We start from the raw sequence: 107,939 nt of genomic DNA, 5'->3' as shown, positions 1-107,939 counted from the left end.
CAGAAGTGAAACCTCTTAGCGCTGATGGTAGTGTGGGATTACCCATGTGAGAGTAAGTCATCGCCAGCTCATTATTCGAAACACCCCCGGTCTAAAGGCCGGGGGTGTTTTTTTATGTGCGGGAATTTATTGAAAGATAAGTAGAAACTCTTATTAAATGTGATTAATAAAAATATAAATAACGTGAAAAGTATAATTAAATTAAGCTAGCTTTATGTTACTAGCACTTTATTTAAAACCATTCCTGCTAAAACTTTAGTCCAAATTTTTTAAAATTACTTAACTTGGTATGTTTTGCAGTAGACAAAGTAAAAATAATCATCCATTTTGTATACAAAAGTGAATGACCATTCATTTTTTCATAGAATAAAAAAGCTCACAATTGGAGGTGAGGAAAAATGACAGCAACAACGGTAAATGTGAATGCTGTAGTGGATGAGGCAAGGTTTAAACCTTTTCATTTAAAGATCGTACTCTGGTGCGTATTTGTCGTGATTTTTGACGGTTATGATTTGGCAATTAACGGTGTTGCTTTACCGCTACTGATGCAAGAATGGAATATGACGGCAGTTCAAGCCGGAATGCTGGCCAGTACTGCTCTGGCAGGCATGATGTTTGGTGCCATGTTTTTCGGTATGCTGGCAGATAAAATTGGACGAAAAAATGTCATTCTGATTTGTGTAACCTTGTTCAGCGGATTTACGTTCTGGGGTGGTTTTGCCTCTAATCCGACTGAATTCGGTATCCTGCGTTTCATTGCAGGTTTAGGTATTGGCGGTGTATTACCCAATCTGGTTGCACTCACTTCTGAATATGCGCCACAAAAAATGCGTAGTACTCTAGTCACCACCATGTTTAGCGGTTATGCGGTGGGTGGTATTATGGCGGCCTTGCTCGGTGCCTGGTTAACCCCAAGTTTTGGCTGGGAAATCATGTTCTACATTGCCGGAATTCCATTATTAATTATTCCGGTTTTATGGTTCTATTTACCAGAATCTTTAACTTTTCTTGTTAAAAAACAGCAAAATGACAAGGCCAGTAAAATTGTTCAGCAGATCAGTCCTGAGCAAAATGCTACCGCTCGTACCCAGTTTGTACTAAATGAAGTACACGCACCTGATGCTTCAATTGCTGCCCTGTTCAGACAGGGGAGGAGCATGAGTACTTTATTATTCTGGTGCTGCTTCTTTATGTGTCTGCTGATGGTTTATGCATTGGGTAGTTGGTTACCAAAACTGATGATGGCAGCGGGTTATTCTCTAGGTAATAGTCTGATGTTCCTGATGGCCATGAATATTGGTGCAGTGATTGGAACTATTGGTGGCGGTATTCTGGCTGACCGTTTCCATCTGAAACCGGTCATCATTGGCATGTTCCTGCTAGGTGCAGTTTCACTGGTCGGATTAGGCTTTAACTCTCCACAAGCCGTGATCTATCTGCTGGTTGCCGCTGCTGGTGCTTCAGCGATTGGTAGTAGTATTCTGCTCTACAGCTTTGTAGCCCAGTATTATCCACTGTCAATCCGTTCTACAGGTATTGGCTGTGCTTCAGCAGTCGGTCGGGTAGGCGCCATTGTCGGTCCGATTATTATTGGATTCCTGTTGGGTATGGAGTTGCCACACAAGATGAACTTCCTGGCAGTTGCTATTCCAGCCATTATTGGGGCAATTTCAGTCGCTCTGATTGTACGCAAAGATCTGAACGCGGAAAGAAATGCGGAAACCTTACTCTCCAAACAGAAACTGAATTCGGTTAAAACCTAGTCACTTTTTGCCAATCACAATGACTTAAACTTCTATTGGATGACAAAAGCCCCTTCGATAAAAGGGGCTTTTGCATACAGTTCATAAAGAATTGAATAAATCAAAAAATAAATAATTCAAACACCTGTTATAAGTTCAGTTTAATTAAAATTACAATGATTCGAATATTCAGTAGTTTATCTTAATGAAAACGTGATATATCACGCAAAAAAATGATATTGAAATATGCATAGCAGAATATCAATTAGTCTTATTGTGCCTCAAATTCCACTTGCGTATATTGCTAAAACTTGAATATTCACTCGTATATTCAAAAGGATTTTACGGACAAGTACTCATGGGAGATGAGAACGATGACAACGGAAACAGTAGATATAAATTCTGTAGTCGATAATGCGAAATTCACGCCTTTCCACTTCAATGTAGTTGCTTGGTGTTTACTCATTATCCTATTTGATGGCTACGATTTAGCAATTAATGGTGTGGTTTTACCGTTATTGATGCAAGACTGGGGCTTAAGTGCAGTGCAGGCCGGAATGCTTGCAAGTACCGCACTGGCCGGCATGATGTTTGGTGCGATGATCTTTGGTTCCCTAGCGGACAAGATTGGTCGCAAGAAAGTGATCATGATCTGTATTGTATTATTTAGTGGTTTAACTTTTGCCGGTGGCTTTGCTTCAAACCCAACCGAATTCGGTATTTTACGTTTTCTTGCCGGCTTAGGTATTGGGGGTGTCATGCCAAACCTGGTGGCATTGACGTCTGAATATGCCCCACAAAAAATGCGCAGTACGCTGGTGACCACCATGTTTAGTGGTTATGCAGTCGGTGGCGTAATGGCCGCATTATTAGGCTCATGGTTTACCCCAACTTTTGGTTGGGAAATCATGTTCTTTATTGCGGGTATTCCCCTGTTTTTATTGCCAGTGATCTGGAAATTCCTGCCTGAATCACTTGCCTTCATTGTGAAACAGAACAAGCAGACGGAAGCGCGTCGCATCGTACGTCGCCTGGAACCAAATCTGAAAGTCACCGAGAACACGACTTTCACCTTGCCGCAGGAAAATGTGCCTGAAGCCGCTAATGTGGTGAGCTTGTTCCGTCGTGGTCGTGCGGTGAATACCTTACTGTTCTGGGTCGCGTTCTTCACTTGTCTGTTAACCATGTATGCACTGAGCAGCTGGTTACCGAAGCTGATGATGGCGGCAGGCTACTCGATGGACAACAGTCTGATGTTCATGATGGTGATGAACGTTGGGGCGGTTGTAGGTATTGTGGGTGGCGGTATTCTTGCGGATCGTTTCCACCTGAAACCGGTACTGATGTTCCTAGGTATGATGGGTGCAATTGTGATGAGCTCAATGGGCTTTGCATCTAACCAATTCTTACTTTACATCCTGGTGTTCCTGGCCGGTGCAGCGTCGATTGGTTCACAAATGTTGCTATATAGCTATGTTGCGCAGTTCTACCCACTTGCGGTACGTTCGACAGGTATTGGCTGGTCTTCTGCGATTGGTCGTATGGGTGCGATTGTAGGGCCGATCCTGATTGGTGGCTTACTGGGAATGAACCTGCCAGCCTACTTCAACTTTATGGCAGTCGGTTTACCAGTTCTGATTACTGCAATTGCTGTTGCGTTAATCATGCATGACAATGAGTCTGAGAAGATTAGTTCAATTGAACCCGCAGTGTCTAAAGCTTAAATATTAAGTTTTAAAAAAAGCCTCCGAAAGGGGGCTTTTTTATTTTTGAGATATTATATATTTTGTTTTTAATATTTATTTTTGAAAATTAAAAATATGGAAGAATTGAAACATATTTATATACAGAATATTGAACAAGCATTATCGCGTTTAAAAGTTACAAAAGAATTTTTAGAAATTTATTTAAATTCCTCAAAGCAAGCTTATTTAGAGTCGGCAATCCTTCAGTTGAGGAAAACTTTAGAATTGTTAGCTTTTGCTGCTATAGCTCCCAATAAAACAGAGTATGCAAAATTTAGATTAAAAGCTGAAAGTAGCAATGATTATCGAAAAGATTATAATGCTAAAGCAATCGTCGAAATATTAAAAAAAATCAATAAAGATTTTTATCCTATTCCTTTATTAGAACCTAAAATTGTAGAGCAAGGAAATTACCATTTTGAAAGAAAAAGTGAGAATTTTTTAAAGATCAAGGATTTTATAAAGTTATATAACAAATTAGGCAAATATCTTCATGCAGATAATCCATGGGGATATGATAAAAACTTAAAAAATTTTGTTGATACATTACCTAAAGAAATTAAAGCAATAGAATCATTATTGTCATTGTATTTTACAACTATAAGAACCGATAATTTTATCGGTGTATGGGTTATCAAAACTACCAGTGATCCTATCTCGGTTGAGGTTACAGTAGGTTATGCTAATGAAGATTTTTCAATTAAATAATTTGAAATGGATAATTTTATGAAACTCAACTCATTCTCTCCAATCCCTGAAGATGATGATGAACTGCATCTTCCTGAACTGGTGTACTGGGCATCTTTAGGTGACGTTGAACAAGTCGAGCAGGCGCTACAGGAAGGTCTGGACATCAACTCCGCCGACGAAGAAGGCTATAGCGCCTTACAGGCCGCTGCTGAAAATGATCATCTGGAAGTGGTTAAACTCTTGGTTAGCAAAGGTGCAGATATTGCCCATCGCAGTCCAAATACTGCTTTAGAGCTGGCTGAAATGGCAGGCAACAAAGAGGTTGTGGCTTATCTGAAAAGTCTGGCTGGTGGTGTCTGAATATAAAAAAGAACCTCAATGCTGAGGTTCTTTTTTATTGGTAGGAGCTTAAGCAGCTTCATCTTCAAGTTCTTTTAAAATGGCTTCATTAAAGGCCGGAATATCATCCGGATTACGTGAAGTAATCAGTACCCAGTCGCCGGTATTGCAACGATGAACTTCTTCATCGACCCATTTCGCGCCAGCATTTTCCAGATCCAGCTTGATACTCTTATATGAAGTCAGATTCTTATCTTTAATTCGATCTGCATCAATTAAGGCCCATGGCCCATGACAGATCGCGGCAATCGGTTTGTGATTGTCGGCAAAATGCTGAATGATTTTCTGCGCATCCTGATTGATTCTTAGAGTATCCGCGTTGACTGTACCGCCTGGAATCACCAACAAATCATAATCATTCAGATCGACATGGTCGAAACTGGTATCCGGCGTATATTGGGTAGCAGCTTTGGTATCACCTTTGACAGTGGCGACATCTTCATTTTTTTCTGCGGCATGAATCACTTCAAAACCTTTGGACTTTAAAAAATTTAAAGGCTCAGTCAGTTCATCATGTTCAACGCCTTGATTGGATGTAATAAAGAGGACCTTTTTTACCATGATTGCTGTTCCCAAAAAATGTGAGGATTTTTAGCTTAACAACAAGCAGATTTTTACAATGTTGGAGTTTTAACTCGGAACTGTTAAGCAATGATAAATAAAGCAATGTATATGAAAAGGAATATGCAGAAAAAAAGCCCCGACATCCTGTCGGGGCTTTTCCGTATCTCGTGATTTAGGTATAACTCCTGTCGTACCTCACGTCCTGGTGTTGCGATGTTATTCTTGTTTTTAGGTCTTCTTGGAGCATCCTGCTCTCTATGTTTATAAGATAATATACATCCCGACAGGCTACTAGCAGCAGATTACGCTTATCAATGTACGCTTTGGCTTACAACAGCGCAGAGAAATTGAGCTGTGTAGACTGAAGCAGTGGCATGTCATTAAAAGTGTACATCCAGACCGATATAAGGACCTTTAAATTCCAGCCGTAAATCTGGTCGTTGATCCTGTTCAAAATCCACCTGCATCATGCGATAACCGACTTTGGCACCGACATCGACCAACAGATTATCAATAAAGTCATATTGCAGTTCGGCCTGTACATCGGTTTTTTTGCTATCACTGCCATGCGTGTAAATGGCCTCGGCTTTGGCACTCATACCGGTAAATGGCAGTTTTACGCCAACTGTTGCATAGAGTAGCGGACTGTATTCATCCAGATCATATTGGTTCAGAGCACCTGCATTCAGGTTTCTCACCGTACCATCCAGATTGCTAAGACCAGCACCAATATCGGCATGTACTACGGTATCAAGTAGTTCGTAATACAGAATATAGTCAATGTTATTCAGCTTGATATCTGCGGCATTGGCAGGCGAGCTTTGTTCGCTGTTACTGTCCAGATTGACATATCTGATTTTCGCATTTGGTAGCAAGGGTACAGGATGCTCCACAGCAACAGATAGCTGTGCGGTACCTTGCCGATCCAGTTCATGCTTGAAATTGTTGTCTTGACTATAGCCATCAAAATTCCAGTAACTAAGATCAGCTTTTACGCCAATCACATCTGCATGACTGAATGAGCTGAGTCCAAAACCTAATAATAGTGAGGTGAGTATGTTTGCGCGCATGGCTCTATTTCCTTATAGCTTGCTTCAAATCGGGCCGGTCTGTTACTTAAAAACATCTTCTTTATATGTCTGAGCAAGTGCATGATATAGAGAATTTCAAAAATGTATATCCTTGGATGTTGAAGGACGAGAAGATGGTATCTGTAGAAGCAAAACAGCATAAAGATTATGCATTATATGTCGCCGGTCAGGCGGTTCAGACAGGGGAATGGCTGGAGGTTAAACATAAATATAGCCAGAAGCTGTATGCACGTGTCGCCCTGGCAGATGCCAGCACGCTGGAACAGGCAATTCAGTCTGCAACAGATGCTGAAGCCGAGATGGCCGCATTAGAGCCGTTCCAGAAACAGAAAATTCTGCTGCACTGTGTGCGACGTTTCCGCGAAATTCATGAAGAACTGACGGAAATCCTGATTGCAGAGGGCGGTAAACCACGTAAAGCTGCAGAAGCTGAAGTCGAACGCCTGATCAATACCTTTCAGATCGCAGCAGATGCCGTGACCCAGATGGATCAGGGACGCATCCTGCCTTTGGCCGTCACTGCGGCAGCTTCGGGTTATCAGGGAATGGTCAAACAGGTGCCAATTGGTGCGGTATCTCTGATTAGTCCCTTTAATTTTCCCTTGAACCTGACTGCGCATAAAATTGCACCTGCGATTGCAGCCGGTTGTCCTTTTGTACTGAAACCGGCAAGTTTGACTCCAATTTCTGCGCTTAAAATTGCCGAGATTCTGGCGGAAACCGATTTGCCGAAAGGCGCATTTTCAGTTTTACCCTGTCCGCGAGAGCTGGCCGATGTGCTGGTCACCGATGACCGTTTTAAATTACTCAGTTTTACTGGTTCCGATGTGGTGGGCTGGGACATGAAAGCCCGTGCCGGCCGTAAAAAAGTGGTTCTGGAGCTGGGCGGTAATGCCGCAGTGATGATCGAGCCAGATACAGAGATTAATGATGCACTGATTAGCCGCCTGATCGGTGGTGCTTATGGTCATGCCGGACAGGTATGTATCAGTGTGCAGCGGATTCTGGTACATCAGGATATCTATGATGACGTGAAACAGAAAATGGTAGCCAAGCTGAAAACGCTTAAAGCAGATGATCCGAATCTGAGCACGACTTTGGTGGGGCCGATGATCAAGAAAGCCGAAGCCAAACGGTTAGAAGCATGGCTAGATAAAGCCGTGAAAAAAGATGCAAAAATTCTGGCTGGTGGCAAACTGGACGAGGTACTGTTCGCACCGACCTTGCTGGAGAATGTGGATCAGAATCTGGAAATCTATCGGGATGAAGTCTTTGGTCCAGTGGCCATGATTGAACCTTATACCGATTTTGAATCCGGTATTGCCTGTATCAACCGCAGCCGTTTTGGCCTGCAGGCCGGAGTCTATACCCAGAATCTGAACAAGATGCTATATGCCTGGGATCATCTGCATGTCGGTGGTGTCATCATCAACGATATACCGTCTTTCCGGGTGGATAACATGCCCTATGGCGGGGTAAAAGATTCGGGTCTGGGCCGTGAAGGGATTCAGTCAGCCATTCGCGACATGCAGGAAGAGCGCATGCTGGTCATTAAAGCTTAAGTTCAGCATGTTCTTTGCCCAGATCGCAAGCCGGGTGGTTTTTCAATCGGGTGATGGAGGTCTGGGGCTATTGCATAATCTTAAATTTCAGGCCGGAGCAGGGAAAGACTCTGCTCCATATATACTTCCACCAGAAAAAGGGGATTCATCCGTAGAGATTTGTAGCGCTTAAACACAGAGTATTAAACAGCGATTTATCTTGATGACAGGAAAAGCTTTAAGAACCATAAGTCTGTAGTAAAACTTAATAAAAAATATATTCCAAAAAGTTTGTCAATATATAACATTAAAAATAAAGTCTTTTCCGTAGAATTATTGAGCAATTAATTCAAACAGATTATAAATAACGAATATTTTGAGCAGAATTTACAGAAAAAATTTACAAAAGTCAGTATTGTTAAATCATCTACAAGGTCAGTTTTTCGATCAGACTTTAAGCAAGCTGTAAGACCTGCTGACCTGTTTGTATATTAGAATTCGACACCCACAAGGTGCCCTCTAATTCAAACACCCAAAATTATTGAAATGCTTCTTTTTTTGCTTGCGCTATAACCATAACAAGCAGCATCTGAAGGAGTTAAAAGTTTAGGTGTTCTATGACAGAAACTCGTGAGAATTGGTCCGCACGCTCGGGATTTATTATTGCAGCGATTGGTTCCGCCGTTGGTTTGGGGAATATCTGGCGTTTCCCTTATGTGGCCTATGAAAATGGTGGCGGGGCATTCCTGATCCCTTATCTGATTGCGATTTTCGCAGCAGGTTTACCTTTACTATTTTTAGATTACGCAGTCGGACACAAGTTCCGCAAAGCGCCGCCTATGGCCTACAAGAAACTCATGAATGCCGAATCCCTGGGGTGGTGGCAGGTCATGGTGACGCTAGTGATCGGGATTTACTATGCCAGCGTATTGTCCTGGGCCGGCAGTTATATGTTCTATTCCTTTGGACAGCAATGGGGTACAGATACCCAAGCCTTTTTCTTCAACTCCTACCTGCAAAATGGTGAAGGTCTGACCTTAGGTTTTGTGCCTACACTGTTCTTTGGTCTGGTGGTGGTCTGGGCTGCAGTTATGTTGATTCTTTACGGTGGGGTACGCCGTGGAGTAGAGCTGGCCAATAAAATCTTTATGCCATTGCTGGTGGTTTTATTTTCCATTCTGGTGATTCAGGCAGTGCGCTTACCGGGTGCAGTTGATGGCTTAAATGCTTTCTTTACCCCGAACTGGGAAGCCATGACCAACTATAAAGTCTGGCTGGCCGCTTTTGGTCATATCTTCTTCTCACTGTCGGTGGGCTTTGGGATTATGTTGACCTATGCCTCTTATTTGAAACGCAAAACTAACCTGACCGGTTCGGGAATCGTGGTGGCACTGGCCAACTCGTCTTTTGAAATTCTGGCGGGTATTGGGGTATTTGCAGCGCTTGGTTTTATGGCGTTCAGTTCAGGTGCTAAAGTTGAAGATGTAGTGTCTGGCGGTATTGGTCTGGCCTTTATTGCATTCCCGAAAATCATTTCAAGTTTAGGGGCAGGTGGTGACCTGTTTGGCTTCTTGTTCTTCGCGTCATTGACGGTTGCCGGTATTACTTCGATGGTGAGCATCCTGCAAGTTCCGATTGCAGCGTTTCAGGACAAACTGGGCTGGTCGAAGAACAAGTCAGTCACAATCATTGCGGGTGGTTCGGCGGTCATTTCTACCCTGATGTTCTCGACGCATAGTGCCGTTACCTTTGTCGATATCATTGATTATTTTGCCAATAATATTGGTATTGTCGGTGGTGGACTGGTATCGATTATTCTGTTGTCGTGGTTCCGCCGTCCATTGATGAAACAACTGGAAGACCATGTTAACCAGTTTGCCAGCGTGAAGCTGGGACGCAGCTGGAATTTCATGCTGACCTTCGTCACCCCTTTGTCTTTATTACTGGCACTGGGCCTGACTCTGAAATCGATTATGACTGAAGGTTATGGTGATTATCCTGCCAGTACCTTATGGCTGGTTGGCGGAGGCGTCATGGCATTCTTTATCCTGGGCGCCATTCTGTTAAGTCTAGTCAAAGACCGTCGTAGTTAGGAGAATGAATATGAATACATCTGCACTGATCATGATGATTTTCTCCATCGTTCTATTATGGGGGGGGCTGGTACTGGCGGTTATTCATCTGGCAAAAAATCCGGAAGAACCAGAAGACTAAAAATCTTGACATAAACCTACTGTTACAAGCAATGGAAGTCATTATCATCTTTGATGATAATGACTTTTTTAATGGCGGATGCTTTGACATGATTTCCGTTTCAGATGGACAAGTCTATACAGCTTTTGCCGTGACTTTTTTGGCCGGTCTGGCTACTGTAGTCGGGGGGGACTGGTACTGTTCTTAAAAAAACCCAATTTCCGCCTGCTTGCTTTTGGTCTAGCTTTTGCTGCCGGTGCCATGGTCTATGTTTCTTTAACCGAAATTCTGAACAAGTCGATTGCGTCTTTCACTCTGGATTTTGGTGAAAAAACCGGTTTTGCCTTTGGCACTTTTGCTTTTTTACTGGGCGTGGTTCTGGTGTTATTGCTGGACCGCTTTGTCCCGAATCCGCATGATACTATTGAAACCCAGTCTGCCAAGGGAGTCAGTTCACAACAGTTACTGCGTACTGGCATGCTGACCCTGTTTGCGATTAGTGCCCATAACTTGCCGGAAGGACTGGCAACATTTTTTGCCACTCTGGAAAGTCCTGCTCTGGGTGCACCTCTGGCGGTCGCGATTGCGATTCATAACGTGCCAGAAGGTGTGGCGATTGCCTTGCCGGTCTATATGGCCACCGGCCGTAAAGATTATGCTCTCTGGGCCAGCCTGGTTTCGGGACTGGCCGAGCCTCTGGGTGCAGCCTTGGGATATTTTATTCTGGCGCCTTATATGAATGAAACGGTCTATGGCCTGATTTTTGGCGTGATTGGCGGTGTGATGGTTTATCTGGCGCTGGATGAATTATTGCCGACGGCAAAACGCTATTCTGAAGGGCATGAAACAGTCTATGGATTGGTGAGCGGCATGGCTGCCTTGGCTACTAGTCTGGTAATTTTTAAATTTATTCAATAAGCCTCATATTCCTGAATCACGCGCCATAAAAAAGGCAGCTTAGGCTGCCTTTCATTTTAAACACATGACTTATGCAGTTTTTTCTATACGGCAATAGAAGAAGCCGTCGCCTTGATCTGCTTTCGGCAACAACTGACGACCATGAATCTGTTCGATACCCCAATCGGCTTCGATCTTGATTTCTTTGGCATCGGCATGGGTATTAAAAAACTCGACCATCTGCTGTTCGTTTTCGGCTTTCAGAATTGAACAGGTGATGTACAGCAAAGTACCACCGACTTTCAGTTGCTGCCACATATTTTCCAGAATCTGCTTTTGCAGCTCAACCGTTTTCGGAATATCGGTAGACTGACGCAGTAAACGGATATCCGGATGACGACGGATCACACCAATTGCAGAACACGGTGCATCGAGAACGATACAGTCGACAGGCTCCGGAGCTGTCCAGGTGATCGCATCAGCCGCAATAATTTCAACGTCGGCATATTCAGTTAACAATAGACGTTCCAGATTTTCTGCCACACGGACTAAACGTTTGGCGTCCTGATCAATGGCATACAGTTTTTTCGGGCTATATTTTTCCAATATATGCGCGGTTTTACCACCCGGAGCGGCACAGGCATCGACCACGACTTTGCCTTCAAGGTCAGGAAGCAAGGTTGCGCAAAGCTGGGCATGTTCATCCTGAACCGAGAAACCGCCGGCTTCATAGCCTGGCAGGTTCGGAATATGCACATTCTGTTCCAGAACGATGCCAACTTCAGAAAGAGTGCAGGCACGTGCCTCATAGCCTTCTTCTTCCAGAATTTCCAGATATTCATCACGGCTGACCTGATTGACATTGACACGCAAAGTGAGCGGTGCAATCTGTTTCAAGTCATGTGACAGCTCGGCAAGCTGTTCCGGCCAGTCTTTCTTTAAACGCTTGTAGAGCCAGCTTGGCAGGCCATGCGCCTGATTTAAAGCCAGGTCAAATTCTTCTGTTTCACGTGAAACACGACGCAGTACCGCATTGACCAGACCGCTTAAAGGTTCAAAGCCCAGTTGTTTGGCAGCAGTTACGGTTTCTGAAATCGCAGCATGTGCCGGAATACGGGTACATAGAATCTGGTACAAACCCAAATATAAGCAGCTCTCTAGAGCCTGGTTATCGAGAGGTTTGGTTAACAGCGGCAGGGTGATGGCTTTAAGGCCATGCCACTGACGTAAACAGCCTAGAGTTAACTCGTGATAAAGACCACGGTCACGCTCAGACACGATGTTGATATGTTGATTAAGTACAGAAGCAAGTGATTGACCATTTTGTACAGCCAATAGCGTTTTTACAACTTGCGCGCGCAAATTCAAGTTTTTAGCTGATGATTGAATTTGGCTCATGCGAATTTATATCCTACCGATAGTTTTTGAGTTTGATTAATTTGAACAGCATTCAGGGCTTTGCCGCCTGGCCATTGCAGATTGGTGATGCAAATGGCATGTTGATCGCCACACATCACATGTACGCCGTCTTTATCCAGGGCAATCACTTCACCAGGCAGGGCATTGCTTGCATTTTGCGTGGAAAGTGATGAATTCCAGATGCGTAAATTGTTGCCGTCATCCAGTGGGGTGAATGCCACCGGCCAGGGATTAAAAGCACGAATATTACGGTCAATGGCTGCTGCAGGCTGGGTCCAGTCAATTTGTGCTTCGGCTTTTGACAGTTTATGCGCGTAAACCGTCAGGCTTTCATCCTGGACTTCGCGAGTCTCAAGATAGTGCTGTAAGGTCTGTTCCGATTCAAGCACGGCCACAATCGCCTCAGCACCTTGCAGCGCCAGTTTGTCATGTAGGCTGGCAGAAGTATCCTCGGCAGTAATCGGACATCGTGTTTTATACATCATATCCCCGGTATCCAGACCGGCCGCCATTTTCATAATGGTCACACCCGTTTCGGTATCGCCGCTAGCAATCGCGCGCTGAATCGGGGCTGCACCGCGCCAGCGTGGCAACAGTGAACCGTGTATATTCAGGCAACCATATTTTGGCGTATCCAGAACCACTTGTGGCAGGATCAGGCCATAAGCCGCCACCACCATCACATCTGCATTTAAAGCTTTGAGTTCCGCCTGTACCGCCAGACCTTCTTCAGTCGATGACTTGAAATGTAAAGGCTGATAGACCGGAATATGGTGTTCAAGCGCCAACTGCTTCACTGCAGAGGCCGTAAGTTTTTGTCCACGTCCAGCCTTGCGGTCAGGTTGGGTATAAACCGCCACAATTTCATGATTGGTTTTGAGCAGCGCAGCCAATGCAGTCGCTGCAAATTCTGGTGTGCCTGCAAATATGATCTTCACACATGAAATTCCAAATAAACTTAAAGCGTATTATAAGCCAAAAGCCAAATTTCAGCCTAATCCTTACCAAAACTTATCGAATAGGGTCTGTGAGTGCTTGAATTTCAGTGGAATTTTTATATAAAAAAAACTCATGCAAATTGTAAAAATTATTCATGAAAGTTTTGTATTGTCACAAGGGTGATGGCGGTATAGTAGATTTCATCCAGAAATTTTTATCGTCAGATCGCCAAACCCTCTCTATAGACATTTTTGCCTGCATCTACATCCAAAAGGCCATCTGGTAAAACAAGGGCTTGTAGTATGATAGGTTTAAAATTCAACTGATTTAAGCTCCTTGTCAGTATGATTTAGCCAGAGTGGATCTGCCCGATTCATTGCAAGCTCAAACTTTGTTGGAAGTATAAAATGCCTGACTATCGTTCAAAAACATCGACACACGGAAGAAATATGGCTGGCGCACGCGGTTTATGGCGTGCCACCGGTATGAAGGATGAAGATTTCGGTAAACCGATTATTGCGGTAGTGAACTCCTTTACCCAGTTTGTACCGGGTCATGTACATCTCAAAGACCTGGGTCAGCTGGTGGCACGTCAAATTGAAGCATCAGGCGGTGTAGCAAAAGAATTCAATACCATTGCGGTGGATGACGGAATCGCGATGGGACATGACGGCATGCTGTATTCATTACCTTCACGGGATCTGATTGCAGACTCGGTTGAGTACATGGTCAATGCACATTGTGCCGATGCCATGGTGTGTATTTCGAACTGTGACAAGATCACCCCGGGAATGTTGATGGCCGCGATGCGCCTGAACATTCCAGTGGTATTTGTCTCTGGCGGTCCGATGGAAGCGGGTAAAGTCAAAATCCGTGGTAATGATAAAGCGATTGACCTGATTGATGCGATGATTGTAGCCGCAGACGACAGCTATACCGATGAAGAAGTCGCAGAGTATGAACGTTCTGCATGCCCAACTTGCGGTTCATGTTCAGGCATGTTTACTGCCAATTCCATGAACTGCCTGACTGAAGCCTTGGGTCTATCACTTCCAGGTAATGGTTCAACTCTGGCGACGCATGCCAACCGTAAAAAACTGTTCGAACGTGCGGGTCAACTGATTGTTGAAATTACCAAACGTCATTATGAACAGGACGATTACAGCGTACTGCCACGTTCAATTGCCACCAAAGCCTCCTATGAAAATGCCATGACCCTGGATATTGCCATGGGTGGTTCAACCAATACCGTATTGCACCTGCTGGCTGCAGCGAATGAAGCTGGTGTGGACTTCACTATGGATGATATCGATCGTCTATCCCGTAAAGTACCTGTACTGTGTAAAGTGGCACCGGCGAAGCAGGACGTGCATATGGAAGACGTACACCGTGCTGGCGGGATCATGTCAATTCTGGGTGAGTTGGACCGTGCAGGTCTGCTGGATACGTCTGTACCCACCGTTCATGAAGCAACGTTGAAAGATGCCTTGGATAAATGGGACATCATTCGTACTGATGATGAAGGAGTGTATCAATTCTTCAAATCAGCTCCAGGTGGTGTACCAACACAAACTGCATTCTCACAAGACCGTTATTATTCACGTCTAGATGGTGACCGTGAAAATGGGGTGATCCGTAATGCAGAACATGCCTTCTCTCAGGACGGTGGTCTGGCTGTACTTTACGGTAACATCGCGCTCGATGGCTGTATTGTAAAAACTGCGGGTGTAGATGATTCGATCCTGAAATTCAACGGTACTGCACGTGTTTTTGAAAGTCAGGATGCTGCGGTAGACGCGATTCTGGGTGGCAAGATTACTGCAGGTGATGTGGTGGTGATTCGCTATGAAGGTCCACGCGGTGGGCCGGGCATGCAGGAAATGCTGTATCCAACCAGCTACCTGAAATCGAAAGGTTTAGGTAAGGAATGCGCACTGTTAACTGATGGCCGTTTCTCTGGCGGCTCATCAGGTCTGTCGATTGGACATGTATCGCCAGAAGCAGCTGAAGGCGGTGCGATTGGTCTGGTTGAAGATGGTGACCGTATTGAAATCGATATTCCAAACCGTACCATTCACCTGGCTATTGATGACGCTGTCATGGCAGAGCGCCGTGCAGCACAGGACGCTAAGGGCTGGCACCCGGTAGAAGAGCGCCCACGCAAAATTTCGAAAGCCCTGAAAGCATATGCGATGCATACCACCAGTGCGGCAAAAGGCGCAGTACGTGAAATCTAAGCTGTAAATTTTTATAGCGTCAAAAAAGCACTCCAGACGGGGTGCTTTTTTTATACAAGAAACTATGTTTAGACTTGCCAAATTTTGCCCAGTGGAGTGCGACAGGAAGTCACACGTTTGCCCGTATGGCAGCGAAACAGCCACATCCATGCCGCCTGGTCATGTGATTCAAATTTTTAAGGATTCATCAAAATGTTTTTCTGTAGGCGAATTTCTTTTACATACTGAATGCTTTCTATACAATGACCTTAAAATAAATTGTCCAAGACCGACGCTTAAAATTGGTCATCGCCCAGGAAGAAAATAATGAGTAAAGATAATATCCGCGAGCATTCAGCCCCCGTTTATGAAGGCATTGAAAATGCACCGGCGCGATCCATGATGCGTGCTACCGGTTTTAAAGATGCTGATTTTGATCGGCCATTCATTGGGATTGCCTCAACCTGGGCCAATGTCACACCATGTAATATGCATATTGATGGTTTGGCCAGAACTGTCGAGCAGGGCGTGAGTGCTGCGGGCGGCAAGGGTATTATCTTCAATACCATTACCATTTCTGACGGGATTTCCAACGGTACGGAAGGGATGAAATATTCATTGGTATCGCGTGAAATTATTGCCGATTCGATTGAAACTGTGGTTGGCTGTCAGGCCTATGATGGGGTTATTGCGATTGGCGGCTGTGATAAAAACATGCCGGGCTGCATTATGGGACTGGCTCGTCTAAACCGCCCCGGTCTGTTTATTTATGGCGGTACCATCAAACCCGGTGAAGGTCATACTGACATGATTTCGGTATTTGAAGCGGTAGGTCAGTATGCCAAAGGTGAAATTAACGCGATTCAGGTCAAGCATATTGAAGAAGTATCCTTGCCGGGTCCGGGCTCCTGTGGCGGCATGTATACGGCCAACTCGATGGCCTCTGCAATTGAAGCACTTGGCATGAGCCTGCCGGGTTCCTCCGCGCAGGAAGCAGTTTCGGAAGACAAGCAAATCGACTGTGCCCGTGCCGGTGAAGCAGTCATGAATCTGTTGCGCCTGGATATCAAGCCACGTGACATCATGACCAAGGCTGCTTTCGAAAATTCAATCAAGGTCTTGATTGCACTGGGTGGTTCAACCAACGGGGTACTACATCTTTTGGCCATGGCGCATACCGCAGGGGTGGAACTAAGCCTGGATGATTTCGTGCGGATTGGCAAAGATATTCCGGTGGTGGCCGATGTGCGCCCATCAGGTAAATATTTAATGTCAGAACTGATCGCGATAGGCGGGATTCAACCACTGATGAAGCGCATGCTGGATGCCGGCATGCTGGATGGGTCCTGTTTAACGGTCACCGGTAAGACGCTGGCAGAAAACCTAGCCGATGTAAAAGATTATCCGGAAGGTCAGCAGATCATTTTACCTTTTGACAAGCCGGTAAAAAAAGACTCACATCTGGTGATTCTCAAAGGTAACCTGTCACCAAAAGGCGCCGTGGCGAAAATTACCGGTAAGGAAGGCTTGCACTTCAAAGGGCCGGCACGTGTCTTTGAAGGTGAGCAGGGTGCGATGCGTGGCATTCTGGATGGCGAAGTCCAGCCGGGTGAAGTAGTGGTGATTCGTGGCGTCGGCCCTAAAGGTGGGCCAGGTATGCCAGAAATGCTGAAACCGACTTCTGCGATTATTGGTAAAGGCCTGGGTGATTCAGTGGCATTAATTACCGACGGACGTTTCTCTGGCGGCAGTCACGGTTTTGTGATTGGTCATGTGACGCCAGAAGCCTATGAAGGTGGCCCGATTGGGCTGGTGCAAAATGGCGATGAAATTTCGATTAATGCCGAAACCCGGGAAATGACCTGGCATGTGGATGAACAGGAGATTGCAGCACGTCAAGCGACCTGGACCAAACCTCAGCCAAACTATACGCATGGTGCGCTGGCCAAATTCGCCAAACTGACCTCAGGTGCAGAAACCGGAGCAGTCACTGACCTGAATCTTGATCTCTAATCTATTGTTAAACATTGAACATTTGCTTATGACTTGATATAAGTTTTTACACCATGCAGAGCTTTGGTTCTGCAATTTTAAAAATAGATTATTCTGTGCAGCTGCTACTGTATGGCGCTGTGCACAGTCATTCTTGTCGAGGCCGATCTCATGTCCCTGTTACGCCGTTGGTTTGATCCAATCCGATCGAGTTGGTTTTACCAAAAACCGACCCGTCAAACGGTGTTGTCTATTGAAGATGGGCTGAGTATCCATTTAAGACTGGACGATGTGTACAGTTATCTGGCGGTACAGCAGTTGCCCCAGCTCGAAGAAATTTTAAGTCCGGCATTAAAACCGCTAAAAGTGATCATTTCCAGTGAGCATGCCGAACCGCCGAACCAGATGTCTTTTGATGAATGGCAGCACTACACGATTAATGATGCCAAGATCTTGTCGAAACAGCATCGCTTCAGTTTTCACGACACACCGGAATTACCGAGTGCTGAGGCCTTAAAACAGGCCGAACTGATTTTGCGCTATACACCGCTGCGGGGACAAGATTTTCTGTACTTGCTGGAAGATGTATTCCATATGCTCTGGCAGAAGCAGACCGGAAAGTTGCGCACCCTGTATGTCATGGCCAGTCGCCATCATCAGCCACAGGATTTTCCCGAACGTATTTTTGACCAGACGCCCATACTGGCCAGCTATTTTAATTTAGGCGGACGCCAGTATCAGGCAGTCGATGACCTGTTGCGTCTCACCCGGCGTCTGGAGCAGCAAAAACTGCTGACCGGTAATCCGATTTTTATGATCGATCACATTGAATGGCGTGAGCATCTGATCAGTGATGCCGAAGAGCTGAACGAGATCCAGTCGATGGATCCGGAACTGGACTTGTATATCGCGCTGGAAGATCCGATTTCCTGGCTATTGCTTGCCTACATCAAGGAAGAGCTGGCGGATTTTTATAATATCCAGCTGAATGTCTATCCCTTGTCCTATCGTGGCCGGGACAAGTTTGACTGGAGTCTGGCTACTCGTTTATCCAAACGGACTGATGTTAAATTCACCCCGTTCTGCCGGCCGACCGAGCAGGCAATCGTACCTATGGCCCAGTTATTTTATAGCTGTCCTGAAGAACAGCGGATCGAGGCTATGTATGAGATTTTGCAAGCCGTGTGGACCCAAGGGGCAGACCTGTCTTATGCGCCACATTTCAGGCGTTTGCAACAGCAGTTAAATATTGTGGAGCTGACCCAGGATGATATTCTGGCCAAGTTGCAGGATAACGACATGCTGTGTGAAATGAAGTCGCAACCAAACTTTCCAGTGCTGGAATTACGCATAGATGATCAAAGTTATACATTTAATAGCTTATATCGGGTCTGGATGATTGAAAGTATTTTCAGTAATGTGTTAGAAGAAAAGTATAAGAGTAATAATCAAACTGAAAGTGAACTGAAAAAACATGGAAAAGATCAAAGCTGAATCATTACAACATGCACGTCACCAGATCGATGCCATTGATACAGCTTTAGTTGAGCTGATCGCTGCGCGTCAATTTTATGTTGATCAAACGACCCGTTTCAAGAAAACCGAGACCGATTTGCAGTCACCCGAACGTATGGAGCAGATTGTAGAAAATGTGAGAGCTCTGGCGCAAAAGCAGGGCGTTGATCAGGAATTTATAGAACATCTGTACCGTGAAATGTTCCATTACTTTATTCAACGTGAACTGAAAGAGTTTCGTCCTTAAGTGATGTTCAGATTCAATTTCTGCTGATGAATATGATGGTTTCTGGCATATCAAACTCGAGCCTCAAGATTTGCTTGAGGCTGTCTTCTTAAAAACCTGATTTTTCTCTATCAGCAATATCTATACCATGGTTCTAAATAAATTTAGGGCTATCGGATGATTGCTTTCGTTATTGCTGTTTTTGCTCTGGCTGGCCTGATTAAAGGCACGATTGGTTTAGGCCTGCCTGCAGTATCTATGGGTTTGCTGACCATATTTATGAGTCCTTTTCAGGCCGCGACCTTACTGATCGTACCTTCACTGCTAACCAATTTCTGGCAGTTATTTGCCGAAGGTCATGTCCTGCAATTAATCCGCCGTTTCTGGCTACTGCTGACCGGTATCATCATAGGTTCAGTATGGAGTATTTTTCCGACTTTAGGTCATGCTGAATTTCATAGTGAAGCCCTCTTGGGAGGAATGCTGGCCCTGTATGGTCTCTACGGTCTATACGCCAGAACAATGCCAGATTTGAGCCGGCATGAAACATGGCTCTCTCCGATGATGGGTTATCTGGGCGGAGCCTTGACCGTGGCGACCGGTGTCATCGTAATTCCGGTCGTGCCTTATTTACAGACTTTACATTTAAAACGTGACGATCTGGTTCAGGCTTTAGGCTTGGTATTTACCACCTCGACTGTATGTCTGGCCATCTTTCTGCATCAAAATCCTGTTGAAGATATCCCGACTGATTATACGATGTCAGCGATTGCACTCATTCCTGCGCTGATCGGGATGTGGTTCGGCAAGAAAATCCGCTATCGTATTCCTGAACAGAAATTCCGGACGGTATTTTTTATTGGCCTGATGGTCCTGGGCAGTTATATGATGCTGCATCAATTCGGCTGGATTTAATCCAGAATCTTTTGTAGATCTGCAGAAACTAAAAACTGGCTGAAGTGCCGATAAGTCGTATTGAGTTCATCAAAATTTTTTGCGGCCAATAACAGTTTGCGGTTAGCCCAGTCCCCATCCAGCTTGATCTGCCTAAATGCATATAGTTTTGCCAGACGTTGCGCGGCGCGTTTTGGCATGATGGCAATGCCTACACCATTGGCCACGACTTGGGCAACCGCTGCAAAATTCGGTAAACGCAGGCGGTATTGAATCTCACAGTTCAGCAAACGGGCCTGGGTTTCAATCGACTGCTGTAATGAGTGATATTGCATCAAACCGACAAAGGGATAATTTAAACAGTCTGCTAATTTTAATGCCTGAATATGACTTAAATCATGCTGTTCCGGACAGATCAGGACCAAAGGATCATCTGCAAATTCCAGTGTCTGTAATTCAAATGCAGGGAAAAAGCTCGAGATTAGTCCGAGTTTGGCAGTACCGTTGTTTAAAGCTGTAATGATGTCATTGCTTTCTGCTTCTTTTAAATCAATCTGGATATGGGAATTTTTAACCAGATATTGTGGCAGCAGTAAGGGCAGGTATTCGCTCTGTGCTGAGGAATTACACCATAAACTGATGTTGGCGTTCAGTTCCTCGCCAAAGCTGGCCATGGCCTGAGACAGTTGGTGTCCCTGTTGCAAGAGCACTTGAGCATGGTCAGCAAAGACCTGTCCTGCACAAGTCAGTTTCACCCCGCCTGAATGACGGGTAAACAGACTGACCTGATAGTGTTGTTCCAGCTTTTTAATCCGCTCACTGACCGCTTGCAGGGAAATGGCAGAGCGTTCAGCACCTTTGGTCAGACTACCTGTTTCGACAATATTGAGAAAAAGATCTAAATCAAAAAAATCCAGACGCATCGGCAGGATGCTCACACAAAAGATCAGCCTTATCTTAAACAATTCTTGTGCTATAAAAAAAGCAGCCATGTGGCTGCTTGAAAAATTAAGTCTGAGAATTATTTTTTATCGGCCAGACCAAAGAACCAGTTCAATAGAAGGGCAGCAAAAGTTGCGGTACCAATCCCACCCAGATTGAAGCTGCCAAAGGTCAGGGCAAAATCACCTGTACCCAGAATAATGGTCACCGCGGCTACCATCAGGTTCTTGTTCTGCGAGAAATCAACCTTGTTTTCAATCCAGATTTTGGCACCGGCAATGGTAATCAGACCAAACACCACAATCGAAGCACCCGTCAGAATCGCTGTTGGAATCGTGTGAATAATTGCACCAAACTTTGGCGATAACCCCAGAAACACGGCAAAGACACCCGCGACGGCAAAGATGATGGTCGAGTAGACCCGGGTGACGGCCATTACACCGATGTTTTCACCATAGGTGGTCATACCCGGCGCACCCACACTACCGGCCAGCGTCGTGGCAACGCCATCTGCAACAAAGGCTTTACCAATATACGGATCCAGATTTTCACCGGTCATTGCACTTACAGCTTTAATATGTCCCAGATTTTCAGCCACCAGAATCAGTGCAATCGGTGCAATAATCAGCATGGCGTTTAATTCAAAGGTCGGTGCGTGGAAAGTCGGTAAACCGAACCATGCAGCTTGTTGAACGGGAAGGAAGTTGATCGGAGTGCCATAGCCCATGACATTGCTGAGTACAAAGTAGATCAGATAGGCCAGGAGCAGGCCAATCAGCAGGAGCAGACGCTGTAACAAGCCACGGGTAAATACGGCAATTGAACCCATGCACAGGACGGTGACCAGGGACATCCACATATTAAAGGTATTGCCCATCACGCTCTTCACCGTGACGGGAGCAAGATTCAGGCCAATGATCATCACCACGGCACCGGTCACCACCGGGGGCATCAGCTTTTCAATCCAGCGGGTGCCCGTCGCCATGACCAGAAAGCCCATCAGCGCATAGAAGATACCACAGGCAATGATACCGCCGGCTGCAGCACCAATATTCGGATTGAGTCCGCCACCACCTGCATAACCGGTTGCTGCGATCACTACCCCAATAAAAGCAAAGCTTGAACCTAGATAACTTGGAACCCGGCCACCTGTTATCAGAAAGAACAGAATGGTACAGATCCCTGACATTAAAATTGCCAGATTTGGGTCAAAGCCCATCAAAAATGGTGCCAGTACCGTTGCACCAAACATGGCAAAAGCATGTTGTACCCCTAGGATCAGGGTCTGGGCAGGCGGTAAATACTCTGCGGTACCTACTGGTCGTGCATCGATACTACCCTCGTAAGGGCGCCATTTGGGAAACCAATTGGACATAAAATGAGCACTCGAAAGATAAATTGTGCACATCATACTCTTGTTTTTTTCAAGATTTAATTACCAGAACAAAAATTTTGTTCAAATTAATTCTATGACTTTATTTAATATTTTACCGTGCGGTAAAAGTTTTTAAAATTAAAACTAAAGTTAAATCAGTAGATTAATTCCCGAACAATTCATATTCAACTTCTATAACTAATTTTAATTTGATATATAAATAAAGCTTTTTGTAGCTATTGACTGGTCAATAAAAAAGCACATCGTATAGATGTGCTTTAAATTGAAGTCAGAAAATCAACCGGTATTGCGTAAACCAGCCGCAATTCCGGCAATACTGACCATCAGCGCATGATCCACCGGGGTGTTTTCGGCCTGTTGCTGTTCAAGATATAAACGGCGACGTTTCATCAGTTCGGCTTGCAGCAAGTGCAAGGGTAACAGATACGGTTTACGCACTTTCATGGACTGATCCAGTACGCCGTTGCTGCTCAGAAGTTTCGATTCACCTTTCAAGCTTAACAGGGTTTGTACGGCATCCTGCAAACGCTGGCGTAACGCTGTTCCCAGAATTTTCAGATCTTCATCCTGGGTCAGATGCGATTCATAATACAGCGCTACATGGGCATCGGCTTTAGACAGTACCATTTCCAGCATATCAATCAGGGTCTGGAAATATGGCCACTCGGCCAGCATTTCATCGAGTACAGTACGCTGTCCCTGATCCAGGACCTCATTCAGTGCGGCACCGGTCCCGAGCCAGGCAGGTAACATCAGGCGAATCTGGGTCCAGGCAAATACCCAAGGGATGGCACGCAAGGATTCAATTCCGCCGCTGACTTTACGTTTGGCGGGGCGTGAACCCAGGGGCAGCATCTGTAGTTCAAGCTCAGGGGTAACGGTACGCAGATATTTTACAAAATGCGGATTTTCCCGTACCGTCTGGCGATAGACCTGAACAGACAGTTCGGTCATTTGATGCATCAGGTCGCGCCATTCCTGTTTTGGCTCAGGTGGCGGGAGCAGGGTCGCTTCCAGGGTTGCAGCGGTATAAATTTCCAGATTTTGCAGCGCGATTTCTTCCAGCCCGAATTTAAAGCGGATCATTTCACCCTGTTCAGTCACCCGGATCGCACCGGAAATAGAACCTGGTGGCTGAGAGAACAAGGCTTGCTGGGTGGGCGCACCACCACGGCTGATTGAACCGCCACGACCATGAAACAGGGTCAATTGCACGTCATGTTGCTGGGCAACTGCGGTCAGTTCTTCCTGGGCACGATACTGCGCCCAGTTGGCTGACATAAAACCGGCATCCTTGGCAGAATCCGAATAGCCAATCATGACTTCATGTTTGCCCTGAATATGCTGTTTGTACCAGTGCATATTGAACAGGGTCGACATGGTTGCGGCTGCACCATCCAGATCTTTCAAGGTTTCAAACAGAGGAACCACCCGTAAGGCCTGCTCGATGCCGGCTTCTTTTTGTAACAGCAGTACCGCCAAGACATCACTTGGATATTCTGCCATGGAAATAATATAGGCACCCAGAGACTCGCTCGGCTGTTCTGCCAGTGTGCGCATGGTGGCAAAGACTTCCTGTACATCCGGATGTTCAATCAGGCTGCCGGCCGGTTCATTCAGATGTTTAGGCAGTAATGGACGCTTGCTTTGCAATTCCTGCAGTAAAAAGTTTTGACGGGCCTGTTCGGTCCAGGTTTCAAAATTCCCCAGTCCCAAATATTCAGTAATGGCTGAAATCGCCTGACGGTGACGCCCAGATTCCTGACGGATATCCAGTTTCAGTAGTTCGATCCCAAAACTGTTGACCCGGTAAATAAAGTCCAGCAGGCTGCCATTGGCAATTTCAGCCAGATTGCAGTCCATCAGCGAGCGGTAACAGGTCAGGAGCGGTTGTAAAAGTTCGTCTTTACTTTTAATCACCAGACTGTCATCGGCATCATTGCCTTTTAATTTTTCTGCCAGCCAGTGCCGCGTCGCTTTCAGGCGGGTACGGGTGTCACGTAAATATTCACGATAGGGTTCTGGATGGGGCTGGCCCAAGGCTTCGGAAATTTCCGGACTGCATTGCTGAATGGACAGTTCCCAGCGCAGGTTTTCAATATCGCGTACATAAAGATCGGCTGCTTTCCAGCGCGACAGCCACAGTACTTCCTGAGTGACGGTGTGGGTGACATTCGGATTGCCATCGCGGTCACCACCCATCCAGGAGGCAAAACGTACTGGTGCGACATCTAAGGGCAGGTTCTGGCCACATTGCGCCTGAACCATGCCATTTAGTTCGCGGATAAATTTCGGGACCGCATTCCACAGGGTCTGCTCAATAGTGGTAAAGCCCCATTTGGCTTCGTCAATCGGAGTCGGGCGATGCTGACGGATTTCATCGGTTTGCCAGGCGGAGCTGATCAGCTGTTTCAGGTCGGCCAGAACTGCCTGACGTTCACGTGGAGTCAGTTTCTGCTGGTCGAATTTGGACAGGGCATTATTGATGCCATCATATTTTTGAATCAGGGTACGGCGGCTGACTTCTGTGGGATGCGCGGTCAGGACCAGTTCAATTTTCAGTTCGCAGATTTGCTGATACAGCGTATCGGCAGAAATCTCCTGCTGTTTAAATTTTTCAAATAAAGGCACCAGAGGATTGGGCGATTCTGCAGTGTCATCAAACTCGCTCTGACGGCGACGACGTACCACATGATATTGTTCGGCAATATTGGCAAAGTTTAAAAAGTGGGTAAAGGCGCGGGTCAGCGGCAGGATTTCTGCATCTTCCAGACTCAAAAACAGCTGTTCCAGTTGTTTTTCTGCTTCGACCTGTCCATCGCGAGCGCCTTTGGACAGGGCACGGATCTGCTCGATCTGATTAAACAAATCCTGCCCGGCATGTAATTTTAAGGTTTCCCCAAGCAAATTACCCAGTAAGCGTACGTCTTCGCGTAGTGGTGCATCAATCTGTTGAATCATTTTTTATTCCCTCACATGCATGCTTTGACTATACCGCGACTGCATGACAATCCAAGTCCCTTAGAGACAAAAGTTGCAGAGCATTGGCTGCTTTTTTAGCAACTTTTAGGCCACATACGGTTATCGGTGATCAGTCCGAAGGAAAGGAGTTAATCCGGCAGGGCATATTTCAGCATAAACAGTTCAATCGCCTCGCTAATAATCTGTTGCTGTTCTGTGCTTGAAGGGGGAGGGCTGAGACCCAGCAGGATTTTCTGATGACGGGTTCCGGTCAGCAGGGACACGATCAGCTCGGTCTGTTTTTCTGGAAGATCGACCTGAATAAAGCGGTATTGCTGGGCCAGGTTAAAAAAATCATTCCAGACTGCATCCAGTTTGCTATGCGAGGCCTGATAAAACTGTTCTGCCAGAGGACTTTGCTGCGAGGCCAGTTCCATCAGCAACAGGTCCAGCTTGATCGCTTCAGGCAAATGAATAATATTTAAAGCGCGCTGACAGGCCTGATAAAACTCCTGTGTAAAGTCACTGCCTGGCTGCAAGAGCTGAGGATGTTCGTGCAGAATGGCTTCACAGGTATCCTCAATCGCACAGCTAAACAGGGTCGCCTTGTCCTGAAAATGATTATACACCGTCAGCTTGGTCACACCTGCCTCACGTGCAATCTGGTTCATGCTAGAGGCATGATAACCATGCGCTAAAAACAGCGCTTTGGCCACACTCAGGATGCGCTGACGCTTTTCCAGATCCTTGGGTCGTCCTACAGGTATTTGCACAATTTCTTCCAAAAAAAGTCAATACGGTCATTGCTTTGAAGCTTGAGTTATAATTAGTGTACCGGGTGGTATATTAATTAAAAAACAAGCAATTCAATATATCAGCATAGTTTGCCCTAAAAAAGACGATCAGATAAGAGCGAATAAGATGAGCAGGATTTACAGCGTATTGGCTGGCATGGTGGTGCTTTGCAGCGTGACCTTAACCGGGTGCAGCAAAGATACTGCTGCAGCAGAACAGGAAGTTCCCTTTGTCATGGTGGCCACACCCACCACTTCACAGCATGAATTAAAAAGTTATGCCGGTGATGTGCAGGCGCGCCAGCAAACGGCGCTGGCATTTCGGGTGGCTGGACAGGTGACCCAGCGCTTCGCCGATGTGGGTGACCAGGTCAAAGTCGGGCAAGTCCTGGCAACTCTGGATGTCAAAGATGCCCAGCTGCAGCTGAATGCAGCACGTGCCCAACTGGAAAGCGCGCAGTCTGCCACTAAGATTGCTCAGGATGAATTACAACGTTTCAAGCAGTTATTGCCATCCAATGCCGTGAGTCGCTCACAATATGACGCGATCGAAAACCAGTACAAGACCGCCCTGTCAAATCTGAAGCAGGCACAATCCAATTATGATACCGCTAAAAACCAGACTGCTTATAACCAGCTGATTGCCACCAGAAACGGCGTGATCACTGCACGCAATATTGAAACAGGACAGGTGGTCGCTGCCGGGCAGGCGGCGTATGAACTGGCGATTGCCGGTGAGCGTGAAGTGGTGATTGGGGTGCCGGAACAGGCTATTTCGGAGATCAAGGTTGGACAGGCAGCTACAGTGACATTATGGTCCAAACCTGAAGAAAAATTTGCCGCTTTTGTCCGCGAGATTTCACCGGCAGCGGACCAGTCGCGTACCTTCAGGGTTAAAGTTTCCTTACGTGAAGGCAATGGCCAGATCCAGCTGGGACAAAGTGCCCGGGTATTTTTTCAGCACAGCCGCGATAATATGCTCAGTGTGCCGCTATCCAGTGTCTCGGCAACGGATCAGCAGGCTTATGTCATGGTGGTCCAGCCGGATCATACCTTACGTAAAGTCCCGGTCCAGCTCGGTGCCTATGGCCGGGACAGTGTTCCTGTACTCAGTGGCCTCAAGCCGGAAGACTATGTGGTGATTGGCGGCGTACATCTGCTGCGTAACCAGCAAAAAATCAATCCGATTGATCGTGAAAACCGTCGTGTGACCATTCAGGCAGGGAGTTAAGCATGAACTTTAACCTGTCGGAATGGGCCTTAAAAAATAAAGGTCTGGTGCTGTATTTTATGATCCTGCTGGGTCTGATCGGCATCGTCTCTTATTCCAAACTGTCACAAAGTGAAGATCCACCGTTTACCTTTAAAGTTATGGTGATCCAGACCTACTGGCCGGGTGCCACTGCCAAAGAAGTATCCCTGCAGGTCACTGACCGGATTGAAAAGGAACTGATGACCACGGGTCAGTATGACCGTATCATGGCCTATTCGCGTCCGGGTGAATCCATGGTGACTTTTGTTGCCAAGGATTCCCTGGCTTCGAAAGATGTCGCGGATGTCTGGTATAACGTGCGCAAGAAGGTGGGCGATATCCGGCATGAATTGCCACAAGGGGTACAAGGTCCATTCTTTAATGATGAATTCGGCGATACCTTTGGCAATATTTATGTGCTCAAGGGTAAAGATTTTGACTATGCGACCCTCAAGGAATACGCCGACCGCTTACAGCTGCAACTGCAACGGGTCAAAGATGTTGCCAAAGTTGAGCTGATTGGCCTGCAAGACCAGAAAATCTGGATTGAAATTTCCAATACCAAGGCCATCCAGCTGGGCGTTCCAGTCATGGCGATTCAGCAAGCCCTGCAGCAGCAAAATGCCACCACCCAGTCTGGTTTTTTTGAAACCGGTTCAGACCGGATACAGGTGCGGGTCAGTGGTGCATTAAACAGTGTTGAAGAATTAAGACAGATGCCGCTGCTGGTCAATGGCAAAACCATTCAGCTGGGGGATGTCGCGGAAGTCTATCGAGGCTTTAGTGATCCGGCACAACCGCGGATGCGCTTTATGGGCGAAAACGGCATTGGTATTGCTGTATCGATGCGTAAGGGCGGGGATATTCTGGCACTGGGTAAACATCTGGAACAGGAGTTTGCACGTCTGCAAAAAACCTTGCCACTCGGCATGGAGCTACAAAAAGTCTCTGATCAGCCGGTGGCGGTCAAACGCAGTATTAACGAATTTATGAAAGTGCTGGCAGAAGCGGTGATTATCGTATTGCTGGTCAGTTTTTTCTCGCTCGGTTTCCGGACCGGTCTGGTGGTGGCTTTCTCGATTCCGCTGGTGCTGGCCATGACCTTTGCCGGTATGCAGCTGTTTGATGTCGGACTGCATAAAATTTCCTTAGGGGCGCTGATTCTGGCCCTCGGTCTGCTAGTCGATGATGCCATTATCGCGATTGAAATGATGGCGATTAAAATGGAGCAGGGTTATAGCCGTTTACAGGCGGCCGGGCATGCCTGGCGCACCACCGCTTTTCCGATGCTGACCGGGACCCTGATTACCGCTGCCGGTTTTCTGCCGATCGCCACTGCAGCCTCGAGTACCGGGGAATATACCCGTTCGATTTTCCAGGTAGTGACCATCGCATTGCTGGTATCCTGGCTGGCCGCGGTACTGTTTGTGCCATATTTAGGCGATAAACTTCTACCGGATTTCAACAAAGATTTAATTCAAAAAGCACCGTGGTATCAGCGGCTCTGGGCACGTCTGCGCAAACAGCCGGAACCGGCGCCGATTGTGCATCATGCCGGTGAACATTATGACCCTTATGAAACCCGGTTTTATCAGGGTTTTCGCCGTTGGGTCGATGCCTGTGTGACCTATCGTAAAACTGTCATTGCTGCCACCGTCGGAATTTTTATCCTGTCTATTTTAATGTTTAAGCTGGTGCAGCAGCAGTTTTTCCCGCCTTCGAACCGGGCGGAAATTCTGATAGATCTGAAACTTGAAGAAGGTGCATCACTGAAGGCCACTGAAGCTGCAGTAAAAAAAGTCGAAGCCTTTTTATCGAAACAAGAGGGCATTGATAACTATGTGGCTTATGTCGGGATTGGGTCTCCACGTTTCTATTTACCGCTCGATCAGCAGTTGCCGCAAAGCAGCTTTGCCCAGTTTGTGGTATTGGCTTCATCGCTGGAAGACCGTAATGAAATCCGCAAATCCTTAAGTGACCAGATTCGCAGGTTATTGCCGGAAGTGCGTACCCGGGTGTCCTTGCTGGAAAATGGTCCACCTGTGGGCTATCCACTGCAGTTCCGGGTATCGGGGGAAGACTTGGGGCTGGTGCGTGAATGGGCGCAGAAAGTCGCTGCCACCGTGAGTGAGAATCCGAATACCACCAATGTGCATCTGGACTGGGGAGAGCCGAGCAAAGTCATCAAATTGCAGATTGATCAGGATCGTGCCCGTCAGCTTGGGGTGAACAGCAGTGAACTGGCCAATGTACTCAACAGCTCGATTTTGGGGGCCGGCATTGACCAGTACCGTGAAAAACGTGAACTGATTGAAATCCGTTTGCGTGGTGCTCAGGCTGAACGGGTGGAGGTAGCATCTTTAGCCAGTCTGGCTGTTCCGACCGCAACCGGTAGATCGGTACCTTTGGCGCAGCTTGCCAAAATTGAATACGGCTTTGAAGAAGGCCTGATCTGGCATCGTAACCGCTTGCCGACCATTACCGTGCGTGCCGATATTCGTAGCAAGTTGCAGCCCGCTACTGTGGTCAATGAACTCAAAGAGCCACTGGAAAAAATCCGGTCAGAGCTGCCGAATGGCTATCTGCTGCAAGTGGGCGGTACAGTTGAAGAATCGGCTCGTGGACAGAACTCGGTGAATGCTGGTATGCCCTTGTTCCTCGCAGTCGTCATGACTTTATTGATGATTCAGCTCAAGAGCTTCTCACGGGCTTTTATTGTGTTCCTGACTGCACCTTTGGGCATTATCGGAGTGGTGTTATTCCTGTTAATTTTCAATAAACCTTTTGGTTTTGTGGCGATGCTCGGGACGATTGCTTTATCCGGAATGATCATGCGCAACTCACTCATTCTGATTGACCAGATTGAGCAGGATATTCAGGCCGGAGAGTCGCAGTGGGATGCCATCATCAATGCCACGGTACGCCGTTGTCGTCCGATCGTATTGACCGCACTGGCTGCGGTGCTGGCCATGATTCCCTTGTCCCGCAGTATTTTCTTCGGGCCGATGGCAGTGGCGATTATGGGCGGTTTGATTGTAGCCACACTATTAACCCTGTTTTTCCTGCCTGCCTTATATGCACAGTGGTTTAAAGTGAAAAAAAGTTTAAATTCTGTTTAAATTTGTCATAATTTCAGGTGCGAAATTTTGAAATTTTCAATATAGTAGCACCTGAGATTTTTATAATTTAAAAAAATAAGTATTTGCTGCATTGGCCGAACTGCCAATATGGTAACGAGGTTGATCCAAACATGACTCAAGTTCCATTAACCAAAATGCGACGCTCCGTAGCGATGGCTTATGTCTTCATGTTTTTGGCCTTATTTACGCTGGTTAGTGGATTATTCGCCTACTGGTTTGCCCGTAAAGTCACCCAGGTCGATTATGCAGAAGTCTGGTTACAGGCACAGGCACTATGGATCATGCGTAATATCGTGATTTATACCATTTTGGCGATCTTTGCTGCACTGTGGTTTATTCCACTGTTTTTCTTTGCCTGGGATAGTCAGCTCTGGGTCAAAGCCTGTGTAGTGACCGGGGTGATTTTCAGCTTCATTGCTTTTATTTTTCTAATCAATGCCTGGTTTAAAGGTATCTACAAGTTTTCGCAAAACAAAGCAGTCTTCTAAAAACATATAATTTTTTTAAAATTTCCCCTTGTAAAACTAGGTTTAACCCCCAATTTTAAACCTCAATTGAATATTAAACAAAATTCCGTGAGGAGCATCGCCAGACATGGCTAAACGTGATTATTATGAGGTTTTGGGTGTCGCTAAAACCGCTAGTGATGATGAAATCAAAAAAGCCTACCGTAAGTTGGCGATGAAATATCACCCAGACCGTAACCCGGAAAATCCTGAAGCAGAAGAGAAATTCAAAGAAGCTTCAGAAGCTTATGAAGTCCTGTCTGATAGTGAAAAACGTAGCATGTACGACCGTATGGGCCATCAGGCCTTTGAAGGTGGTATGGGCGGTGGTGGCTTCGGCGGCGGTTTTAGCGCAGAAGACATTTTCAGTCAGTTTGGTGATATTTTCGGTGGTGCTTTTGGGGGTGGTGGTCGTAGCCAGCAACGTGCCCGCCGTGGTTCAGACTTACGCTATGTGATGGAATTGACCCTGGAAGAAGCAGTTAAGGGTGTCAAGAAAACCATTACCTTTACTGCACCGGCACCGTGTGATGCCTGTGATGGTAAGGGATCAAAAAATCCAAACGATGTAGAAACCTGTCCGACCTGTCATGGTGCAGGTCAGGTGCGTATGCAGCAAGGTTTCTTCTCGGTACAGCAGACCTGTAGCACCTGTCGTGGTCAAGGTAAAATCATCAAGAACCCATGTAATAAATGTCATGGTTCTGGTGTAGTCGACCGACAGCAAACTCTGGAAGTGACTATTCCTGCCGGGGTAGATAATGGCGACCGTGTACGCTTGACTGGTAAAGGTGAAGCGATCCGTGACGGCCAGCCTGGTGACTTGTACGTAGAAGTGGTGGTGCGTGAGCACGAAATCTTCCAGCGTGATGGGGCCGATCTGTATATGGATGTTCCGGTATCGATCGTGGATGCTGCCTTAGGCAAGGAAATTCAGATTCCGACCCTCGACGGTCGTGTCAGCCTGAAAATTCCTGAAGGAACGCAAACTGGTAAACTGTTCCGTTTACGCGGTAAGGGTGTTAAGCCGGTACGCAGCAGCATGCAAGGCGATTTGTTGTGCAGGATTGTGGTTGAAACACCAGTCAATTTAAGTTCACGTCAGCGCGAACTGTTAAAAGAACTGCAGGAAACTATGGATGGTGACGACAGCAAGTCATCACCAAAGAAAAAATCATTCTTTGACCGTTTATTCGATTAATTGAATGAAACTAGAAAAAGGGCGCTTTGGCGTCCTTTTTTATGGCTTATAGCAAATTTTATTCTGCTGTAGGTTTCTCAATTAGAAGGACCAGCATATTCTCAAGTCTTATAAATCCCGGCAAACCCCATTTTTAGATATAGTTTCCTAAATATGAATAGGTTTTAAATCTTTTCTCTGCCCTGATTTTCTCAAAAAGATCCCGGTCGCCTTTAGTAAATTTAATGATTTTAGGCAAGAAAATGATTTCATTTTCTCTATTAAACAACAGGTTGATATATCGATCTGGATTAGACCAGCCATGTCTATCTTTAAAATAGAAAGCTGAATAATCAGCACAGAATGCCTGAATACTCATATATTGTTTATAATCTATAAAGACTTTCTGCTGACATAAATAAGCTAGAAAATAGAGGAATGATCCTTCTGAATAGGTGTTTTTAATTTTTTCAAAGTTAATATCTTGTTTTAATTTTTCTAAAAGTGCCTCGGGTGAAGAATATAAGGCTTCTAGCAAAACTTCTAACCACTTTCCAATGATAAAACTACCTTTTGGAGAACCTAAGAACCAGGATTCGACACACGGCAGATCATGAATAAAATGACATTTTCTATAAAAGCCAATAAGTTCATAATGAGTTTGATTATATTGATTTAAGCCAGTAATGTTATTGATCGATGTATTGGTCAGAGTGGAGGCATCAATCCAAAAACCGCCATAATTGTATAGTAGAATAAGCCTTAATAAATCACTCCGAAAAGTAGGATTCATATCATCCTTAAATAAATCATATTCTGTATAGTCTCTTATATTGTCTTTATTAATTAAGGTAATCTTATAACCCGGGTTTAAATTTTCAAGTTTTTTAACTATTTTGTTAATGAGCGGGGGAGGATTTGAATCCCAATATAACCATATATTTTTTTCAATAGATTTGGGTTGAGTGAGTTTATTGTATTCAAACAAATCTGAATAATGAAATTTTTCTGTTGTATCAACATAATCATTAAATTTTAAATAGAATTCTTCCCATCCTAAAGGTTTATCTGAGCCATTCACAATATTGAGATCTGATCTGCAGGATAAATATTTATTTTCTATTTTTATATTAAGGTGATATCCATGATGATGAACGATTAGATTTACTTCTTGTAAATTATCAGTTAAAGAAAATTTATTTTCTAGAAAGAATATATATTTCTTGGAATCATTTAGCTGAATAAAAATGTTTTTTCCATCAAACAGTACCTCATATATACCAATCGGGATACCATCCCTATAGCATTTTAATGAACTGGTCTCTAGGTCATAGCCCAATATACCACCATGGAAACCTACTAAATTTATATTATTCAAAATTAAACCCTGGATATCATTTATTTATATAAAATTATATTCAGCTTGCAAATATAATTAATGAGTCTTGTTGGATAGATAAATAAGTAATTTTATTGGAAATAGAAAAACTATATTATAAATTATTCCTCTTATAAAACCCCAAACGCAGATAAAAAATATGAGGAAAAAGCTTCATTATTACGTTCTAAGTAATCAATTTTTCTAAAATCAACTTACTATTTTATATACAATATATTAATTTTTATAAATATAATCAATATGATGGAGAACCATAATTTTTTATATTTTCCTCCTATTCGCTTGTTTTCAGTCCTTTGTCAGGGAGCTTCATGGTCAGCCACAATTGAAACAGGAACTGTAGCAAGTGTCTATAAGAACGGCTTTGTGACATGCCCACTGTCAGGGAGTTTCGTAAAAAAGTATTTTTATTGAATTTATGCAATGCATCTTAGTGTTATTCCAGAGTTTTGTTATAGTAAGAACAATTTTGGATCAACATCAGGACTATGTTATGTCAGCTACACCACGCATTGGGATTTTGGGTGCAGGCGGTCGTATGGGGCGTATCCTTATTCAGGCTGTGCATGAAGCAGGTTATCAATTGGCGGCTGCAGTAGAACGCCCTGAAAGTACCTTATTGGGTGCTGATGCGGGCGAACTTGCCGGAATTGGCGCAACAGGTGTGAAGGTCGTGGGTAGCCTTACAGATGTAGTCAAAGACTGTGATGTCGTGATCGATTTCACTGCACCCGCAGCCACCGTCAATCATCTTAAAATCTGCCGTGAAGCGGGTGTCGCCATCGTGATTGGTACGACGGGTATGAATGACGAGCAAAAAGCCTATCTGGAACAATCTGCGACGGAAACCCCTGTAGTCTATGCAGCGAATTATTCAGTGGGCGTAAACGTCTCGATCAAACTGCTTGAACTGGCCTCTAAGGTGTTTGGCGATACGGTTGATATCGAAGTGATTGAAGCACATCACCGTCATAAAGTAGATGCGCCATCGGGTACAGCTTTGATGTGGGGTGAGGCGATTGCGGAAACTTTGGGTCGTGACTTAAAAGAAGATGCAGTGTATTGCCGTGAAGGTCATACCGGTCCGCGTGAGCGTAAGAGCATTGGCTTCCAGACCATTCGTGGTGGCGATATTGTCGGTGAACATACCGCAATGTTTATTGCCGACGGGGAGCGTGTGGAAATTACCCATAAAGCCACCAATCGCATGAACTTTGCTTCTGGTGCGGTACGTGCTGCTGCCTGGGTAGTGGGCCGTGAAGCGCGTAAATATGATATGAAGGACGTGCTTGGTTTTAACGATATTCAGGTTTAAAACCGAGTTAAAATCATTTATAAAAAAATCTAAAACTAAAATAAGACGAATAAAAAATGCAAAAAATGATTTTCCTGCTCTGTGCAGTGGCGCTTGGTGTCATTGCGCAGGCCAAGCCTGTCGGGACGCCTAAACTCAGTATTCATAAAAATAATATCAAGGTCTGGACCTACCAGAATGAACAAAACCCGGTCTTTCTCTATAAAGCTGAAACTACCTATACCGCACCCATTGAAAATGCCGTCTCCCTCATTTTGAATGTCGAACATGCCGTACAGTGGGTTCCCTATATGGGTAGCATCAAGATCCTGTCCCGTGATGATAAAAAAGGCGACTTTACCCTGTATATGGTGCTGGATTTTCCATTTCCCTTAAAAGACCGTGACCTGATTGTACAGGGCAAGATGATCAAGGAAGCCAATGGCCAGATCACCATCAAGAATAAAGCCATCCAAAGTGGTTATCCTTTAAACCCGGATTATGTGCGTTTAACCGATTATCAGGGGGACTGGACTTTTCAGAAACTGGCCAATAACCAGGTCAAGGTTTCAACCTATGGTTATGCCAATCCGGAAGGTTCCATTCCTTTGACTTTTGTGAATATGTTTGTGCAACAGCAGCCTTATCAAATGCTGCAAAAGATGAAGACTGAACTGGCCAAACCTGCCAGTATTGCGGTCTTGCCTGAAGCCCTGCAATAAAAAAGACCCAATTTCTGGGTCTTTTTAACAGCTGAAAATAAGCAGGATTTAAGCTGTAAAATCTGCTTTAAGCACAATCCGGTAACGGGCTTTGCCTGAATGCAGATGTTCAATCGCCTGGTTCAGCTGTGACATCGGGAATACTTCAATTTGCGGAGCAATATTTTTACGTGCAGCAAATTTCAGCAGCTGGCGCAGTGCAGCTGGCGAACCTGTCGGTGAGCCGCTTACTGACTTGGCCCCACCAATCAGCATGCCAGCCGGAATCTGCATCGGTTCCAGAGGTACACCGAGCATATGTACAGTACCATTGGGTGCCAGAGTTGCCAGATAAGCCTGCCAATCCAGAGCCACATTGACCGTACTCAGCAATAAATCAAACTTGCCACGCTGGGCTTTTAAGGCAGCCGAATCACGGCTATTGACCACATGGTCAGCGCCCATGCCTTTCAGCTCATCACTTTTATCCAGATTTGAGGTGAAAGCGGTAATCTCACAGCCCCAGGCTTTTAGCAGCTTGATGGCCATATGCCCTAAACCGCCAATACCAATTACGCCAACATGGTGAATGGCCTGAATCTGATGTTTCAGGATCGGATCAAATACGGTAATCCCGCCACAGAGCAGGGGGCCAGCACTTTCAGGGTCAAGATCTTCGGGTAGGGGAATGACCCATTGCCACCCGGCACGCACTTTGTCGGCAAAACCACCGGCATGTCCGACAATGGTAGCCACCTGACCGCTAGTACACAGCACCTGCTGGCCTGAAATACAAGGATCGCAATATTGGCAACTTTCTGCCGTCCAGCCGATACCCACCCGTTGACCCACTTTCAGGCCTTTGGCTTCTGTACCCAGATGGGTAATGGTACCGATAATCTCATGTCCTGCCACGACCGGATAAACGGATGAACCCCAGTCATTATTGATCACTGAAATATCGGAATGACAGAGACCGCAGTATTCCACTTTGACTTCGACCTGATGCGGTTGCAGTTCTCCGGCATCAAACTGATAAGGTTCAAGTTCCGCACCTGCAGACATGGCTGCATAAGCTTGAATAATATTATTCGACATGATTTTGACTCTTATTTAAATGGGAGCATATTGTTTTAAAGTCACAATGATTTTCATGGTCATTGACCATACCAACGGCCTGCATAAAGGCATAGCAAATGGTGGGTCCGACAAATTTAAAACCGGCCTGTTTAAGGGCTTTAGACATCTGCTGACTCTCAATGGTTTGAGCGGGTGCTTGCCGATAATCCACAACATCATTATTCAGTCGCGGTTGCTGTGCAAAAGACCAGAGCCAATCCACCAGATTAATCCCTTGCTGTCGCAGCTTTAGCCATGCTTGGGCATTTTCCCGAATGGCATTGAGTTTGCCGCGATGCCGTATCAGGCTAGCATCTTCGAGTTTTATTTGGAGTTGTTGATCTGTAAGTGAGGCGATAGATTCGATTGAATATTGAAAAAAATGTTCACGATAAGCTTCACGTTTTTTAAGAACGGTAATCCAGGCCAGACCGGCCTGCTGTCCTTCCAGACACAGCATTTCAAACAGGCGATTTTCATCCAGCAGGGCCTGTCCCCATTCCTGGTCATGGTAGGTGATATACAGCGGATCATCGGAGCACCAGCCACAGCGTTGCACAGTCATGTGATGCTCCTTGTTTTGATGCTTTTATAATTTAAACACAGTCCATTGATCCTGCTGATTGTCCCAGTACCACAGTTCAGCCTGATCCAGATCGCTAAATTGAATCCACATATCTTTACCGGCCTTGTCAGCATAGCCGGTACTGATCAGAAGCGCATCCTCGGTAATTTCCATCACCCAGCCCTGGTAAGTTTGACCATTCAATACAATTTTTTGTTGATTGCCTGATTCAGCAAATTCCACCAGACGATTGATCAACGCTTCTGACATGTAAATATCCTAAAATTAACGTAAATAGGGATAAGGGTTGACCACACCGCGGCCCTTGCCCTGTAAATAGATTCCATAATGCAGATGAGGAGCAGTATGCCGGGCATTACCGCTATTGCCGACATAACCGATCAGCTGGCCTTTTTTAACATGGTCGCCTACTTTTAAGCCACGTTTATGACCATCCAGATGCGCATAATAATGCCAGGAGCCGCCTGGACCCAGAATCCAGACTACTTTACCACCCAAATTGTTATTACGTAAATCCGCAATCAGGCCCTCAGTGGCGCTAAAAACTTTGGTTCCACGTGGAGCCAGGATATCAATGCCTTCATGCAGACGTCCGCGACTGCGCGAAGCGCCCCAGGTATCTGTTAATTCACGTGCCTGTACGCGTGCCACCGGGATTGCCAATGAATTAGGCATCTGCAGGCTGTTGAGTCTCTTCACCAGGATAGGGTTCAGTTGTACAGCGGGGGATTTTTTCGGTGTACTGTTACAGGCTGCCAGCAGCACAGTGATGAAAACAATCCATGTCAAAGCAAGGTATTGGCGCACTTTATTCATCCTTAAATATTGGCAATGCTCATGTCGAGCTGATCGATATTTTGCTTTGTCCAGACTATGTCACAGATTGACGCTAGTGATCAATTTTTTCATGGCAGTCGGAATACCGGCATCGGTTGCTGTTTGTGGACTCATCCAGCCGCCTTGCAGTTCAATCGCCAGATGCTCCTGCTGATCCTGATCTACAGCAAAAACAATCGCTTCAAGGTGCCAGGTAAAATGGGTAAAACTGTGGCTAATCTGGGTCTTTTTGACGATATTTTTCAGGCCCAGCTGCTGGCATCGCTGTTCCAATTCATGTGCATTTTCAATAATCGGCAGACACCAGAGACCGCCCCAAAGACCACTATTGGGACGTTGCTGCCAGAGCCAGTCTGTACCGGACTGGATCAGCAAGACCTGCGCAGAACGTACCGGAACCGGTTTTTTAGCCTTCTTGAAAGGCAATTCATTTTCCAGTCCTTGCTGATGTGCCTTGCAATGCTGCTGCATTGGACAATACAGACACAAAGGCTTTTTTGGCGTACATACGGTTGCTCCCAGATCCATAATCGCCTGGGTATAGTCATGATTGCGTTCGACAGGACAGAGCTGCTCCGCCAGCTGCCATAGGGCACGTTCATGCACTGGTTTGGACAGATCATCTTCAATGGCAAAGAAACGTGACAATACCCGTTTGACATTACCATCCATAATTACGCCATATTGACGTAAACCGAGTGACATCAGGGCGCCCGCGGTAGAACGGCCAATGCCGGGCAAAGCCATCCATTCTTCCAGAGTATGAGGGAACTGCTGCTGTGCCGTCACGATGCCGGCCGCTTTATGCAGATTGCGGGCGCGGGCATAATAGCCGAGACCTGCCCAGTAAGGTGCAACCTCATCCCATGAGGCTTGACCTAAGTCCTGAACAGTCGGGAAACGCTGGATAAATCGTTCGAAATATTGCAGTACAGTTTTGACCTGGGTTTGCTGCAACATGATTTCAGAGACCCAGACTTTATACGGATCATCGGTCACCTGCCAGGGCAAGTCATGACGACCATGCACATCAAACCATTCCAACAGGGCATCTGAAAATACGAACATGAACACCTAGCAACCGAATAAGCAGCAGCTAGTATAGCGGAATCAGCAGGGTGGGAATGTGAAAAGTAGGATAAAAATGGCTGCTCATTTATTTGGGCAGAAGAGTGATTTCAAAAAAATAAACGCTCCGTAGAGCATTTATTTTTGATATAGAACCTGGTTAATCATTAATTCCCCAGCGCTCATCCAGCTTCAAGGTTTTGCCTGCATAACGCGGAATAATATGAATATGCAGATGTTCTACCTTTTCCTGAAATACTTCACCATCAATAAAACCGACATGAAACCCGGCAGGCTGGTAGCGTAATTGCAGTTCATTACGTGCCTGTTCCAGTAAAGACATCAAACTTTTACGTTCTTTGTCAGTCACTTCAAAAAATGAGGCCACATGCCGTAATGGAATCACGACACAGTGACCTTCGGACAATGAATTCGGTTCAGGCAACACCACACCATAATCATTTTTGGCAATGACATCATATTCGTCAAAATTGCAGTAGGGGCAGTTGGTTTCAGCCATCATATACATTCTCCTCTGGTAGGATTTATCTTTCTTTTCTTCATGAAGTATCTGAAATATTCAGCCTGTAAACAAGCCGAATAGTTGTTTCTATTTATGCCAAACGGCGATCCAGTAAGGCGTACATTGCTGCCAGGCCTTTTTGTTCCGCTTCTGGATTGTAGCCAAGATCCACGCCATTGGCTTTGGCCCGTTCATCGGCAAGCGGGTTGCTAAAGCCATGTTTGGCATTTTCAAAAACAATCACTTCATGTTTGACCTTGGCAGCCTGCATTTCCTCCTGGAAACTGGCGACATCATCTAGCGTTACCATACTGTCCAGTTCTCCATGCAGCACCAGGATTTCTGCCTGTACCTGACCTTCCTGAGCTGGTGCTTTTGGCGTCAGATTGGCATGGAAAGTGACGACTGCTTTTAATGGGGCATTGGAACGGGCCAGATCCAGTACGACTTTGCCTCCGTAGCAGAAACCAATCGCTGCAAGTTTTTCGGGATTAACTTCATCCTGCGCTGCCAGAGCATTCAAAGCCGCTGTGGCACGGTTAACGATGGTGTCAGGATCTGCAAAAGTCTGCATCATCCACTGATATGCCTGATCAGAATTGGTCGTGACTTTTTTATCCCCATACATGTCCATGGCCAAGGCCGCATAGCCATGTTCTGCAAGTTCACGGGCACGCTGTTCGGTATATTCGTTACGACCCCACCATTCTGGTGCGACCAGTATACCGGCAACAGGAGTATCAGTTTCTGGTGCGGCAAAATAACCGATTAATGAGCTGCCATCCTGTGCAGTGTAATGAATTTCGCGGGTCTTGATTGCTGCCATGCTGACGTCCTCTATTGTTGTTGAATCGCTTGATTAAAACATAACATAGCAAAACTGATTGGAATGTGACATGAAAACTTGCAATTTAGGGAGGTTGAAAGGCATAAAAAAGAGAGGTAAATCTAGAACCTCTCTGCTTTTTTATCAGGAAAAATAGGATTTATTATTTAATAATTTCCAGTAATTCCACATCAAAAATCAAGGTACTGTTCGGCTCAATTACATCCCCTGAACCAATTTGTCCGTAGGCCAGTTCAGCCGGAATGAAGAAACGATATTTGGCACCTTCTTTCATCAGCTGCAAGCCTTCGGTCCAGCCAGTAATGACCTGGGTGGTACGGAATACCACGGGCTGATTACGGGCAATCGAACTGTCAAAAACTGTACCATCAATCAAACGGCCTTCATAATGTACGCGGACATTACTGTTTGCATTCGGCGATTTGCCTTTACCTTCCTGAAGAATCTGATATTGCAGGCCTGATTTGGTGGTTTTGATCCCAGGTTTTTTGGCATTCTCTGCCAGAAACGCCTGACCAATTCTGGCATTTTCATCAGCCTGTTTTTTTAGGGTAATCAGCTCTTTGGCTTCAGCCTGACGCTTGAACTGGGTCAATACCCGCGCCATCTCTTCTTCACTTAAAGTCGCCTGTTTTCCGGCAGCAGCAGCTTTTAAACCGGCACTGAAGGCATCCAGATCAATACCTTGTAAAGAGTCTGCATTACTTTTTCCCATCAGATAACCAAAGCTGTAACCCACCTGTTCTGCTTCAGAACTTTTAGTGGTGATGTCTTTGGCAAAAAGACTGCCAGAACTTAGCAGTAAAACCAGCAAGCTTATTTGTATTTTCATTATCATTTCTCAAAATAAAGGAGAGCACAATGCTCTCCTTATTCGTGGATTATTTGACTTCGATCAGTTCCACATCAAAAATCAAAGTGCTGTTAGGAGGAATAGTTCCTGGTACGCCCTGTTCGCCATAAGCCAGTTTTGCCGGGATATATAGCGTGGCTTTGCCGCCTTCTTTCATCAGTTGCAACCCTTCTGTCCAGCCTGGAATCACCTGGTTGAGTGGGAACTCAATCGGCTCACCACGTTCGACCGAGCTGTCAAATACGGTACCATCAACCAGTTTTCCGGTGTAATGGACTTTCACGATTGACGATGCCGCAGGCTGTTTGCCGGTGCCTTCTTTAGTGACTAGATATTGCAAACCAGATGCTGTGGTTTTTACCCCTGCTTTTTTGGCATTCTCAGTCAGGAAAGTATCGCTGGATGCTTGAGCCTGCTTGGCACTGTCGACTTGCTTTTGCTGCATTTCTTTCTGGAACTGCTCATAAGCGGCCTGTAATTCTTCTTCAGTATAAGCAGGTGCAGTACGGGCATGACCTTCACGAACACCTGTCACAAAGCTGTCAATATCCAGCTCAGGTGGAGTTTGGTGAGCAACTTCATAACCAAGTGCATAGCTGATTTTAGAAACAGCTGAGGCATTTTTAGATGCTTTTGTTGTTTGAGCAGCTGGGTTTTGAGTTGCATAGTAAACAGGTACTAGCGCGGCACCGCCTAAAAGAACAGCGACAGCAATCGGTAAGGCCTTACTCATGTATTATTCCAATCTAATGTTATCGTGGAGGTTCATTCCATCTTAGCAGAAAATTTTGAGAAATCTTGCAGAATGGGTGGTTTTTTAGCAAGCGAATACCGCAATTCTGTTGAAGCTGGAAGACATAAAAAAAACCAGCAATTGCTGGTTTTTTTTATGAATGAGGTCAGCTATTTTGTACTCTAGACTTATAACTGTAAATGTAATCGTAACTATAGCTTCCTGCGGCCGAAGGTTGAATATCATTCAGGATAAAGCCATTTACGATACAACCGGCTTGTTTAAAGCGGTTCAATGTCAGCTCAAGCTCCTTCATTTGAGTTTTTGCATAGCGTGCTACGACCAAATTGAGTCCGACATATCGGGCTACGATAGTCGCATCCGTGACCGCCAATACAGGTGGTGTGTCAATAATGATATGGTCATAGTGTGGAATCACAGATTGCAGTAGCTCCTGAAAGCGTACTGAATTGAGAAGCTCAGATGGATGGGTTGAGCTTTTACCGCAGGTGATGACATTTAAGTTCGGAAGATTGGTGTTTTGTATCGTCTGTTCTAATGTAATTTGCTCATTCAGGTATTCAGTTAATCCATTTTGATGATCCAGATCAAAATATTTGTGGATATGTCCACGACGCAAGTCTGCATCAATCACCAGTACGCGTTTGTTTTTTTCTGCCATGATGACCGCCAGGTTGCTACAAACAAATGATTTTCCAACTTTGGGTGCGGGACCTGAAATCATGATGATGTTGTTCTTGGCCTGGCCAAGGGCAAAATGGCTCGCGGTGCGGATGCTGCGCAAACTTTCGATCGCAATATCATCGCTATGTTTAAGGGCCAATACGAAAGGAATATTTTTCTTTTTCAGGAGTTTTAGCCCAGGTTTCTGACTCGGTGAGTGTACGATATTTGCATAGACCGGAAGTCCGAGTTGATATTCTATCTGACTGCTCTCTTTCACCCCGGAACGCAGCATATTGCGGAATAATGCCACCAGGATTCCCAGGAAAATACCGAACCAGAAGGCGAGGAACAGAATCAGGGGTGTTTTCTGTTGCATCTGGTCAATCGGTTCAAGTGCGGTATCAATGATATGGACATTGCCAATTTCACCCGCTTTGGCAATGCGCAGTTGCTGATAGGAATTTACCAGGTTGGTATACAGTTGTTGTTTGACTTCTACATCACGTGACAGTTGCAAGAACTGGCGTTGGATCTCTGGAACATTTTTAAGTGCGGTATTCAGCTCGCCAATCTTGCCATTGATGACCCGAAGTTGAGCCGTAATTTCCCGCATGGCCGGATGTAGTGCTGCATATTTGGCACCTATTTCAGCCTGTCTCTGTTCGAGTAAGACTTTTTGTGTTTCCAGGGTGACGCTCTGGTTTAAGTACAATTCAGATTCTTTAGCAATATCAACAGTATTATGCTGTTGGCGGAATTTGTTAAAGGCAAATTCTGCATTATCCAGCTGTTTTCTTAAATCCGGTAATTGTTCATCCAGAAACGCCAGTGTCTGGGCTGTTTCTGTGGAACGGCGAGTAATATTATGCTGGCTATAAAGGGCTAAAATCGTGTTCAGTACTTTGGTGATGTGCTGTTTATCTTGCCCCTGATAACGAAGCTGCAGAACACCACTCAGTTCGCCTTTTTCTGTAACGGAGTAATTGGCGAGTATGGAATCAATCGCTGTAGGTAACGAGAGTTTTTGGACCCGATAGCTGTTATCTAGCTTATCCTGAGTGAAGATGGCAACTTTCCAGTCTCCCTGTGCAGCTTTGCCTTGAACAGCCTGGTTAAGTGGGCCTTGAAAGACAATTTCTTCTGTAGCTGGATTGATCAGGCTAAAGCTCTGTGGTTGAAATTTTAGCAGAAGACTTTTATCCAGATACGCTGCAGGAACTTCAAACTGACGGATATCAAAGCTTTTAAAACCTTCTTTAAAGCGTACTGTTTCAGGCTGATATTCGGTTTGCGAGTTTCTTCCCTGAATAAGACGGTTGATAAAAGATTCTTCAGTACTGGCGATATGCAGATCCAGATTTAAACGATCAATCACGGACTCAAGAATAGTGCGTGATTTTAACACCTCAATCTCAGCATTCGACGAAGACATCTGACTAATAATACTTGACAGGCTGCCTAATAAAGCAGCTGATGCCCCTCTACTTTCCTCGACCTGGACAATTGCATCTACCTTATAGCTAGGGGCTGCGGTGCGTATATACAGCAGCACGACAATCAGGCTGAGCAAGCCACATAACAGGATGAGTTTCCATTGCGCGAGCAGGGAAAAGAACACCCCTTTTAGGTCAATCATATTTTCGGTATTGTTATTTTTGTTCATAATTTTACTATCTAAAAGTTTAAAAGTGATTTTTCCAGTCAGTGAGTTATTTTTTAACAAAATTATATAAAATAATCAAAGACTTGCTGCCTTTGCGAAAAAGGACTCTAAAATTCTGGTTATATGGTCCTTTCCTGAAATATCTAACCCGTATAAGGCCAGATATTTTAATAATGATCAGAAGAAGACAGTTCTTATTATGTCTGTTTCCTATTCAGTATTAAGCACCTGGTACTATATATATAGCTAAATTACCTATCGTATAGCCGAGTCAGCGACATATGAAAATGGAAGAATCTGGCTCACAACGCGTTCCCAACGAGTCAGACCTGTGGCATCTACATAGACAATATCGTTACTACGCATCTTGAACTGTTTGGCCAGGCCAAAATCTCCAAGGTTGTTTAAACTTAAGTGATATATGTCGGTCATCTTGTTATCGGAATTGCCACGTAAGACATAAATCCGGCTAGCACTCGCTGAATAGGGGTTGATGCCTTCACTTTCACCCAGCACATCCGCAAGCGTCATTCCCTGATCACGTATTGGCAACGGTTTATTGGCACCTGCTTCCCCCATCACATAGATTTTCTGGTTTTCACGAGGGCTGATATAAAGAGTGTCATTTGGTTGAATCAAGAGTTTATGTAAAGAATATCCCGCCTTTTCCAGTGCAATAGTATTCAGGTCATAGGTCACCCCCTGACGTACCAGTTGAATTGAAGTCGAGTCACCCTGCTCATTGATACCGCCAGCCAGACCTAATGCTGTATAAACACTGATCGGTTGGTCAGACAGGTAAAACTGTCCTGCCGATTTCACATTGCCAACCACAGAATAGCGTTGTCCTTGATATGAAATCACGCGTACCACTACATCCGGGCGGTTTAAATAAGGTGTTAATAGGCGTCGTACTTCCTGATTCACTTGCGGAAGAGTTTTTCCTGCTGCTTTATAGCGTCCAATGAATGGAAAGTGAATATAACCATTCCGGTCAATTTGATAGCCGTTGTTATTATCGCTGGCCGTAGGGGCGGCACTGATTTCAGGATAAGCCCATAATTGAAAAGATAAGATATCACCCGGATTCAAGCGGTAATCCTGCACCTCGGTCTGAAATAAAGCAGCATAATGACTGAGATTATTTGTTTGGGCCGACTGTACGACAGGCAGGGTTTGCTGATTTAATTGCACCAGATTGACAGGCGTTCCCAGCTCAGTTTGATAGATGCCTTCTTTCGGTAAATTATAGGTTTGAAAGCCGGATATTGCTGCACATCCAACTAAAGATAGGCTTAAGGTAAAAATACCTAAAAGGTGTCTATGGTTCACTTGAAACCCCTTTATTTTTATATGTTCAGAATTGGTATTTATTAATAATTATTAATTTTTTTAATTCGATTTATGTGATTAACGTCTAAAAAATATAATATATCACATACCTTGTCTATAGCTATTTTTGACCCAATTAAATAACGCCAGGCTAAGATTTTGCAAAAAGATGGACGAAAATGGACGTGAAAGCTTGATTGAACAAGCGGTAGAGATATAGAAAATTTTTTAAGATTATAAAGAAGATTAATTGTTTCTAATTGTTATTTTTTAATAGATGAGTTGAATCCCATGAAAGAAGCAATAACGATAGAAATTAATCGAGGAAAGTATTTTCATATAATTTTTATCTGATTTAAAGGTTTCTTAGATTGTTGATTTTTATTTAATTTAAGCATTAGTTTAATAATTTATAAAATAATTATGCCTTATGCAATTAAAATAAAACATTGTTAATTAAAGTATTGGAATAAAAAAATGATGAATATTAGAGCAATATTGGCTAGAAGGTATGTACAAGATTAAGATCAATATAGGGTAAAAATATTTTTAAAAACTAAAATAGATTCATAAAATGTAACTACATTTAAGTATCGGCTTTTTTTGTAAGTGGCTTGTGTAATAGAATTAATATATCTTATAAACAAATCAATAAAAAAAGAGACGCTTAAAAGGCATCAATATATTAAAAATAATTAGTGAAAAGTAGAATAAAAATATTAAAGGGTATTTAAAATGGTGATGAAAATATTAGTGACTGGTGGAGCCGGTTTTATTGGATCTGCTGTCATCCGGCATCTGGTCAAGGAGACTGAACATCAAGTCTTAAATGTTGATAAGTTAACTTATGCGGGTAATCTAGAATCTTTAATTTCTATATCGGATCACCCACGTTACCATTTCTCTCAAACTGATATTTGTGATCATGCAGCTTTAACACGACTATTTGCAAGCTTTGAACCCGATGTGGTCATGCATCTAGCGGCAGAGTCTCATGTGGACCGATCCATCGATGGCCCGGCCGAATTTATTAAAACAAATATTGTCGGTACCTATACCTTATTAGAAGCTGCACGAAAGTATTGGCAAAAGCTGCCTGAAATTAAAAAATCCAGATTCAAATTCCACCATATTTCAACAGATGAGGTCTATGGAGATTTGGAAGGCACAACCGATCTGTTTGCAGAAACCACACCTTATTTGCCAAGTTCACCTTATTCGGCCAGTAAGGCCAGCTCGGATCATCTGGTACGTGCCTGGCATAGAACTTATGGTTTGCCAGTCGTGATCACAAACTGTTCCAATAACTATGGACCTTATCATTTTCCTGAAAAACTGATTCCTTTGATGATCCTCAATGCTTTGGAAGGGAAGTCCTTACCAGTGTATGGTAACGGTCAGCAGGTTCGGGACTGGCTTTTCGTAGAAGACCATGCCCGCGCTTTATATCAGGTTGCGACTCAAGGCATTGTAGGTGAGACCTATAATATTGGTGGATGGAATGAAAAACAAAATATAGACGTGGTAAAAACCATCTGTCAGATTTTAGATGAATTAAAACCTCAACTGAATGGGGAACGTTATGAAAGCCTCATCACTTTTGTTAATGATCGGCCTGGACATGATCTGCGCTATGCCATTGATGCATCAAAAATTGAACGGGAACTGGGGTGGAAGCCACAGGAATCATTCGAGACCGGTATCCGTAAAACTGTGAAGTGGTATCTGGATAATCTGACATGGTGTCATCGCGTTCAGGATGGTTCTTATCAGCGTGAACGTTTAGGGGAGGCAGTCTAATGGCTAGCACAACCAAGGGGATTATTTTAGCCGGTGGTTCGGGCACACGTTTGCATCCGATTACCAAAGGCATCTCGAAACAGCTACTTCCGATTTATGACAAACCGATGGTTTATTACCCATTATCTGTCCTGATGTTAGCTGGTATCAGTGACGTTCTGGTTATTAGTACGCCAGAGGATATTGAGGGGTTTAAGCGTTTATTGGGAGATGGTTCACAGTTTGGCATGGAGCTGAGTTATGCAATTCAGCCTCGCCCTGATGGTTTGGCACAAGCCTTTATCCTGGGCGAAAAATTTATTGGCCAAAGCAATGTATGCCTGGTGCTGGGCGATAATATTTTCTACGGGCAAGGTTTTACCCCTATGCTACGTCAAGCTGCAGCACGGCAAAAAGGAGCAACGGTATTTGGTTATCAGGTGAAAGATCCTGAGCGCTTTGGCGTGGTGGAATTTGATGAACAGCACCGTGTGATTTCAATTGAAGAAAAACCGAAACATCCTAAATCTAACTTCGCCGTAACTGGCCTGTATTTTTATGACAATGATGTGATTCAAATTGCCAAACAGGTGCAACCATCCGAACGGGGTGAGCTGGAAATTACCTCGATTAATCAGGCATATCTGGAACGAGGTGATTTAAATGTTGAATTGTTGGGGCGTGGGTTTGCCTGGTTGGATACAGGAACACAGGGCAGTCTGCTTGAGGCAGCTCAATTTGTAGAAACTATTGAAAAACGTCAGGGTTATAAAGTGGCCTGCCTGGAAGAAATTGCATTGAATAATGGCTGGCTGAGCAGAGAGGAAGTTTTAGCGATTGGTCAAACAATGAATAAAAATGGCTATGGACAATATCTGATTTCTTTAGTGGGGTAATAACGATGAATCTTATCGAATGGATAGAATTACCTAATCTGGGAGATCATCGTGGCAGCTTGGTGGTCGCCGAAGCCAATCGGAATATCCCCTTTAATATACAAAGGCTCTATTATATTTTCGCTGCTCAGCCTGATGTTCCTCGTGGATTTCATGCACATAAAGACCTTCAACAAATTGCTTTTTGCATTCAAGGCAGTTGCAAAATGCTGATGGATAATGGCAAAGAAAAGCTAGAGGTCTTAATAGGTCAGTCTAATAAAGGATTATTTATCCCGCCAATGGTTTGGCATGAGATGCATGATTTTTCCAAAGATTGCATATTGCTGGTATTGGCAAGCGATTATTATGAAGAAAGCGATTATATCCGCAATTATGACCAGTTTTTAAAAGAACTGCATAAGACCTGTACGCAATAGTGAATTAAAATAATAGCATAACAAAAAACAGGGTTTTAAATAATAATAAATATTAAGGAGATGTATGAGATGATTAAGCCGCTTACATCGTTGCGTATGTTTTTTGCACTATTTGTTTTTCTGAGTCATTTGGCTTTTCTTAAAAATGACACATATTATGCAGATGTTTTTAATAATATTTTTAATGAAGGATTTTTAGGTGTCAGTTTCTTCTTTATATTAAGCGGATTTATTTTAGCCTATAACTATAGAGAAAAATTTCTCACTGGAAGTATTTCAAAAAAAGAGTTTTATATTTCTCGCTTAGCACGGGTATATCCGGTACATATTGCAACTACGGTGATTGTGCTTCTATTAACCTTTATCCAGTATGGACAAGGGTGGGAATACCTGTTTCAGCATATTTTTCTGATGCAAAGCTTTTTTCTGGAAGAAAATATTCATTTTTCATTAAATTCTCCTTCCTGGAGTATTTCTGATGAAATGTTCTTTTACTTACTTTTTCCCTTTGCACTTTTAATCTCTGAAAAATTAAGAGGCTATATTTTTATTTTGTATTTTATAGGTATTTTACTATTAAATTTTCAGCTGGATAAAAATCAGAATCACTATTGGTTATATATCTCGCCATTTGTACGTTTTTCTGATTTTTTACTGGGCATGGTCCTGTTTGATATTTTTGAAAAAATAAAATTAAGTTACTCTAAAATAAACCGATCTGTTTTCGTTATTGAAATTGCAGCAATTTTGCTTTTTGTTCTATTCTTTGTATTTCATGATGATATCAATATAAGTTACAGGTATTCTATTTACTATTGGCTACCGATGGCAGCTATTATCCTTGTTTTTGCATTATCTCATGTTGCAAAGGAAAAGAGCATTATTACTAGATTTTTATCAAGTAAATATATGGTACTAGCGGGTGAAATTAGTTTTTCTTTTTATCTGCTACATGTTTTAGAAATTCAAGTTTTAAATTATATAAAAAAGCTACTGTCATTCGATATAGATTTAATGCTGTTTTCAGGAATTATTTTTATAATCACCTTGATCGCTAGTTTTTTAATGTATAAATATATCGAAAAACCTCTCAATAGGAAAATGAAACAATTTTTATTAGAACCAGGTTTTAAATCTAAGAATTATGGACTAAATAAATAAACTTTGATTTTAATAAAATTGAAATTCAAAAATAAATAAAAAATGATGTGAGATTGATAAGAATGATTCCTTTTCTTGATCTAAAAGCAATAAATGCACAATACCGTGAAAAACTTATCACTGCTTGTACGCAGGTCATTGATTCAGGCTGGTATATATGTGGCAAAGAATTAGAAGAATTTGAACGAAATTTTGCAAACTATTGTGGTACACAGTATGCCGTCGGAGTGGCGAATGGACTGGATGCACTTATTTTGACCCTGCGTGCCTGGAAGGAATTGGGCAAACTCCATGAAGGGGATGAAGTCATTGTGCCTTCAAATACCTATATCGCAAGTATTCTGGCGATTTCACAAAATAATTTAAAACCGGTGCTGGTCGAACCGGATATTCATACCTTTAATATTGATACTAAAAAAATTGAAGCAGCCATTACAGACCGAACCAAGGCAATTTTACCAGTTCATTTATATGGACAGCTTGCTGCAATGCCAGAAATTATGAGTATTGCCAAGAAATACCATTTACTGGTTTTAGAGGATTCAGCCCAAGCTCACGGTGCTGAAATAGGGGGTAAAAAAGCAGGAAATTGGGGAGATGCCTCAGGCTTTAGTTTTTATCCGGGTAAAAACTTGGGTGCATTAGGAGACGGGGGCGCGATTACCACCAACGATGCCGAGTTAGCCGATATGCTAAAGGCTATACGTAATTATGGTTCACATGAAAAATATAAAAATCTGGTACCTGGAGTAAATAGTCGCCTTGATGAAATCCAGGCTGCAATTCTAAATATAAAACTGAAATTTTTGGACCGGGAGAACCAGCATCGCCGTCAGATTGCAGATCTCTATTTAAAAGGAATTCAACATCCGGCCATTGAGCTTCCACTCATAAATATAGACACGGAAACTTATACCCAGCATGTTTGGCATTTGTTTGTCATTCGAACCCGACATCGGGAAGAATTACAAAAATATCTGGCAGACCATGGGGTACAGACACTGATTCATTATCCGATTCCACCGCATAAACAACAAGCTTATAAAGAGTGGAATGACTTAAGTTTACCAATTTCAGAACAAATTCATGCCGAGGTCTTGAGCTTGCCCATCGGGCCTACTTTATCTGTAGATGAAGCGAAGCAGGTTGTTCAGTTATGTAATGGTTTTCAAATATAGATGAATTTACTTACGACCAGCGTACTCAATGGTGTGGCGGTGTTGATTAAGACCCTAACCCTGTTTGTACTGAATAAAATTCTGGCTGTATATCTGGGACCGACTGGATATGCCGCTTTAGGACAATTTCAAAATTTTATTCAAATGGTGACCACTTTTGCGGGTAGTGCAATTAATACTGCCGTCATTAAATATACGGCCGAGTATCATGAAGACCAAAACAGACAACGTGCAATCTGGAAAACGGCAGGCAGTCTTGTTTTTCTATTCAGCCTGATTTTTGCAATATTAATTTTAATTTTCCAAAGCCAGCTATCATTGTATATATTTCATACTCTTGAATATCAAAATGTTTTCGTATGGTTCGCAGTATTTTTAGTATTTTTTAATTTTAATACCTTGTTTTTAGCAATATTAAATGGCAAAAAAGAAATATTAAAACTGGTCATTGCCAATATTGCAGGCAGTTTATTCGCGCTTATTATTACCAGTATTTTGGCTATAAAATTACATCTATATGGTGCCTTGATTGCATTATCTATTTATCAGTCTATTGCATTTATAGTGACTTTATTTCTGTGTTATCGAGCGAAGTGGTTTAAATTTTCATCTCTGTTTGGAAAAATAGACCTCGAAATTACTAAAAAATTTAGTTCTTTTGTCTGGATGGCATTGGTGAGTGCCATCTGTGTGCCTTTATCACAAATGCTGATTCGCGCCTATTTAAGCCGGGAGTTTGGTCTGGCATATGCAGGATACTGGGAAGCGATGATCCGTCTAAGTACCGTATACTTGATGCTGGTTACAACAATATTAGGAGTCTATTACTTACCGCGTTTATCAGAACTCAAGATGCTTGATGAAATTAAGAAAGAAATCTATTTAGGCTACAAGTTCCTGTTTCCACTGGCTGTGGCAGGTGGAATCATCGTTTTTGTGCTACGCGATTGGATTATCAACGTATTGTTCAGTCCATCTTTCGCACCCATGCAAAGCCTGTTCTTTTGGCAAATGATGGGCGATGCATTAAAAATAGGGAGCTGGATACTTGCTTATTTAATGTTAAGCAAAGCCATGACCAAACTGTATATTTCTACAGAAATTATATTTACTGTGTCCCTTCTGGTTTTGACTTATGTATGTACCCAGGTTTTTGGATTTGAAGGTGTTTCGATTGCTTACCTGGTAAATTACGGGATGTATTGGATAGTTATCAGTTTATTTATATTTAAGCCATTAAAATAAAAAGAGATATAATATGAAAATTGAATACCCTTTAATTTCTATCATTATACCAAGTTATAATCATGAGAGATTTGTGTGTGACAGTATCCGGAGTGTCATTGACCAGTCGTATCAGAATATTGAGTTAATTGTCATTGATGATGGATCTACAGATTCTTCCGTAGAAAAAATCCAAGAACTGATTCCGCTCTGTGAAAAACGATTTACCCGATTTGAGTTTAGACATCGACCCAATCAGGGCTTGAGTGCAACCTTGAATGAAGCATTAGAATGGACACAGGGAGAATATTTTTCTTCTCTGGCTTCAGATGATATAATCTTAAAAGATAAAATAAAAATACAATCCGAATTTTTAAACCAGAACAAAAATTGTATCGCAGTATTTGGAGGAGTGGCAGTTATTGATAATGATTCTAAGCTTGTTAAAAACAGGGTAAAAAAAAGACAAAGTTATAATTTTGAAAAAATTTTATTATTAGAACATGATTTGCCAGCTACGACCCAACTGATCCGATCTAAAGCTTTGAAAAAAATTGGCGGTTATGATGCTAAGGTAAAAATCGAAGACTGGTATATGTGGCTGCTTTTAGCACAGGAAGGGGAGTTATGTTATCTTCCTGTTATTTTTGCTAAATATAGGCTACATGATAATAATATGCATAAACAGACGTCACTTATGCATGATTCGAGAATGATGATTTTAAATGAGTACCAAAATCATATTCTATTTAATAAAGCAAAAAAAAGAGCTTTATGGATAAATGCATTTGAGTTGGGGTTGTTTTCCAAAAAGCAATCATTAGAAAAAATGCTCAGTATTTTGAGAGAATATCCATCTGAAATTTTAACATATGATTTTTTCAGGTTTTTTTACTGGTTATTGATTAAAAAAGATTTTTAATATAAATAAGTTTGATAAATATTATTAATTTTGTTAGAAAACATAATTTTAAAATATCTTAAATAAGAAAATAATTAAATTAATAATATAAATATTAATCGGTTCTTTTGCTTTTCTGCTAAGTAAAGGACAATAAAAAAGGAATAGATAATGATTATTTTAAATGAAACTAATTCAAAAAATAACATTATTTTTTTAAGTGATACTAATATAAGAGATAAATCAATTATATATCTTATACTGTTTTCATTTTTTCTATCTCAGTTTTATTTTTGGTCAAGTGGAGTTCCCCAATTCAGCCATATTTTTATTATGGGTGCTATTTTATTGCTATTTAGCAAAGGCTCTAAAATAAACATTGAATATTCAAATATAATTTTATTATTTGTTGCTTATGCAATTTGTGTAAATTTTGCTTGGTATTTAATTATTCTCGATTCAAGTTATATGATGTCGACTGTTTACTGGATATTTAATTTATTATTTTTTCTATTAATGATGAATTTAAATCAAGTTCAGATTAATTTTTTCTATGAAAAATTATTATTCCTGATCCCTTTTTCCTATATTGTTGAAATTATTATCTGGGCAAGTAACTTAGGTCGTTATGATTTTGAACCTCGATACAATGGTCTTTTTAATGATCCTAACCAGATGGCATTTTGGGTGCTGAGTAGCTGTGCAATTTACCTATATATTTCAGGAAACGGCTTTAAAAAAATAACTGTCTATTTTCTAGCCTTATTCTTGATTTTATTGACCATGTCACGATCTGCTTCAATTGGTTTTTTAATGTTAACTCTGGGACTTATATTTAGTCAAAAAGGGGACCTGAATAAAAGAATATTTGTATTCATTGGAACATTAGTACTTTTTGGAAGCTTAAGCTACTTTTTATATAATTTGGGGGTCTTTGATAGTATTGCACTACGCTTTATGGAAGGGTTAGATCAACGAGACAGTCAGGTAGAAGGACGTGGTCTTTTTAGTTTTTTAGATTATCCTCAATATTTGATTTTTGGTGCTGGGCAAGGCGCCCACTGGTTATATAACCCTACAGGAAATGAAATTCACTCAACTTGGTTAGGTATCTTATTTTATTATGGGATTATAGGAATATCCTTATTTTTAATATTTTTATATCAAATATTCAAGAAACTATCGCTTTCCAATAAGATGATATTATTAGGGCCAATGTTATATGGATTCACCACTTATAGCGCAAGAACAATTATTTTTTGGTTTTTATTGGCGGCTTTTTTATTATTTTCAAATAATAATAAGGATGAATAAATATGTATATTTCTATCGGAATTCCATTTTTTAATGCTGAAAAATTCTTGGAAGATGCGATTAAATCTGTCCTTGCCCAAACTTTTCAAGACTGGGAACTCATACTGGTAGATGATGGTTCAACAGACCGATCTTTAGAAATAGCCCGATCATTTATCGATCATCGAATCCGTATCATTTCTGATGGCTATAATAGAAGATTACCCTATCGCTTAAATCAGATTATTAGTGAAGCAAAATATGACATTATTGCGCGTATGGATGCTGATGATTTAATGGCTGTAGACCGGCTTGAAAAACAGATTAAAGTCCTAAATGAAAATCCAGAAATTGATTTGGTTGTTACCAGCTTGTATTCCATTGGAAATAAAAATGAAATTCTAGGAAAAAGAATTTTTTCTACCCACCAGATGCAGCCAAAAGAAATTTTGCAAGGGTTGACAAATTTATTACATCCTTCACTTCTTGCACGTAAGGCTTGGTGTCAAAGAAATCCTTATCAGGAAAATAACTGCCTAGCTGAAGATTATGAATTATGGCTCTCAGCAGCTATAAAAAATGATTTTAATTATGTGGTGATGAAAGAACCCTTGTATTTTTATCGAGAAGTAGAAAATGTAAAAAAAGAGAAAATGATCCGTGGTTATAATACCCAGATTGAAGTAATCAAAAAATATTATAATAATATAATCGCTGATCGCGAGAAAAATAGGATTCTTTTAAAATTTGAGATAAAAAAAATTATTGTAAAAACATTAGATTTTTTGAAGTTAATGAAGATTTTACATAGTCGTAGGATAACCGCTGTTTCTGATGAGGATAAAAACTTTTATATATCACAATTAGAACTCATAGAGCGTATAAAATAATGGTCTCTAAAAAAATTATTATCATTGGAACAACAGCTTCTAATCTTTATGGCTTCCGCAAAGATTTCATTTTGTCCTGTTTAGCACAGAATTATCATGTTTATGCTTTTGTGTCTGAATACACCAGTGAATGGTTGGAAAAAATAAAAAGTTTAGGAGTTACGCTGGTTACCTATAAACTTAGTCGTGGTGGATTAAACCCATTGGCTGATCTAGGTTCAACCTATCAGCTGATTAAAAAAATAAAAGAAATTCAACCTGATATTGTATTTTCATATTCAACTAAACCGGTTATTTATGCAACTTTGGCTGCTTACAGAACCAAGGTTCCTTATATCTATGGCATGATTGAAGGATTGGGTTCGCCTTTTACTATTCATAAACATGGGCTCAGTCTGAAAGCCCAATTCATACGCTTTGTACAAATTTCTCTATATCGGCTGGCATTTCCATATCTAGACAAAATTATTTTTCTTAATCGCGAAGACCCCAAAGATCTAGTCCATCGTTATAACCTCCCCCATAAAAGAAATGCAATTCAAGTCCTGGGACCAATTGGTCTTAATTTGCATGATTATGCTTATACGAAATGGGATGATCAAAAAAAATTATCTTTTATCTTTATTGCCAGGCTCATTGCTGAGAAGGGTATATTTGAATATTTAGAAGCTGCTAAAATAGTGAAGCAAAAATATCCCGATATAACATTTAAAATTATAGGGGGGCTGGATCCTGAAAACCCCACGGGTCTGAAACAGGCACAATTAGATCAATTGATAGAAACAGGAATTATAGAATACGCTGGCTTTGTACAGGATGTAGATCAACAAATACGTCAGAGTGCAGTTTTTGTATTACCTTCTTATTATAGAGAAGGCGTACCTCGCAGTACTCAAGAAGCAATGGCAATAGGAAGGCCGGTAATTACTACTGATGTACCCGGCTGCAATCAGACTGTAGTAAATGAAGTTACGGGTTTTCTGATTCCAAAATGGGATGTAAGGGCATTAGTAAACAAAATGATTTATTTTATAGAGCATCCGGAACAGGTAAATAAAATGGGATATCAAGGATTTTTGTATGCCAAAAAGAATTTTAATGCTGTTCATATTAATCATCGGTTGTTACAAATATTAGAAATGATTTAGCTCTTAAAAATATTTTTTAATTATAAAAATTAAATTTTAGCTATACCTAATTTTAAAAATAATAAAGATTTATATGATATAGGAGATTATAGTGATCGAAGATATAAGCTTTCAAATAAAAAAATATGAAGATTCTGATAAGCACGGGTGGAATGAATTTTTATTAACATGTAAAAATTATCATTTTATATTTAATCGGGATTTTATGGAATATCATTCTGATCGTTTTGAAGATTTCTCTTTAATATTTAAAAATGATAGAGGTAAAATCATGGCATTGTTGCCTGGCAATATTAAAGATAATATTTTTTATAGCCATCAAGGTCTAACTTTTGGTGGGTTTTTAATTAATAGAGGCTTGCATGCCATTGATATGATTGAGTTATTCAATCAATTAAAGATTTTTTTAAAAGAAAGAAATATTAAAAAAATTATATATAAATGTATCCCGGTAATTTATCATAATTATCCGGCACAAGAAGACTTATATGCTTTATTCATAAATCATGCACATCTTTATCGTAGAGATATTAGTACTTCTATTTATTTAGAGGAAGAATATTCATATTCAGCAAGCAAAAGAAGATCAATTGAGAAACTTAAAAAAAACGGGGTTAGTTGTGAAGAAGTAGATCAGCCCAGTATAGTTTGGGGGGTTCTGCGTGAGGTGTTACTTCAGCATCATAATCAGCAACCTGTACATAATGAAATTGAAATAGATTTATTAAAAAGTAGATTCCCTAATAATATAAAAGCTTATAAGTGCTGTATTGATGGTCATATTGTGGCAGCAGCAGTCACTTTTGAAACTGATAGAGTGGTACATACCCAGTATTTGGCCAGTAATGATAAAGGTCGGGAAGAAAAGGTTCTAGACTATCTTATTGATTTCTTGATAAATAATAGTAAAAAATTTGCTAAAATATTTGATTTTGGTACTTCTAACGAGAATGAAGGAAAATTTTTGAATAAGGGCTTAATCAATCAAAAAGAACGATTTGGTGCACGTGCAATTGTGCATGATTATTATAGTATAGATTTATAAAACTCGGCGCTTGGCTAAGCCAGCCTATGTCCTATTTACTTGTACCACCACTTGCTTCGACGAACCAAGAGTGAATGACAAATAGGGCAGAGATTAGATTGCAAATTTAATCTGTGTAATCATGGGCTACTATCTTAATGTAATATTTACTTTCATTGTATACAACCTGGTCACAGGCCATCTGTCCTTGCCTGAATGGTACAAGGATATCCAGTATTTTAACGACAATAAAGCGATACAGATAATGTATCAATATTACTGTAACGACAGTATTTTAGGGTAAGTTATACACAGGCTAAATGCTGTGCCGGCGGGATAAAAAATTAAGTTTAATATGTCCGTCCATGCTGAAAATGACCTGTTTATCAATAGCTCCAGCTTTAAAAATATATAATTCATTTATTTATAATAATTTCAAAAGCTTGTGTCTATTTTATGTTTTTTGAATGAGCTTCCAGAAGTTAAGGATTTGATCCGCTTATAAGTAAATCTGTGTATTTTGTCACAAAATGGAAAATTAGATCACATTTTGTCACATTTTTTTTAGTGTGAGCTGTGTTGTATTTTGTAATTGATATTTTTGTTAATTAACAATAATTTTCTTTCTCTGTTATAAATATATGGAAGATTGCACTAGCTGGGTATAATTTTATAAGTGGCTAATTTAATTGCAAATTCTATAAAAATTTAATTTCATTATCAAATAAAATTTCACTAATACTACTTGGATTTAAAGTAATAATAAAAAAAATATTAATATCAGGTTATTTTGATTTCATTTGATTGCTTGTTATCTAGTTAAAACATAATTTATTTTTAAAATTAAATATCCTTGCTATGATTCTGAAAAATAGACATATCGAGGTGTTTATTAATGATAATAGAAAAAGAAAAAAATAATATTAAAAGAAATGAAGAAAGTACTATTTTAATATATAAGCCTTTATTTAATGAAAAAAATAATATTTTTTTAAAAGAACATTCGATGAATGAGGGGAATTATAAAAATAAAATAATACAGTTTTCTTTAAATAAAGATCAACTTAATAAAGTGGATAAAAAGCCATTCAGGAATTTTATGCATAAAAATAATTTAATTTTAAAAAATTCTTTAATGCCTCAGCTATATGTTTATTCTGTTGCTGATATGCTTAAATATAAGCAGGATATCTTGAAAAGATTGATTGATATAGTGATTGCCTGCCTGGCTTTGCTCATATTATTTCCTGTTTTTATTATAATAGCTTATAAGGTGCGGAAAAATTTAGGGTCGCCTGTTTTCTTTTATCAGGAAAGACCAGGTAAAAATGGTCAATTATTTAAAATGATTAAATTTCGGTCTATGCGGAATGCTGTAGATAAAGAGGGTAATCCTTTACCAGATAAATTCCGTATTACTCCATTTGGACAAAGGTTACGTTCTAGCAGTTTAGATGAAATGCCGCAGCTCATTAATGTTCTTAAAGGAGATATGAGTATTGTCGGACCCCGACCTCAAATGAAAGAGTTTCTTGAATATTATACTGATGAACAAATGAGACGTCACGAAGTAAAGCCAGGTATGACAGGACTTGCTCAGGTAAGTGGCCGCAATAATTTGTCTTGGGAAGAAAAATTTGCATTCGATGTAAAATATGTTGAACAGTGTAACGTGTGGCTTGATTTTAAAATCATGTTTAAAACAGCCAAAGTGATGTTGAGTCAGGAGGGAATTAATGCTCCTGATCAGGAAGTTGGTGCTGCAAGATTTTCAGGGAAAAATATACCTGAAACTCCTTTATATACCAAAGAGGTAAAATAATATGATTAAGAAATTGCTTCAGTTATTGCGGGTTTAGGAAGCTATTTTCTAGTCAGAAATGATTACGTACTAGAGAGAATGAATTTCACTATTTGTTTTTAATCCTGTATTTTTTTAAAAAGAGCTTGTTTTATCCAGCTTGGAAACTTTTAATTTGTGGCTGCTGGACAAACAATAAAAATTTTTAAAAAAGGTCATGACTGATATTTTATTTTGAGAATGTCTGCATATTGAGTCAGTAATTTAGATTTACAGTGCAGAGTTAGATAATCTATTCAGCTTGATTTGCTTAAACTATCTTGTTCAGTAGCGTTCTAATTACTGAATATCGGCTCGGTTATAATAATATTTGTTATTCATATAAATGTAAAAAGCTTCAAACAGATTTAAATTGAATGATTCTGAATCTGTTTGAAGCATGATATCTAGGTCAAAGACCTAGTCTTCATTTTTTGAAGCCTTATAGGAATAAGCATAATTATAACCATAGCCATAACCTGCACTGGAGCGCTGGATATCGTTCAAGATCACGCCATTCACCTTAACTCCAGCCTGTTCAAAGCGATTGACTGTTAATTCCAGCTCTTTCATCTGAGTCTGTGCATAACGTGCAATCAATAAATTTACACCTGCATATTGCGAGATGATTATCCCGTCAGTCACTGCAAGAATAGGTGAAGTATCAATCAGGATATGATCATATTGACTGGATAACTGAGTCAGCATTTCCCCAAATAATGGAGTACTGAGTAACTCGGATGGATTCACCGGGCTTTTACCCCGAGTCAATAGATCTAATCCTGGAATATCTGTGGCTTTGATCACTTCATTTAAAGTGGCCTGTTTATTTAAATACTCGGCTAAACCAGGCTGATGATTTTGATTAAAGTATTTATGGATATAACCGCGACGTAAGTCTGCATCAATCAAAAGCACACGTTTCTGGCTTTGTGCCAAAATTGCAGCCAGGTTAGTCGAGATAAAAGATTTACCCACTTCTGGTGCAGGCCCAGAAATCATCACAATATTGTTCCGTGCATTGCTCAAGGCAAAGTGAATGGCAGTACGCATACTACGCAAACTCTCAATCGCAATATCATCACTGTTTTTAACCGCCAGGATAGGAATATATTTTTTCTTCTTGGCCAGCTTGATATAGCCATTTTGTGCAGGCGAGCGAGGTACCGTCGCATATACCGGCAAATCTAGTTCATTTTCAATTTGACTGGAATCTTTAATGCCAGAACGTAGCATATTGCGTAGCAGTGCCAGCAAGGTTCCCAGGAAACCGCCCAAGAAGATGGATAAAATCAGGATTTGCAGTTTTTTCGGTTTGATTGGTTCTAATGGTTCAACAGCAGTATCGACTACACGTACATTACCAATTTCACCAGCTTTGGCAATTCGTAGCTGTTGATAAGAGTTTAACAGGGCAGTATAGAGCTGCTGTTTCACTTCAACTTCACGGAAGAGTTGCAAGTATCGGCGTTGCAGATCGGGTAACTGCTTTAAAGTACCTTCCAGCTGGTTAATTCTTTTGTTGATGGCAGCCAGTTGTGCATTCATCTGCTGCATCACCGGATGTTCATTGGTGTATTTGGCAGAAGCTTCAGCGACTTGCTGTTCGAGCTGTGCTTTCTGGGTTTCCAGGCTAATACTTTGGGTCAGATACAGTTCTGACTCTTTGGTGACATCGACCGTGTTGAATTGCTGACGGAAAGTATTGAATTCTCGCTCAGCTACATCCAGTTGCTGGCGCAATTCAGGTAACTGTTCATCCAGAAACTTAAGTGTTTGAGCCGTTTCTGCAGAACGACGTTCAATATTTTGCTGGCTATAGGCAGCCAGAATGGCATTGAGAACCTCAGTAATATGCTGTTTATCCGTGCCCTGATAATTCAGACCTAATACACCAGTCATTTTGCCTTTTTCTGCAACCGAGTAATTGGCGAGAATTGATTTTACGGCAGCGGGCAGAGATTGCTTGCGTACAAGATAAGGTGCCTTGAACTGGTCCTGGCTATAAATGGCAACTTTCCATTCACCACGTTCGGACTGTAATTGACTGCGCTGGTTTAATGGCGCAGAGAATACCACCTGTTCTGTGGCCGGATCAGTTAAAGTGTATTTACCCGGCTGAAAGTCTAGACGTAAATTTTTGTCATGAAAATAAGCCGGTACTTCAAACTGACGGATATCAAAGGATTTACCATTGTCCTTAAACAAAACAGATGTTTTGCTGTATTCGGTCTGATAGTCATGCGGCGATAGTAAACGGTCGGTAAAGCTGTTTTCAGTGCCAGCGATGCGTAGATCGAGGTTTAAGGCTTTAATGGCCGAACCCAGCACCAGACGCGATTTCAGCAGTTCTATTTCTGCCTGAGCCGGCTGCTTTTGCTCTATCATGTTGGATAGATCACCCAATAAGGCAGCAGAAGCTCCTTTATTCTCTTCGACCTGTACCAGTGCATCGACTGAATAGGTGTCCGGGGTGACTCTTAAATACAGCAATGCGCAGATCACGCTTAAGATGACACACAGCGCAATCAGCTTCCACTGGGCAATGAGTGAAAAAAATAATTCTTTTAAGTCTATCGTATCTTCAGTATTGCTATTTTGGCTCATAATCTTGATTTCAAATTTAAATATATTTTTTCCAGTCAGCAATACAGCTCTGTATTAACTGGCAGGTATCATCAAATACAGCTTGGTCATGCTGATAAGGGTCAGCGATATTCCTGGCTTGCCAGTGCCCCAAACGGAAGGTTTTACCTTTGGCAAAAGGCCAGGTCTGTTCAATATGTTTTTGTTGGTTTTGACTCATCACCAGAACCAGATCAGCCTGTTTAATCATCTCGGCATTCAGCTTTCGAGCGACATGCGGGCTCATATCAATGCCCAAACTTTGCATGCACAGACTGGCTTTTTCATCTGCTGCATGTCCTACCATGCCCGCAATACCCGCAGATTCAATCTTTAAATGCGGATACTGTTGTTTTAAAAAGTATTCAGCCATAGGACTACGGCAGATATTGCCAATACAGACCACCAAAATATGTTTAATCTGCATTACTGCCCCAAACGATCCAGGTTATAAAGTGCATTCGAGAATGGAATGATCTGGTTCACGACACGTTGCCAGCGTGCCAGACCTGAAGCATCGACATAGACAATGTCATTGCTGCGCATCTTGAACTGGTTGGCCAGACCGAAGTCGGCAATACTGCTCAGATCCATCTGATAAACTTCAGTGTGCACAGCATTTGGCTGACTGCGCACGATATAAATTTTGCTGCGGCTGGCAGAGAGTGGATTTAGGCCCAAACTTTCACCTAATACATCACTTAAACTCATCCCCTGATCGCGCAGTGGCAAGGACTGGTTTTTGCCAGATTCACCCATGACATAGATTTTTTGATTTTCGCGATTGTTCACATATAAAGTGTCATTTGGCTGGATCAGCAAGTTATGCAGTGAAAAACCTGCTTTTTCCAGTTCTACAGTATTCAGGGTATAGGTCTGTCCCTGACGGACCAAGGTAATGGAAGCATTATTGCCCTGTTGGGCATTTACACCACCAGCCATGCCCAAGGCCGTATAGACACTTACCGGCTGATCGCTTAAATAAAACTGACCGCCTTTGATGACATTGCCCTGAACGGAGTAGCGCTGACCCTGATAGGACAGAACCCGTACAATGACATCTGGAGTTTTTAGATAACGGGCCAACTGACTGCGCAACTCGCGGTTGACTTGGGTCAGGGATTTGCCCGCAGCCTTGTAGCGGCCAATAATTGGAAACTGGATATAACCCTGTGAGTCAATCTGATAACCGTTAGCCTGGGCAGACTGGTCACTGCTAATGGTGCTGCTTGGCGGGGTCATTTCCGGATAGGCCCATAAATAGATGGACAGGATGTCGCCCGGACTCAGACTGTAGCTACGATGTGGGGTGCTAAACAAATGGGCGTAGTCTTGTTGAATATTTTGTACAGCAGGCTGAACGGCCAGCATAGAGTCCTGGGTGAGTTTGATCACATTGACTGAAGTGCCGAGTTCGGTTTGATAAACACCTTCTGCTGGTAGGTCATAAGTTTGCAGACCAGAGGTCACTGCACAGCCGGTCAAAGTGAGACCGCAAGTCAGTAAAAAAGCCAGTTGAATTTGTCGCACATGAAATCCCGTTTTTAATATTTAATTCGTTAAATCTGCGATATTCTACCTGAGAACTTTGATTTTATTATAACAAAATGTATCTGATTTTAATTGAACAGTGAACGAAGAGAATAAGACCTGCCTGCCCATCCAAATCTTTCTCTAGAGCATTCCTGCATAAGCTTAGTTAAATATTTTCTTATTTTTTTTGTTTTTTGGTGTTAAATCACAACAGAATTTTCATGTTTTTCTGCTAGTATGCGCGCCGAAAGATTGAATCTTCATAAGTACAGTACATTAATAAGGCGTTGAAATGCTATCTATTGCAGATTTAAAAATTGCGGTGATTGGTCTAGGTTATGTGGGCTTGCCACTTGCAGTTGAATTTGGGAAAAAAGTACCTGTGGTCGGTTTTGATATCTACCAAAAACGAATTGATGAACTTAAAAGTGGCCAAGACCATACCCTCGAAGTTTCCCCAGAAGAACTCAAACAGGCAAATCAGCTCAGTTATTCAGCAAATTTAGAAGATTTAAAAAGCTGTAACTTTTTTATTGTAACTGTGCCTACCCCTATTGATGAATTTAAACAGCCAGATTTAACGCCACTTGTTAAGGCTTCGACCAGCATTGGTCAGGTGCTTAAAAAAGGCGATGTGGTGGTTTATGAGTCTACTGTCTATCCGGGTGCAACTGAAGAGACCTGTATTCCGGTTCTGGAACAGGTATCAGGCCTGAAATTCAATCAGGACTTTTTTGCCGGTTATAGTCCGGAGCGAATTAACCCGGGCGATAAATTGCACCGCGTGACCAATATTCTGAAAATCACCTCAGGTTCTACCCCTGAAGTCGCTGAATTTGTTGATCAGGTGTATAACCTGGTGATTGAGGCAGGTACGCATAAAGCGACTAGCATTAAAGTGGCTGAAGCGGCAAAAGTAATTGAAAATACTCAGCGTGATGTCAACATTGCCCTGATTAATGAGCTGGCCGTGATCTTTAATAAAATGGGAATTGATACTGAAGCCGTATTGCAGGCAGCCGGTACCAAATGGAATTTCTTGCCATTCCGTCCAGGTCTGGTCGGTGGACACTGTATTGGTGTCGATCCATACTATTTGACTCATAAGGCACAGTCTATCGGCTATCACCCAGAAATTATTTTGGCAGGTCGTCGTTTAAATGATGGCATGGGGGCTTATGTGGTTACCCAGCTGGTTAAGGCCATGATTAAGAAAAAAATTCAGGTCGAAGGCGGCAAGGTTCTGGTTTTAGGTTTAAGTTTTAAAGAAAACTGCCCGGATATTCGTAACACCAAAATTATTGATATTGTCAATGAACTGACAGAATACAATATTGCTGCCGATGTGTACGACCCATGGGTGGATGCAAGCGAAGCCCAACATGAATACGGGATTACGCCGGTCGCCAATCTGGAGCAGGGTCAGTATGACGCGGTGATTCTAGCCGTTGCCCATGATCAGTTTAAAGCCATGGGTGCCGAAGCATTACGTGCCCTGGGCAAGTCAGCACATATTTTATATGACCTGAAATATGTACTGGATCAATCTGAATCTGACCTTCGTCTGTAATTTATAGGGACCATAAACATGAGCCAATATCAAACTGTATGCGAGCAATTACAACAAGCACCAAAAACCTGGTTAATTACCGGTGTGGCAGGTTTTATTGGCTCGAATTTACTGGAAACCCTGTTAAAGCTGAACCAAAATGTGGTGGGTCTGGATAATTTTGCTACAGGTCATCAGCATAATCTGGATGAAGTGCAAAGTCTGGTCAAGCCTGAACAGTGGGCAAACTTCAAGTTTTATGAAGGTGATATCCGTAATTTTGCAGACTGCCAGCAAGCATGTGCAGGAGTGGACTATGTGTTGCACCAGGCCGCTTTAGGTTCTGTACCCCGTTCGATTGCCGACCCGATTACCACCAATGCAGCCAATATTACCGGCTTTTTAAATATGCTGACGGCTGCACGAGATGCAGAAGTCAAAAGTTTTACCTATGCCGCCAGCAGTTCAACTTATGGTGACCATCCGGCACTGCCTAAAGTTGAAGAAAATATCGGCAAGCCACTTTCGCCTTATGCGGTCACCAAATATGTAAATGAGCTGTATGCTGAAGTCTTTGCCCGAACTTACGGCTTTAAAACGATTGGTTTGCGTTACTTCAATGTCTTCGGCAAGCGCCAAGACCCGAATGGTGCTTATGCTGCAGTCATTCCAAAATGGACAGCAGCCATGATTGCCGGTGATGATGTGTTCATTAATGGTGATGGCGAAACCAGTCGTGATTTCTGTTTTATTGAAAACACGGTTCAGGCCAATATTTTGGCAGCCACTACGCAAAATGATGAAGCCAAAAATCAGGTCTATAATGTAGCAGTAGGGGATCGTACTACGCTGAATGATTTGTTTAATGCCATTAAAGCTGCGTTAAATGAAAATGGTGTGACTTATACGAAAGAGCCTGTATATCGTGATTTTCGTGCAGGGGATGTTCGGCACTCACAAGCCAGTATAAACAAAATTCAAAGTCTTTTAGGCTACGAGCCTACCAAAAAAATCAATCAAGGCATTGAATTGGCTATGGGTTGGTATGTGAATACCTTGAAATAATTTTTTTAAATTGTTTAAGAATTATTGCGACTAACCTAATTAAGTAGCTTATTAATGAAAAGTATATTAAATATTTTAAACAGAGCTAAGTGGCTATTAGGGGGGAATCTTATATTCTCTTTGTCGCAATGGCTAATTATGATTATGATTGCGAGATTAGCAAGTAAAGAGAATTTAGGACAATATGCTTTAGCTTTAGCAATAGTTTTACCTATATATGCTCTTACCAATCTACAATTGCGCCCATTGTTCATTTTAGATGATAATGGAAAAAGAAAATATAATTATAGTAATTTTTACTATTTAAGGCTCTTAAGCTCTTTTATTGGTATTTTAATTTGTATAATTTTTGGATTTTATTATAATGAAATTTTATTAATACTACTTATTGTAGCAGGAATAAAGTTTTTAGAATCTCTATCAGATATAATATATGCATTTTATAATTCTAAAGATAAAACATATCTTATAAGTAAATCATTGCTTTTAAAAGGTATGGGTGGAGTGCTCGCGTGTTTCTTGGGATTGACTTATTTTAATTTTAATTGGGCTATTTTTTTTATTCTATTAAATTATTTTCTTATTTGGTATTTTTTAGATAATAAATTTATTTTAAAAACTAAAGAAATATCACAAAAAAAACTTAATTTTAAAATATTAAATCAAGCAATACCTATGGGGGTGACTTTAGGATTAGTTACTTTACAAAGTAGTATTCCTAGAATTTTTTTGAACAATTATGAAAGTACAGAATTAGTTGGTATTCTTTCTGTTTTAAGTTATTTTGTAGTTATTGGGAGTATATTTATAAACTCAATATGTCAATATTTAAGTCCTAAAATTGTTAAATTTTGGATAAATGATATTAAGGGTTTCATAAAAAATTATATATTTATGCAAGTAATTTCACTATTGTTTGGATTTTTTGTTTTATTTTTTTGTTATTTTTTTGGGAATATAATTTTAAACCTTGTATATGGTGAAAAATTTATAGAATATGGAAAAGAACTGAATTTAATAATGTTCTCAGGAATTTTCCTGTATTTATCTACAGTAAATGGCTTTACCCTGACTTCAATAGGTTATATAGGGAAGCAAGTATATATTTTTAGTTTTATCGTATTAACAACATTGTTATCTTCTTATATTCTAATACCTAGATTGGGTATAGATGGCGCAATATATTCCATGGTTATTGCATATTTTACTCAATTTATAGTTACTTCTTTAGTAATTATTTATAAATTAAGATGCAAAACTAATTCTTGGGAGAAAAAAAGTGGTTGATATAGCATTATTTATTCCTTCACTCAATGGTGGAGGTGCAGAACGTGTAATGCTAATATTAGCAAATACTTTGGTTGAAAAAGGTTATGCTGTTGATCTAGTTTTAGTAAAAGCTAAAGGAGCATTTCTAAAAGATGTATCAAAAAATGTGAGAATAGTAGATCTTAATTCTTCAAGAACATTATTTTCAATTATTCCTTTGGTAAATTATTTAAAAAAAGAAAAACCTAAAGTAGTAATGTCAGCAATGCATTATGTAAATATAATTTTATTAATTGCAAAAAAAATAAGTCGGGTTAAATTTAAATTAGTGATTAGTGAACATAGTACATTATCTTATAGTTTATCTAATTCATCTTTTACCAATCAAGTACTAAAGAAATTAATGCATAATATGTATCCTTATGCTGATGCAATTATTGCAGTTTCAAAAGGGGTTGCAGATGATTTAGTTAAGGTATTGAAACTCAAAGATAAAAAAGTTAATGTTATTTATAACCCAGTTGTAACAAAAGAGCTTCTAGTAAAAAGAAATGAATCAATAAATCATCCATGGATTAAAAATAATATACCTTTTATTCTTGGGGTGGGGCGTTTGACTAAAGCTAAAAATTTTCATTTATTAATTAATGCATTTGCAAAAATAGAAAAGGATATCAATGCGCATTTAGTAATACTTGGGACCGGTGAGCTTGAATCAGAGTTAAAAGAACTTGTTTATCATTTAGGTTTAGAAGAAAAAATTCATCTATTAGGATTTGTAGAAAATCCTTATTCTTGGATGAAAAAAGCTGAATTATTTGTTTTATCCTCATCATGGGAGGGATTTGGTAATGTATTGGTTGAAGCGATGGCATGTGGTACATCTGTTATAAGTACAAATTGCCCGAGTGGTCCAGAAGAAATTCTAGAAAATGGAAAGTTAGGTGTACTTGTACCTGTTAATAATACTGAAGAAATGGCATTTGCGATTAAAAATGAAATAAATAGTAGAAAATCGAGACCTAATTTATCATTATCTAAGTACGATCCTTCATTTATTTCAAGTCAATATGTAGAACTGTTTTTTAAGAAAGATATTTAATCATGATGCAATTATTAAAAAAATACTCTTGGTATGGTTTGCTTCCAATAGCAATTATATTGATGTTTGTATTTAATAACAGTTCTTATTCATATTCTGTCTATTTTTCTATTTTTTCCTCTATTTTCTTTTCTATATTTATTTTAATAAGAAAAAATACTGTTGTTGTAAAAGTTGAAATATTCTTTATTATGTTATTGTGCTTATTTTTTTGGGCAACTGTAACTTCTTTTTTTGCAGATCAATATATTTCTTCATCAATTGTAAGAAGTTTTTTAGTATTTTTTCCTTTGATACTCCTTTATTTAGCCTTAAATCAATATAAGGATTTGGCTCAAGTTTTTAATTTATTTTCTTACTTATTTGTTATTTATTCTTTATTTTTATCAGTAGTTGCAATTATATTATTTTTTTGGGGGGATGTTGGTAGTAATGGGAAAAATAGTATTCAATTTTTAGCTTTTGGGCCTTTTTCTATTTCTCAAGTAATTATGGGTAGTTCTTTAGCCCCTAGAGTTAGCTCCTTAACACCTAATCCGAATACTTTTGCAGGGATAAATACTATAGGTATTCCATTATTGGTATATTTGTATAGAAACAATACTGTTAAATTTAAATATTTTATTCTTATATTTTCTTTTTTAGTTGTAGGTGTTTTTTTAACTTTATCCCGTGCGGGGATGGCTGCCGTAATATTGTCTTTGATTGTTTTATATACCCTCGATAGAAATTTTTTAAAGTTTTTTAAAAAATCTCTTTTTATAGTAATTAGTATTTCTTTTTTATATTTAATAGTAGGTAAAATAGTTGATTATTATAATAATTTTAGGAATGAAGTTGGGTTAAGCGATCGGGATTTAGCATGGAAGGAAATGATCTTTTCTATTGAAAATAATTTATTTACTGGTATAGGGTTTGGAGTATCATCAGAAAAATTATTTGGAAATTTAGAAGATGTCGGTAGTGGTCATAATAGTTATCTGATTATTACTTCTGAGATTGGTTTAATTGGTTTTTTACTATTTTTGTGTATTTGGGTTATTTTTTTGTTAAAATCTTTTAATGTTTATTTTTATAGTGAATATTATAAGAACATAGCATCAACTATTATTGCTGTGAATTTTTCATGGATAATAATTCAAACTTTTGAAGGTCAATTTTTAAGATTCCATGCTGTAAATTATGTTTTCTTTTTTATGGGGATGATGATGTGTATCTTAAATAAAAAATCATTTCAAAAGAGAATATATAAAGAGGTAACTTGAATTGTCTAAAAGTATAATTTTTATATTTCCAACATCACAATTAGGTGGTGCTGAAAGAATTATGTTTAACTTAGCAAAATATCTTGATGCTATTAATTATGAAGTGGTTTTGTTTATTCTCTCAAATGGTAGAAATCCTGTATTAGATGTTTATTCTAAAGAATCTAATATGAGGGTTATTTACTGTGACTCATGTAATGATAAGAATTTATTTTCTTATCTGCAGCTTTTTAAGATAATTAAAATAAATAATTTTGATTTTATATTTACATCTCATATTATTACTAATGCATTAGTGAGTTTATTTTTGAAAACATCAAAACTAAATTCAAAATTAATTTCTCGTGAATCTACTGTCCCTTTCAAACGATTTTCTGGATACAAAATCTTTGTTATAAAATTATTATATAAATTTTTTTACGGAAAACAGAGCCTTTTGATTTTTCAAACGGATTTCATGAAAAAATCTTTATTTGAAAATTTAGGTTATTTACCAGTAAAGAATTGTATGGTTATACCTAATTGTGTAGATATAGATAATATAAAAAAGCAAATAATAAATTCAAATTTCTCATATAACGAGGATGTTCTAACAATTGTCGCTTGTGGTAGATTTATTGAATTAAAACAATTTGATTTATTAATTAAAGCATATTCTGACTTTATCTCAAGTTATAAAAAGCCTACTAGATTTATTTTGGTAGGAGATGGTCCAATGAAAAATGAACTAGTAGCATTATCTGAAAAATTAGGTATAGCTGATAATATAATATTTACTGGTAACGTTAAAAATCCGTCAGCATATTTTTCTATAGCGGATATCGGAATTATATCTTCAACTATTGAAGGTTTTCCTAATGTTATTTTAGAAATGATGATTGCAGGTACAAAAAAGATTGTATCTACACCTTGCACTCCAGCGATTTATAATTTACCTAATATTTTGATTTCTAATGGGTGTACTGAGAAAGATATGTCAGAAGCTTTAATTGAGTCCGCAAATAAAAAAGAAGATAATTCTTTTTTATACAAAAAGTATATTCAGGAATTTAGATCTATTAATTCTTTTTGGAACAAAGTCATTGAGAATATATAAATGAAATTTTTAATGATCAGTAGTTTTCTCCCTTCAGTACTTAACTTTCGTGGAAAGTTACTCGAAGCGATTCATCAGAAAGGCTATGAAATCCATATTATTGCACCTGATTTGCCTTCTTTCCCTAGCGAACATGAAAAACTCCTAGATTTAGGTTATTTCATACATGAAGTTTCCATGCAACGCACAGGCACTAATCCGGTAGCAGACTTAAAAACCTTAGGAAGCATGTATACGCTCATAAAAAAAATCAAACCTGATTATGTTCTATCTTATACGATCAAGCCGGTGATCTATGGAACACTCGCCGCGTGGCTCGCAAAAGTACCGCATCGCTATGCCTTAATTACAGGTTTAGGCTATGCATTTCAAAATGTAGAAACTCAAGGTAAGCGTAGTATTTTTCAGAAACTGGTTCATGGTTTATACCAGCAAGCATTATCGCGCAGTCATAAGGCATTTTTCCAAAATCCAGATGACCTGAAACTTTTTCAGGATTTAAAGCTTTTAACCGTTCAAACGCCTACAGTGGTAGTGAACGGTTCTGGGGTTAATGTTGCCGACTTCAATGTATTGCCTTTGCCTCTAACTGCTGATCAAAAAATTAAAATATCCTTCTTGCTGATTGCACGTTTACTGGGAGATAAAGGTGTCCGTGAATATGCCGAAGCAGCAAAAATTATCAAACATAAATATCCGCATGTGGAATTTAATCTGGTGGGCTGGATTGATGAAAATCCTTCGGCCATTCGCCAGCAAGAATTGGATCAATGGGTGGCCAGTAACACATTAAACTACTGGGGGAAACTATCCGATGTTCGTCCGGCAATTGCAGAAAGCTCGGTGTATGTGTTGCCATCGTATCGTGAAGGCACACCCCGTACAGTTTTAGAGGCCATGGCAATGGGCCGGGCAATTATAACCACGGATGCACCAGGTTGTCGTGAAACTGTTACCGATGGCGATAACGGCTTTCTGGTTGAAGTAAAATCCGTGGAAAGTTTAGTAAAAGCAATGGAGAAACTCATTCTTCAGCCAGGGCTGATCGCTAAAATGGGAAGTCGCTCCCGAGAAATCGCACTTTATAAATACGATGTACATCAGGTAAACACACATATGATGCAAGAAATGGGTTTGATCTAAATGCTAAAACGCCTTCTCGATATTATCATCGCTTCCATCGCCCTGATCCTGCTTTCACCACTTTATGCCTTTGTAGCTTATAAAGTGAAAAAAAATCTGGGCTCTCCGGTCTTGTTTCGCCAGGTGCGTCCCGGTTTACACGGCAAGCCCTTTGAAATGATCAAGTTCCGCACTATGAAAGATGCTGTGGACGAGCAGGGTAACCCATTGCCGGACAGTGAGCGTTTAACGCCTTTTGGTCAAATGCTGCGTTCTACCAGTCTGGATGAAATGCCGGAACTGTGGAACGTGATTAAAGGCGATATGAGTATTGTCGGCCCACGCCCACTGTTGATGGAATACCTGCCGCTTTACAGCCCTGAACAGGCCAAACGCCATGATGTACGACCGGGTATGACGGGTCATGCGCAGGTCAATGGCCGCAATGCCATTGGCTGGGAAGAAAAATTCAAGCTGGATACCTGGTATGTGGAAAATCAGTCCATCTGGCTCGACTTTAAAATCATGTTTAAAACGGTACATAAAGTTTTAGCAAAAGATGATATCAGTGCCGAGGGTGAAGCGACCATGACCAAATTTACCGGTACAAAAACGGACAATTTCCATGATTGAAATCTATGCCGTCTATGGCGCTTCAGGTTGTGGCCGAAGCTTGATGCCTGTGGCTCGCCAGCAATTACAGCGTCAGAATATAAATGCCGAAATCTATTTTATAGATGACAGTCTGATCGAAGAAATGACGGTTAATGGACATAGCGCGTTAAATTATGCAGCATTTAAAAATCTAAAGGCTGATAGAAAGTCAGTTCTCATTGCGATTGCCAATAGTCAGATCCGTGAAAAAATAGCTAGAAAACTTGAACAAGATGCAATTGAGCTATGGGCGGTTCAGGCAGATAATGTCGTGCGCATGGATGCAATAGAAATTGCCCCCGGTGCTGCTTTAAGCCCGTTTGTGACCCTGACTTCCAACATCAAGATTGGTAAATGTTTTCATGCCAATTTATATAGTTATGTTGAGCATGATTGCATCATTGGCGATTACGTCACCTTTGCTCCCGGGGTGAAATGCAATGGCAATATCCATATCGAAGATCATGCCTATATTGGTACAGGTGCCGTGATTAAACAGGGCACGCCAGACCAGCCTTTAGTGATTGGTAAGGGTGCGGTAGTGGGTATGGGTGCTGTGGTCACCAAAAGTGTGCCAGCGGGCGTGACGGTCATCGGTAATCCGGCACGGATTTTAGAGAAAAAATAAGTTTTTAAATTTTAAAAATTCAGGAAACATCATGTTAAATACTGCATTTGAACCATGGCCAAGTTTTACTCAGGAAGAAGCGGATGCGGTTTCCCGGGTTTTGTTGTCGAATAAAGTCAACTACTGGACCGGACAGGAATGCCGCGAGTTTGAAAAAGAATTTGCCCGGTTCGCAGAAACCCAGTATGCAGTGGCATTGGCCAATGGAACTGTAGCACTTGATGTCGCACTCAAGGCATTAGGTATTGGCACAGGGGATGATGTGATTGTCACCTCACGTACCTTTCTGGCCTCGGCCAGCTCCATTGTGACAGCTGGGGCAAACCCGGTCTTTGCCGATGTCGAACTGGACTCCCAAAATATCTCCCGCCGTACCATTGAAGCGGTGATCACACCCAATACCAAGGCCATTATCTGTGTGCATCTGGCAGGCTGGATGTGCGACATGGACCCGATCATGCAGCTGGCTACCGATAAAGGCCTGTATGTAATCGAAGACTGTGCACAGGCGCATGGCGCGAAATATAAAGGTAAATCTGCCGGTTCAATCGGTCATGTTGCGGCCTGGTCCTTCTGTCAGGACAAGATTATGACGACAGGCGGTGAAGGCGGCATGGTCACCACCAATGACGAAACCCTGTGGAAAAAGATGTGGTCCTATAAAGATCATGGAAAGAACTTTGACAGTATTTATAACAAGCAGCATCCACCGGGTTTCCGCTGGCTGCATGACTCCTTTGGCACCAACTGGCGCATGATGGAAATGCAGGGTGTGATCGGCCGTATTCAGCTGAAAAAAATGCCGGAATGGACTGCAAAACGCCTTGCCAATATGGAAAAAATTTATGCGGCATTTGCAGATAGTCCATATTTTAGCGTACATCGTCCATCCGATGATTATGTGCATGCTGCCTATAAATGTTATGTGCAGGTCAATATCGATGCTTTGCCTGAAGGCTGGTCACGTGACCGGATTATGCAGGAAATCAGTGCGCAGAATGTGCCTTGTTTCAGTGGCTCCTGTTCAGAGGTCTATCTGGAACATGCATTTGATGGCACGCCATGGCGTCCAGCACAGCGTTTGAAAAATGCGCAACAATTGGGTGAAACCAGTCTGATGTTTTTAGTTCATCCTACTTTAAGTGATGAAAGTATTAACAAAACAGTCACCGCAATTCAACAAGTTATTAATAGAATAGTTGCTTAAACTTTAAGAAGATAAGTGCACCGTGTTCGGTGCATTTAACTTATATAGAATATGTTTTTAAGTTACTCATCGCATTGTGACTTATTAAAAATTTATTAGAATTGAGACAACGCATCCAGTGAAATCGATCATTACGCCTTTCGTAGAATCACCACGAGCCGCCAAACTTGCATTTTTAATTATTCTAGATTTTTGTGCTTTTCCTGTCTTGATCTGGCTGTGTTATGCCATTCGCCGTTTTGATTTAGGTGCAGAAGTGGTACCGGATCTGGCTTTTGGTGCAGTTTGGGTCAGTGTAATTGCAGTCGTGTCCCTATTCGTGTGTGGGGTCTATCGCTTTATTGTCCGTACTTATAATGAAGTGTTTATGATCAAGATGGGACTGGCGACAGCATTGACTGTCGCTGGTCTTTATGCCCTGGCTTATTTTACCCCGGCCTTTATTCCGACCTCTATTCCACTCATGTTTGGCTTTATGATGTTTGCCTGGATCTGGTTTAGCCGGGGCATCATCCGTTTTATTATCCGTTCCTATTTGCAGGCCGACGTACAGAAAAAACGCATTGCGATTTATGGTGCGGGTCATGCAGGCCAACAAGTCGCTGCTGCACTGTATCGTTCCAATGAGCATTTACCCGTTATGTTTATTGATGACAAACGCTCCTTGACCGGACAGCAGCTAGGTCGACTCAAAGTCTATGATGCCCAGACTGCTTTAAAACTCATGCGCAAACAAAAAATTGATGAAATCCTGATTGCCTTGCCTTCAGTAGGGCGGGTCCGTAAAAGTGAAATCATCAAGTTTTTAGAACCGGCACATTTAAAAATTACCGAGATTCCGGGGCTGACCAAACTGGTGGATGGTGAAATCCGAATTTCTGATATTCAGGAAGTGGATATTATCGATTTGCTGGGGCGTGATCCGGTGCCGCCAGTGCCGGAGCTGCTGGCCAGAAACATTAAAGATAAAGTGGTGATGGTCACCGGTGCGGGTGGTTCGATTGGTTCAGAACTCTGCCGCCAGATCATTAAAAACCAGCCGGCCAAACTGGTTATTTATGAACTGACTGAATTCGCACTGTATAGTATTGAAAAAGAGTTACGCCTTAGCGCTAGCTGTGAAATTATTCCGATTCTGGGCTCTGTACTGGATGAATCCAAGCTGGAGCGGGTGATTGAACAATATGGCGTACAGACTGTTTATCATGCTGCCGCCTATAAACATGTCCCGCTAGTGGAGTGTAATCCTTTAGCAGGGCTGAAAAACAACGCCGTCGGAACCGCCTTTAGTGTGAATGCTGCGGTGAAGAAAGGCGTCGAAACCTTTGTGTTAATTTCAACCGATAAGGCGGTACGTCCCACCAATGTGATGGGGGCGACCAAGCGTATGGCCGAGCTGTATTGTCAGGCCATGGCGGAAGCCCAGAACCAGACCCAGATCAGTATTGTGCGCTTTGGTAATGTGCTCGGTTCTTCGGGTTCGGTGGTACCGCTGTTTAAACAGCAGATTGCCAAGGGTGGACCGATTACCGTGACTCATCCGGAAGTGACCCGGTTCTTTATGACCATTCCGGAGGCTTCACAACTGGTGATTCAGGCCGGTGCTTTGGGTACCGGTGGAGACGTATTCCTGCTGGATATGGGCGAACCGGTACGGATTCAGGATCTGGCACGACAAATGATTGCGCTGAGCGGACTCAAGGTTCGAGAAGAAAAAAATCCAGATGGTGATATTGAAATTCAATATAGCGGATTACGTCCGGGCGAGAAGCTTTATGAAGAGCTGCTGATTGACGAAGAAAATACGGAAATTACCGCGCATACGCGTATTCTGCGTTCTGTCGAAAAACATTATCCATTGGCAGAAATTCTGGCAGTATTTAACCGTATACATGAACTTACCGCGACTCAGGCCGATATTGAATGGGCACTGGCACAACTGGAACATTATGTCGACGGTTATGTACGCGGTAACGAAATTAAAGTGAACTAGGTTTTTATAGATATGATCAAAAAAGCAATTCTCCCTGTGGCGGGTCTAGGTACGCGTTTCTTACCTGCCAGCAAATCCATTCCGAAAGAGATGGTGACTGTCGTGGACCGCCCTGCGATTGAATATGTGGTCCGTGAAGCGGTTGCTGCTGGAATTGAGCAGATTATTCTGGTGACCCATTCTTCCAAGGCTTCGATTGAAAACTATTTTGACCGTAACTTTGAGCTTGAAACCACCCTTGAGCAAAAAAACAAAACCGACCTGCTGAAAGAAATTACGGAGATTCTGCCTGCAGGCGTGAGTGTGATTAGTGTACGCCAGCCACAGCCTCTGGGTCTGGGCCATGCAGTACTGTGTGCCAAAGCAGTGATTGGCGATGATGATTTCGCGGTGTTGTTGCCGGATGTGCTGGTCAAGGATCAGGATCCGGAAAATGATCTGGCACGCATGATTCAGCGTTATGCTCAGTCTCAGGCTTCACAAATCATGGTGGAAGCGGTACCTGAACATCTGGTCGACCAGTATGGCATTGTGGATGTTGCCGCCTCGCCTGAGGAAGGGGAAAGTATCGTCATGCAGGGAATCGTCGAGAAACCGGCGGTCGGTACTGCACCTTCAAATCTATCTGTGGTCGGACGTTATATTCTGCCGGCAAAAATCATGCAGCTTTTGGAACAGACCCCACGCGGGGCAGGTAATGAAATCCAGCTCACTGATGCGATTGCCATGCTGCAGCAAACCGAAGCCGTAGAAGCCTATCGTATGAAAGGTCAGACCTTCGACTGTGGCAGCAAGTTAGGTTATTTAAAGGCTGTTTTACATTATGGTATCGATCATCCTAAACTTGGTAGCGAGTTTAAAGCATTGATTCAGGAACTTGCTTTATAAGAAAGGAATATTATGAAAGTCGCAGTATTGGGAAAAACCTTATTTTCTGGAGTCATGTCGGCTCTTTTATCTGAGTGTGGTCACCCGGTGGTCTGGTGTAACAGCTTCAATGCAGATGAGTCGGCCCGGCCCTATTTCCAGGATGAGTCTCTACAACAATTACTGCAAAAACAGGAAAAATCTGGCTTTTTAAACTGTTGCGATTTTCAGCATCTGGATTTTAATCAGGATGTTTTTTTCTTTAGTTTTAATGCGACTGAAGAACAGCAGGCATTTCAGATGCTGGACACCATCCGGCATGCCTGTTTTGCCCATCCCAAACTGATGATTAATGCTTCGACCTTTGGCTTGCATGGCACGCAGCGCTTTCAGCAGTTGCTGCCGAATGATGACTGGATTTATCTGCCAGATATTATTCAGGAAGGAAATGCACTACGTAGCTTTACTCAGGCCACCCAGCTGATTGTGGGCTGTGATCATGCAGATATACAGCCTAAAATCAAAGAACTCTTACGCCCATTATTTCCACGCGCGCAGCAGTATCTATTTATGCCGGTTCTGGATGCCGAATTTACCAAGCTGAGTATTTCCGGCATGTTGGCCACCCGGATCAGTTATATGAATGATCTGGCCAGTGTGGCAGAAAAGCTTGGCATTGATATTGAACAGGTGCGGCAAGGCATGGCTGCAGACAACCGGATTGGTTCTGCCTATCTGTTCCCCGGCGTTGGGTTTGGTGGAGAGAATTTCTCCCATGATATCCGGACGCTTACTCACGCCGTGGCAGATTCAGGGGTAAAAAACCAGCTGCTGGAACAGGTCTGGGACATTAACGAACAGCAAAAAGAATTATTGTTCCGTAAACTCTGGAACTATTTCCGTGGAGACTTGAAGGGTAAAGTCATTGCGATCTGGGGTGCAGCCTTTAAGGAAAATACCCCCAGTATCCAGCAGTCTCCGGTACATGCCATGCTGACCGCTTTGTGGGCACAAGGCGTGACGGTCAAGCTACATGACCCTCAGGCCATCGCAAATATTGAAAAGGTCTATGGGCCACGGGAAGACCTGATCCTGTGTAAAGACCAGTATCAGGCCGTGGAAGGGGCGCATGCCTTGTGTCTGATTACGGCATGGAAACAGTATGGCAGTCCGGATTATCCGTATCTAATCAAACTAATGCAGCATCCCCTGATTCTGGATGGGCGTAATCTGTATGATCCGACGTATGTCAAGACACGTGGTTTTAATTATATTGGGGTAGGACGTTAATGTTGAGCCATTTTAATCCAAATCTCGACACTGAAACTGTGTGTCAGAAACTCGCCTCGAATAAAGAACAGCTTCAGTCTGAGCATTTGCGGGAGCTGTTTGCTGCTGACCCGGAGCGCTTTAATCGATATTCTATCCAGTTTGAACAACTGCTGTTTGACTATAGCAAACACAGAATCAATCAAAATGTGCTGCAGGGCCTGATCGAATGGGCCGATGCACAGAACCTCAGATCCTGGATTGGCTCCCTATTTTCCAATCAAAAAATCAACTATACCGAGCAGCGTGCTGCCATGCACTGGGCACTGCGCCTGCCCAAACAGGATCAACAGCATGCTGATCTGGCAGCTGATGTACATGCCCAGCTGGAACGGATGTATGCCCTGGTGGAACAGATTCATGCCGGACAGCGCCGCGGTGCTACCGGTGAAGTGATTCAAGATGTGGTCAATATTGGTGTTGGCGGATCAGATCTGGGTCCCTTGATGGTCACGCACGCTTTATCTGATTTTAAATACCAGTCTGCCCAGCCACTCAACGTACATTTTGTTTCGACCATGGATGGCAGTCAGCTGTCCGAGCTGTTGCATCAGCTGCGTCCGGAAACGACACTGTTTATTATTTCCTCCAAATCCTTCGGCACCATTGATACTCTGACCAATGCCCAGACGGTACGCTTATGGCTGGAAAAGACTTTAGGCCAGCATCCCTATATTCTTAAGCATCATTTTATTGGGGTATCGACCAAACCGGAAAAAATGACGGCGTGGGGTATCGCACCGGAAAACCAGTTATTGCTTTGGGACTGGGTTGGCGGGCGTTATTCACTCTGGTCCTGTATCGGACTGCCAATTGCCTTGAGTATCGGGATTGAAGGCTTCAAGCAGCTGCTGGCGGGTGCCTATGCCGTGGATCAGCATTTCCAGTACCAGCCTTTTGAGCGCAATATTCCGGTATTGATGGGATTATTAGGAGCTTGGAATACCAATTTTCTGGATATCCAGACCCATGCAATTCTACCTTATGATGGCCGACTGAAATATTTTGCCTCCTATCTGCAACAGCTGGAAATGGAATCCAACGGTAAGTCAATCCAGCGCAATGGGGAGAAAGTCCAGTTCGATACCTGTCCGATCATCTGGGGTGAGGTGGGGCCGAATGCCCAGCATGCCTTCTATCAGTTATTGCATCAGGGCACTCAGTCAGTCAGCTGTGATTTTATTGCGCCGGTAGAGCGTTATAACAGCCAGCAATATACCTATGTAGACAGTGCCGAAGCATTGGTAGAACAACATCATTTGGCCTTATCCAACTGTCTGGCGCAATCGCGCTTACTGGCTTTTGGTAATGAAGCCCTAGATCAGGCTGAACTGGCGAGCTTGCCAGCCTATAAACAGTATGAAGGTAATCAACCGAGCAGTACCCTGTTATTGCAGGAGCTCAATCCCTACAGTTTAGGCATGCTTATTGCACTCTATGAACATAAGGTATTTGTCCAGTCGGTGCTGTGGAATATCAATCCGTTTGACCAGTGGGGCGTGGAAAAGGGCAAGGAAATTGCCAACCAGTTACTGCCCATCCTGAATGGTGAGCAGGCTGACTTGAGTGGTCTGGATGGGTCTACCCAAGGCCTCATTAAGGTTCTATTAGGAAAGTAAAATGGCAAAAATTCTGGTCACAGGCGGGGCAGGCTATATTGGTTCACATACCTGTGTGGAATTGCTGAATGCCGGACATGAGGTCGTTGTACTGGATAATCTGTGTAATAGCTCAGCTGAATCCTTAAACCGTGTAGAAAAGCTAACCCAGAAAAGTCTGACCTTTGTGGAAGGTGATATTCGGAATAGCCAGTTACTCGATCAGGTCTTTCAGCAAAATTCGATTGATGCAGTGATTCATTTTGCCGGACTGAAAGCCGTTGGTGAGAGTCAGCAGATTCCTTTGGACTATTTTGACAACAATATTGCTGGTTCCATCAGTCTGGTTCAGGCGATGCAGCGCGCACAGGTATTTAAACTGGTTTTCAGCTCTTCAGCCACGGTATATGGGGAAAATAATCCGTCTCCCTATCAGGAAGACATGCCCTTAAATATGCCGAATAATAATTATGGTTACACCAAGTTGGTTGTTGAGCAGTTAATGGAAAAGTTATCTATCGCTGATGAACGCTGGTCGATTGCATTATTGCGTTATTTTAATCCGGTCGGTGCGCATAAAAGCGGACAGATTGGTGAAGATCCATTGGGTATTCCCAATAACCTGATGCCTTTTGTGACGCAAGTGGCGGTAGGTCTGCGTGAAAAGCTGTGTATTTTCGGGAATGATTACGACACGGCTGATGGTACCTGTGAACGTGACTTTATTCATGTGGTGGATTTGGCGAAAGCACATGTTTTAGCCCTTCAGAATCGTTTAAATCATCAAGGCTGCCGGGCCTGGAATATTGGTATGGGCCAACCGATATCGGTATTAACCCTGAAAGATACTTTTGAGAAAGTGAATCAGATCCAGATTCCATTTGAGTTTGCTGAACGACGTGCCGGTGATCTGGCAAGTTTCTATGCAGACAATGCGCGTGCAGTAAAAGAGTTGGGCTGGACACCCGAATATGGCTTGGAGGATATGCTCGCCGATAGCTGGAAATGGCAGAAGCAGAATCCCAAAGGATATGGATCATAGATATGAATTTTATTTATGGGGTTATTTGTCATCAACTTACCCATTCACTGGTTTTCCTGGTGAATGAGCTGCTGAAAAGTCCTCATAGTATGATTCTTATTCATGTCGATCAGCAAGCCGACCTTGCCTCATTTCATACTCAATTCGGACAGCATGATCAGGTATATTTTTTAGCAGACCGGACAGATGTACGATGGGGCAGCTATAGCCAAATCGAGGTTATGTTAAAACTCCTGCAGGAAGCGCAAAAATATGATTACGGCTATTTTTTCTTCCTGTCTGGAGATGACATTCCTTTATGTTCCAATACAGCAAGAGAATTATTTCTAGAAAAAGAATACCAAAAACAGACCGAGTTTGTGGGTCATGATGATTTAGCAGATGATGTGGAACAACGGGTTAATGTCCTGTATTTACCGATTATGTATCAGAAAGCTAAATCACCATTATTTCAGTTCCTGAACAGATGGGCATTATGGTATTGCCGGCACTTCCGTAAACAGGATATTTCTCATTTACCTAAACTATATAAAGGTTCAAACTGGATTACTCTCACCGATCAGGCGGTGACATTTATTCTGGATTATCTGGAAGCGAATCCGGATTATGCAAAAACCTTTAAATCTTCACTCTGTGCAGATGAAATCTTTTTCCATACCATTATTTATAATTCCCATTTTCAGCAACGCATCTATCATGCCCAGCATAGGATAGAGGATTGTGAAACAGGGCTAAGATATATTGACTGGGATTCCGGGCCGGACTATCCAAGAACTTTAGATGTGTCTGATTTTGATAAAATGAAGCAGTCAGGCATGCTGTTTGCGCGAAAAATGAACACAAATATCACAGTGGATATACTCGAAAAACATTTTCCATAAAAGCTTCAGGCCGGAAAAGTACCCTAAAAACTGGAGTCTTTTCTCTGGTTTAAAGGATACTGTTTTCAGGTTTTTTTGAGGACTTAAGCTTCGCCCTGGATCAGCTGGGTCAGCTCATCAACATAGTCCTGCATTGGGCGTGGATTATGATCACGGCGGCTTTCAATATTCAAACGCAATAATGGTTCAGTATTGGAGGCGCGCACATTAAAACGCCATGTGCCAAAATTCAGGCTGACCCCGTCGGTCTGGTCAATTTCTGGTTTTTGATCGGCATAATGATCGAAAAGTTTTTGGATGGTTGCCTGGGTATCGGCCACTTTAAAATTAATTTCACCTGAGCATGGGAACTTGGCGATCATTTCTTCCACAAGAGAAGATAAGGATTTTCCTGTTTCAGACAGTACCGCCATAGCCAGTAACCATGGAATCATGCCGCTGTCACAGTAAGCAAAATCACGGAAATAGTGATGAGCACTCATTTCCCCGCCATAAGCCGCATTATGTTCACGCATGACATCTTTAATGAAGGCATGCCCTGATTTTGATTGGACGGTAATCCCCTGATACTGCTCCACCACATCCAGTGTATTCCAGACCAGACGCGGGTCATGGACAATTTTTTCACCAGACTGCTTCAGCAAGAATGCCTGCGCCAGAAGGCCAACAATATAATAACCTTCAATGAACTGACCTTTTTCCTCGAACAGGAAGCAGCGGTCAAAATCGCCATCCCAGGCAATGCCCATATCCGCACCATGCTGAATGACCGCATCACGGGTGCTATCACGGTTTTCAACCAGAATTGGATTCGGGATGCCATTCGGGAAGTTACCATCGGCCTCATTGTGAATTTTGACAAATTCAACCGGGATCTGTAGTTGTTGAAACTTCTGTTCAAGTGCATCCACCACATGACCTGCGGCACCATTACCGGCATTCATCACCAGTTTCATCGGGCGGATTTTTGCCGGATCGATATAGGTCATCAGGTGGTCGATAAATTCTGGCAGGATATTATATTTTTCCGTATGACCTTTTTGGCTAACTTCAAGGAATTGCCCTGATTCGGCCAAGGCCTGGATTTCTTTCAGACCGGTATCTGCACTGATCGGGCGGGCATTTTCACGCACCAGCTTCATGCCATTATAGTCCATCGGGTTATGGCTGGCAGTAACTTCAATACCACCCTGGACATCCAGGTTAAAAGCCGCGAAATAAACTTCTTCGGTCCCGGTCATGCCAAGATCCAGCACATTGACCCCGGCATCATTCAAGCCGCGAATGGTGGCCTGTTTTAGCTCTTCACTGCTGAGTCGTATATCACAACCAATGGCTACTGTTTTAGGTTGATAAATCTGTCCATAAGCCCGGCCAATTTTGTAGGCAATTTCTTCGTTGAGTTCTGTGCCGAGTTTGCCGCGAATGTCATAGGCTTTGAAGCAAGTCAGTTTTGTCATTTAGAGGCTCTCCATTTAGAAGAAAAAAGGCCGGTTTCCCAGCCTCGATTCAATTTTAATTATTCTACAGTAACCGATTTTGCCAGGTTACGGGGCTGATCCACATCCGTACCACGTAGCACTGCCACATGATAAGAGAGTAACTGCACCGGGATGCTATACACAATCGGTGCCAGTACTGCATTGACTGACGGAATATGGACCACATGCTTGCGCTCTTTAGCTTTAATGCCACTGTGCTCATCAGCAAAAACAAACAGTTCACCACCACGTGCCTGAACTTCTTCCATATTGGATTTGAGCTTGTCCAGCATGTCATCCTGTGGTGCCAGAATCACCACCGGCATGTCATTGTCGACCAGTGCCAATGGCCCATGTTTCAGCTCACCTGCAGCATAACCTTCCGCATGAATATATGAAATTTCTTTCAGCTTGAGTGCACCTTCCAGCGCGATCGGGAAGTGCGTACCACGACCCAGGAACAGGCAGTGCTGCTTCTCAACAAAAAGTTCAGAAAGGCGTAAAATTTCATCATCATGACGCAAGGTATCCAGCATGACTTTAGGCATATGCCAAAGTCCTGTGGTAATTTCCGTCATTTTTTCTGTAGAAATAGTATTTTTTACAGAACCGATTTTCAGTACCAACAGCATCAAGGCGGCAAGCTGGGTGGTAAAGGCTTTGGTGGAAGCCACGCCAATTTCAGGACCAGCTAAAGTCAGCAGGCTGAAATCTGTTTCACGTACCATCGAAGAGGTTGCCACGTTACAGATCGTCATCGTGCTAATGTCCAGGCCTTTGGCAGTTGCACGTTTCTGTGTATCACGCAAGGCAGCCAAGGTATCGGCAGTTTCACCGGACTGGGAAATACATATATATAGCGTATTATTCACAATCACCGGAGTGCGATAACGGAACTCGCTGGCAATCTCGACCTGGCAAGGCAGATCAATCAGCTGTTCAAACCAGTATTTGGCGATCATACCGGCATGATAGCTGGTACCGCAGGCAATAATCTGGATTTGCTGGATTTTTGAGAAGTCATGTTCTGCATTGGTCAGGAAGTCTTCACGCAGTTCATGACCATTTAATGCTTGTGAAATGGTCTGCTGGATTGCTTCCGGCTGCTCATAAATTTCCTTGAGCATATAGTGCTTGTATTCACCTTTAGAAGCATTGCTGACGGCAGCATCCAGTTCCTTGACCGGACGATCGACCAGTTGACCATCGACAAAGACTTCAATCGTGGTACGGGTCAAACGGGCAATATCACCTTCTTCAAGATAAATAAAACGATTGGTAATTGGAAGCAATGCCAACTGATCGGAACTAATGAAGTTTTCACCAATACCGACACCAATCACCAGTGGCGAACCTTCACGCACGGTAATCAGTTCATCTGGATGATCCGTATGCACGATGCCCAGAGCATAAGCACCTTTCAGTTGCGGAACCACTTGGCGTACAGCTTCTAACAGGCTCGGGGTAGATTTCAGCGCATCATTGATCAGATGGGCAACCACTTCAGTATCAGTCTGTGAGGTAAACACATAGCCCAAAGCTTCAAGATCATCTTTGAGTTCCTGATAGTTTTCGATAATTCCGTTATGCACCACTGCTACATTTTCAGAAATATGCGGATGGGCATTTTCTTCAGTCGGTTTACCATGGGTTGCCCAGCGTGTATGCGCAATGCCGAGTGAACCGCTAATTTTTGATTCATTCACCGCCTGTTCAAGGTTGGAAACCTTACCGACACGGCGTTCACGTAAGACCTGATGATTGTTGATAAGGGCCAAACCTGCTGAATCATAACCCCGGTATTCCAGACGTTTTAAGCCTTCAACCAAAATATTGGTAATACTACGTTCCGCAATGCCACCGACAATACCACACATATTTGTTCCCCTTATTTCTTGATTTTTTGCGGACGTGGATAGTTTTCTTTGACAAATTGCTTAGAGCGCTCTACTGCCAAACTGTTATCTTCCACATCACGGGTAATCGTCGAGCCTGCACCCACTGTGGCGCCGTTGCCAATTCTCACAGGTGCAACCAATGAACTGTTCGAACCAATAAAGGCCTGATCACCAATAATCGTTTTAAATTTGTTTGCACCATCATAATTACAGGTAATAGTCCCTGCACCGATGTTTGAACCACTGCCAACTTCTGCATCACCCAGGTAGGTAAAGTGGTTGGCTTTAGAGCCTAGACCAATCGTGGTATTTTTAACTTCAACAAAGTTACCGATATGCACTTCATTGGCCAGTTGTGCGCCCGGACGTAGTCGTGCAAAAGGTCCAATTTGGGTATCTTCCCCAACGATGGCGCTATCGAAAATGCTATATGGCTGAACCTTGGTACCAGCTGCAATCTTGGTATTCTTGATAATACAGCCGGCGCCAATTTCAACGTTGTCGCCCAGCTCGCAATCACCTTCGATAATCACGTTGATATCAATGCGGACATCCTGGCCGACAGTTAAATTGCCACGCAGGTCAAAGCGGCTAGGATCAATCAGATGTACACCTTGCTGCATTAGCTGTTTGGCTTGATAAGACTGGAACTGACGCTCTAAAGCAGCGAGCTGTACACGGTCATTTACCCCTTCAACTTCAAAAGCCTGCTCAGGTTCTACCGATGCAACTTGCATACCATCTGCCAAAGCCATCGCGACAATATCAGTCAGGTAATATTCACCCTGCGCATTGTCATTACTTAAATTTGGCAGCCATTCATGTAATTTAGCATTGCTGACGGCATAAATACCGGTATTGATTTCCTTGATCTGACGCTGTTCTTCGGAAGCATCCTTGTGCTCCACAATGGCCTGGATTTCACCATTTTCACGGACAATACGACCATAACCACTGGCATCTGGCAGGGTAAGGGTTACCAGACCAATGCCGGTTGCTGTAGTGGCATCGAGTAATTTTTGCAAGGTCACAGGATTAATACAGGGTACATCACCGGAGAGGATCAGTGATACGCCATCTTGAGGCAGGACAGGCAGGGTCATTTGCACTGCATGACCGGTACCGAGTTGTTCAGCCTGTTCTACCCATTTAATAGCGTGTTGTGCAAATGCTGACTGAACCCGATCACCGCCGTGACCATAAATGGTAATAATATTATCTGCGTTTAATTTTTTTGCCGTTTCAATGACATGACCCAGTAAAGGACGTCCTGCAAGGGGTTGTAATACTTTCGGTAAGCTAGAGCGCATGCGCGTTCCTTTACCTGCAGCAAGAATAATAACAGTCGTTGACATGTTCTAATCCTAAATATGGCTTATGCCACGATGAAGTAAAAATAAAGCAAAATACAAAGAGCAGCCCAAAGACCGGCAATAATATCATCCAGCATAATGCCAAAGCCTCCCTCGACCTGTCGGTCAACCACCCGGATCGGCCAGGGTTTCCAGATATCAAATAATCTGAACAGGGCAAAACCGACCAGCAACCATAACCAGTTCATCTGACCTAAATAAATCAGTGGTAAGAAGGTAATAGATTGTCCGGCAAATTCATCCCAGACGATGCGGCCATCATCATGAACTCCCATGACCTTGGCAGTATGTCCGCAGATATATATGCCAATCAGGGACATGATGGCAATGGCAAAAACACTGTTTAGAAAACCAAGATGCAGCCAGATAGGGGTAAATAAAAGTGCAAAGGCCGAACCGAAAGTACCCGGTGCTTTGGGAATGAGGCCAGAACCAAATCCTACCCCACTAAATACAATCAGTCGGTCGGTCCATGACATGGCTTTAAAATTGATCGCAGGTTTATGCAAAATGTTGATACCCATTAAATTGAAATAAATGGTCTATGCCATCTTTTTCAAAAGTTAAGCCGTCTTGCTGCTGAATTGTGCCGATCATATTAATCGAAACATCAAGTTGTTTTTGCAATAATTTTTCGTAATTTTGCGGGCTTATTGTAAAACATAATTCATAATCGTCACCACCTGCCAGTGCATACTGCCATTTTTGTGCATCGTCTAATGCCTGCAAGGCAGGACTGATTGGCAGGTTTTCAAGTTGCAGCCTGGCACCGACTTGAGAAGCTTTGAGAATATGTCCAAGATCTTGAGCCAAACCATCCGAGACATCAATCATGCTATGGGCCAGTCCCTTTAGAGCAGCACCAAGCTGACAGCGTGGCGTCGGGTAATCAAGTCTTTTCTGTAAAGGGTGTCCCAGATGTTGTAGGGCAAAGGCTGCATCACCGACTGTACCGCTGACACAAATATAATCACCGACTTGCGCACCTGAACGTGGAACGGCTTTGCCAATCTCTACCCAACCCAGAGCAGTAACGGAAAGGGTTAAATGTGGACTTTGCGTGGTATCACCACCGATTAAACTCACCCCAAATTGATCGCAGCAATCATACAGACCCTGACTAAATGCGTTTAGCCAGTCATGATCAATTTGGGGTAGGCTCAATGCCAGTAAAATACTATGTGGGGTTGCACCCATGGCCGCAATATCAGATAAATTGACGGCTACAGCTTTCCAGCCAATCGCATGTGGATCAGTAGCTAAGGGGAAATGACGTCCAGCAACCAGAGTATCGGCACAGATAACCAGTTGTTGCTGTGGAGGAGGGGTGAGCAAGGCTGAATCGTCACCGACGCCTAAATCGACAGAATGGGTATTCTTGCGATTGAAATAGGTGTCGATAATCGAAAATTCAGCCATACAACATATCTACACTGTTAGTTAGACTGCTGTTTTTCTGCTGCACGCAATGTTGTCGCTAAACGATCCAATACACCATTGATGTATTTATGGCTGTCGGCACCGCCAAAATGTTTAGCCAGTTCGATCGCTTCATCTAGAACCACGCGATATGGAATCTCAAGATGTTCTTTGAGTTCATAAGCGCCTAGGCGAAGAGTTGCAAGCTCAACACCATCCAGTGCTGAAAGTTCACGATCGAGTACCGGGATTAAGAGCGCATCCAATGCTTCATGATTGGCAACCACTTGAGTCAACAATTCATGATAATAGCTCAGATCCACTTTGTGCATGGCATTTTCTACACGAGTACGTGCTTCAATCTCATGCACCGGATTGTGGCTCATTTGCCATTCATAAATTCCTTGTACAGCAAAGCGACGTGCTTTACGTTTTGCTGCATAAGTTGCTTGAAGTGTTTGCGACATAGCGTTAAATAGCCTTTAACAAGTTAACCATTTCAATCGCAGTCAGGGCAGCTTCGCTACCTTTATTGCCTGCTTTTGTTCCAGAGCGTTCAATCGCTTGTTCAATACTATCCGTAGTGAGTACACCGTTGATTACAGGTAAACCAGTGTCCAGGCCAACTACGCCCAAACCTTTGGCACATTCGCCTGCAACGAAATCGAAGTGAGGCGTGCTGCCACGAATCACGGCGCCAAGCGCGATGATGGCATCGAAACGATCTGAAGCTGCCAGTTTTTTTGCAACCACAGGAAGTTCCCAGGCACCAGGTGCATGAACAACAGTGATATTATCCTCTGATACACCATGACGTTTCAATGTATCAACGGCACCTTCTAACAGATGTTCAACCACAAAGCTGTTAAAACGACCAACTAAAATCGCATAACGGTCTTCGTTCGCGAGATGTAACATACCTTCAATACGGCGAACTGCCATAGCAACCTCGATTATTTCTTAAGATGTTTGTTGTGCGGTGATGTATTCCACCACTTCTAAGTTAAAGCCTGACAGGGCATTGAAGCGTAATGGAGAGCTGAGCAACTTCATTTTTTCAACGCCTAAATCACGCAGAATTTGTGCACCCACACCAATGGTCTGATACTGCTGAGACAGTGCAGAATTAGATTTTACATTTTTTGGTGCTTTCAGGGTATCTAATGCAGGACCCAAATCCTGTAAATGGCGTTGACCAATCCAGACCAGCACCCCACGCTCACTTTGCGCAATCTCTTTCAGGGCCTTGTCTAAATTCCAAGCCGGCTCACCGTCTTGTTTATTCAGTTTTAATAGATCACGGGTCGGGTTAAAGCCATGCACACGTACAGTGGTCACACCCTCTTTCGGCTCACCTTTGACCAGTGCCACATGAATATCCGGATTACCCAGTTCACGGTAACGATACAAATCAAATGTACCGTATTCTGTATCAATACTTTGCTGATCCAAACGTTCAACGGTTTGTTCATTGGTCATACGGTAATGAATCAGGTCAGCAATGGTACCAATTTTCAAGCCATGCTTTTCAGCAAAGACTTCAAGATCCGGACGACGTGCCATGGTGCCATCTTCATTGATGATTTCACAAATAACTGATGCTGGTTCCAGTCCTGCTAAACGGGAAAGGTCACAACCTGCCTCGGTGTGCCCGGCACGGTGCAAGACACCGCCTGGTTGCGCCATCAACGGGAAGATGTGTCCTGGCTGTACAATGTCTGCCGGTTTGGCATGGGCAGCCACTGCAGTTTGAATCGTGTGCGCACGTTCAGCCGGTGAAATACCGGTAGAAATACCTTTGGCTGCTTCAATCGACAGGGTGAAATTGGTTCCATGCTGCGCACCGTTTGCATCTACCATCAACGGCAGATTTAACTGCTGGCAGCGCTCTTTACTTAAAGTCAGGCAGACCAGACCGCGTGCATGGGTGATCATGAAGTTGATGTCTTCAGGACGTACGTGCGTGGCAGCAATGACCAGGTCACCTTCATTTTCACGATCTTCATCATCCATCAGGATGACCATTTTTCCTGCACGGATATCTGCTACAAGCTCTTCAACAGTATTGAGCGGCATCAACCTTCACCTTCTTTTTTGATCTTGATCAGACCGAATCATGACATTATTGGGTACATAGTCTAACGCTTTTTGCGCAATTTTGCCTATGCTTATTGTTTTCCCTCTAGTGGTCCATTGTTATACACAGTCTTAATAAACATGAAAAGCCAACTTTAAATGAAAGCCTGAACTTTATGCGGAATTTTTGAACAAACAAAAAGCATAAAAAATGAAAAACTTAGGTGAAGTTAATATAAGTGCAGACATTCGGCAGATGTTTTACCTAGGTTTTATCCTCACTGGTTCAGCCAATAGAATTTTGAAGCTGGACTGACAGGAGCAGGCAGGGAAATAGCAGAAAATTTTTATCCGATATTAAAAAATGAATATCAGGGAATCAAAAGCGAACCGAAGCTCGCTTTAAACTGACTTTATTTCTTAGAAGAAACCGGCAGGCTTGGTCGAATAGCTCACCAGCAGGTTTTTGGTTTGCTGATAGTGGTCCAGCATCATTTTGTGGTTCTCACGGCCAATACCGGATTTTTTATAGCCACCAAATGCCGCATGTGCAGGGTAGATGTGATAACAGTTGGTCCAGACCCGACCGGCCTGAATGGCACGACCGGCACGGTAAGAGGTATGCGCAGAACGCGACCAGACCCCGGCACCGAGTCCGTAAATCGTATCATTGGCGATCTTGATCGCATCATCGAAGTCTTTAAAGGTGGTCACAGCCAGGACAGGCCCGAAGATTTCTTCCTGGAAGGTCTTCATGTCATTGGTGCCTTTAAAGATGGTCGGTTCAATATAGAAACCTTGACCCACTTCCTGACGTGCTTCACCACCGGTGAGGATTTGTGCGCCTTCTTCACGGCCAGTGGCAATACAGCCCAGAATCTTGTCCTGCTGTTCTTGTGAGGCTTGCGCGCCAATCATGGTGTTAGTATCTAGTGGATGACCGGTTTTAATGCGTTGCACCCGTTCTACTGCACGCGCCAGAAATTCATCGGCAATGCTTTCCTGCACCAGGGCACGGGAAGGGCAGGTACAGATTTCACCCTGATTCAGGGCGAACATGGCAAAGCCTTCCAGCGCTTTATCCAGATAGTCATCTTCCTGATCCATGATGTCGGCAAAGAACAGATTCGGTGACTTACCACCAAGCTCGAGGGTCACCGGAATAATGTTTTCGGTGGCATATTGCATGATCAGCTGACCCACTGCGGTCGAGCCGGTAAAGGCAATCTTGGCAATACGGGGATTGGTCGCCAGTGGACGACCCACCTCAACCCCATAGCCATTGACGATATTCAACACGCCCGGTGGCAAAATGTCCTGAATCAGTTCAGCCAGCACCAGAATACTGACCGGAGTCTGTTCCGCAGGTTTCAGCACAATGCAGTTACCCGCAGCCAGGGCAGGTGCCAGTTTCCATGCAGCCATCAGAATCGGGAAATTCCACGGGATAATCTGGCCCACCACACCCAACGGCTCATGAAAATGATAAGCAATAGTATCTTCGTCGATTTCGGAAATGCCACCTTCCTGGGCACGAATACAGCCGGCAAAATAACGGAAATGGTCAATGGCCAGTGGAATATCGGCAGCCAGTGTTTCACGAATGGGCTTACCATTGTCCCAGGTTTCTGCCACAGCCAGCATTTCCAGATTTTGTTCCAGACGATCTGCAATTTTCAGCAGGATATTGGAGCGGGTGGTCGGCGATGACCGGTTCCATTGCTCTTTGGCTTTATGCGCTGCATCAAGCGCCAACTCAATGTCTTCTACAGAGGAACGCGGCACTTTGGTAAAGACCTTGCCATCTACCGGAGAGATGTTGTCAAAGTATTCGCCTTTGACCGGAGCGACCCATTCGCCGCCAATGAAATTATCGTATTGTGCTTTAAATTGAATTTTTGAACCGTCAGTATTGGGATCTGCATAACGCATAATCTATTCCTTTATATGATTGTTAGTGGTGCAGGCTGAGCGCATTTTGCTGATCAAAAAATATAGGCGCTTCTGCATTCAGCTCTACTATAAAGAGGGAACAAGACGGACGGTTGTTTGTTTACAGGCTTGCTACAAAAGACAATATTTGGAGACAAGCGTTAGAGAAATAAAAGCTATAAATTCTCAATTCTTAAATTTAAAAACAATGAGTTATGGAAGTTTAAAAATGTCGAAAGATTGGCATATTTTCAATGTGTCTGCTTACATTCACACCATAGTGCGGGTTTTACCAGACAGCCAAAATGGAGAAACGAATGAAATTTTCATTTCTCCTCGCTGCTTTATTTAAAGTGTTTAAAGGCCTTGGTCATGCAGCCACTGAAACAGCTGCTGATAAACCTGCTCACGTACTGATTTCTCTGAAAGTACCAGATCATGTAAACCGTTCTGAATACTCAGAACCGTGACATCACCTTTGATTTTTTTGGCATATTTCTGAATGTCTTTAATGCCTAAAATCACATCACTGCTCTGTGCCGCTTTGCCCCATTTTTTAGGATTGAGCGTTTGGTGCGAATGCATGACCAGTACCGGAATATCAATCTGAACACCGCGATGAATTTCCTTTTGTGCCTCATGAACGGCACGAACAAAACTGATCCTTACTCTAGGGTAGCGGGTCTTTTTCCAGTCCAGATTGAAGTCCCATTCTCCTTTTAAGTCCTTGTGCAGACTGGCGGTATACCACTTGTTTAACTCACTTGGAAATTTAAGATTCGGGAAGATTTTAGCCAGCCTGCTTAGCTGAGGAAGACCCAGCGCGCGTTTGATCGGGTTCATGTTGAAGTCATAAAATGGACTATTGACCCAAAGCGCTTTGATTAAGGGGTGCTGCGGATGGTGCGCTGCATATAAGGTCGTAATCAGACCACCGGTAGAATGACCACAGAGCAGGGCAGCATCGTGGCCCTCTGCTGCCATAATGTCGAGCGCCTGGGTAATTTCTGCATCATATTCAGACAGATCATGCACGTTATAATATTTTTGATGGGGCAGAATCGAACGGCCGTATTTTCTCAAATCCAGCGCATAAAAATCAAAGCCTTGCTGATTAAAACGCTCTGCCATTTCAGTCTGAAAAAAATAGTCAATAAATCCGTGAATATATAAAACTGCTTTGGATGTAGGTTGTGCCGCTTTTTTACGGATCAGCGTGGCGACTACCTTGCCTTCATAATCGTCGGGAAAGTTCAAGGTCGCTTGCTCATAACCTGTCCCTAGGATATCGGGCTGATAAAGGGGCTGTAGTTCACTCATTGTTATACTCATCGTTTTCTTGAAATTATACTTTATCCTTGATGAGCTGCAGTTTTTTGTCAAACGGAACTTGCTGCTCACTTGAATTAATAATACCAATACCGGTTCATTTTAAAATCAGCCCCGAACCTATGCGGGAAAATGAGTGTTATCAGATTATAAAATCCTGCTAAAAGTATTATCAATTTACTAAATGACCTAACCGCTCAGAATCAGGCTAAGCTATATAAAATAAGCAAAGTGATGTGATTGTTTTGGCAGGATTGCCGAAAATTGATTAGATGAGTTAAAGAATGCCCAGAGAAAATTTGAACAGTAAGCGCCCCTTATATATTCCTTATGCTGGAAATACTCTGTTAGAACTCCCTTTACTCAATAAAGGCTCTGCATTTTCTGAAGAAGAGCGCAGAAGTTTTAATTTACATGGCTTGATTCCTCATGTTACCGAAACGATTGAGGAACAAAGTCAGCGTTCTTATCAGCAATATAGTGCGTTTAACAGTGATATTAACAAGCATATTTATCTGCGAAATATCCAGGATACCAATGAGACCCTGTTTTACCATCTGATTGAACATCATCTTAGCGAGATGATGCCGATTATTTATACTCCAACAGTAGGTGAGGCATGTCAGCACTTTTCTGATATTTATCGCCGTCACCGCGGGATTTTTATTTCCTATCCGGACCGCGACCAGATCGACCAGATTATTCACAATATCAGTAAAAGAAATGTGAAAGTTATTGTCATTACGGACGGTGAGCGCATTCTGGGTCTTGGAGATCAGGGCATTGGCGGCATGGGGATTCCCATTGGCAAACTGGCGCTCTACACCGCATGTGGCGGGATCAGTCCGGCTTATACCTTGCCTATTACCCTCGATGTCGGCACCAATAATCAGCTACTGTTGAGTGACCCGATTTATATGGGCTGGCGCCAACCGCGGATCAGCGGCGATGAATATTATGCTTTTGTCGAGACCGTGATTCAGGCGATTCAACAGCGTTGGCCTGATGCCTTGATCCAGTTTGAAGACTTTGCCCAGAAAAATGCCATGCCTTTGCTGGAAAAATACCGTGATCGGATCTGCTGTTTTAATGATGATATCCAAGGCACCGCTGCGGTGTCTGTCGGTAGTCTGATTGCTGCTTCGCGTGCAGCAGGCAAGCAGCTTAAAGATCAGGTCGTTGCATTCCTAGGAGCAGGTTCGGCCGGTTGCGGGATTGCAGAACAGATCATTAAGCAAATGGTGGCTGAAGGCTTGAGTGATGCTGAAGCGCGTGCACGCATATTTATGGTCGACCGCTTTGGTCTGATCACTGAAAATCAGCCGAATTTACTGAACTTCCAGCGTAAACTGGCACAGCCGCTTGAAAATGTAGAAAACTGGGCAGATGCCGAACGCATGATTTCTCTGCTGGATGTAGTCAAGCGCGCCAAACCGACGGTACTGATTGGAGTGTCAGGACAGCCCGGTTTATTCACTCAGGAAGTGATTGAAGCCATGGCTGAAAACAGTATGCAACCGATTATTTTCCCCCTGTCGAATCCGACCTCCCAAGTAGAAGCCGTGCCGGCAGATATTTTGCAATGGACCCAGGGCAGGGCACTGATTGCGACGGGCAGCCCATTTGCTCCCGTGAATTATCAGGGTCAGATCCATCATATTTCCCAGTGTAATAATTCTTATATTTTTCCGGGTATAGGTTTGGGAGTGATTGCTTCGGGTGCCAAGCGTGTGACAGATAATATGTTGATAGCTTCCAGTAATGCTTTGGCCGATTGTTCACCAAAACTGCAAGATCCTCAGGCAGATTTACTGCCAAGTCTGGATAGTTTGCAGACTATTTCAAAGCAGATTGCATTAAAAGTAGCGCTTGCTGCGATTGAAGACGGGGTAGCACCGAAAGTCAGTGTGGAAAGCTTACAGCAGGCAATTGAGCGTAATTTCTGGACGCCAAAATACCGTGATTATAAGCGAAGCACCTTTTAATGAGGTCAAATAAATTTTGCTGTGCTAGCCTGAGTTTATTTGATGCCCAAGCAAGAATAGGATTGTTTGATTAATCAGGAAATAATCGTGCATTACTATTTTAAATAGCATTTAAAGCCTCTTCTTGTTTCCGCAAGAAGGGGCTTCCTTGAAAATTTTTTAATGTTTGAAAAATGTGGATGAAAGAGTTCGAATATAAAAATAACCCTCATAAAAAAGATCAGGGCCTTACAGCTGAAGCAGGCAAAGTAGACTGCAACCTCAGACTTCCACTTAAAAAGATAAAGACAATTTTATTAGAGGCTTAAGGGTTCGGGTGTAAATGAGAGAAGAGAAGTATTAACGGACAACTTTGTTTTTAGTTATAATTTTTCCAAATATGAATCAAGTATAGAATAAGGCTACTTCCATTGAATTTATTTAAAAAAAATATTTTTGAAAATATTAAAAAACTGGACCAGAAAAAACAAAAAAAAATAGCTGTGGCTCAGGAATTACACAAGATGTTTATTCACTCCCCAAGCAAATTTATCTTAGATAGTATGGCTTTGTTCACGCAGTCCAAATCCTTTGAAGCCAATTCTGTCTTGGGAAACTCCAGATTAAACCAACTCGGCTTACACCGTTTTCGGGTGCAGTTTGCTGCACAAATGGCAGCCCAACGCAGATCAAAGTTAGCGAAGTTCATTCATCCCGCAGACGTTGAAAATTTTCAAAAAAACGGGTTTATATTCAGAGAAAACTTTTTAGCTGCAGAAGAGTTTTCGCAATTAAAACAGGAATTATTGACCACGCCTCTGGACACACGGGAAACCTTACAGGGGGACACGGTAACACGCCGTATGGCATTGGATGGCAAAACCTTGAAGCACATGCCGGTAACCCGACAATTCCTGCATTCAGCGAAATGGAGAAACCTGCTGAATTATGTGGCCAGCTTTAAAGTTCAGCCCATCTCTTATCTGCAAGTCATCTTTTCGCATGTCAGAAAAGCCAAAGCGGATCCGCAAACGAATTTACACAGTGATACTTTTCACCCTAGTGCAAAAGCCTGGTTATTTCTAGAAGATGTCGCTGCAGATGAAGGTCCGTTTGTGTATGTACCCGGCTCGCATCTGTTAAATCCTACACGATTGAACTGGGAGCAGCAGAAATCTGAAGCAATCACAGCAAAAACTGACGTGATGACCCGCCGAGGCTCTTTTCGAGTCTCTGAAAGTGAAATACTGGAATTAGGCTATGTAAAACCGCAAGCTTTTGCTGTAAAAGCAAATACCCTGGTGATTGCAGATACCTATGGTTTTCATGCCAGAGCAAAGAGTCTCAAACCTTCAGTCAGGATTGAGCTATGGGCCTATGCACGTCGAAATCCATTTATGCCCTGGTTGGGGGGTGATCCACTTTCCTTGCCCTTTCTGAAGTCAAATTTAGTGCCTTTATATTGGGCAGGTCTGGACTTTATGGAAAAGAAATTCCAGCGCAATAATCCCTGGAAGAAAGTGGGTAATAAGCGTGCCACTGATCCTGCCGTTCTCACCAGTAAATAAGTAGGGTTGAGTGTCAGTTAGAGCATGCATAGGGGAGGGTACTAAGCACTCCTGATTGCTCTGGAAATAAAGCCGATCTGTTATTCAATCTGGCCTTCTACAACTTAAGTATGGTGAGAGATATTTTCAGGAGTTTAACTTTCTTCTGCCTATTGATCGCTGTATGATAGTGAAAATTTTACATAAAAAATTTACAAGTAATAATAATGGAATCACAGTCACAGATGCCCTTAAAAAAACTCCCGCGGCTTAAAGCTCGAGGTGGTTTACAAGTGATGTATGCATCTATACGTGCATTATTGCTTCGGGAGTTACAAACCCGCTTTGGTCAATACCGTTTGGGATATTTATGGGTCTTTCTCGAGCCTCTGCTGACCATCGGGATTATGGTGGTGCTGTTTGGTACGCTCATGCAGAGGACCTTGCCGGGTATGGATTATCCGGTTTTTTTGATTAACGGCATTATTCCATTCTTTATGTTCAGGACAGGGGTTACCCTGGCGATCAGTGCCACCGAATCCAACCGGGGATTATTCAGCTACCGTCCGGTCAAACCGATCGATGCCTTACTGGCACGAAATGTTCTTGAATTTCTGCTTAAATTTACTGCTTATGTTGCATTTACCACGGCGTTTGTGTGGTTTGGTTACAGTATCAGTTTTGAACATATTCCTGAGCTTTTAGGCTACTGGGTGCTGTTATTTCTATTCATGACGGCATGTAGCCTGATTTTTATCGTGATTGGTGATTTTTCCAGGGAACTGAACAAGTTTCTTTCGGTGTTCTTTTTAATTCTTTATTTCCTGTCCGGGATTTTATATTCCATCCATATTGTTCCAGTCGAATATCGTGAATATTTACTCTATAACCCGTTGATTCATATCTTCGAATTAATGCGCCATGCGGTTGCGCCGACTTATAGTTTAGTGCCCGGAATCAGTTTGAGTTACTTTGTCATATGGATCATTGTCTCCTTATTCATCGGATTATTACTATATAAACGCTTTGAACGCCATATGGTGAAATCAAAATGATTGAATTAAAAAATCTAACAAAATCATACGCCACACCCAAAGGACGGCATTATGTGTTTAAAGATTTAAATGCAGTTTTACCGGAAAATAAAAGCGTGGCCCTGTTGGGGAAAAACGGTGCGGGCAAGAGTACCTTGCTGCGTGTGATTGGCGGAATTGACTACGCAGATTCGGGCAAGGTAATCACCAATAAAACCATTTCCTGGCCGGTGGCATTGTCCGGGGGGTTTCAGGGCAGCCTGACTGCCCGGCAAAATGTACGCTTTGTGGCCAGACTTTATGTGAGTAATCATGATGAAGTTGAACATGTAGTCAAATTCGTTGAAGAGTTTGCCGAAATTGGTAAATACTTCGATATGCCGATGAAAAGCTATTCAAGCGGCATGCGCGGCCGGATCGGTTTCGGTTTAAGCATGGCGTTTAATTTTGATTATTATCTGCTGGATGAAGCCGGTGCGGTCGGGGATGCTTCTTTTCGCAAGAAAAGTCAGGCTTTGCTGGATGAACTCAAAGAAAACTCAAATATTATTATGGTCTCTCATGACTTGAAAGATTTAACCCGTAATTGTGATGTCGCCTTTCTGGTGCGAGATGGCCAGGCGGAATATTTTGATAATGTGCAAGATGCAGTAGAGGTCTATAAAGCGTATGCAAGCTAAAATAAATAAGCGACTCTGGGTTGCCTATACCTGCTGTGTCCTGATCCCGGTGGTGATCATTGTCATTTATCTGTTCGCCTTTGCCAAAGACCGTTACCAGTCTTCTTCCATCGTCCTGGTAAAGCAGGTCGCTGATACCCCGGTGGCAGATGCCTCAGGAATCGGTGCTTTGCTGGGCATGCCCAATACCAGCCGTGAAGATTCACAGATTCTCAAAGAGTACATTACTTCGCGCGACATGATTGAGAAGCTGGATCAGACCCTGAATTTGCGTGAAGAATTTTCATCCGTCCATGACCCGATCTTTGCCTTGCCCAAGGATGCACCGATTGAAGATCTGGTGAAATACTTTAATAAGATGATCAAGGTTGAACTGGATGAAAAAACCATGATGCTGCATGTGCATGATCAGGGTTTTTCACCAGAATTTTCACTGAAACTGAATCAGGCACTACTAAAGCAGAGTGATGCTTTCATTAATGAAATCTCGCAAGCCATCGCGGAAGAACAGCAGGTCTTTGCCCAGCAACAGTATAGCGATGCCGCTACACAACTAGATCAGGCACGTCAGGCCGTCCTTCAATATCAAAATGAGAATGAAATTTTCGATCCTGAATTACAGGCCAAAGCGGTAGCGACACTGATTGCAGGTCTGCAAAGTAGCCTGGCGCAACTGAAAACCGAAGAGCGCACCTTGCTGAGTTACCTGACCCCGGAAGCCGCCCAGGTGATCGCTGTACGTAGCCAGATTGCCGCCTTGCAACAGCAGATCAATACCGAAAATGCCAAACTGACTTCACCGAATAATTTAAAGCTGAATAAAAATGTTGCCGATTTTGAGGCACTCAAAGCACAAGTCGAATTTGCAGCGGATCTTTATAAAATTTCCCTAGTTTCTTTGGAAAAAGCGCGTTTGGAAGCCTCACGTAAACTGAAGAAGCTGATCGTGATTTCCACCCCGCGTTTGGCGCAGGAAGCTTTATATCCACGCAAAGTGTATATCAGCCTGACCTCATTTCTGTTATTGAATATCATTTTTGGTATTGGCTTGCTGATCCATTCCATTATCCGTGAGCACAGGGAATAAATTATGAAAAAAATTGCTTTATTATCAGTTTTATCATTGGCATGTGCGGCACAAACCTATGCATTGGATTCCAGCCTGCTGCCTACTGAAATCTCTCAGGATTTGAATAGTCTAAATCTGGCGCCAGCCAGTACCAATAATAATACGCTGCTGAATAGTCAATCGATCGTTGAGCTTTCTCCCGGTAGCTCGATGAAATACCCGACAGTAAACCGGATGTTTGGTTCGCAGCTCTTTAAGGGGGCTTTTGCCTCTACGGCAGGCTCGACGTTTAATAGCAGTTATCAGATTAATCCAGGCGACAATATCAATTTGCGTCTATGGGGCGCCTATCAGTTTAATGGCACACAAACCGTCGATCCCCAAGGCAATATTTTTATTCCCAATGTAGGCCCGGTCAGGGTTGCCGGTGTTCGAAACGGTAATCTGCAATCGGTAGTTGAAGCACAGGTACGGCGTATTTATGTCTCGAATGTAGGCGTATATGCAGCGCTGGAACAAGCCCAGCCAGTCAAAGTCATGGTTACCGGCTTTGTCAATCAGCCCGGGAATTATGGTGGTGTGTCCAATGATAGCGTGATTGCTTACCTGGACCGTGCTGGCGGAGTAGATCCGGAACGTGGCAGTTATATCAATATCAAGGTGCTGCGCAATGGCCGGACCGTGCAGCAGGTCGACTTGTATGATTTCCTGTTACAAGGCCAGATTCAGCCTTTTTCCTTTCGCGATGGTGATGTGATTGTGGTAGGACAGCGGACCCATACCTTCAATGTTTCGGGTGAAGTCTATAACCAGAATGATTTTGAGTTTAATTCTCCAGCCATCACACTGGCTCAGGCCCTGACTTTTGCCAAACTCAAACCGGGCGCGACCAATGTCAGCATTCAGCGTCGGCAGGGTACAGAATACCGCAGTGAATATTATTCGCTGAGTCAGGCACCGAATATCACGGTTGAAGATGGTGATGTGGTTACAGTAACAGCTGACCGCTATGCAGGCACTATTCAGGTACGGATTGACGGTGCACATAATGGTGCCCATGCCATTGTATTGCCCTATGGTGCCAGACTCGGAGATGTGCTGGTACAACTGCAGCCTAATGCTTTGGCTGAAGTCGAGTCCTTACAGCTTTACCGTGCCTCTGTGGCCACACGACAAAAAGAGATGCTGAATGTTGCCCTGGACAAGCTGGAGGAAACCACCTTCAATGCCCGCTCCAGTACCCAGGAAGAAGCCACCTTACGCTTGCGTGATGCAGAACTGGTCAAGCAGTTCATCGTCAAAGCACGTCAGGTGCAGCCTAAAGGACAGGTGGTTCTCAATCCGGATTCTTTTCAGAATGTGATCCTGGAACAGGGCGATATCCTCTATATTCCGGAAAAAACCTCGGTCATCATGGTACATGGCGAAGTTGCTTTCCCGAACGGGATTGAATACAGTAACGGACTGAATGCCAGGGATTATATCGAGCAGGTGGGCGGTTTTAGCCAGAAATCGAATAAATCCAAAGTGATTGTGATCCGGCAGAATGGTAGAGCAGAGCTGGTCAGTAAAACTGCAAAAATCCAGCAGGGCGACGAGATTCTAGTGCTGCCGAAAGCCCAGACCAAAGGTATCGAGATGACGCGTGGGATCACCCAGGTGATCTATCAGATTGCAGTGGCTGCCAAAGTCGCGTTGGATCTTTAATGATTAGCCTGCCTCTAAAACTGGAGACAGGCTGAGCAATTCAAATATTAAACATAATAATTTTAAAGTGTATAAAAATGTCAAACTGGTCAGTAGTCGTAACAGTAAAAGCAGATCCAGAATTAATAGATGTGTTTATTCAGCATTATCTTAAGCTGGGTGCATCTGAAATGTTTATCTATCTGGATGATCCTGCTGATCGGTATATCCAGGATCTCTATTCTGATAATAGTCAAATAGATATACAGGTATGTGATGAGGCTTTCTGGAATATTGATTATAAATTTAAAAATCTGGACTTCGTGGGTAGGCCGGATGGGGTAGAAGACAGACAAAGTCATAATGTAATACATGCCCTGACCAAAACCAAGGTGAAATGGTTAGCATGTGTAGATATTGATGAGTTTATCTATTCTGAAAGAAAGATCAGCAGAATTCTGGATAGCATACCTGATAATATTTTTTCACTGCGGATTAAGCCTTTTGAAGCGATCTATCTCAATCATGCACCTCTAACCTATCAAGACGTATTCGCAACCCCATATTTTAAGCATCATACCAAACGTAGTGATGTATTTTTCTGGAATGAAGTTTATCCTGAGGGTCTGATACATAAGGCAGGATTGTTTGGTCACGTATCAGGTAAATGCTTTTTCCGGGCAGATGAGCCACTCAAATGGCCTGGCTTACATAATTTTAATCCCATCGATATTACATTGAAAACAAATTATATTGTCGAGGATTTTAAGCTATTACATTTTGAGGCATTGACCATTCATTTTTTTATACAAAAGACCTTGAATCGTATAAATAAGAATTTTAATGTCAAATATCTGGATGGACCGTCAGTCAGAAGACTGGAAAATCTCAAAGACCGCTATAATAAAGATGGAGAAAAGGGCCTGTCAGATGCATATAAATTAATGCATGTGATTGATAGTGAGAATTTAAAAAAAGGCTGTGATTTGTATCTAATCGATAGGATCGATATGCATACAGTGGGAAATTTTGATAAAAGAATATTGATCACGACCCATCATACAGCGCTTGTCTATAATGATTTAACAGAACAATGTGAACTTGCTGCACTTTCTGAAGAGTTAGAGCCTCATCTCAGTTTTGTGCAGGTGGCTTATGATTTTGATCAGAAAGTCTGCTATTTGTTTGTAGAAAAATTTAATAACGTTATATATTTATATACCGACAAGAGAGGACGCTTAGTCGCTTATCCTTTTAAGAAGGCAATGTTTTTTAAACTGGAATTGCATGACATCATTAATTATCAAATAAGTATAGCCTATGAGAATGGTCAGTATTTTACTGCGACCCCGAAGGGTGAGTTCAAGTTGGGTGCAAAAGAGGTTAAAGCATGGGAGATCTTTAATATAAGGTTAATTTAAAGTTATTTAAAAAGAATATAATAAAAATAAATGTATCTAAAAAAATAAAAATTATTAAATCAGAGAATTTATATATTAAATCTAATTTTGGTTTTTTAAGTAATATAATATTTTCTCTGATTTAACTTTCATACAGGAAAATGTAATGAAATTAAATGAAATGCATAGAATTTTGCAGCTAAATTTACTAAAAGAACAATTTATAGAAAAAGTAGAAATATATAGGAATGAAGTAGTTTATGTTAATATTAAAAAAGATGATATTTACTTTGCTCTGGATATTAATGAAAATAAAGAAATTTTTCTCGTATTCAGAAATGATAATAGCTGGGAAAATATCTGCCAGCATTTTAACTGCAAAATAAATCATAAAACAAAAATTTTTTCTAATAATCAGTTGCTGGTTGATTTTTTAGCTTTAAGTGATAAAGATAATATTGTAGAAATAATCAGACAAATTATTAATCAGTTATTAGAACATAGCAGTAATGAAGTTTATTTGCTTAAAAGTATAAATAGTAAGTTAATAAATATTAATCAAGTTACTTCAAATAAGTATTTGAATGATATTTATCTAGATATGGCAAATAGCTTAAAGGATAAATATTTAACATTACGTGATACCTTAGTCATGGTCAAAGAACAGGAGCTGAGTATTGCCAGATTTGGTGATGGTGAAATTCGTTGCATGGTGACCACCAATGGATGCGGTTTTCAAAAACATGACTGGAAATTGATGCAGGAACTCAGAGAAATCAGTCGTGAGAATACTGGCTTACTGGTCTGTTATCCTAGTTTGCTTATTGAAGATAAATTCTGGCAAAATTTTTGGCCGATATACTGGCCAAAGTGCAAGTTTTATCTGCAGCAGAATCGTATTGGTGATGCCATGATTACCAGACCTGAGGCTTTTTATTTTTATGGTCAAGAAATGGTTGCCTTGTGGAAATCAATCTGGAATGAGAAAAAAATCTGTTTTATATCGGGTGAAAATTCCAGATTTACTGCGAATCACCCAATTTTTTCTAATATTGAAAATGCAGAATATATTCTTTCAAAAAATAAGAATGCCTATCAGGATATAGATCAACTACTCGCAAAATGTCTTGGAAAAAAACATATTGATATATTTTTGATAGCACTTGGCCCGACTGGAACCGTACTGTCTGCAAGATTACATCGTCAGGGGAGAAGAGCTTTAGATATTGGTCATTTAAATAATAGTTTTGATACTGTATTTTTAAATAAAGTTACACCGGAAGGAATTCCATATTGATATAAATTTTATTTAATCTCTTTCATCAGTTTTTACTTTTAAATAAAGTGATAATTTTAAACACCTCATCAACTTGATATGAGATGTTTAAAATATAGAAAATACTTGGATAAAGTTTATAGATTGCGACGGATCCATCCCGTCAGGGTTTTACCTACTTTGGTATTTTCATCAAAACAGTGCTTGAGCAAAATCAGTTTTTCATTCTTTGCATCAGCGAAGAATTGATGCGGATTACGGGTGAATTTGCCCCACTTACGCTGTATATGTTCAAAATCTCCATTTTTATTAAGGATTTTATAAGGTTTTTCCAGAAGACTCATCAGTTGCTCAATATGTTTGTTTTTCATGGTATTTAATTTCTCTTTGGTGGTGATAGGTTGCGCTATGGCTTCATATTCGCCCAATGCATTCTTACGAACATAAATCCCTTCTGCTTCTTTTAAGGGCAGTACCCAATCTCTGTGTGCCGTGACATAACCCTGTTGGGTCACTAAACGTGGAATGCCATTGGTGAGCCATTCAATCGCAATAACCTCAAAGATTTCTCCTTGTGCCAAATATTGATCCTGGCGTTTGGAGTCTTTACGAAATCCGATATCTAAGTATATGGAGTTCCGTTGGATGGCAACTACCCGAATCGGGAATTCGACAGCACGAATATAGTTTTCAAGATTATTCGTCGGATAAACATATTTAATCCCGGTTGAATTCACTGCGGGTAATTTCATCTTTTGAAAGATTTTTTGATAATAAGCCCGAACATCCTGATGACTTCGGGAAAGTGAAATCGCAGCAGAACTGGTGAGCTGATCCAGATCTTTTTTATCTCTGACTGATTCAAGCTGCTGGATGGAAAGAACTGGCGCATATTCTTTCATTTCACCAAAACTTGAAATGTTGTCTTCTAACTTGGCAAAGACATTACAAATGAACTGGTCACTAGACTCTTTCATCTGATACGTATAGCTATGTTCATTCAAGATGCGTGCAAAGCTGGCCGGTTCTCCTGTTTCGATCTTGAGATAATCTTCTGCGAATTCAATCAGGCCTTGTTGGAAAAACTCATGATAGTCATTGAGTCTTGGTACGATCACTGCTTCCACCGATTCATTGACCCTTTGATATTCCGATATACTTTCATAAGGGGTACTGGCAAACAGAGGCTCAAAATACGAGAAGTTTACAGGCGCCAGGACGAAATTATGGCGAAGATTAGAGCCAGTCTCAGGACTGAAACTACGGATATAGTAGAATGGATTGGTAAGCTCGTGCCCAGCTGCATCCGTTAACAGGCGAGTAAAGGTATCCTGGGTATATCCTCTTCCCCAGAATTCTACAAAAGCAAATTTTTCGGAAAAATCAATATTTTCACGTAAATATTGATTTACGATAACCCGTTTTTCTGCTGCCAGTGCCAGAATTTTTTGGCGGTAAATTTCCGAGTTGGACAATGTTTTGCGGATATTCTCAGCAGTTTCGCCCCGTAAATGTCTGGCTTGTTTCAAGCTTTCAAATTCAGGAAAAAGTGCCAGAAGTTCATCTTCGGACAGATAGCTTGCTCGCACCAGATCCTGAAAACTGTCCATACCGACAAAGTTGCCAAAAGGGCCAAACATTTCATCATCAACTGTATGGATGAAAGAGGGAAGGCGCCACACCTTGCGAGAGCCATAAATATATTTTGTTTTTATTGGATAGCTATTCTTCTCAATCAGGGCATCAGCAATCAGTTTCAGGTAATGGCCATCACGGGAAATAAAGTAAAGTGTTTCATAACCACGTTCTAGGGCATCAAGGATAGTCCAGTGTATATAAGGCACCAGAAGCGAACCTGCATAGGCATAGGCATAATAGCTTTTTTCAAATTCAGAATTGCTGATACTGCTATCAGAGCTTAACTTATTCTGCCGATAACGATGCATGAGCGTAGCCAGCTGATATGCTTCGTATTTACAGGAATTTGGAGCAGAATGAATGAGCCTGCTTTCAAATGGAATAAAGCTGTCGATATGATGCACACGGGTTTCTATTGCAAATTTTCTTGGAACTGCACCATCTGCATGTGCATTGTCGCCATAATGCACCCATTTTTCGTACTGATATTTTTTTTCAAAGAAAATATGTTTGTAGATTTTCCCTGTTGATTTTTGATAACCGGTACTGCTGGACAGATACAGCGGAATATTATCCAGACGGGAATCCGCCTGATGCAACATGGTACGAATCACGCTTTCCGGAAGATACATATCGCTAATCAAGATGACATCCTGTCCCTGCGCCTGCAGATTTAACAGAAATTCAATACGGTGCTGCATGGGCTCGGCATGTGAAATTTCATTCTCAATTTCGAGTATTTTTAAATAATCAGTTTGTTCAGCCGTGAGTAAATAATTATTTTGAAGGCGCTCATAAATCAAATCGAGTGAAATTTCAATTTGATCGGTTTTGCGCTCAAACGTTGTTTTTCTAAACATATCGCGCGCATCCATTTCGACTTTATGCCTGATTTGCACCCAGTCGTCTTTGAATATCTGCGGGAAATTTAGCTCTGAATGCGTAAGCTGCTGTTGCATACGCGCAAAGATACTAAATGGAGCAAGTGTTTTGCGGTGAATCAGTGTGTCGAATACATCAAAGCTGTGTAATTCTTTATATTGGACTGCGAATGTCTTTAGCTGGTCAATTTCTGCAATGAGCTGATCCAGAGTCTTTTGTTTAGAATAGGAAAAGAAATATTCTAGTAGCTCATCTTTATTTTCAATTAGCGGTATTTCTTGAGAAAGTGTTTGCAGCAGGTGCTCAAAGCTGTCTGAAACCACACCACTGGTGAATTTGAAATAATCACCGATAAATCCTAAAGTATCTGAATATTCCTGATAGTCGGGAATATATCGAATGAACTTATTAACATTGGCTTCAAGCAGATCATAAAAAATGCTTGAATAGTCGATAATTGCAATATCAATCAGATGAAAGATTTCATAGATATCATAATTTTCGTTCCAGAAAATAATATGTTCTGAGTCAGAATACTGCTGCTGGATTTCAAGAAAATAGGGATCATTTCTCATAAACGGGTGGACTTTAATGATCAGTAGATCATTATTTTCTGCTATTGCAGCAGATAATAAGTCAAAGCTCGGTATCAGTTCGCTCAACACCCCGTTAATTTTTTTGATGCGATAGGTGGGGGCGAACAGAATAACATTCCGGTAATGGGACTTATTGATCAGCTGATTAATATCATAACTTTGTACCTGACCATAAACGATATTACGAGGATAAGGCCCTCGGATA

General features: G+C 42.2%; 88 protein-coding genes and 1 pseudogene (1 of these 89 only partly in view). 55 read left to right on the top strand and 34 right to left on the bottom strand.

Annotation, left to right across the window (positions count from 1 at the left end; translation table 11 throughout):
- The first annotated feature begins 398 nt into the window (after positions 1–398).
- From VXQ11_RS10800 to VXQ11_RS10785, 4 genes are all read left to right on the top strand, one after another.
- A complete protein-coding gene (locus tag VXQ11_RS10800) occupies positions 399–1,763 on the top strand; it encodes an MFS transporter (protein ID WP_416706024.1) in 1,365 nt (454 codons plus the stop codon).
- A 353-nt stretch (positions 1,764–2,116) separates the two neighbouring features.
- Complete coding sequence (locus tag VXQ11_RS10795; RefSeq protein WP_416706023.1) at positions 2,117–3,466, top strand: aromatic acid/H+ symport family MFS transporter; 1,350 nt, start codon at positions 2,117–2,119, stop codon at positions 3,464–3,466.
- Between the two features lie 96 nt (positions 3,467–3,562).
- A complete protein-coding gene (locus VXQ11_RS10790) occupies positions 3,563–4,195 on the top strand; it encodes a hypothetical protein (RefSeq protein WP_416706022.1) in 633 nt (210 codons plus the stop codon).
- An 18-nt stretch (positions 4,196–4,213) separates the two neighbouring features.
- Positions 4,214–4,537 carry an ankyrin repeat domain-containing protein gene (locus VXQ11_RS10785; protein ID WP_416706021.1) on the top strand — a complete coding sequence of 108 codons (324 nt, stop codon included), beginning with the start codon at positions 4,214–4,216 and terminating at the stop codon, positions 4,535–4,537.
- 48 nt (positions 4,538–4,585) lie between these two features.
- Here the strand turns inward: VXQ11_RS10785 and VXQ11_RS10780 are convergent, their stop codons facing one another.
- Both VXQ11_RS10780 and VXQ11_RS10775 read right to left on the bottom strand, forming a co-directional pair.
- Positions 4,586–5,137, bottom strand: a complete 552-nt coding sequence (locus VXQ11_RS10780) for a type 1 glutamine amidotransferase domain-containing protein (RefSeq protein ID WP_064096852.1) — start codon at positions 5,135–5,137, stop codon at positions 4,586–4,588.
- A gap of 383 nt (positions 5,138–5,520) precedes the next feature.
- The gene (locus VXQ11_RS10775) at positions 5,521–6,210 is read right to left on the bottom strand and encodes a TIGR04219 family outer membrane beta-barrel protein (protein ID WP_416706020.1); all 690 of its coding nucleotides are present in this window, start codon (positions 6,208–6,210) and stop codon (positions 5,521–5,523) included.
- Between the two features lie 134 nt (positions 6,211–6,344).
- Between VXQ11_RS10775 and VXQ11_RS10770 the strand changes: the two genes are divergently transcribed.
- The 4 genes and pseudogenes from VXQ11_RS10770 to zupT all read left to right on the top strand — a co-directional run bounded on the left by VXQ11_RS10770 (position 6,345) and on the right by zupT (position 10,883).
- Positions 6,345–7,793, top strand: coding sequence for an aldehyde dehydrogenase family protein (locus VXQ11_RS10770; protein WP_416706019.1), 1,449 nt, complete (start codon positions 6,345–6,347; stop codon positions 7,791–7,793).
- A 596-nt stretch (positions 7,794–8,389) separates the two neighbouring features.
- A complete protein-coding gene (locus VXQ11_RS10765; protein ID WP_416681038.1) occupies positions 8,390–9,865 on the top strand; it encodes a sodium-dependent transporter in 1,476 nt (491 codons plus the stop codon).
- A 10-nt stretch (positions 9,866–9,875) separates the two neighbouring features.
- Positions 9,876–9,986 (top strand): methionine/alanine import family NSS transporter small subunit, encoded by a 111-nt coding sequence (locus VXQ11_RS10760; protein WP_081406379.1) that lies wholly within the window; start codon positions 9,876–9,878, stop codon positions 9,984–9,986.
- Between the two features lie 88 nt (positions 9,987–10,074).
- Positions 10,075–10,883, top strand: a pseudogene (gene zupT, locus VXQ11_RS10755) (zinc transporter ZupT).
- A gap of 69 nt (positions 10,884–10,952) precedes the next feature.
- Here the strand turns inward: zupT and rsmB are convergent.
- Complete coding sequence (gene rsmB, locus VXQ11_RS10750; protein WP_064101651.1) at positions 10,953–12,260, bottom strand: 16S rRNA (cytosine(967)-C(5))-methyltransferase RsmB; 1,308 nt, start codon at positions 12,258–12,260, stop codon at positions 10,953–10,955.
- On the bottom strand, positions 12,257–13,219 hold the full coding sequence (fmt, locus tag VXQ11_RS10745; protein WP_416706018.1) for a methionyl-tRNA formyltransferase: 963 nt from the start codon (positions 13,217–13,219) through the stop codon (positions 12,257–12,259). The genes rsmB and fmt overlap by 4 nt, the downstream gene beginning before the upstream one ends.
- Positions 13,220–13,627: 408 nt before the next feature.
- On the opposite strand from fmt, the gene ilvD (VXQ11_RS10740) reads away from it, so the two are divergent.
- From ilvD (VXQ11_RS10740) to VXQ11_RS10720, 5 genes are all read left to right on the top strand, one after another.
- On the top strand, positions 13,628–15,457 hold the full coding sequence (ilvD, locus tag VXQ11_RS10740) for a dihydroxy-acid dehydratase (RefSeq protein ID WP_416706017.1): 1,830 nt from the start codon (positions 13,628–13,630) through the stop codon (positions 15,455–15,457).
- A 306-nt stretch (positions 15,458–15,763) separates the two neighbouring features.
- Complete coding sequence (ilvD, locus tag VXQ11_RS10735) at positions 15,764–17,449, top strand: dihydroxy-acid dehydratase (protein WP_416706016.1); 1,686 nt, start codon at positions 15,764–15,766, stop codon at positions 17,447–17,449.
- A 150-nt stretch (positions 17,450–17,599) separates the two neighbouring features.
- Complete coding sequence (locus tag VXQ11_RS10730; RefSeq protein WP_064101654.1) at positions 17,600–18,922, top strand: hypothetical protein; 1,323 nt, start codon at positions 17,600–17,602, stop codon at positions 18,920–18,922.
- On the top strand, positions 18,903–19,190 hold the full coding sequence (locus VXQ11_RS10725) for a chorismate mutase (protein ID WP_064096862.1): 288 nt from the start codon (positions 18,903–18,905) through the stop codon (positions 19,188–19,190). Before VXQ11_RS10730 ends, VXQ11_RS10725 begins: the two co-directional genes overlap by 20 nt.
- A 156-nt stretch (positions 19,191–19,346) precedes the next feature.
- Positions 19,347–20,084: a sulfite exporter TauE/SafE family protein gene (locus tag VXQ11_RS10720; RefSeq protein ID WP_416706015.1), complete on the top strand. Its 738-nt coding sequence runs from the start codon at positions 19,347–19,349 to the stop codon at positions 20,082–20,084.
- On the opposite strand, the gene VXQ11_RS10715 is transcribed toward VXQ11_RS10720, so the two are convergent.
- The 4 genes from VXQ11_RS10715 to VXQ11_RS10700 form a co-directional block, all read right to left on the bottom strand.
- A complete protein-coding gene (locus VXQ11_RS10715) occupies positions 20,081–20,986 on the bottom strand; it encodes a LysR family transcriptional regulator (protein WP_416706014.1) in 906 nt (301 codons plus the stop codon). The genes VXQ11_RS10720 and VXQ11_RS10715 overlap by 4 nt on opposite strands.
- A 98-nt stretch (positions 20,987–21,084) precedes the next feature.
- Positions 21,085–22,380 (bottom strand): solute carrier family 23 protein, encoded by a 1,296-nt coding sequence (locus tag VXQ11_RS10710; RefSeq protein ID WP_064096865.1) that lies wholly within the window; start codon positions 22,378–22,380, stop codon positions 21,085–21,087.
- A 297-nt stretch (positions 22,381–22,677) separates the two neighbouring features.
- Positions 22,678–25,362, bottom strand: coding sequence for a phosphoenolpyruvate carboxylase (gene ppc, locus VXQ11_RS10705; protein WP_416706013.1), 2,685 nt, complete (start codon positions 25,360–25,362; stop codon positions 22,678–22,680).
- A 149-nt stretch (positions 25,363–25,511) separates the two neighbouring features.
- Entirely contained in the window at positions 25,512–26,135 is a 624-nt protein-coding gene (locus VXQ11_RS10700; protein ID WP_416681029.1) for a TetR/AcrR family transcriptional regulator, read from the bottom strand.
- Between the two features lie 148 nt (positions 26,136–26,283).
- Here VXQ11_RS10700 and VXQ11_RS10695 point away from each other — a divergent pair, with 148 nt between their 5' ends.
- The 4 genes from VXQ11_RS10695 (at position 26,284) to dnaJ (ending at position 32,255) form a co-directional block, all read left to right on the top strand.
- Positions 26,284–27,387 carry an efflux RND transporter periplasmic adaptor subunit gene (locus VXQ11_RS10695; RefSeq protein WP_416706012.1) on the top strand — a complete coding sequence of 368 codons (1,104 nt, stop codon included), beginning with the start codon at positions 26,284–26,286 and terminating at the stop codon, positions 27,385–27,387.
- Positions 27,388–27,389: 2 nt separating this feature from the next.
- Positions 27,390–30,527: an efflux RND transporter permease subunit gene (locus tag VXQ11_RS10690; RefSeq protein WP_416706011.1), complete on the top strand. Its 3,138-nt coding sequence runs from the start codon at positions 27,390–27,392 to the stop codon at positions 30,525–30,527.
- Positions 30,528–30,658: 131 nt separating this feature from the next.
- Complete coding sequence (locus VXQ11_RS10685) at positions 30,659–31,036, top strand: sodium/proton-translocating pyrophosphatase (protein ID WP_144723900.1); 378 nt, start codon at positions 30,659–30,661, stop codon at positions 31,034–31,036.
- A gap of 106 nt (positions 31,037–31,142) precedes the next feature.
- Positions 31,143–32,255, top strand: a complete 1,113-nt coding sequence (gene dnaJ / locus VXQ11_RS10680) for a molecular chaperone DnaJ (RefSeq protein ID WP_064096871.1) — start codon at positions 31,143–31,145, stop codon at positions 32,253–32,255.
- Between the two features lie 133 nt (positions 32,256–32,388).
- Here the strand turns inward: dnaJ and VXQ11_RS10675 are convergent, their stop codons facing one another.
- Complete coding sequence (locus tag VXQ11_RS10675) at positions 32,389–33,612, bottom strand: glycosyltransferase family 32 protein (protein WP_416706010.1); 1,224 nt, start codon at positions 33,610–33,612, stop codon at positions 32,389–32,391.
- 514 nt (positions 33,613–34,126) lie between these two features.
- Between VXQ11_RS10675 and dapB the strand changes: the two genes are divergently transcribed.
- Both dapB and VXQ11_RS10665 read left to right on the top strand, forming a co-directional pair.
- The gene (gene dapB, locus VXQ11_RS10670; RefSeq protein ID WP_191730832.1) at positions 34,127–34,948 is read left to right on the top strand and encodes a 4-hydroxy-tetrahydrodipicolinate reductase; all 822 of its coding nucleotides are present in this window, start codon (positions 34,127–34,129) and stop codon (positions 34,946–34,948) included.
- Between the two features lie 56 nt (positions 34,949–35,004).
- Positions 35,005–35,649, top strand: a complete 645-nt coding sequence (locus VXQ11_RS10665; protein ID WP_191730833.1) for an START domain-containing protein — start codon at positions 35,005–35,007, stop codon at positions 35,647–35,649.
- Between the two features lie 48 nt (positions 35,650–35,697).
- Here the strand turns inward: VXQ11_RS10665 and ahr are convergent, their stop codons facing one another.
- The 11 genes from ahr to VXQ11_RS10610 form a co-directional block, all read right to left on the bottom strand.
- Entirely contained in the window at positions 35,698–36,726 is a 1,029-nt protein-coding gene (gene ahr, locus VXQ11_RS10660) for an NADPH-dependent aldehyde reductase Ahr (protein ID WP_416706009.1), read from the bottom strand.
- Positions 36,716–37,312: a DNA-3-methyladenine glycosylase I gene (locus tag VXQ11_RS10655; protein WP_416706008.1), complete on the bottom strand. Its 597-nt coding sequence runs from the start codon at positions 37,310–37,312 to the stop codon at positions 36,716–36,718. Before VXQ11_RS10655 ends, ahr begins: the two co-directional genes overlap by 11 nt.
- Before the next feature lie 24 nt (positions 37,313–37,336).
- The gene (locus VXQ11_RS10650; RefSeq protein ID WP_064096877.1) at positions 37,337–37,582 is read right to left on the bottom strand and encodes a hypothetical protein; all 246 of its coding nucleotides are present in this window, start codon (positions 37,580–37,582) and stop codon (positions 37,337–37,339) included.
- Positions 37,583–37,597: 15 nt separating this feature from the next.
- A complete protein-coding gene (locus VXQ11_RS10645; protein ID WP_416706007.1) occupies positions 37,598–38,140 on the bottom strand; it encodes a M23 family metallopeptidase in 543 nt (180 codons plus the stop codon).
- 69 nt (positions 38,141–38,209) lie between these two features.
- Positions 38,210–39,238 (bottom strand): A/G-specific adenine glycosylase, encoded by a 1,029-nt coding sequence (gene mutY / locus VXQ11_RS10640; protein WP_416706006.1) that lies wholly within the window; start codon positions 39,236–39,238, stop codon positions 38,210–38,212.
- Positions 39,239–39,398: 160 nt separating this feature from the next.
- On the bottom strand, positions 39,399–39,758 hold the full coding sequence (locus tag VXQ11_RS10635; RefSeq protein WP_064096966.1) for an HIT family protein: 360 nt from the start codon (positions 39,756–39,758) through the stop codon (positions 39,399–39,401).
- A gap of 94 nt (positions 39,759–39,852) precedes the next feature.
- On the bottom strand, positions 39,853–40,587 hold the full coding sequence (locus VXQ11_RS10630; RefSeq protein WP_416706005.1) for a dienelactone hydrolase family protein: 735 nt from the start codon (positions 40,585–40,587) through the stop codon (positions 39,853–39,855).
- A 163-nt stretch (positions 40,588–40,750) separates the two neighbouring features.
- The gene (locus VXQ11_RS10625; protein WP_064096881.1) at positions 40,751–41,440 is read right to left on the bottom strand and encodes an FKBP-type peptidyl-prolyl cis-trans isomerase; all 690 of its coding nucleotides are present in this window, start codon (positions 41,438–41,440) and stop codon (positions 40,751–40,753) included.
- Between the two features lie 49 nt (positions 41,441–41,489).
- Positions 41,490–42,194 (bottom strand): FKBP-type peptidyl-prolyl cis-trans isomerase, encoded by a 705-nt coding sequence (locus VXQ11_RS10620; protein ID WP_064096882.1) that lies wholly within the window; start codon positions 42,192–42,194, stop codon positions 41,490–41,492.
- A 166-nt stretch (positions 42,195–42,360) separates the two neighbouring features.
- On the bottom strand, positions 42,361–44,544 hold the full coding sequence (locus tag VXQ11_RS10615) for a polysaccharide biosynthesis tyrosine autokinase (RefSeq protein ID WP_416681021.1): 2,184 nt from the start codon (positions 44,542–44,544) through the stop codon (positions 42,361–42,363).
- A gap of 255 nt (positions 44,545–44,799) precedes the next feature.
- Complete coding sequence (locus VXQ11_RS10610) at positions 44,800–45,876, bottom strand: polysaccharide biosynthesis/export family protein (RefSeq protein WP_064096884.1); 1,077 nt, start codon at positions 45,874–45,876, stop codon at positions 44,800–44,802.
- Positions 45,877–46,617: 741 nt separating this feature from the next.
- On the opposite strand from VXQ11_RS10610, the gene rfbB reads away from it, so the two are divergent.
- The 12 genes from rfbB to VXQ11_RS10550 all read left to right on the top strand — a co-directional run bounded on the left by rfbB (position 46,618) and on the right by VXQ11_RS10550 (position 59,611).
- The gene (rfbB, locus tag VXQ11_RS10605) at positions 46,618–47,676 is read left to right on the top strand and encodes a dTDP-glucose 4,6-dehydratase (RefSeq protein ID WP_191730838.1); all 1,059 of its coding nucleotides are present in this window, start codon (positions 46,618–46,620) and stop codon (positions 47,674–47,676) included.
- The gene (gene rfbA / locus VXQ11_RS10600) at positions 47,676–48,551 is read left to right on the top strand and encodes a glucose-1-phosphate thymidylyltransferase RfbA (RefSeq protein WP_064096885.1); all 876 of its coding nucleotides are present in this window, start codon (positions 47,676–47,678) and stop codon (positions 48,549–48,551) included. Before rfbB ends, rfbA begins: the two co-directional genes overlap by 1 nt.
- A 5-nt stretch (positions 48,552–48,556) precedes the next feature.
- Positions 48,557–48,970, top strand: coding sequence for a sugar 3,4-ketoisomerase (locus VXQ11_RS10595; RefSeq protein ID WP_416706004.1), 414 nt, complete (start codon positions 48,557–48,559; stop codon positions 48,968–48,970).
- A gap of 69 nt (positions 48,971–49,039) precedes the next feature.
- A complete protein-coding gene (locus tag VXQ11_RS10590) occupies positions 49,040–50,131 on the top strand; it encodes an acyltransferase family protein (RefSeq protein ID WP_416706003.1) in 1,092 nt (363 codons plus the stop codon).
- Positions 50,132–50,193: 62 nt separating this feature from the next.
- Complete coding sequence (locus VXQ11_RS10585) at positions 50,194–51,309, top strand: DegT/DnrJ/EryC1/StrS family aminotransferase (RefSeq protein WP_416706002.1); 1,116 nt, start codon at positions 50,194–50,196, stop codon at positions 51,307–51,309.
- Positions 51,310–52,554 carry an O-antigen translocase gene (locus VXQ11_RS10580; protein WP_191730840.1) on the top strand — a complete coding sequence of 415 codons (1,245 nt, stop codon included), beginning with the start codon at positions 51,310–51,312 and terminating at the stop codon, positions 52,552–52,554. It begins immediately after the preceding gene.
- Between the two features lie 13 nt (positions 52,555–52,567).
- Positions 52,568–53,455: a glycosyltransferase family 2 protein gene (locus tag VXQ11_RS10575; RefSeq protein WP_416706001.1), complete on the top strand. Its 888-nt coding sequence runs from the start codon at positions 52,568–52,570 to the stop codon at positions 53,453–53,455.
- Positions 53,456–53,605: 150 nt separating this feature from the next.
- The gene (locus tag VXQ11_RS10570) at positions 53,606–54,748 is read left to right on the top strand and encodes an O-antigen ligase family protein (RefSeq protein WP_416706000.1); all 1,143 of its coding nucleotides are present in this window, start codon (positions 53,606–53,608) and stop codon (positions 54,746–54,748) included.
- 2 nt (positions 54,749–54,750) lie between these two features.
- A complete protein-coding gene (locus VXQ11_RS10565; RefSeq protein ID WP_416705999.1) occupies positions 54,751–55,617 on the top strand; it encodes a glycosyltransferase family 2 protein in 867 nt (288 codons plus the stop codon).
- The gene (locus VXQ11_RS10560; protein WP_416705998.1) at positions 55,617–56,765 is read left to right on the top strand and encodes a glycosyltransferase family 4 protein; all 1,149 of its coding nucleotides are present in this window, start codon (positions 55,617–55,619) and stop codon (positions 56,763–56,765) included. The genes VXQ11_RS10565 and VXQ11_RS10560 overlap by 1 nt, the downstream gene beginning before the upstream one ends.
- A gap of 91 nt (positions 56,766–56,856) precedes the next feature.
- Entirely contained in the window at positions 56,857–57,810 is a 954-nt protein-coding gene (locus VXQ11_RS10555) for a GNAT family N-acetyltransferase (RefSeq protein WP_416705997.1), read from the top strand.
- A 1,171-nt stretch (positions 57,811–58,981) separates the two neighbouring features.
- Positions 58,982–59,611 carry a sugar transferase gene (locus VXQ11_RS10550; RefSeq protein WP_318245699.1) on the top strand — a complete coding sequence of 210 codons (630 nt, stop codon included), beginning with the start codon at positions 58,982–58,984 and terminating at the stop codon, positions 59,609–59,611.
- 438 nt (positions 59,612–60,049) lie between these two features.
- On the opposite strand, the gene VXQ11_RS10545 is transcribed toward VXQ11_RS10550, so the two are convergent.
- The 3 genes from VXQ11_RS10545 to VXQ11_RS10535 are packed head-to-tail and all read right to left on the bottom strand — an operon-like array spanning position 60,050 to position 63,784.
- On the bottom strand, positions 60,050–62,236 hold the full coding sequence (locus VXQ11_RS10545; protein WP_416705996.1) for a polysaccharide biosynthesis tyrosine autokinase: 2,187 nt from the start codon (positions 62,234–62,236) through the stop codon (positions 60,050–60,052).
- A 16-nt stretch (positions 62,237–62,252) separates the two neighbouring features.
- Entirely contained in the window at positions 62,253–62,681 is a 429-nt protein-coding gene (locus VXQ11_RS10540) for a low molecular weight protein-tyrosine-phosphatase (protein WP_416705995.1), read from the bottom strand.
- Positions 62,681–63,784 (bottom strand): polysaccharide biosynthesis/export family protein, encoded by a 1,104-nt coding sequence (locus VXQ11_RS10535; protein WP_416705994.1) that lies wholly within the window; start codon positions 63,782–63,784, stop codon positions 62,681–62,683. Before VXQ11_RS10535 ends, VXQ11_RS10540 begins: the two co-directional genes overlap by 1 nt.
- A gap of 295 nt (positions 63,785–64,079) precedes the next feature.
- Here VXQ11_RS10535 and tviB point away from each other — a divergent pair, with 295 nt between their 5' ends.
- The 16 genes from tviB (at position 64,080) to VXQ11_RS10455 (ending at position 82,454) form a co-directional block, all read left to right on the top strand.
- A complete protein-coding gene (gene tviB / locus VXQ11_RS10530) occupies positions 64,080–65,357 on the top strand; it encodes a Vi polysaccharide biosynthesis UDP-N-acetylglucosamine C-6 dehydrogenase TviB (RefSeq protein WP_416705993.1) in 1,278 nt (425 codons plus the stop codon).
- Between the two features lie 18 nt (positions 65,358–65,375).
- Positions 65,376–66,401 carry an NAD-dependent epimerase/dehydratase family protein gene (locus VXQ11_RS10525; protein ID WP_416705992.1) on the top strand — a complete coding sequence of 342 codons (1,026 nt, stop codon included), beginning with the start codon at positions 65,376–65,378 and terminating at the stop codon, positions 66,399–66,401.
- Between the two features lie 54 nt (positions 66,402–66,455).
- Positions 66,456–67,688, top strand: coding sequence for a polysaccharide biosynthesis C-terminal domain-containing protein (locus VXQ11_RS10520; protein WP_416705991.1), 1,233 nt, complete (start codon positions 66,456–66,458; stop codon positions 67,686–67,688).
- Positions 67,681–68,772 carry a glycosyltransferase gene (locus VXQ11_RS10515; protein WP_416705990.1) on the top strand — a complete coding sequence of 364 codons (1,092 nt, stop codon included), beginning with the start codon at positions 67,681–67,683 and terminating at the stop codon, positions 68,770–68,772. The genes VXQ11_RS10520 and VXQ11_RS10515 overlap by 8 nt, the downstream gene beginning before the upstream one ends.
- Before the next feature lie 2 nt (positions 68,773–68,774).
- Positions 68,775–70,037 carry an O-antigen ligase family protein gene (locus VXQ11_RS10510; protein ID WP_416705989.1) on the top strand — a complete coding sequence of 421 codons (1,263 nt, stop codon included), beginning with the start codon at positions 68,775–68,777 and terminating at the stop codon, positions 70,035–70,037.
- Between the two features lies 1 nt (position 70,038).
- Positions 70,039–71,133, top strand: a complete 1,095-nt coding sequence (locus VXQ11_RS10505; RefSeq protein ID WP_416705988.1) for a glycosyltransferase — start codon at positions 70,039–70,041, stop codon at positions 71,131–71,133.
- Positions 71,134–72,276 carry a glycosyltransferase family 4 protein gene (locus VXQ11_RS10500; protein ID WP_416705987.1) on the top strand — a complete coding sequence of 381 codons (1,143 nt, stop codon included), beginning with the start codon at positions 71,134–71,136 and terminating at the stop codon, positions 72,274–72,276.
- Positions 72,277–72,888 (top strand): sugar transferase, encoded by a 612-nt coding sequence (locus VXQ11_RS10495; RefSeq protein ID WP_416705986.1) that lies wholly within the window; start codon positions 72,277–72,279, stop codon positions 72,886–72,888.
- A complete protein-coding gene (locus VXQ11_RS10490; protein ID WP_416705985.1) occupies positions 72,881–73,537 on the top strand; it encodes a NeuD/PglB/VioB family sugar acetyltransferase in 657 nt (218 codons plus the stop codon). Before VXQ11_RS10495 ends, VXQ11_RS10490 begins: the two co-directional genes overlap by 8 nt.
- 31 nt (positions 73,538–73,568) lie before the next feature.
- On the top strand, positions 73,569–74,744 hold the full coding sequence (locus tag VXQ11_RS10485) for a DegT/DnrJ/EryC1/StrS family aminotransferase (protein ID WP_416705984.1): 1,176 nt from the start codon (positions 73,569–73,571) through the stop codon (positions 74,742–74,744).
- A 118-nt stretch (positions 74,745–74,862) separates the two neighbouring features.
- Positions 74,863–76,737: a polysaccharide biosynthesis protein gene (locus tag VXQ11_RS10480; RefSeq protein WP_416705983.1), complete on the top strand. Its 1,875-nt coding sequence runs from the start codon at positions 74,863–74,865 to the stop codon at positions 76,735–76,737.
- A 12-nt stretch (positions 76,738–76,749) separates the two neighbouring features.
- Positions 76,750–77,625, top strand: a complete 876-nt coding sequence (gene galU, locus VXQ11_RS10475; RefSeq protein WP_144723874.1) for a UTP--glucose-1-phosphate uridylyltransferase GalU — start codon at positions 76,750–76,752, stop codon at positions 77,623–77,625.
- Between the two features lie 12 nt (positions 77,626–77,637).
- Complete coding sequence (locus tag VXQ11_RS10470; RefSeq protein WP_416705982.1) at positions 77,638–78,894, top strand: nucleotide sugar dehydrogenase; 1,257 nt, start codon at positions 77,638–77,640, stop codon at positions 78,892–78,894.
- A complete protein-coding gene (pgi, locus tag VXQ11_RS10465) occupies positions 78,894–80,552 on the top strand; it encodes a glucose-6-phosphate isomerase (RefSeq protein ID WP_416705981.1) in 1,659 nt (552 codons plus the stop codon). Before VXQ11_RS10470 ends, pgi begins: the two co-directional genes overlap by 1 nt.
- A 1-nt stretch (position 80,553) precedes the next feature.
- Positions 80,554–81,573: a UDP-glucose 4-epimerase GalE gene (gene galE, locus VXQ11_RS10460; RefSeq protein ID WP_416705980.1), complete on the top strand. Its 1,020-nt coding sequence runs from the start codon at positions 80,554–80,556 to the stop codon at positions 81,571–81,573.
- 2 nt (positions 81,574–81,575) lie between these two features.
- Entirely contained in the window at positions 81,576–82,454 is an 879-nt protein-coding gene (locus tag VXQ11_RS10455) for a beta-1,6-N-acetylglucosaminyltransferase (protein ID WP_416705979.1), read from the top strand.
- An 83-nt stretch (positions 82,455–82,537) separates the two neighbouring features.
- On the opposite strand, the gene VXQ11_RS10450 is transcribed toward VXQ11_RS10455, so the two are convergent.
- From VXQ11_RS10450 to VXQ11_RS10405, 10 genes are all read right to left on the bottom strand, one after another.
- On the bottom strand, positions 82,538–83,914 hold the full coding sequence (locus VXQ11_RS10450) for a phosphomannomutase CpsG (protein WP_416705977.1): 1,377 nt from the start codon (positions 83,912–83,914) through the stop codon (positions 82,538–82,540).
- A 59-nt stretch (positions 83,915–83,973) separates the two neighbouring features.
- The gene (gene glmS / locus VXQ11_RS10445; RefSeq protein WP_416705976.1) at positions 83,974–85,812 is read right to left on the bottom strand and encodes a glutamine--fructose-6-phosphate transaminase (isomerizing); all 1,839 of its coding nucleotides are present in this window, start codon (positions 85,810–85,812) and stop codon (positions 83,974–83,976) included.
- 11 nt (positions 85,813–85,823) lie between these two features.
- The gene (gene glmU / locus VXQ11_RS10440) at positions 85,824–87,188 is read right to left on the bottom strand and encodes a bifunctional UDP-N-acetylglucosamine diphosphorylase/glucosamine-1-phosphate N-acetyltransferase GlmU (RefSeq protein ID WP_416705974.1); all 1,365 of its coding nucleotides are present in this window, start codon (positions 87,186–87,188) and stop codon (positions 85,824–85,826) included.
- A 20-nt stretch (positions 87,189–87,208) separates the two neighbouring features.
- Positions 87,209–87,730 (bottom strand): phosphatidylglycerophosphatase A, encoded by a 522-nt coding sequence (locus VXQ11_RS10435; protein ID WP_144723913.1) that lies wholly within the window; start codon positions 87,728–87,730, stop codon positions 87,209–87,211.
- On the bottom strand, positions 87,708–88,625 hold the full coding sequence (gene thiL / locus VXQ11_RS10430) for a thiamine-phosphate kinase (protein ID WP_416705972.1): 918 nt from the start codon (positions 88,623–88,625) through the stop codon (positions 87,708–87,710). Before thiL ends, VXQ11_RS10435 begins: the two co-directional genes overlap by 23 nt.
- A gap of 17 nt (positions 88,626–88,642) precedes the next feature.
- The gene (nusB, locus tag VXQ11_RS10425) at positions 88,643–89,092 is read right to left on the bottom strand and encodes a transcription antitermination factor NusB (protein WP_004280924.1); all 450 of its coding nucleotides are present in this window, start codon (positions 89,090–89,092) and stop codon (positions 88,643–88,645) included.
- Positions 89,093–89,096: 4 nt separating this feature from the next.
- Positions 89,097–89,567 (bottom strand): 6,7-dimethyl-8-ribityllumazine synthase, encoded by a 471-nt coding sequence (ribE, locus tag VXQ11_RS10420; protein ID WP_067765591.1) that lies wholly within the window; start codon positions 89,565–89,567, stop codon positions 89,097–89,099.
- An 18-nt stretch (positions 89,568–89,585) separates the two neighbouring features.
- Positions 89,586–90,701: a bifunctional 3,4-dihydroxy-2-butanone-4-phosphate synthase/GTP cyclohydrolase II gene (gene ribBA, locus VXQ11_RS10415; RefSeq protein ID WP_416705971.1), complete on the bottom strand. Its 1,116-nt coding sequence runs from the start codon at positions 90,699–90,701 to the stop codon at positions 89,586–89,588.
- Positions 90,702–91,121: 420 nt separating this feature from the next.
- Positions 91,122–92,633 (bottom strand): aldehyde dehydrogenase family protein, encoded by a 1,512-nt coding sequence (locus VXQ11_RS10410; protein WP_416705969.1) that lies wholly within the window; start codon positions 92,631–92,633, stop codon positions 91,122–91,124.
- A gap of 357 nt (positions 92,634–92,990) precedes the next feature.
- Positions 92,991–93,953: an alpha/beta hydrolase gene (locus VXQ11_RS10405; RefSeq protein WP_416705968.1), complete on the bottom strand. Its 963-nt coding sequence runs from the start codon at positions 93,951–93,953 to the stop codon at positions 92,991–92,993.
- A gap of 293 nt (positions 93,954–94,246) precedes the next feature.
- On the opposite strand from VXQ11_RS10405, the gene VXQ11_RS10400 reads away from it, so the two are divergent.
- From VXQ11_RS10400 to VXQ11_RS10365, 8 genes are all read left to right on the top strand, one after another.
- On the top strand, positions 94,247–95,947 hold the full coding sequence (locus tag VXQ11_RS10400) for an NAD-dependent malic enzyme (protein WP_416680985.1): 1,701 nt from the start codon (positions 94,247–94,249) through the stop codon (positions 95,945–95,947).
- Positions 95,948–96,450: 503 nt separating this feature from the next.
- Entirely contained in the window at positions 96,451–97,494 is a 1,044-nt protein-coding gene (locus VXQ11_RS10395; RefSeq protein WP_416705966.1) for a phytanoyl-CoA dioxygenase family protein, read from the top strand.
- 206 nt (positions 97,495–97,700) lie between these two features.
- A complete protein-coding gene (locus tag VXQ11_RS10390) occupies positions 97,701–98,528 on the top strand; it encodes an ABC transporter permease (RefSeq protein ID WP_064101696.1) in 828 nt (275 codons plus the stop codon).
- Complete coding sequence (locus tag VXQ11_RS10385; protein ID WP_064101697.1) at positions 98,525–99,187, top strand: ABC transporter ATP-binding protein; 663 nt, start codon at positions 98,525–98,527, stop codon at positions 99,185–99,187. Before VXQ11_RS10390 ends, VXQ11_RS10385 begins: the two co-directional genes overlap by 4 nt.
- The gene (locus VXQ11_RS10380) at positions 99,177–100,274 is read left to right on the top strand and encodes a capsule biosynthesis protein (RefSeq protein ID WP_416705965.1); all 1,098 of its coding nucleotides are present in this window, start codon (positions 99,177–99,179) and stop codon (positions 100,272–100,274) included. Before VXQ11_RS10385 ends, VXQ11_RS10380 begins: the two co-directional genes overlap by 11 nt.
- Before the next feature lie 3 nt (positions 100,275–100,277).
- Positions 100,278–101,963 (top strand): polysaccharide biosynthesis/export family protein, encoded by a 1,686-nt coding sequence (locus tag VXQ11_RS10375; RefSeq protein WP_064096921.1) that lies wholly within the window; start codon positions 100,278–100,280, stop codon positions 101,961–101,963.
- Between the two features lie 77 nt (positions 101,964–102,040).
- Entirely contained in the window at positions 102,041–103,363 is a 1,323-nt protein-coding gene (locus tag VXQ11_RS10370; RefSeq protein WP_416705964.1) for a glycosyltransferase family 2 protein, read from the top strand.
- 145 nt (positions 103,364–103,508) lie between these two features.
- On the top strand, positions 103,509–104,639 hold the full coding sequence (locus tag VXQ11_RS10365) for a GT-D fold domain-containing glycosyltransferase (protein ID WP_416705963.1): 1,131 nt from the start codon (positions 103,509–103,511) through the stop codon (positions 104,637–104,639).
- A gap of 116 nt (positions 104,640–104,755) precedes the next feature.
- On the opposite strand, the gene VXQ11_RS10360 is transcribed toward VXQ11_RS10365, so the two are convergent.
- Positions 104,756–107,939: the 3' portion of a capsular polysaccharide synthesis protein gene (locus VXQ11_RS10360; protein WP_416705962.1), read on the bottom strand. It continues 1,586 nt past the right edge of the window; the window shows 3,184 of its 4,770 coding nt (coding positions 1,587–4,770); its start codon lies off the right edge, out of view — the gene reads right to left on this strand; it ends in the stop codon at positions 104,756–104,758.

The organism is Acinetobacter sp. 197, from assembly GCF_048148385.1.
GTDB classification, from domain to species: Bacteria; Pseudomonadota; Gammaproteobacteria; order Pseudomonadales; family Moraxellaceae; genus Acinetobacter; species Acinetobacter pecorum.
This window is presented reverse-complemented; position numbering and strand designations above follow the sequence as displayed.

Coding starts and splice junctions, on each gene's coding strand:
- VXQ11_RS10800 (WP_416706024.1), top strand. CDS start 399: ATGACAGCAACAACGGTAAATGTGAATGCTGTAGTGGATGAGGCAAGG.
- VXQ11_RS10795 (WP_416706023.1), top strand. CDS start 2,117: ATGACAACGGAAACAGTAGATATAAATTCTGTAGTCGATAATGCGAAA.
- VXQ11_RS10790 (WP_416706022.1), top strand. CDS start 3,563: ATGGAAGAATTGAAACATATTTATATACAGAATATTGAACAAGCATTA.
- VXQ11_RS10785 (WP_416706021.1), top strand. CDS start 4,214: ATGAAACTCAACTCATTCTCTCCAATCCCTGAAGATGATGATGAACTG.
- VXQ11_RS10780 (WP_064096852.1), bottom strand. CDS start 5,137: ATGGTAAAAAAGGTCCTCTTTATTACATCCAATCAAGGCGTTGAACAT.
- VXQ11_RS10775 (WP_416706020.1), bottom strand. CDS start 6,210: ATGCGCGCAAACATACTCACCTCACTATTATTAGGTTTTGGACTCAGC.
- VXQ11_RS10770 (WP_416706019.1), top strand. CDS start 6,345: ATGGTATCTGTAGAAGCAAAACAGCATAAAGATTATGCATTATATGTC.
- VXQ11_RS10765 (WP_416681038.1), top strand. CDS start 8,390: ATGACAGAAACTCGTGAGAATTGGTCCGCACGCTCGGGATTTATTATT.
- VXQ11_RS10760 (WP_081406379.1), top strand. CDS start 9,876: ATGAATACATCTGCACTGATCATGATGATTTTCTCCATCGTTCTATTA.
- rsmB (WP_064101651.1), bottom strand. CDS start 12,260: ATGAGCCAAATTCAATCATCAGCTAAAAACTTGAATTTGCGCGCGCAA.
- ilvD (WP_416706017.1), top strand. CDS start 13,628: ATGCCTGACTATCGTTCAAAAACATCGACACACGGAAGAAATATGGCT.
- ilvD (WP_416706016.1), top strand. CDS start 15,764: ATGAGTAAAGATAATATCCGCGAGCATTCAGCCCCCGTTTATGAAGGC.
- VXQ11_RS10730 (WP_064101654.1), top strand. CDS start 17,600: ATGTCCCTGTTACGCCGTTGGTTTGATCCAATCCGATCGAGTTGGTTT.
- VXQ11_RS10725 (WP_064096862.1), top strand. CDS start 18,903: ATGGAAAAGATCAAAGCTGAATCATTACAACATGCACGTCACCAGATC.
- VXQ11_RS10720 (WP_416706015.1), top strand. CDS start 19,347: ATGATTGCTTTCGTTATTGCTGTTTTTGCTCTGGCTGGCCTGATTAAA.
- VXQ11_RS10715 (WP_416706014.1), bottom strand. CDS start 20,986: ATGCGTCTGGATTTTTTTGATTTAGATCTTTTTCTCAATATTGTCGAA.
- VXQ11_RS10710 (WP_064096865.1), bottom strand. CDS start 22,380: ATGTCCAATTGGTTTCCCAAATGGCGCCCTTACGAGGGTAGTATCGAT.
- ppc (WP_416706013.1), bottom strand. CDS start 25,362: ATGATTCAACAGATTGATGCACCACTACGCGAAGACGTACGCTTACTG.
- VXQ11_RS10695 (WP_416706012.1), top strand. CDS start 26,284: ATGAGCAGGATTTACAGCGTATTGGCTGGCATGGTGGTGCTTTGCAGC.
- VXQ11_RS10690 (WP_416706011.1), top strand. CDS start 27,390: ATGAACTTTAACCTGTCGGAATGGGCCTTAAAAAATAAAGGTCTGGTG.
- VXQ11_RS10685 (WP_144723900.1), top strand. CDS start 30,659: ATGACTCAAGTTCCATTAACCAAAATGCGACGCTCCGTAGCGATGGCT.
- dnaJ (WP_064096871.1), top strand. CDS start 31,143: ATGGCTAAACGTGATTATTATGAGGTTTTGGGTGTCGCTAAAACCGCT.
- dapB (WP_191730832.1), top strand. CDS start 34,127: ATGTCAGCTACACCACGCATTGGGATTTTGGGTGCAGGCGGTCGTATG.
- VXQ11_RS10665 (WP_191730833.1), top strand. CDS start 35,005: ATGCAAAAAATGATTTTCCTGCTCTGTGCAGTGGCGCTTGGTGTCATT.
- ahr (WP_416706009.1), bottom strand. CDS start 36,726: ATGTCGAATAATATTATTCAAGCTTATGCAGCCATGTCTGCAGGTGCG.
- VXQ11_RS10655 (WP_416706008.1), bottom strand. CDS start 37,312: ATGACTGTGCAACGCTGTGGCTGGTGCTCCGATGATCCGCTGTATATC.
- VXQ11_RS10650 (WP_064096877.1), bottom strand. CDS start 37,582: ATGTCAGAAGCGTTGATCAATCGTCTGGTGGAATTTGCTGAATCAGGC.
- mutY (WP_416706006.1), bottom strand. CDS start 39,238: ATGTTCGTATTTTCAGATGCCCTGTTGGAATGGTTTGATGTGCATGGT.
- VXQ11_RS10635 (WP_064096966.1), bottom strand. CDS start 39,758: ATGGCTGAAACCAACTGCCCCTACTGCAATTTTGACGAATATGATGTC.
- VXQ11_RS10630 (WP_416706005.1), bottom strand. CDS start 40,587: ATGGCAGCAATCAAGACCCGCGAAATTCATTACACTGCACAGGATGGC.
- VXQ11_RS10625 (WP_064096881.1), bottom strand. CDS start 41,440: ATGAAAATACAAATAAGCTTGCTGGTTTTACTGCTAAGTTCTGGCAGT.
- VXQ11_RS10620 (WP_064096882.1), bottom strand. CDS start 42,194: ATGAGTAAGGCCTTACCGATTGCTGTCGCTGTTCTTTTAGGCGGTGCC.
- VXQ11_RS10615 (WP_416681021.1), bottom strand. CDS start 44,544: ATGAACAAAAATAACAATACCGAAAATATGATTGACCTAAAAGGGGTG.
- rfbB (WP_191730838.1), top strand. CDS start 46,618: ATGAAAATATTAGTGACTGGTGGAGCCGGTTTTATTGGATCTGCTGTC.
- rfbA (WP_064096885.1), top strand. CDS start 47,676: ATGGCTAGCACAACCAAGGGGATTATTTTAGCCGGTGGTTCGGGCACA.
- VXQ11_RS10595 (WP_416706004.1), top strand. CDS start 48,557: ATGAATCTTATCGAATGGATAGAATTACCTAATCTGGGAGATCATCGT.
- VXQ11_RS10590 (WP_416706003.1), top strand. CDS start 49,040: ATGATTAAGCCGCTTACATCGTTGCGTATGTTTTTTGCACTATTTGTT.
- VXQ11_RS10585 (WP_416706002.1), top strand. CDS start 50,194: ATGATTCCTTTTCTTGATCTAAAAGCAATAAATGCACAATACCGTGAA.
- VXQ11_RS10580 (WP_191730840.1), top strand. CDS start 51,310: ATGAATTTACTTACGACCAGCGTACTCAATGGTGTGGCGGTGTTGATT.
- VXQ11_RS10575 (WP_416706001.1), top strand. CDS start 52,568: ATGAAAATTGAATACCCTTTAATTTCTATCATTATACCAAGTTATAAT.
- VXQ11_RS10570 (WP_416706000.1), top strand. CDS start 53,606: ATGATTATTTTAAATGAAACTAATTCAAAAAATAACATTATTTTTTTA.
- VXQ11_RS10565 (WP_416705999.1), top strand. CDS start 54,751: ATGTATATTTCTATCGGAATTCCATTTTTTAATGCTGAAAAATTCTTG.
- VXQ11_RS10560 (WP_416705998.1), top strand. CDS start 55,617: ATGGTCTCTAAAAAAATTATTATCATTGGAACAACAGCTTCTAATCTT.
- VXQ11_RS10545 (WP_416705996.1), bottom strand. CDS start 62,236: ATGAGCCAAAATAGCAATACTGAAGATACGATAGACTTAAAAGAATTA.
- VXQ11_RS10540 (WP_416705995.1), bottom strand. CDS start 62,681: ATGCAGATTAAACATATTTTGGTGGTCTGTATTGGCAATATCTGCCGT.
- tviB (WP_416705993.1), top strand. CDS start 64,080: ATGCTATCTATTGCAGATTTAAAAATTGCGGTGATTGGTCTAGGTTAT.
- VXQ11_RS10525 (WP_416705992.1), top strand. CDS start 65,376: ATGAGCCAATATCAAACTGTATGCGAGCAATTACAACAAGCACCAAAA.
- VXQ11_RS10520 (WP_416705991.1), top strand. CDS start 66,456: ATGAAAAGTATATTAAATATTTTAAACAGAGCTAAGTGGCTATTAGGG.
- VXQ11_RS10510 (WP_416705989.1), top strand. CDS start 68,775: ATGATGCAATTATTAAAAAAATACTCTTGGTATGGTTTGCTTCCAATA.
- VXQ11_RS10500 (WP_416705987.1), top strand. CDS start 71,134: ATGAAATTTTTAATGATCAGTAGTTTTCTCCCTTCAGTACTTAACTTT.
- VXQ11_RS10495 (WP_416705986.1), top strand. CDS start 72,277: ATGCTAAAACGCCTTCTCGATATTATCATCGCTTCCATCGCCCTGATC.
- VXQ11_RS10490 (WP_416705985.1), top strand. CDS start 72,881: ATGATTGAAATCTATGCCGTCTATGGCGCTTCAGGTTGTGGCCGAAGC.
- VXQ11_RS10485 (WP_416705984.1), top strand. CDS start 73,569: ATGTTAAATACTGCATTTGAACCATGGCCAAGTTTTACTCAGGAAGAA.
- galU (WP_144723874.1), top strand. CDS start 76,750: ATGATCAAAAAAGCAATTCTCCCTGTGGCGGGTCTAGGTACGCGTTTC.
- VXQ11_RS10470 (WP_416705982.1), top strand. CDS start 77,638: ATGAAAGTCGCAGTATTGGGAAAAACCTTATTTTCTGGAGTCATGTCG.
- pgi (WP_416705981.1), top strand. CDS start 78,894: ATGTTGAGCCATTTTAATCCAAATCTCGACACTGAAACTGTGTGTCAG.
- galE (WP_416705980.1), top strand. CDS start 80,554: ATGGCAAAAATTCTGGTCACAGGCGGGGCAGGCTATATTGGTTCACAT.
- VXQ11_RS10455 (WP_416705979.1), top strand. CDS start 81,576: ATGAATTTTATTTATGGGGTTATTTGTCATCAACTTACCCATTCACTG.
- VXQ11_RS10450 (WP_416705977.1), bottom strand. CDS start 83,914: ATGACAAAACTGACTTGCTTCAAAGCCTATGACATTCGCGGCAAACTC.
- glmS (WP_416705976.1), bottom strand. CDS start 85,812: ATGTGTGGTATTGTCGGTGGCATTGCGGAACGTAGTATTACCAATATT.
- glmU (WP_416705974.1), bottom strand. CDS start 87,188: ATGTCAACGACTGTTATTATTCTTGCTGCAGGTAAAGGAACGCGCATG.
- VXQ11_RS10435 (WP_144723913.1), bottom strand. CDS start 87,730: ATGGGTATCAACATTTTGCATAAACCTGCGATCAATTTTAAAGCCATG.
- thiL (WP_416705972.1), bottom strand. CDS start 88,625: ATGGCTGAATTTTCGATTATCGACACCTATTTCAATCGCAAGAATACC.
- nusB (WP_004280924.1), bottom strand. CDS start 89,092: ATGTCGCAAACACTTCAAGCAACTTATGCAGCAAAACGTAAAGCACGT.
- ribE (WP_067765591.1), bottom strand. CDS start 89,567: ATGGCAGTTCGCCGTATTGAAGGTATGTTACATCTCGCGAACGAAGAC.
- ribBA (WP_416705971.1), bottom strand. CDS start 90,701: ATGCCGCTCAATACTGTTGAAGAGCTTGTAGCAGATATCCGTGCAGGA.
- VXQ11_RS10410 (WP_416705969.1), bottom strand. CDS start 92,633: ATGCGTTATGCAGATCCCAATACTGACGGTTCAAAAATTCAATTTAAA.
- VXQ11_RS10405 (WP_416705968.1), bottom strand. CDS start 93,953: ATGAGTGAACTACAGCCCCTTTATCAGCCCGATATCCTAGGGACAGGT.
- VXQ11_RS10400 (WP_416680985.1), top strand. CDS start 94,247: ATGCCCAGAGAAAATTTGAACAGTAAGCGCCCCTTATATATTCCTTAT.
- VXQ11_RS10395 (WP_416705966.1), top strand. CDS start 96,451: ATGTTTATTCACTCCCCAAGCAAATTTATCTTAGATAGTATGGCTTTG.
- VXQ11_RS10390 (WP_064101696.1), top strand. CDS start 97,701: ATGGAATCACAGTCACAGATGCCCTTAAAAAAACTCCCGCGGCTTAAA.
- VXQ11_RS10385 (WP_064101697.1), top strand. CDS start 98,525: ATGATTGAATTAAAAAATCTAACAAAATCATACGCCACACCCAAAGGA.
- VXQ11_RS10380 (WP_416705965.1), top strand. CDS start 99,177: ATGCAAGCTAAAATAAATAAGCGACTCTGGGTTGCCTATACCTGCTGT.
- VXQ11_RS10375 (WP_064096921.1), top strand. CDS start 100,278: ATGAAAAAAATTGCTTTATTATCAGTTTTATCATTGGCATGTGCGGCA.
- VXQ11_RS10370 (WP_416705964.1), top strand. CDS start 102,041: ATGTCAAACTGGTCAGTAGTCGTAACAGTAAAAGCAGATCCAGAATTA.
- VXQ11_RS10365 (WP_416705963.1), top strand. CDS start 103,509: ATGAAATTAAATGAAATGCATAGAATTTTGCAGCTAAATTTACTAAAA.